The organism is Nonomuraea rosea (assembly GCF_039539705.1).
GTDB classification, from domain to species: Bacteria; Actinomycetota; Actinomycetes; order Streptosporangiales; family Streptosporangiaceae; genus Nonomuraea; species Nonomuraea rosea.
Genome location: NZ_BAABDQ010000036.1, coordinates 1 through 112687 on the forward strand (window position 1 = coordinate 1; position 112687 = coordinate 112687).

102 protein-coding genes and 2 tRNA genes (1 of these 104 cut by a window edge) are annotated in these 112687 nt (G+C 69.5%); 59 read left to right on the forward strand and 45 right to left on the reverse strand.

Annotation, left to right across the window (positions count from 1 at the left end; all coding sequences use genetic code 11):
• Positions 1-3113 (forward strand): DddA-like double-stranded DNA deaminase toxin (locus tag ABEA43_RS50100; RefSeq protein WP_345573193.1); only part of this gene is annotated, 3113 nt, incomplete at its 5' end.
• A gap of 86 nt (positions 3114-3199) precedes the next feature.
• Here ABEA43_RS50100 and ABEA43_RS50105 read toward each other — a convergent pair.
• The 3 genes from ABEA43_RS50105 to ABEA43_RS50115 form a co-directional block, all read right to left on the reverse strand.
• A complete protein-coding gene (locus tag ABEA43_RS50105; RefSeq protein WP_345573194.1) occupies positions 3200-4594 on the reverse strand; it encodes a cytochrome b in 1395 nt (464 codons plus the stop codon).
• A 1498-nt stretch (positions 4595-6092) separates the two neighbouring features.
• Positions 6093-6686, reverse strand: coding sequence for a hypothetical protein (locus ABEA43_RS50110; protein ID WP_345573195.1), 594 nt, complete (start codon positions 6684-6686; stop codon positions 6093-6095).
• Between the two features lie 373 nt (positions 6687-7059).
• Positions 7060-7470: a hypothetical protein gene (locus tag ABEA43_RS50115; protein ID WP_345573196.1), complete on the reverse strand. Its 411-nt coding sequence runs from the start codon at positions 7468-7470 to the stop codon at positions 7060-7062.
• A gap of 425 nt (positions 7471-7895) precedes the next feature.
• On the opposite strand from ABEA43_RS50115, the gene ABEA43_RS50120 reads away from it, so the two are divergent.
• On the forward strand, positions 7896-8354 hold the full coding sequence (locus ABEA43_RS50120) for a hypothetical protein (protein WP_345573197.1): 459 nt from the start codon (positions 7896-7898) through the stop codon (positions 8352-8354).
• On the opposite strand, the gene ABEA43_RS50125 is transcribed toward ABEA43_RS50120, so the two are convergent.
• Positions 8345-8884 carry a hypothetical protein gene (locus ABEA43_RS50125; RefSeq protein ID WP_345573198.1) on the reverse strand — a complete coding sequence of 180 codons (540 nt, stop codon included), beginning with the start codon at positions 8882-8884 and terminating at the stop codon, positions 8345-8347. The two genes, ABEA43_RS50120 and ABEA43_RS50125, sit on opposite strands and share 10 nt — an antisense overlap.
• A 634-nt stretch (positions 8885-9518) precedes the next feature.
• Here ABEA43_RS50125 and ABEA43_RS50130 point away from each other — a divergent pair.
• From ABEA43_RS50130 to ABEA43_RS50190, 13 genes are all read left to right on the forward strand, one after another.
• The gene (locus ABEA43_RS50130; RefSeq protein WP_345573199.1) at positions 9519-11516 is read left to right on the forward strand and encodes a hypothetical protein; all 1998 of its coding nucleotides are present in this window, start codon (positions 9519-9521) and stop codon (positions 11514-11516) included.
• Between the two features lie 520 nt (positions 11517-12036).
• Positions 12037-12720, forward strand: a complete 684-nt coding sequence (locus ABEA43_RS50135; protein WP_345573200.1) for a response regulator — start codon at positions 12037-12039, stop codon at positions 12718-12720.
• A 258-nt stretch (positions 12721-12978) separates the two neighbouring features.
• Positions 12979-13440, forward strand: coding sequence for an aspartate 1-decarboxylase (locus tag ABEA43_RS50140; protein WP_345573201.1), 462 nt, complete (start codon positions 12979-12981; stop codon positions 13438-13440).
• Positions 13440-14852 (forward strand): DUF6002 family protein, encoded by a 1413-nt coding sequence (locus ABEA43_RS50145; protein ID WP_345573202.1) that lies wholly within the window; start codon positions 13440-13442, stop codon positions 14850-14852. The genes ABEA43_RS50140 and ABEA43_RS50145 overlap by 1 nt, the downstream gene beginning before the upstream one ends.
• A 173-nt stretch (positions 14853-15025) precedes the next feature.
• A complete protein-coding gene (locus ABEA43_RS50150; RefSeq protein ID WP_345573203.1) occupies positions 15026-16054 on the forward strand; it encodes a hypothetical protein in 1029 nt (342 codons plus the stop codon).
• Positions 16036-16404, forward strand: a complete 369-nt coding sequence (panD, locus tag ABEA43_RS50155) for an aspartate 1-decarboxylase (RefSeq protein WP_345573204.1) — start codon at positions 16036-16038, stop codon at positions 16402-16404. The genes ABEA43_RS50150 and panD overlap by 19 nt, the downstream gene beginning before the upstream one ends.
• A 163-nt stretch (positions 16405-16567) precedes the next feature.
• A complete protein-coding gene (locus ABEA43_RS50160) occupies positions 16568-17422 on the forward strand; it encodes a class I SAM-dependent methyltransferase (RefSeq protein ID WP_345573205.1) in 855 nt (284 codons plus the stop codon).
• 1 nt (position 17423) lies between these two features.
• Positions 17424-20528, forward strand: coding sequence for an AMP-binding protein (locus ABEA43_RS50165; protein ID WP_345573206.1), 3105 nt, complete (start codon positions 17424-17426; stop codon positions 20526-20528).
• The gene (locus ABEA43_RS50170) at positions 20525-24430 is read left to right on the forward strand and encodes a non-ribosomal peptide synthetase (RefSeq protein ID WP_345573207.1); all 3906 of its coding nucleotides are present in this window, start codon (positions 20525-20527) and stop codon (positions 24428-24430) included. Before ABEA43_RS50165 ends, ABEA43_RS50170 begins: the two co-directional genes overlap by 4 nt.
• A complete protein-coding gene (locus ABEA43_RS50175) occupies positions 24417-25562 on the forward strand; it encodes an acyl-CoA dehydrogenase family protein (RefSeq protein ID WP_345573208.1) in 1146 nt (381 codons plus the stop codon). The genes ABEA43_RS50170 and ABEA43_RS50175 overlap by 14 nt, the downstream gene beginning before the upstream one ends.
• The gene (locus ABEA43_RS50180) at positions 25559-26419 is read left to right on the forward strand and encodes an acyl-CoA dehydrogenase family protein (RefSeq protein WP_345573209.1); all 861 of its coding nucleotides are present in this window, start codon (positions 25559-25561) and stop codon (positions 26417-26419) included. The genes ABEA43_RS50175 and ABEA43_RS50180 overlap by 4 nt, the downstream gene beginning before the upstream one ends.
• Positions 26416-28227, forward strand: coding sequence for a non-ribosomal peptide synthetase (locus ABEA43_RS50185; RefSeq protein ID WP_345573210.1), 1812 nt, complete (start codon positions 26416-26418; stop codon positions 28225-28227). The genes ABEA43_RS50180 and ABEA43_RS50185 overlap by 4 nt, the downstream gene beginning before the upstream one ends.
• Positions 28224-29489 (forward strand): MFS transporter, encoded by a 1266-nt coding sequence (locus ABEA43_RS50190; RefSeq protein ID WP_345573211.1) that lies wholly within the window; start codon positions 28224-28226, stop codon positions 29487-29489. Before ABEA43_RS50185 ends, ABEA43_RS50190 begins: the two co-directional genes overlap by 4 nt.
• 766 nt (positions 29490-30255) lie before the next feature.
• Here the strand turns inward: ABEA43_RS50190 and ABEA43_RS50195 are convergent.
• The gene (locus ABEA43_RS50195; RefSeq protein ID WP_345573212.1) at positions 30256-31563 is read right to left on the reverse strand and encodes a hypothetical protein; all 1308 of its coding nucleotides are present in this window, start codon (positions 31561-31563) and stop codon (positions 30256-30258) included.
• Between the two features lie 308 nt (positions 31564-31871).
• Between ABEA43_RS50195 and ABEA43_RS50200 the strand changes: the two genes are divergently transcribed.
• From ABEA43_RS50200 to ABEA43_RS50210, 3 genes are all read left to right on the forward strand, one after another.
• Positions 31872-33200, forward strand: a complete 1329-nt coding sequence (locus ABEA43_RS50200; protein ID WP_345573213.1) for a tyrosine-type recombinase/integrase — start codon at positions 31872-31874, stop codon at positions 33198-33200.
• A gap of 228 nt (positions 33201-33428) precedes the next feature.
• The gene (locus tag ABEA43_RS50205) at positions 33429-35186 is read left to right on the forward strand and encodes a hypothetical protein (RefSeq protein ID WP_345573214.1); all 1758 of its coding nucleotides are present in this window, start codon (positions 33429-33431) and stop codon (positions 35184-35186) included.
• A gap of 2 nt (positions 35187-35188) precedes the next feature.
• Positions 35189-35482: a hypothetical protein gene (locus ABEA43_RS50210; RefSeq protein WP_345573215.1), complete on the forward strand. Its 294-nt coding sequence runs from the start codon at positions 35189-35191 to the stop codon at positions 35480-35482.
• Between the two features lie 6 nt (positions 35483-35488).
• On the opposite strand, the gene ABEA43_RS50215 is transcribed toward ABEA43_RS50210, so the two are convergent.
• Both ABEA43_RS50215 and ABEA43_RS50220 read right to left on the reverse strand, forming a co-directional pair.
• The gene (locus ABEA43_RS50215; RefSeq protein WP_345573216.1) at positions 35489-35986 is read right to left on the reverse strand and encodes a hypothetical protein; all 498 of its coding nucleotides are present in this window, start codon (positions 35984-35986) and stop codon (positions 35489-35491) included.
• A gap of 190 nt (positions 35987-36176) precedes the next feature.
• Positions 36177-36252, reverse strand: a tRNA-Arg gene (locus tag ABEA43_RS50220).
• Positions 36253-37116: 864 nt separating this feature from the next.
• Between ABEA43_RS50220 and ABEA43_RS50225 the strand changes: the two genes are divergently transcribed.
• Positions 37117-38187 carry a D-alanyl-D-alanine carboxypeptidase family protein gene (locus ABEA43_RS50225; RefSeq protein WP_345573217.1) on the forward strand — a complete coding sequence of 357 codons (1071 nt, stop codon included), beginning with the start codon at positions 37117-37119 and terminating at the stop codon, positions 38185-38187.
• Here ABEA43_RS50225 and mscL read toward each other — a convergent pair.
• The 3 genes from mscL to ABEA43_RS50240 are packed head-to-tail and all read right to left on the reverse strand — an operon-like array spanning position 38184 to position 39992.
• Positions 38184-38582 (reverse strand): large conductance mechanosensitive channel protein MscL, encoded by a 399-nt coding sequence (gene mscL / locus ABEA43_RS50230; RefSeq protein ID WP_345573218.1) that lies wholly within the window; start codon positions 38580-38582, stop codon positions 38184-38186. The two genes, ABEA43_RS50225 and mscL, sit on opposite strands and share 4 nt — an antisense overlap.
• Positions 38583-38604: 22 nt before the next feature.
• Positions 38605-39189: an SAF domain-containing protein gene (locus ABEA43_RS50235; RefSeq protein ID WP_345573219.1), complete on the reverse strand. Its 585-nt coding sequence runs from the start codon at positions 39187-39189 to the stop codon at positions 38605-38607.
• On the reverse strand, positions 39186-39992 hold the full coding sequence (locus ABEA43_RS50240; RefSeq protein WP_345573220.1) for an S-methyl-5'-thioadenosine phosphorylase: 807 nt from the start codon (positions 39990-39992) through the stop codon (positions 39186-39188). Before ABEA43_RS50240 ends, ABEA43_RS50235 begins: the two co-directional genes overlap by 4 nt.
• A 110-nt stretch (positions 39993-40102) precedes the next feature.
• Between ABEA43_RS50240 and ABEA43_RS50245 the strand changes: the two genes are divergently transcribed.
• Positions 40103-42070, forward strand: a complete 1968-nt coding sequence (locus tag ABEA43_RS50245) for an MFS transporter (RefSeq protein WP_345573221.1) — start codon at positions 40103-40105, stop codon at positions 42068-42070.
• Positions 42071-42223: 153 nt separating this feature from the next.
• On the opposite strand, the gene ABEA43_RS50250 is transcribed toward ABEA43_RS50245, so the two are convergent.
• The 3 genes from ABEA43_RS50250 to ABEA43_RS50260 form a co-directional block, all read right to left on the reverse strand.
• Positions 42224-42523, reverse strand: coding sequence for an FmdB family zinc ribbon protein (locus ABEA43_RS50250; protein ID WP_345573222.1), 300 nt, complete (start codon positions 42521-42523; stop codon positions 42224-42226).
• A 67-nt stretch (positions 42524-42590) separates the two neighbouring features.
• Entirely contained in the window at positions 42591-44096 is a 1506-nt protein-coding gene (locus tag ABEA43_RS50255) for a potassium/proton antiporter (RefSeq protein ID WP_345573223.1), read from the reverse strand.
• A gap of 24 nt (positions 44097-44120) precedes the next feature.
• Positions 44121-44690, reverse strand: coding sequence for a 5-formyltetrahydrofolate cyclo-ligase (locus ABEA43_RS50260; protein WP_345573225.1), 570 nt, complete (start codon positions 44688-44690; stop codon positions 44121-44123).
• A gap of 24 nt (positions 44691-44714) precedes the next feature.
• On the opposite strand from ABEA43_RS50260, the gene galU reads away from it, so the two are divergent.
• The 7 genes from galU to ABEA43_RS50295 all read left to right on the forward strand — a co-directional run bounded on the left by galU (position 44715) and on the right by ABEA43_RS50295 (position 49311).
• The gene (gene galU, locus ABEA43_RS50265) at positions 44715-45617 is read left to right on the forward strand and encodes a UTP--glucose-1-phosphate uridylyltransferase GalU (protein WP_345573226.1); all 903 of its coding nucleotides are present in this window, start codon (positions 44715-44717) and stop codon (positions 45615-45617) included.
• On the forward strand, positions 45604-46791 hold the full coding sequence (gene glp / locus ABEA43_RS50270) for a molybdotransferase-like divisome protein Glp (RefSeq protein WP_345573227.1): 1188 nt from the start codon (positions 45604-45606) through the stop codon (positions 46789-46791). The genes galU and glp overlap by 14 nt, the downstream gene beginning before the upstream one ends.
• Positions 46792-46816: 25 nt before the next feature.
• A complete protein-coding gene (moaC, locus tag ABEA43_RS50275) occupies positions 46817-47293 on the forward strand; it encodes a cyclic pyranopterin monophosphate synthase MoaC (protein WP_345573228.1) in 477 nt (158 codons plus the stop codon).
• Positions 47290-47772 (forward strand): MogA/MoaB family molybdenum cofactor biosynthesis protein, encoded by a 483-nt coding sequence (locus ABEA43_RS50280; protein WP_345573229.1) that lies wholly within the window; start codon positions 47290-47292, stop codon positions 47770-47772. The genes moaC and ABEA43_RS50280 overlap by 4 nt, the downstream gene beginning before the upstream one ends.
• Positions 47773-47831: 59 nt before the next feature.
• On the forward strand, positions 47832-48485 hold the full coding sequence (locus ABEA43_RS50285; RefSeq protein ID WP_345573322.1) for a GNAT family N-acetyltransferase: 654 nt from the start codon (positions 47832-47834) through the stop codon (positions 48483-48485).
• Positions 48486-48609: 124 nt separating this feature from the next.
• Positions 48610-49188: a divisome protein SepX/GlpR gene (gene sepX, locus ABEA43_RS50290; protein ID WP_345573230.1), complete on the forward strand. Its 579-nt coding sequence runs from the start codon at positions 48610-48612 to the stop codon at positions 49186-49188.
• A gap of 49 nt (positions 49189-49237) precedes the next feature.
• Positions 49238-49311, forward strand: a tRNA-Ala gene (locus ABEA43_RS50295).
• Positions 49312-49688: 377 nt separating this feature from the next.
• On the opposite strand, the gene ABEA43_RS50300 is transcribed toward ABEA43_RS50295, so the two are convergent.
• Positions 49689-50528, reverse strand: a complete 840-nt coding sequence (locus tag ABEA43_RS50300; RefSeq protein ID WP_345573231.1) for a hypothetical protein — start codon at positions 50526-50528, stop codon at positions 49689-49691.
• A 115-nt stretch (positions 50529-50643) separates the two neighbouring features.
• Between ABEA43_RS50300 and ABEA43_RS50305 the strand changes: the two genes are divergently transcribed.
• Positions 50644-51270: a DoxX family protein gene (locus tag ABEA43_RS50305; RefSeq protein ID WP_345573232.1), complete on the forward strand. Its 627-nt coding sequence runs from the start codon at positions 50644-50646 to the stop codon at positions 51268-51270.
• A gap of 437 nt (positions 51271-51707) precedes the next feature.
• Here the strand turns inward: ABEA43_RS50305 and ABEA43_RS50310 are convergent, their stop codons facing one another.
• The gene (locus ABEA43_RS50310) at positions 51708-51917 is read right to left on the reverse strand and encodes a hypothetical protein (protein ID WP_345573233.1); all 210 of its coding nucleotides are present in this window, start codon (positions 51915-51917) and stop codon (positions 51708-51710) included.
• A 23-nt stretch (positions 51918-51940) separates the two neighbouring features.
• Between ABEA43_RS50310 and ABEA43_RS50315 the strand changes: the two genes are divergently transcribed.
• Together ABEA43_RS50315 and ABEA43_RS50320 are read left to right on the forward strand one after the other, a co-directional pair.
• Positions 51941-52063, forward strand: a complete 123-nt coding sequence (locus tag ABEA43_RS50315; protein ID WP_345573234.1) for a hypothetical protein — start codon at positions 51941-51943, stop codon at positions 52061-52063.
• A 67-nt stretch (positions 52064-52130) separates the two neighbouring features.
• Positions 52131-52589, forward strand: coding sequence for a hypothetical protein (locus ABEA43_RS50320; RefSeq protein WP_345573235.1), 459 nt, complete (start codon positions 52131-52133; stop codon positions 52587-52589).
• 14 nt (positions 52590-52603) lie between these two features.
• Here ABEA43_RS50320 and ABEA43_RS50325 read toward each other — a convergent pair whose 3' ends face one another.
• Positions 52604-52900: a putative quinol monooxygenase gene (locus tag ABEA43_RS50325; RefSeq protein WP_345573236.1), complete on the reverse strand. Its 297-nt coding sequence runs from the start codon at positions 52898-52900 to the stop codon at positions 52604-52606.
• 74 nt (positions 52901-52974) lie between these two features.
• Positions 52975-53193 (reverse strand): aldo/keto reductase, encoded by a 219-nt coding sequence (locus ABEA43_RS50330; RefSeq protein WP_345573237.1) that lies wholly within the window; start codon positions 53191-53193, stop codon positions 52975-52977.
• 171 nt (positions 53194-53364) lie between these two features.
• Here ABEA43_RS50330 and ABEA43_RS50335 point away from each other — a divergent pair, with 171 nt between their 5' ends.
• Positions 53365-54222: a helix-turn-helix domain-containing protein gene (locus tag ABEA43_RS50335; protein WP_345573238.1), complete on the forward strand. Its 858-nt coding sequence runs from the start codon at positions 53365-53367 to the stop codon at positions 54220-54222.
• Between the two features lie 53 nt (positions 54223-54275).
• Here ABEA43_RS50335 and ABEA43_RS50340 read toward each other — a convergent pair whose 3' ends face one another.
• The 3 genes from ABEA43_RS50340 to ABEA43_RS50350 form a co-directional block, all read right to left on the reverse strand.
• Positions 54276-54923 (reverse strand): hypothetical protein, encoded by a 648-nt coding sequence (locus tag ABEA43_RS50340; protein ID WP_345573239.1) that lies wholly within the window; start codon positions 54921-54923, stop codon positions 54276-54278.
• A gap of 382 nt (positions 54924-55305) precedes the next feature.
• Positions 55306-55872: a hypothetical protein gene (locus ABEA43_RS50345; RefSeq protein ID WP_345573240.1), complete on the reverse strand. Its 567-nt coding sequence runs from the start codon at positions 55870-55872 to the stop codon at positions 55306-55308.
• Positions 55873-55887: 15 nt separating this feature from the next.
• Positions 55888-56076 carry a hypothetical protein gene (locus tag ABEA43_RS50350; RefSeq protein WP_345573241.1) on the reverse strand — a complete coding sequence of 63 codons (189 nt, stop codon included), beginning with the start codon at positions 56074-56076 and terminating at the stop codon, positions 55888-55890.
• Between the two features lie 287 nt (positions 56077-56363).
• Between ABEA43_RS50350 and ABEA43_RS50355 the strand changes: the two genes are divergently transcribed.
• From ABEA43_RS50355 to ABEA43_RS50370, 4 genes are all read left to right on the forward strand, one after another.
• Positions 56364-57983 (forward strand): serine hydrolase domain-containing protein, encoded by a 1620-nt coding sequence (locus ABEA43_RS50355; protein ID WP_345573242.1) that lies wholly within the window; start codon positions 56364-56366, stop codon positions 57981-57983.
• Positions 57901-58212: an ArsR/SmtB family transcription factor gene (locus tag ABEA43_RS50360; RefSeq protein WP_345573243.1), complete on the forward strand. Its 312-nt coding sequence runs from the start codon at positions 57901-57903 to the stop codon at positions 58210-58212. The genes ABEA43_RS50355 and ABEA43_RS50360 overlap by 83 nt, the downstream gene beginning before the upstream one ends.
• 109 nt (positions 58213-58321) lie before the next feature.
• Positions 58322-59215, forward strand: a complete 894-nt coding sequence (locus ABEA43_RS50365; protein ID WP_345573244.1) for a TIGR03620 family F420-dependent LLM class oxidoreductase — start codon at positions 58322-58324, stop codon at positions 59213-59215.
• Between the two features lie 91 nt (positions 59216-59306).
• On the forward strand, positions 59307-59792 hold the full coding sequence (locus ABEA43_RS50370; protein ID WP_345573245.1) for a hypothetical protein: 486 nt from the start codon (positions 59307-59309) through the stop codon (positions 59790-59792).
• Here the strand turns inward: ABEA43_RS50370 and ABEA43_RS50375 are convergent.
• Entirely contained in the window at positions 59779-60165 is a 387-nt protein-coding gene (locus ABEA43_RS50375) for a DoxX family protein (protein ID WP_345573246.1), read from the reverse strand. The genes ABEA43_RS50370 and ABEA43_RS50375 overlap by 14 nt on opposite strands.
• A 169-nt stretch (positions 60166-60334) precedes the next feature.
• Between ABEA43_RS50375 and sigJ the strand changes: the two genes are divergently transcribed.
• Positions 60335-61264 (forward strand): RNA polymerase sigma factor SigJ, encoded by a 930-nt coding sequence (gene sigJ / locus ABEA43_RS50380; RefSeq protein WP_345573247.1) that lies wholly within the window; start codon positions 60335-60337, stop codon positions 61262-61264.
• On the opposite strand, the gene ABEA43_RS50385 is transcribed toward sigJ, so the two are convergent.
• Positions 61255-62334, reverse strand: coding sequence for a WD40 repeat domain-containing protein (locus ABEA43_RS50385; protein ID WP_345573248.1), 1080 nt, complete (start codon positions 62332-62334; stop codon positions 61255-61257). The two genes, sigJ and ABEA43_RS50385, sit on opposite strands and share 10 nt — an antisense overlap.
• 128 nt (positions 62335-62462) lie before the next feature.
• On the opposite strand from ABEA43_RS50385, the gene ABEA43_RS50390 reads away from it, so the two are divergent.
• Positions 62463-63566: an NAD(P)-dependent alcohol dehydrogenase gene (locus tag ABEA43_RS50390; RefSeq protein WP_345573249.1), complete on the forward strand. Its 1104-nt coding sequence runs from the start codon at positions 62463-62465 to the stop codon at positions 63564-63566.
• A gap of 14 nt (positions 63567-63580) precedes the next feature.
• Here ABEA43_RS50390 and ABEA43_RS50395 read toward each other — a convergent pair whose 3' ends face one another.
• From ABEA43_RS50395 to ABEA43_RS50415, 5 genes are all read right to left on the reverse strand, one after another.
• A complete protein-coding gene (locus ABEA43_RS50395; protein WP_345573250.1) occupies positions 63581-63850 on the reverse strand; it encodes a hypothetical protein in 270 nt (89 codons plus the stop codon).
• A gap of 71 nt (positions 63851-63921) precedes the next feature.
• Positions 63922-65127, reverse strand: a complete 1206-nt coding sequence (locus tag ABEA43_RS50400) for an FAD-dependent oxidoreductase (RefSeq protein ID WP_345573252.1) — start codon at positions 65125-65127, stop codon at positions 63922-63924.
• Between the two features lie 151 nt (positions 65128-65278).
• Positions 65279-65926 (reverse strand): PadR family transcriptional regulator, encoded by a 648-nt coding sequence (locus ABEA43_RS50405; RefSeq protein WP_345573253.1) that lies wholly within the window; start codon positions 65924-65926, stop codon positions 65279-65281.
• Between the two features lie 78 nt (positions 65927-66004).
• On the reverse strand, positions 66005-67255 hold the full coding sequence (locus ABEA43_RS50410) for a serine hydrolase domain-containing protein (RefSeq protein ID WP_345573254.1): 1251 nt from the start codon (positions 67253-67255) through the stop codon (positions 66005-66007).
• 82 nt (positions 67256-67337) lie between these two features.
• Positions 67338-67889, reverse strand: coding sequence for a TetR/AcrR family transcriptional regulator (locus tag ABEA43_RS50415; RefSeq protein ID WP_345573255.1), 552 nt, complete (start codon positions 67887-67889; stop codon positions 67338-67340).
• 107 nt (positions 67890-67996) lie between these two features.
• On the opposite strand from ABEA43_RS50415, the gene ABEA43_RS50420 reads away from it, so the two are divergent.
• Complete coding sequence (locus ABEA43_RS50420) at positions 67997-69526, forward strand: carboxylesterase/lipase family protein (RefSeq protein ID WP_345573256.1); 1530 nt, start codon at positions 67997-67999, stop codon at positions 69524-69526.
• Positions 69527-69534: 8 nt separating this feature from the next.
• Here ABEA43_RS50420 and ABEA43_RS50425 read toward each other — a convergent pair whose 3' ends face one another.
• Positions 69535-70488 carry an oxidoreductase gene (locus ABEA43_RS50425; RefSeq protein WP_345573257.1) on the reverse strand — a complete coding sequence of 318 codons (954 nt, stop codon included), beginning with the start codon at positions 70486-70488 and terminating at the stop codon, positions 69535-69537.
• 55 nt (positions 70489-70543) lie between these two features.
• Here ABEA43_RS50425 and ABEA43_RS50430 point away from each other — a divergent pair, with 55 nt between their 5' ends.
• Positions 70544-70948, forward strand: a complete 405-nt coding sequence (locus ABEA43_RS50430; RefSeq protein WP_345573258.1) for a MerR family transcriptional regulator — start codon at positions 70544-70546, stop codon at positions 70946-70948.
• Positions 70949-70965: 17 nt separating this feature from the next.
• Complete coding sequence (locus ABEA43_RS50435; protein WP_345573259.1) at positions 70966-71565, forward strand: O-methyltransferase; 600 nt, start codon at positions 70966-70968, stop codon at positions 71563-71565.
• Between the two features lie 51 nt (positions 71566-71616).
• On the opposite strand, the gene ABEA43_RS50440 is transcribed toward ABEA43_RS50435, so the two are convergent.
• Entirely contained in the window at positions 71617-72090 is a 474-nt protein-coding gene (locus tag ABEA43_RS50440) for a GNAT family N-acetyltransferase (RefSeq protein ID WP_345573260.1), read from the reverse strand.
• Between the two features lie 102 nt (positions 72091-72192).
• Between ABEA43_RS50440 and ABEA43_RS50445 the strand changes: the two genes are divergently transcribed.
• Positions 72193-73548 (forward strand): MFS transporter, encoded by a 1356-nt coding sequence (locus ABEA43_RS50445; RefSeq protein WP_345573261.1) that lies wholly within the window; start codon positions 72193-72195, stop codon positions 73546-73548.
• Positions 73549-73705: 157 nt separating this feature from the next.
• Positions 73706-74938 (forward strand): cytochrome P450 family protein, encoded by a 1233-nt coding sequence (locus ABEA43_RS50450; protein WP_345573262.1) that lies wholly within the window; start codon positions 73706-73708, stop codon positions 74936-74938.
• 22 nt (positions 74939-74960) lie between these two features.
• Here ABEA43_RS50450 and ABEA43_RS50455 read toward each other — a convergent pair whose 3' ends face one another.
• Positions 74961-75977, reverse strand: coding sequence for a hypothetical protein (locus ABEA43_RS50455; RefSeq protein ID WP_345573263.1), 1017 nt, complete (start codon positions 75975-75977; stop codon positions 74961-74963).
• Positions 75978-76127: 150 nt separating this feature from the next.
• Between ABEA43_RS50455 and ABEA43_RS50460 the strand changes: the two genes are divergently transcribed.
• Complete coding sequence (locus tag ABEA43_RS50460) at positions 76128-77045, forward strand: glycoside hydrolase family 19 protein (protein ID WP_345573264.1); 918 nt, start codon at positions 76128-76130, stop codon at positions 77043-77045.
• 19 nt (positions 77046-77064) lie between these two features.
• Here the strand turns inward: ABEA43_RS50460 and ABEA43_RS50465 are convergent, their stop codons facing one another.
• Both ABEA43_RS50465 and ABEA43_RS50470 read right to left on the reverse strand, forming a co-directional pair.
• Positions 77065-77526 carry a hypothetical protein gene (locus ABEA43_RS50465; RefSeq protein ID WP_345573265.1) on the reverse strand — a complete coding sequence of 154 codons (462 nt, stop codon included), beginning with the start codon at positions 77524-77526 and terminating at the stop codon, positions 77065-77067.
• Between the two features lie 67 nt (positions 77527-77593).
• Positions 77594-78415 (reverse strand): hypothetical protein, encoded by an 822-nt coding sequence (locus ABEA43_RS50470; protein WP_345573266.1) that lies wholly within the window; start codon positions 78413-78415, stop codon positions 77594-77596.
• 151 nt (positions 78416-78566) lie between these two features.
• On the opposite strand from ABEA43_RS50470, the gene ABEA43_RS50475 reads away from it, so the two are divergent.
• Together ABEA43_RS50475 and pip are read left to right on the forward strand one after the other, a co-directional pair.
• Positions 78567-79349, forward strand: a complete 783-nt coding sequence (locus ABEA43_RS50475) for a neutral zinc metallopeptidase (protein WP_345573267.1) — start codon at positions 78567-78569, stop codon at positions 79347-79349.
• Positions 79350-79451: 102 nt separating this feature from the next.
• The gene (gene pip / locus ABEA43_RS50480) at positions 79452-80402 is read left to right on the forward strand and encodes a prolyl aminopeptidase (RefSeq protein WP_345573268.1); all 951 of its coding nucleotides are present in this window, start codon (positions 79452-79454) and stop codon (positions 80400-80402) included.
• Positions 80403-80768: 366 nt separating this feature from the next.
• Here pip and ABEA43_RS50485 read toward each other — a convergent pair whose 3' ends face one another.
• On the reverse strand, positions 80769-81263 hold the full coding sequence (locus ABEA43_RS50485) for an Lrp/AsnC family transcriptional regulator (RefSeq protein WP_345573269.1): 495 nt from the start codon (positions 81261-81263) through the stop codon (positions 80769-80771).
• A 114-nt stretch (positions 81264-81377) separates the two neighbouring features.
• Here ABEA43_RS50485 and ABEA43_RS50490 point away from each other — a divergent pair, with 114 nt between their 5' ends.
• The 3 genes from ABEA43_RS50490 (at position 81378) to ABEA43_RS50500 (ending at position 85048) form a co-directional block, all read left to right on the forward strand.
• Positions 81378-81830: a DUF2000 domain-containing protein gene (locus ABEA43_RS50490; RefSeq protein ID WP_345573270.1), complete on the forward strand. Its 453-nt coding sequence runs from the start codon at positions 81378-81380 to the stop codon at positions 81828-81830.
• A 681-nt stretch (positions 81831-82511) separates the two neighbouring features.
• Positions 82512-83654, forward strand: coding sequence for a M23 family metallopeptidase (locus tag ABEA43_RS50495; RefSeq protein WP_345573271.1), 1143 nt, complete (start codon positions 82512-82514; stop codon positions 83652-83654).
• An 11-nt stretch (positions 83655-83665) separates the two neighbouring features.
• On the forward strand, positions 83666-85048 hold the full coding sequence (locus ABEA43_RS50500; protein ID WP_345573272.1) for a tachylectin-related carbohydrate-binding protein: 1383 nt from the start codon (positions 83666-83668) through the stop codon (positions 85046-85048).
• 181 nt (positions 85049-85229) lie between these two features.
• Here the strand turns inward: ABEA43_RS50500 and ABEA43_RS50505 are convergent, their stop codons facing one another.
• The 3 genes from ABEA43_RS50505 to ABEA43_RS50515 form a co-directional block, all read right to left on the reverse strand.
• Positions 85230-86030: a maleylpyruvate isomerase family mycothiol-dependent enzyme gene (locus ABEA43_RS50505; RefSeq protein WP_345573273.1), complete on the reverse strand. Its 801-nt coding sequence runs from the start codon at positions 86028-86030 to the stop codon at positions 85230-85232.
• Positions 86031-86034: 4 nt separating this feature from the next.
• On the reverse strand, positions 86035-87294 hold the full coding sequence (locus tag ABEA43_RS50510; RefSeq protein ID WP_345573274.1) for a Cmx/CmrA family chloramphenicol efflux MFS transporter: 1260 nt from the start codon (positions 87292-87294) through the stop codon (positions 86035-86037).
• 344 nt (positions 87295-87638) lie between these two features.
• A complete protein-coding gene (locus ABEA43_RS50515) occupies positions 87639-88115 on the reverse strand; it encodes a VOC family protein (protein WP_345573275.1) in 477 nt (158 codons plus the stop codon).
• Positions 88116-88205: 90 nt separating this feature from the next.
• On the opposite strand from ABEA43_RS50515, the gene ABEA43_RS50520 reads away from it, so the two are divergent.
• Positions 88206-89144, forward strand: coding sequence for a helix-turn-helix transcriptional regulator (locus ABEA43_RS50520; protein WP_425570559.1), 939 nt, complete (start codon positions 88206-88208; stop codon positions 89142-89144).
• Here the strand turns inward: ABEA43_RS50520 and ABEA43_RS50525 are convergent.
• Entirely contained in the window at positions 89125-89919 is a 795-nt protein-coding gene (locus ABEA43_RS50525; RefSeq protein WP_345573278.1) for an alpha/beta fold hydrolase, read from the reverse strand. The genes ABEA43_RS50520 and ABEA43_RS50525 overlap by 20 nt on opposite strands.
• Before the next feature lie 135 nt (positions 89920-90054).
• Here ABEA43_RS50525 and ABEA43_RS50530 point away from each other — a divergent pair, with 135 nt between their 5' ends.
• Together ABEA43_RS50530 and ABEA43_RS50535 are read left to right on the forward strand one after the other, a co-directional pair.
• A complete protein-coding gene (locus tag ABEA43_RS50530; RefSeq protein WP_345573279.1) occupies positions 90055-90474 on the forward strand; it encodes a YciI family protein in 420 nt (139 codons plus the stop codon).
• Positions 90475-90486: 12 nt separating this feature from the next.
• A complete protein-coding gene (locus ABEA43_RS50535; RefSeq protein WP_345573281.1) occupies positions 90487-91731 on the forward strand; it encodes an RNA polymerase sigma factor in 1245 nt (414 codons plus the stop codon).
• 104 nt (positions 91732-91835) lie between these two features.
• On the opposite strand, the gene ABEA43_RS50540 is transcribed toward ABEA43_RS50535, so the two are convergent.
• The gene (locus tag ABEA43_RS50540) at positions 91836-92417 is read right to left on the reverse strand and encodes a class I SAM-dependent methyltransferase (protein ID WP_345573282.1); all 582 of its coding nucleotides are present in this window, start codon (positions 92415-92417) and stop codon (positions 91836-91838) included.
• Between the two features lie 61 nt (positions 92418-92478).
• Between ABEA43_RS50540 and ABEA43_RS50545 the strand changes: the two genes are divergently transcribed.
• Together ABEA43_RS50545 and ABEA43_RS50550 are read left to right on the forward strand one after the other, a co-directional pair.
• Positions 92479-93318, forward strand: a complete 840-nt coding sequence (locus ABEA43_RS50545) for a TetR/AcrR family transcriptional regulator (RefSeq protein ID WP_345573283.1) — start codon at positions 92479-92481, stop codon at positions 93316-93318.
• On the forward strand, positions 93315-94757 hold the full coding sequence (locus tag ABEA43_RS50550; protein ID WP_345573285.1) for an MFS transporter: 1443 nt from the start codon (positions 93315-93317) through the stop codon (positions 94755-94757). The genes ABEA43_RS50545 and ABEA43_RS50550 overlap by 4 nt, the downstream gene beginning before the upstream one ends.
• Positions 94758-95003: 246 nt before the next feature.
• Here the strand turns inward: ABEA43_RS50550 and ABEA43_RS50555 are convergent, their stop codons facing one another.
• Positions 95004-95942: a DUF5996 family protein gene (locus ABEA43_RS50555; protein WP_345573286.1), complete on the reverse strand. Its 939-nt coding sequence runs from the start codon at positions 95940-95942 to the stop codon at positions 95004-95006.
• A 41-nt stretch (positions 95943-95983) separates the two neighbouring features.
• Positions 95984-96745 carry an MBL fold metallo-hydrolase gene (locus ABEA43_RS50560; protein WP_345573287.1) on the reverse strand — a complete coding sequence of 254 codons (762 nt, stop codon included), beginning with the start codon at positions 96743-96745 and terminating at the stop codon, positions 95984-95986.
• Positions 96746-96822: 77 nt separating this feature from the next.
• Here ABEA43_RS50560 and ABEA43_RS50565 point away from each other — a divergent pair, with 77 nt between their 5' ends.
• Complete coding sequence (locus ABEA43_RS50565) at positions 96823-97221, forward strand: MerR family transcriptional regulator (protein ID WP_345573288.1); 399 nt, start codon at positions 96823-96825, stop codon at positions 97219-97221.
• Between the two features lie 43 nt (positions 97222-97264).
• Here the strand turns inward: ABEA43_RS50565 and ABEA43_RS50570 are convergent, their stop codons facing one another.
• Together ABEA43_RS50570 and ABEA43_RS50575 are read right to left on the reverse strand one after the other, a co-directional pair.
• Entirely contained in the window at positions 97265-98464 is a 1200-nt protein-coding gene (locus tag ABEA43_RS50570; protein ID WP_345573289.1) for a hypothetical protein, read from the reverse strand.
• Positions 98465-98577: 113 nt separating this feature from the next.
• Positions 98578-100212 carry a dolichyl-phosphate-mannose--protein mannosyltransferase gene (locus ABEA43_RS50575; protein ID WP_345573290.1) on the reverse strand — a complete coding sequence of 545 codons (1635 nt, stop codon included), beginning with the start codon at positions 100210-100212 and terminating at the stop codon, positions 98578-98580.
• A 57-nt stretch (positions 100213-100269) separates the two neighbouring features.
• Between ABEA43_RS50575 and rsmI the strand changes: the two genes are divergently transcribed.
• Positions 100270-101139 carry a 16S rRNA (cytidine(1402)-2'-O)-methyltransferase gene (gene rsmI, locus ABEA43_RS50580; protein ID WP_425570561.1) on the forward strand — a complete coding sequence of 290 codons (870 nt, stop codon included), beginning with the start codon at positions 100270-100272 and terminating at the stop codon, positions 101137-101139.
• 10 nt (positions 101140-101149) lie between these two features.
• A complete protein-coding gene (locus tag ABEA43_RS50585; protein WP_345573292.1) occupies positions 101150-102736 on the forward strand; it encodes a dolichyl-phosphate-mannose--protein mannosyltransferase in 1587 nt (528 codons plus the stop codon).
• Here the strand turns inward: ABEA43_RS50585 and ABEA43_RS50590 are convergent.
• Positions 102672-104219, reverse strand: coding sequence for a hypothetical protein (locus ABEA43_RS50590; protein ID WP_345573294.1), 1548 nt, complete (start codon positions 104217-104219; stop codon positions 102672-102674). The genes ABEA43_RS50585 and ABEA43_RS50590 overlap by 65 nt on opposite strands.
• A gap of 99 nt (positions 104220-104318) precedes the next feature.
• On the opposite strand from ABEA43_RS50590, the gene ABEA43_RS50595 reads away from it, so the two are divergent.
• Positions 104319-105539 (forward strand): glycosyltransferase family 2 protein, encoded by a 1221-nt coding sequence (locus ABEA43_RS50595; protein WP_345573295.1) that lies wholly within the window; start codon positions 104319-104321, stop codon positions 105537-105539.
• 94 nt (positions 105540-105633) lie between these two features.
• Positions 105634-107415, forward strand: coding sequence for a methionine--tRNA ligase (gene metG, locus ABEA43_RS50600; protein ID WP_345573296.1), 1782 nt, complete (start codon positions 105634-105636; stop codon positions 107413-107415).
• Here metG and ABEA43_RS50605 read toward each other — a convergent pair.
• The gene (locus tag ABEA43_RS50605; protein WP_345573297.1) at positions 107360-108586 is read right to left on the reverse strand and encodes an FAD-dependent monooxygenase; all 1227 of its coding nucleotides are present in this window, start codon (positions 108584-108586) and stop codon (positions 107360-107362) included. The two genes, metG and ABEA43_RS50605, sit on opposite strands and share 56 nt — an antisense overlap.
• Positions 108587-108676: 90 nt before the next feature.
• Positions 108677-111814, reverse strand: a complete 3138-nt coding sequence (locus tag ABEA43_RS50610) for an ATP-binding protein (protein ID WP_345573298.1) — start codon at positions 111812-111814, stop codon at positions 108677-108679.
• On the opposite strand from ABEA43_RS50610, the gene ABEA43_RS50615 reads away from it, so the two are divergent.
• A protein-coding gene (locus ABEA43_RS50615; protein ID WP_345573299.1) for a TatD family hydrolase crosses the window boundary here: on the forward strand, positions 111813-112687 show its 5' portion. The gene runs 1 nt beyond the window's last position; 875 of the gene's 876 nt are visible here — the first part of the coding sequence; its start codon is at positions 111813-111815; the stop codon is cut by the window's right edge — 2 of its three bases fall inside, at positions 112686-112687. The two genes, ABEA43_RS50610 and ABEA43_RS50615, sit on opposite strands and share 2 nt — an antisense overlap.

Genomic DNA, 112687 nt, shown 5'->3' on the forward strand with positions numbered 1-112687 from the left:
CGGCGGACGCGGCGCGCGCGGCCGCCGGGGCCGCAGGACGCGCGGCGACCGCGGCGGCGCGGGCGCATACCAAGTCCGACGAGGCGTGGGCGGCCGCGGCAGCGGCCGAGCTGGACGCGGGCGCCGCTGCCGCGGCGGAGAATCACAACCGGGTCATGCAGCAGATCGGTCCGCAGATCTCCGCCTGGCTCTCGCCCATCAACCAGATCATCGCCGTGAACCAGCAGGCGTTCGCCGCGGTCGCCGCCGCCGACTCGGCGCGGGCGAACACCGAGGCCGCCGGACGCGCCGCCGAGGCGGCCGGCCATTACGCGGGGGAGGCGAGCGCCGAGGCCAAGGCCGCGTTCGCGGCGGCCGCGCGTGCGGGAGCGAGCGCGGAACGGGCGAAGCGCGCCACCGCGGAAACGGTGCGTCAGGCGAACATCGCCCAGGACGCGGCCGGCAAGGCGCGCGACGCCGCGACGCGTGCGGTGTCCTATGCGGAGCAGGCGGCCAGTGCCGCGGCGAGCGCGGCCCAGCATGCGGGCAATGCCGTCAATGCGGCCGAACTGGCGACGCAGCACGCGAACAACGCCTACCGCGCGGCGGAGGACGCGCTACAGGCCGCCGAGACGGCCCAAGTCGTCTACAAAGCGGCACGAGAGGCAGACGCCGAACGACTCCAGAGTGAGCTCAAGCTCGAATTGTCCTTCGCCCGGCACATCAGCGACGAAGCCGCACAGGCCCGCTTGGAGGACGCTCACGGCTTCGGGGTGCCGATGCGTCAGTACCACACTCCGCAGATCGACGCGCTGATCGCCGAGGCCGCCGCCACGACCACCGCTCCGGCGGTGGCGGTGAGCAAGGCGCGGCAAGTGGCTCGATATTTCGCGACCGCGCCCGGTACGTGGACCAGCTCGGCGGCCGTGGCCGCGCTCGGCTCGGACGATGATGTTCCCGTCATCGAGTTCGTGAAGAGCGGGCTTACCGCCGCTGAGGAGCAGGACGACCGCACGACATTGACCGGTCTCATGGTCACCGGCAGCCCGGCCATGAGAGCCGCTGCTCAGCGCGCCCTCGATGGCGAGTGGCCCGGCGTCATCGCGTTCCTCAATGACCCGGACTATCCCGAGCTGGCCGCCGAAGAACGGGCGAAGGCCGGGCGGATCCTCGCCGATGCCCGCAGCGCCGGCAACACGGCGATCGAGGAAGCGGCGAACCTCGCCCTGCGCTCGGACGATCCGGACGCCCTCAAGAAGTTCCTCGAAGTGACGCACAACACCGCTTACAAGATGGACGTCCGGGCGAAGGTCGGCGCCATCGCCGGAAACGAGTCGAACGGTACGGAGGTCAGGAACGGCGCCCAGGTCGCGCTCGTCGGCACGACGGCGATGCAGGTCGAGTTCTTGGAGGTGGATCGGCACCAGGCGGCCGAACGCGACTACGCGACCGCGACGCACAACTACATCGCCTCATCCTTGATGATCGAGACCTCGCAGATCGCGCAGAAGGCCGTCGAGTTCGCACGTACCGCGCAGGCCGCGGCGGCACGAGCCCGCGGTGCGGCGGAGCAGGCCATCGGTTACGCGAACGCCGCCGGTGCCGCGGCCGATCGGGCGCGGACGTATGCGACCGAGGCCGTCGGCCACGCACGCGACGCCGCGGCGTCCGCGGAACGAGCCGCGGAGTCGGTCCGCACCGCTGCCGCCGCGACCAAGCAGGCCCAGCTGTCCGCCAGGAAGGCGTCTCTTTCTGCCCGTTGGGCGCGCGCCTCGGCTGTCTCGGCGGCGCAGGACGCGGCCAGCGCCTTCGCCGCTTACGACACCGCGTACGCGGCGCAGCTCCGGGCCGGCCAGAGCGCGTCAGAGGCGGCTCGCATCGCCGCCGAGATCTTCGAGGATTATCGGGCCGAGGCTGAGGAGCGGCTGGGCGAGCTCAAGGCCGAGTGGTACGGGCACTGCAAGTGGGGGCCCGAGGACGGCCTGCCTGGATACAACGACTGCAACGCGTACGTCGAAGAGATTCTGAACGACCCCAACGGGCCGCTCCACGATCCGGACGGCTACGCGCAGGAACGGATCCAGCACTGCAGGGACCAGTTCGTCGGCAAGGCTCAGGACGCCTGCATGTCGGTCGTCATGAGTCCGCTCTTCTACTTCGCGGCCAGGGGGATCTCCGATCGGGAGACCGAAACCCACCGTCTCGCCGAGGAGTACATAGGCCTGACCGGACTGGATCTGATCAACGCCGGCTCTCAATACTCGATCATCGGCAAGTGCAAGAGCGCCGCCAAGGGAGGCGTCGCCAATGCGGGGCGGAAGTTCTCGGACTGCATCACCGGGCTCCTGGATATGACCGATGATCCCGACTGGAACAAATACTCCAGCCAGTGGAACGGGATTTTCGTGGAGTCGATGGTCCCGGAGGAGCTCCGGTTCGCCGAGTACAACTCGGTCTGGGGGACGATGTACCTGCGCGAGCACCTGTCCGACCGGACCATCATCTCGGCGATTTACGAGTCTGATCTGGCGACCTCGCTTCTGCGCATTCTTCCGATCGGCTGCGTTCAGGCCGGAGGGGATTGCCCGTACGAGGGCACTGCGCAACAGCTCAAGAACGTGAGCGAGTCGATCAAGCAGGCGAACAATCAGGGCTATATCGTCGACGCGTCCGGACGGCTGCTCGATGCGAGTGGCCTGCCGATCGCGAGTCTCCCGCCGATCGATGATCTGGAGAAGTGGGCGAGGTACACGGTCGAGAGCGGGTTGCACGCCGACCTGGCGGCGCTCGAAGACCGCCTTGGGTCGTTGTACAGGCAGGAGTTCGGGCTGCCCATCGCGCCTCCGGCGTGGCACCTGGAGACGCAGCTCGCTTATCGCGTCGCTACTCGGGAAGTGGCGCTGCGCGACAGCACGCTGCGGCTTGTCATGAACAACCGGGGCGGTGTCTGTGACGCGGTGCCGCTCAAGGGCACGGGGCCTGATCAGCAGCGGCAGGCGGTGGCGGGGTGCGTCCAGGCCATCAAGATGCTGCTTCCGGCCGGTACGACGATGATCATCTACTATCCCGATCCGGACAATCCGGCGGAGCTGCTTGAAGTGACTGTGCGGGGCGTTGGTCGCTGGCTGGACTGAGTCCGCTCGGTGTCCTCTGCTCACCAGGCAGCCTGGTGAGCAGGGGACACGCGCACTCGTCCAGGCTGTCACCTGCGTATGGAGCCCTATGCTGACCGGCTCAACTCCCGGTCACGATTTTGCTCTTGCGGCACGGGCGCCATCCGCTCGTGGAATCCGCCGTCCGCGGACCGGGTGATGATCCCGGTCTCCACGCCGTGCTCGGCCACCTCGCGGTCCGACTGCTGGAGTGCGAGGCAGATCCACCGGGTGACGACGAAGGCGACGACGGGCCCGATGACCACGGCGTACCGGAAGAAGATCGTCACCGCGTTGATGGTCAGCTGGAACTGGTGGGCGATCTGGTCGTTGGCCGCGGCTGCCCACAGCAGGCCGTAGAACGTGATCCCGGCGGCGGCGATGGCCGTCTTCACGGGCGTGTCGCGCGAGCGGTCGAGCAGGTCCCGCGCGGGTGTCTGGCGGGCGATGCGGCGCGCGCTCTCGGGCCGGCCCAGCGCGTCGCGGCGGCCGCGCCGCGCCAGGAAGAAGCGCTCGGCCATCGGGTACGCGGCCAGCGCGGTGAAGAAGATCCCGGGCACCACCACGGTGGGAACGAGGACGGCGAGGCTGAGCGTGTAGTCCCCGAGGGTGAGCTCCCATGGGGGCATGATCCGGAGGGCGCCGTCGAGGAACCCCATGTACCAGTCGGGCACCGAGCCCGCCGAGATCTGCGTCGGCGTGGCCGGTCCGTACAGCCAGATCGGGGCGATCTGGAACCCGAACCCGAGGATGATCAGCATGCCGATCGTCGCGCCCGCCATCAGCGGGCGGCCGCGTCGCTGCGTCGGCAGCGAGGCGACGAACCGCGAGTGGCCGTGCCGCCGCACCAGCAGCGTACGGGCGATCAGCAGTACGGCCATGAGGGCCGCGAGCAGCAGGTGCCCGACGTACATGACCGGAATGACCGTGTCGCCGGGAAAGCCCGAGCCGAACAGCAGCGACATCATCCATGCGCCCACCACCGGGATGGACTGGATGACCGACATCATCAGCCACAGGCTCCCGCCCGACAGCATGTCGTCGGGCAGGGCATTGCCGGTCTCACCCGCGAACATGCCCAGCGCCAGCAGCGCCACCCAGATCAGCCACTGCCGGACCCGCGGGCGGCGGAACGCGCCGGTGAGGAACATGCGCAGCAGCTGCAACGCGACGGCCGCGACGAAGACGAGCGCCGACCAGTGGTGCATCTGCCGGATGAGCAGGCCGCCGCGCACCTCAAGGCTCAGGTGCATGGTCGAGTCGAACGCCTCGCTGACGAAGAGCCCGCGCAGCGGGCCGTAGGAACCGTCATAGGTCACCTGGGACATGCTGGGGTCGTAGACCAGCATGAGCATCGCCCCGGTCACCAGCAGAACGACGAATGACCAGACGGCGATTTCCGCGAACATGAACGACCAGTGGGAGAACTGGAACGAGCGGCGGATGGTCGGCAACGAACGCATCTTGGGCCCCCTAACCTTGCCTACACACAAGACGCGATGGGGCCGGCAGTTGTGACGTCGATCGGGGCCTTTGCGACCGTGAATCACGTCACTATGGGGGCAGGACGCGGGTCAGTCGCGCGGGACGGGTGTCGGCGAGGGAGGGCATCGATCGGTCCGGTCGCGGCGTTGTGCCAGTTCTTGCGGGGTGTGGAGGCGCTGAGCGGGGAATCGGGCCACGCGAGGTGCTTGGCGACTGGGGGCGCCATGCAGAAGGCCCGGTCTCGTACGCCGCCGGCGAAGAACGCGTTGTTCATCCGGCAACAGTCGACGTACGGGGTGGCATCGCCGAGCCGTGAGGCGTTCTCCACGGCAGCCAGCACAGTTTGTTGGCCGTACACGATGCGCAGCGCTTGCGGTGAGCGTCAGCAGCACAACTCCGCGTTCTCCGAGTTGTGCCTCTGCCAGCACGCTGGCGGCAGTCTCGACGTCGTGACCTGGCTGGCTCCGAGTACGGTGCCACCTCTTCTAGACCCATTCTTGTGCTTTTATCGCGATCGTCATTTTGGACCCATCTCCTCAATCTGGTGTTGCCACTCTCCTACAAGGTTCTTGATGAGCAAGGCAAGCCCAAGAGCCGTCCCGGCGACGATGGCAGTGATAATGACCCATTCGACTGCCGACGCCCCTCGGTGAGGGGCGTTACGTGCCAGATGGATGCGTATGTCTAGCTGCGCCTGAATGTATACGATCCATGGATGCTTCATCCGAAACCTTTCGACGTGCTTTGGCTGTCATGGCATGTCGGAATTTTCTGGTGGTCAATGAATGCGTTAGTGACCAATGGCGTCTAATGGCTTGACGCTTTCGGTCTGCTACTTAAAGTTAGCATCCTCGTTCCACACAGAAACGGAGATCGCATGGCTTCATGGGGTGCCAGATCGTTCGCAGCGATGGCTGTCGGCCTGATGCTCGCTCATGCTCTACCGGCAGCGGCGCGCGCCTCCAACTACCAGGACCGTCACGAAGACGGCACTGTCCAAGTCGCGGCCGACCGGTCGTGGATCAAGGTGTGTGACGGGCGCAACGACAACCGCGTCTACAAGATCCACTGGATGAACGACAACTTCGCTGACTTCAGATACTGGGAGGTCAGGGCGCCACAAGGCGGCTGCAAAACTGATAGGTCAGCGCTAGGAGACGTCAAATGGTTCAGGCTCTTTTGGGGGCACCTTGGACCCGACAAGCGAGTTGTCTGGGATGGAGCAAACTCCATGAGATACCCCGGTAAGTAAGCGGGCTCCTGTCAATTTGCGGAAGCATCCATGCTGCCCAAAGGCGGCCGGATGCTTCCGTAGGCGCTGACAGGGCGGAAAATCCAGCCTAGTTCCTCACATGTGCCGCGGCCATTGCGTGTGCTCGGTCTGGTCGGCTGGTCCCCGCAGCTTTTGATCCGACTGCGGGGCGTTTAGCCAGGGCTAATTGCTCGCGTCATCGTTTCCATGTCTCCCGCTCTCGATCACAGGGCGATGTGGTGACCCATGAGCCGGTGTATTTGGATAGGGGTGCGGATCTCGACGGCGTCAGGAAGAATCTCCGCCTCCTTGAACATACGCGCTGAGGAAGAATAGTCCGGACGGTGGCCGCGAAAGCGCGCCACGGCGGTGTCCACGTGCCACACGCTCGCACGCAGGGATAGCGAATCCACTATCCACAGCTCGTAGTCGTCACGGTGCTCAGTCAGGTGGGTGATATAGCGAGTGACCACAGATTGTGCGACCGTCTCGGCCGTACCGGCCAGGATGATCCCATCGGAGTGCTCGCTGGGAGCCGGGTGCCACCCTTTGGAGTGCCGGTCGGTGTATTCGACGAGGTAGGCGAATCGGGCAGTCTCAAGCGGGTCCGGCTCACCGAGCTGTTCGGCTGCCTGTGCCGAGAGCCGAGCCCAGTCGGCGATGCCGGCGTACAGCGCCGCCTGCTGTCGGGGTTGCGGATTGTCGTCGTTGTGGGTGGCGGTCTCGTCCAGGTGCGGCATGTTGAGAAGGGCCGCTACCTGGCGGAGCTGGCGGGAAGGGATCAGCCGGCTCCGAGCGTCGGTGAGATCGTTCGTCACGGCCTTCAGTGTGGGGGATCGTCAAATGTCTGGTCAGGAGAAGGCGAAAAGATCTTCCACGGCTGGTGTGGAAGTGCTTCCGCGGTGGCCAGTTCCGCGGCATCGCAGACGGCGACAGCACCGGCAGATCCCAGCCACCTGTCCAGCCACCGGGCATTGGTCTCGGGCATTCGACCCTCGCCGCCTGCCCACGACGTCGAGGGCAGGCGGCGTTTGCGGGAAGGAGACCGTATCCGGAACATCCTCCAGCAACGAGCGGGTCCAGGCGTACGGGGGAGATGCTGCGGGCAGAGCCTCCTCAGATGCAGGCTGCCCCTCAACCCTCGCGGTGAGCGGTTCCGTATGGGGCGCGTCGACCAGCGGCCACGTCTCATCAAGCGGCGTCGAGGGACTCGGTGATCTTTCGGGCCATCTCCACCAGAGTCGGGCTGGCCTCGCCCTTCTGGGGCTGGGCGGCGGCGTCGATGGCGACGATGACGGTGCTGCGGAAGTTGCCGGCCTCGGCCGGGTCCTGCTGCTTGAGCAGGGTCATGGACGCGGTCAGGGCGGGCAGGACCTGGTCGGCGAGGTCGGCGACGGTCTTGCCGTACTTGACGCCCTTGGGGGCTTTGGCGAGTACGTGCCCGACCGTGCCGGTGGCGGAGGTCAGGGCGATGGAGCCCCGGGTGGCGACCTTGTGGGCCGAGCCGGCGGCACCGGCGGCGGACATCAGGGAAACGGCGCCCCAGGCGGCGACGCGGAGGGTGAGCTTGTCCTGGTCGGTGAGGGCGAGGGTGACGGACATGATGGTGTGCTCCTTCGAGCTGTCAGGAAATTCGGCTGAGCGGCCAGGCTGTGAACCGCTCATGGAGTAACCATCGCCGACCGCCCTGATACGGGGCCGTCGCCGTTCTGATGCGGCTGCTGATACGAGGACGCAGGGCCAGCGCCATGGCTGGTCAGCGGTGTCCGCGTCTACTGCATGGGTCGGGCACCTTATCCAGCACCTCGGCCAGAGAGGGCAGATCGAGCAAGCCGATCGGTGGGGCGGCGGCGGCGATGTGCTCCAGGTGGTGGGCGCGTACGTCGATCGGGGATGATGGCGCGAACGCGGTCCCTGTACCAATTCCGCACCCGAGCCGAGGTTCGCCTGAAGATCGCCTCGCGACAAGGACGAGGCTTCCCGGACGTCCCTCGACATGCTGGATCCAGTGGGCCTACCGTCGACTCATGCCAGGGTTGCACCCATCGCTGGCCGATCACGGGCTTCGGATCATCGAGCATGGACTCGACGCTCCGCTCGATGCCGATGTGGTGCCCTTGTCTTGTGACGTCATCGAAGGCGACGCCGCGGCGGTGCTGTTCGCTCACGAGGGCGCGCTGGAATGGGTCGTGTATGAGTACGACAACGCTTGGTGCTCCTTGGGCCTGTCCGGGATCCGTATCGCGGACACCCCTCTGCAAGGGCAGGCCCAGGTCGAGATACGACACGACACCTCGGAACACAGTCGCATCGGACGCTGGAGTCTCAAGAATCGGCACCTCATTCACGCGCGCATCCTGCGTACTCATCGGATCGCCCAGCTGCGCGTGGCCGCACGTACTGTTGCGACGCCGCGCGGCTGGGCGATCGTGGTGTGGCGGGGTCGCCACGTGCCCGCCATCTCGCTGGGTGATCCTCAGCAGTAGATTCGCCGGGGGTTCAGCGAGTAGGCGTTCGCCCTTACTCGCGGGACGCCTGCGGCGAACCCGTCGACGACCCAGCGGTACCTCTCGACCCCGGTCCCGGTGCAGGGCCAGTCAAACAGCGACTCCGCGAAGCTGCCGCGGGACCAGGCGATGGAGGTGCGGTGCACGTTCCGCCAGATACCAACTCCCAGGTAGCGCTGCAGGGTCAGCCGCGGCCCGTGTGGGGCGTAGCCGGCCCCGGTGCACCACTGGCGGCCGATGCCTGAGATATGCCCGCGGCCGTTGTGCCTGACAAACGCCGGATCGCTGACGAAGAGGTGACAGCGCCACGCTGGCGCCGCGGCGCGCTGAGAATCGGCCGGAGAGTCGTCCTCATACGTCGTGCTGCGTTCGGGGACGGGAGTTTCCCCTGCCGGTGTGAGTTCCTCCTGCGGTTGGGGGGTGGGGTCGGAGTGGGCGGGCGGTGCGATGAGCCCTGCCACGGCCAGACTTAATACCGCCAGTAAGGCGATCTTGCCTCGGACGCGCATGGTGCCTCCATGGGTTGATGCGACTACGCATGACCCAGGCGGCTATTGGGTCTGCAGAAGCAGATTTCTTCTTTAGATGACAACCGATCCGAGGGATAGACATCAAGGCAGGTTGAGAACTAGGCATAACCCCTAGTCGCAGATGTTCCACCTGGTCACCCGGCAAGATCTCGGGTCGTTGATCGCAGCGTGCGGATGGCCGAGTGGTCGCCAAAATCTGCCGCAGGCGTCTACGCCTTCAACGGCTCTGTCTTCGAACTGGGCCAAGCTGCCGAAGGGACGCACCGGGGCACCGGTCGGCGCCAGGCCGGCGGCGCGACTGAGAACCGGGTAATTTCCCACCTCGCCGCCGCGTAGAACTCGACGATGGGAACGACACCCGCGGCTCCATCGAGGGCGACCCGGCATCCTGCAGACCATCACCGACTTCGTCACTGGCCAAGTCGAGCGTCACGGGCGACGCGACGGCCAGGGGCTGGTGGAGGTGTTCCATAAGGCCGTCTCCACCAGGGATCGCACCGCGATCCTCTCCTTGCCCAGCGAGAGCCTGTACAGCCATCTCATCGCCTGGACCGCCGGGAGCTTCCGTCTGACAGGCGAGACGGTGACTCTGGAGAGATGGGAAACTTGGATTGTGCGTACCTGGTTCGAGCCCGAAGAGGCAGAAGAGTTCGAGGCCGCCAAGGACCTGCTGATCCGGCGGTGTGTCACCTGGGCGGAGGAGCACGGGCATCCGGTCGATGACCTGCTGCTCTCCGCCGCCGTCGACGCGCGGCACGAGAGCCGTGACGGCCGGCTGGCGTACTGGGACGGTGCGCGCATCAGGTTCTTCCTGCTGCGGTACGTGCCGTACAAGGTGACGGCCCCGCGGGAGGAGCTGGACCGCGCCCCGGAGGTGCTGCGCACGTACCTGCGCTATCTCGACGTAACGGGCCTTCGCGACCCGCGCGGCGCCACGTTCGCGGAGGCGGAGGAGATCATCGCCGGGACACGGCCGGAGTACGCGGCCGCGCTCGACGATCCCACGCTGCGGGGGGTGGCGACGTTCTGGGCCTACACGGCTCTTGGCCAGGGCGTCGATCTCAGCGTTCCGGGGGCGTTCGAGCGGTTCAAGCGGGATCTCGACGCCGGTCGCGTTCCGTACGACGAGCAGGTGCTCGACAAGATCATGCAGAACCGTTTGCTGAACGGTGGCATCGGCGAGGAACGCGCCTTCCCTCAGCCGCCTGTCTCCCTGCCCCCCGCGTCCGAGCTGACGGAGGCTGCCGCGCGCAGCCGGACCGTCCAGCAGCTCATCACCCTGGCCGCTTGGGTGGGCAAGGACGGCCGCGCCCTCACCGACGCGGGCAACCTCCGCATCGCCGACGCCCTCGAGGTGTCGGCCCTGCTGGGCACCGGCGAGGACCAGCTGCGCGTCCGCAGCGCCACCGATCTGCCGCAGCTCAACCTGCTGCTCGCCTGGGCCAAGAAGCTGCGCCTGACCCGCACCAGCAAGGGCCGGCTCTTCCGCGTGGCCAAGGCCGCACCCCTGCTGCGCGACCCGGAGGCGCTGTGGCGGCGCGCGTTCGAGGTGCTGCCGGAGCTGGGGCGTGTGATCACCGTGCCCGTCGCAACCTGGGGGCCCGAGCCTATCCTGGCCGAGGTCTTCGGCGAGATTCTGCCGGACGTGCTCAACTCCATGTACGGGCTGGACGAGATGCCGGTGGTCCGGCTCGAAGAGACGGTGTGGCTGGCCTGTCAGGAGTACTTCGTTCTCGACCAGGGGGAAGAGCGCCTGCGTGATCTCTGGCGCCGCGAGGCCTCCCGGGACCTGGGGCGCATGTTCGAGATTCTGTCCGACCTCGGGGCCGTGGAGCTCACCTGCGGTCCCGCCGACCCCCTGTATGCGAGTGACCTCGACCACGACGACCAGCCCTTGCCGCCGGACGCGGTCGAACGCCTGCGCACCGCCCTCGCCGAGCCCGACCTTCCGCTGGTCCGCCTCACGCCGCTCGGTGTGCGCGGCGTCCGCGACCGCCTCCTCGCCGAGGGCCGCGACGCTCCTCTCATCGGCGAACTGGTCACCGCTCCGCCGGCCGAGTTGCTCGGGGTGCTCGCTCAGCACTATCCGCCGGAGGACGCCGTCGCGGAGCTCCAGGGGTGGCTGGCCTGGCCGGGGCAGGACGTCGAGATGTTGCTGCAGGCCGTGCGGGATTGCCCGTTCCGTACGCGGGTGGGGGCGATGCTGCGCGTTCTGGCCGACGGCCTTCCCGAAAGGCGGCTGCTGCAGGACCTACGTCACGACCCGGTCCTCGGGCCCGCCGTGTGGACGCAGCTCATCGATGCCGGGGAGATGAAGCCCGGGTCGTTGAGTGAGCGGGAGAACCTGCTGATGGGGGCGGAGAACTTCCTGTCGGTGCTGGAGCTCGCGGGGCCTGAGGGGCTTGTCGGGCAGCTCAAGAGGATGGGGGGCGGGGACGCGTACGAGTTCGTGGAGGCGATCCTGGCGTCGGGGCACACCGATGTCGTGGGGTTGCGGGAGCTACGCGAGCTGGTGGCCGAGCCGCTCCGCAAGACCGCCCGACATCCCCTCCGCCTCGTTCCCACCCGGCCGCCGGGAGCCCGAGGCCGCCGGAAGAAGCGTAAACACTGATCTTGATCCTTGGCCTATCAGGTACGGCGGTCTTCGCCTCCCGCCAGGCGGCACGGCAATCGGCCCGTCGCGTTCAGCGCCGCCGAGGTCCCGCCTCCTCGACGTCGTCGCGCGTCCGCCGGCTGCGCATGGCGGACGCGCGACGGTAGACGCAGGTCTGGATCGTTGAAGTCACTCGGCAACGCCGCGGCCCCGGCGCCGACCGAAACCCGCCCGGCGGGCCGGTCATGGGGGGGCCGCAGGGCCGCGCCTTTCGAAAATGTACTTGAACACCATATGGCGACCATGTGGCCGGCAAAGCCCGCTGGGAATGACGTTAATACAGTTCTGGTCGGCCTAATATGGGAAAGCGCTCTGTATGAGATGAGCGAGGTTAGTTCGGTGCACGGTTGGATAGAAGCGCTGAGCCCGCCGGGTCTCATCGAGCTCCATTCAGGCCCTCCGAGTGTCTGTGGCTGGTGACGGCGTGCGAGGAAGGGGCAGTGCCGCCGTGGGCGACCAGGCGAGTTCGGTTCGTATCATGCTCGTGGACAACCAGGAGTTCGCTCGCCGGGGCCTCGGGCTCGTCCTCGCCGATCAGCCGGACATTGAGGTCGTGGCCGAGGCCGCCAATGGCTCCGAGGCCATGTCGCTGGCCGCCGCGCTCCATCCGGAGATCGTGCTGACGGAGGCGAGACTGCCGGACCTGAACGGCATCGAAATGACTCGGAACCTGCTCCGGCACAAGGATCGGCCGAAAGTCGTCATCGTCACGAGCTTCGATTCCGAGGAATATCTCCTCGGCGCGCTCCAGGCCGGCGCCTGCGGCTACATACTGAAGAGCACGAAAGTGGATGAGCTGCTCAACGCGATCCGTGCCGTCGCACTCGGCGGCGCGGTGATATGCCCGTGCATGACGCAGCGCCTCATACGCAAGATGCGTAGCCGGCCACCACTGATACCCGGCGGCGGGGCGCGGATGCTGGATACGTTGAGCGACCGCGAATTCGAGGTGCTGGCGCATATATCGGTCGGAAAGACCAACAGTGAGATTGCCAAAGAAATGGGTCTCACCACGGCGACCATAAAGTCCCATGTGTCCAGCGTGCTCGCGAAACTGCGGTTGCGCGATCGCGTGCAGGCCGCACTCGTGGGCTACGAGGCCGGCGTCGCGCTCCGTGGCCCGGCAGGTAACGGCCATGCCCCGACGTCCTCGTCGGCCTGAGCGCGTCGGCGGAAGCCTCAGGGACGTCATCGCGAATCCGATCCCGCGCCCCGCTCTTGTCGAAAGGGCGGCGGCGCGGCTTTTCGTGCCCGCGTGCCGCCGGAGTTGAATACCGCAGTCATACCAGAGTCTAGTCCGGCCTCCGTCGCTGGACCGAGATATTTTCGCCCTACGGTCTAATGGCTCTGACCGCATCAGTTGCCTACGCTGAAGATGGTGCAGCGGAGGTTGCGCTGCTCGCCTCGAACTCTATTCACGATGCCGGCGGCTGTTTCGGAGGCCGAAGTGGACCGAACCATGCTCAAATCGAAAATTCACCGGGTAACCGTGGCGGCAGGTCTATTGAGCGATGCCACCTCGCTGGTCCTGTCGCGAGAATTGCTGCGAGCCGCGGATCTGTTGCCTGGCGAACGGGTGGACGTCGTCGACATCACCAATGGCAGCCGATTCACCACTCACGTGGAAGAAGCGGCGGGCGGAAAAGGCGTCGCCGTGCTCGGTGGGGCGAACGTGCGCCTGGTCGCCACCGGCGACCTTGTCATCATCATCGGCTATGGCAGTTACGACGCCGGCGAGGCGGAGCGCACCGATCCGAAGGTCGTCTTCGTGGACCGGCAGAACTGCATCACCCAGGTCGGCCACGACGCGGCAGCGGATATTCCCGAGTTCGACACCGTACGCGGTGACACGCTCATCGAGTCGAGCGGCCGGAGAACGTGATGGGCAAGGCCAATCAGCTCGCGCTGGTCATCGCCCTCGCGCGTTATTACGACGACATTCAGTGCGCCCTGCGCCTTATTGGCGCGCACCACCGTTCCACGACGTTCGACCCGGGATTCACGCTGCCGGTCATGGACGCGCGAATGGCCGAGTTCCTGGCTCCGTCCCGGATGCGGCTCATCGAGCTGGAGCCCTACCGGGACCGCAGGCTGCTGCTCCTCGACCTGATGGGAAATCCGCGCACCCGCACCACCAAGACGTTCGCCTCGCTGGTCATCGTGGCCCGCGCCGTCAGGTTCATCCAGGACACCGGCCAGCCGATCGTCATCCTGACGCCGACGTCCGCCAACAAGGGGACTGCCCTGCGCGACGCCGTGCTCAGGGCCATCACCTGCGGCCTGGTCACACCCGATCAGCTGCGCATCGTCACCGTCGCGCCGGCCGATTCCCTGCCCAAGCTGTGGTCCGGCGGACTGGACGAGGATCCGGACCTGGCGGCGCGCAACCCGGTGGCCCTTTACCACGGCCGCGACGCGGCGGGCGTCAAGGAACTGGTCCGGTGGTACATGGAGACCTGCGCCCACGAGATCGAGCGGACCGGCGTGCGCGTCTGGCACACCATGGCCCTCGACAACTACCGGACCGGCGACGTGGCCCGCGCCTACTTCGAGAACGAGTTCGGCCCGCCGGACCCGGCGGTGCCCCGGCTGCACGCCCACGCCGTGTCCAGCGCGTTCGGCCTCCTCGGGCACAACCTCGGCCGAGAGCTGGTGGCGCCGCCCGGCTCGCCGCCGAGCCGCTACCTCCTCGTCCAGCACCTCCACACTCCCGACATGGTGCTGAGCCTTTACACCGACGGCGTACGGGACGAGGACCGCCCACGGTACACGCGAGACCCCGCCACCGGGCTCTATCACCAGTCGGACAACGACCACTTCCCGCGGGTCACGGCCGATCCGTACGAGCGGCTCGACAGCACCTTCTACACGCGGCGCCCCGTGACGTCCGCCGAGATGAACGCGCTGATCAGGCGGCAGGGCGGCGGCGGCATCGTGGTCTCGGGACACGAGTGCGCGCAGCGGCACCCGGATATCCGCAGCCGGCTGCTGAGCGCCGGGGTCCCGTTCCCGAGCCACTTCGACGACCTGCGCGAGCGCTCGCTCTCCATGGCGATGACCGGCGTGCTCAACGGCATCGACCGGGGCGTCATCAGGGAGCCCGAGGTGCTCGTGCACGGCTCCGGCAGCTACTCCCGGGACGACTTCCGCCCGCTGCCGATGGCCCGCACCACGCCGGTGCGGACCGCCGACGACCTCGCCGACGTGCTGCGGGGCATGCCGCGCAGTGGGACGGGCGGCGGGACACCACACGTCGCCGCGCGAGACGGCTCCGTCGTGGCGCGGACGCGATGACCGAGGGCCGGAGGAGGAACCGTCCTGTCCCCCCGACGCTGGTCATCATCGGAACCGGCTCGTTCGCCCGCTCCGTCGCCCGATCGCTGCAACCGCCTCCGGATGGGTCCCTTCGTGTACGCGTCGTCGGCCGCCGGGCCGCCGCGGCCGCGCAACTGGCCGAGGTGTGCAACGTGCGCAGCGTCATCGACGACCACCCCATGACCTTCTCCGCCAATGAGGCCGACCTCCCCTCGGATGACGCCATCGCGGGCGAGGTCGCCGCCGCCGGGCCCGACGTCGTCATGCAGTGCGCCTCGCACCAGTCGCCGTGGGAATCGGCGACCGCGCCCTCGGCGTGGACGCGGTGGTGCGCGAGCGCGGGTTTCGGCGTCACCCTCGCGCTCCAGGCGCGCCTGGCGTGGCGGGTGAGCGCGCGGCTGAAGGACTCGGGCTACGCCGGAACTCTGCTCAACGCCTGCTATCCCGACGCGGTCAACCCGCTCCTGAGCTTGCTGGGCAGCGCGGCCTTCGCCGGGCTGGGCAACGTCGGCACCCTGGCGGCAGGACTCTCACGGGCCACGCTCGGCACCGTCCCGCTGCTCGGGCCTCGCGCGGACGCGGCGGCCGGCCGAGCGGCACCGCGTCCGGACGAGGCCCGCGTCCGGATGCTCGCCCACCACGTCCACCTGCACCGGCCCGCACACCCGGCGGACGAGGCGATGGCCTGGCTGGGCCAGGCCCGGCTGGACGACGTCGGCGCGCTGCTCCGCCCTCTGCGGACGATCGACCGGTCCCGGCTCAACGACATCGCCGGGCACGCCGCCGCGCGGCTGGCCGGCGCCCTCCTGGACGGCGGCTCGTTGCGTACGCACTGTTCTGGGCCGCTCGGCCTGCCCGGGGGATATCCCGTCGTCCTCGACGGCGGCGAGCTACGGCTTGACCTGCCCCCGGACCTGACCCGTGACCAGGCGGTCGCGTGGAACCAGCGCATGGCGGCGGACGACGGAGTGGTCGTGCGTCCGGACGGCCGGATCGTCCACCCGCCGAGGACCGCCCGCGCCCTGCATCCGTACCTGCCCCATCTGGCCGCTGGTTTCGACGCGGACGACACGGCGAGCGTCGCGGACGAACTGCTCGCGTTACGCCACCGCCTCAGGACCAGCACGGAAGACCTCAGAACCACCGGAGGAAGGACTGAGCCATGCGCCGCACGATGCTGAGGTCGAGCATTCAGCGGGCCACCGTCACCCAGGCCGACCTGCACTACGTGGGCTCCCTCACCGTATCCGGCGACCTCATCGAGGCGGCCGGGCTCCTGCCGGGGGAGAAGGTCGACGTGGTCGACGTCGACAACGGCCATCGCCTGTCCACGTACCTCATCGAGGGGCCGCGCCACTCCGGCGTCATCGGCATCAACGGTGCCGCAGCACGGCTCATCAGCCCCGGGGATCAGGTCATCATCTCCAGTTTCGCCGAGTACCCCGACCGCGAGGCGCGCGGCATCCGTCCCGTGATCGTGAGCGTGGACGCGGCGAACACCCTCGTCAGCCGGTTCGCCGGGCTGCCGTGAACCGGTCTGCCGTGAACCGGTCTGCCGTGAACCGGTCTGCCGTGAACCGGTCTGCCGTGAACCGGGCTGCCGTGAACCAGGCGGACGACCGCCATGAACGCCGGAGAGAAACCCCCGTCCACCAAGCCGCACCGTCCATCAGACAAATGAGAAGGATTCGCACATGACGACGCTCGACAACGCCCCGCCCACCGCAGCGCCGGTCGCCGACGGCCAGGCCGCACGGGACCAGGTCCGCGCGGTCTACTGCGCGATCGCCGGAGAGTACGACGAGAGGATCCCCGGCAACGGCCCGGCGGACGAGCTGTTCACCGACACGGAGTTCGCCTTCCTGCGCGACAAGGTCCGGCCCTCGGATCGCGTCCTCGACATGGGCTGCGGCACGGGCCGCTTCACGGTCCCGCTCGCCGCCACCGCGGCGGCCGTGACGGGCCTGGACATCTCACCGGAGATGCTGGAGCAGAACGGGCGCAAACTGGCCGAGCGCGTCCTGCACGCGGAGCTGCACCAGGGCGACATGACGGCGCTGCCCTTCGAGGACGGCAGCTTCGACGTGGTCACGAGCATGCTGGCGCTGATGCACCTGCCGCGCGAGGACCGTGAGGCGGTCTTCGCCGAGGCGGCGAGGGTGCTCAAACCCGGCGGCAGGTTGCTCGTGGAGGTCAAGAACTCGGTGTTCGAGCGGTTGTTCCGCGGCGACCGGTTCGCCACGGTCGACGTCACCGACGTCGACGCGGGGGAGCTCATCTTCACGCAGACGAAGGCCGGGCAGGAGTACACCGCGCCCTGGCACAGCTTCAGCCCGGACGAACTCGCCTACCTCACGGCCCGGGCGGGCATGAGCGTCGTGCACCTACGCGGCATCTCCCCGCTGTCCACCTGGCTGGCCGACCCGATCCTGAGCGACAAGAACGTACGCGACACGGTCCAGCGCCTGGAGCGGACGCTCAGCGACGTGCCGCCCTTCAGCCACCTGGGCTACTACCTGCTGGCCGAAGCCGTGAAGCCCGTGCGCTGACATGGACGCCATCTCCTGCGCCTCCGGCCCGGCGACAACGCCCGGGCCGGCTCCGGCGCCCGGCACGGACATGGCCGCTCTCTTCCAGGAGGTCGCCCGCCGCCGTCCGGACGCGCCCGCGATCGTCACCGGCCAGGGCACCCTCACCTTCTCCGAGGTGAGCGTCCGGTCCGGGGAGCTCGCGGCATTCCTGCGCGACCACGGGGCCGGGCCGGGCCGAATCGTGCTGCTGAAGGGGGACCCGGCGCCGGAGGCGGTGATCGCGATCCTGGCCGTGCTGCGGACCGGCGCCGCCTACGTGGCCGTGGAACCCGGCACTCCGGCCTCGTGGATCGACGCCATCAGAGCGGAGGCCGGACCGAGCGTCATGCTCGCAGTGGAACCGGACGACGACCCGCACTGGCTGCGCCCGCCCGCGCCGGGCACGTATGGCGGTGGGCCGCCCGAGCCCATGCCCGGCGAAAACGACGGCGACGCGACCATGTACGTCGTCTTCACGACCGGCAGCACCGGTCGCCCGAAGGGGGTCGTCACCACGCACCGGGCCTGCCTGGCCCGGCTGGCCCAGATCTGGCGGGCCTACCCGGCGGCCCCGGACGAGCGGGCCTGCCTCAGCGCGGCGCTGACCTCGTCCGACTCGGTACGCCAGGTCTTCGGCTCGCTGCTGGAAGGCACACCCGTGGTCGTTCCCCCGCGCGGCAGCCGCCGCGACCCGACGCGGCTCCTGCCCGAGCTGAGCCGTCATCGGGTGACCCGGCTGCTGGTCACGCCGTCGCTTCTGCGGTCGCTGCTGGCGCTCGCCGAGGATCCGGCAGCCGAGCTGGGCACGGTGCGACGGTGGTTCCTCAGCGGCGAGCCCGTCACGCCCGGACTCCTGCGGCACGCGCGGGCCTGCCTGCCCGGTGCTCGTTTCACCAACCTGTACGCCACCACGGAGACCCCGGTCACGTTCGGCGACGTCACCGAGGAAGAGGATGTGGTGACCGTGGGCCGGCCGCCGGAGGACACGGATCTGCTGCTGCTGGACTCCCGCATGCGCCAGGTCCCCCCGGGCGAGGTGGGCGAGGTGTTCGTGGGGGGAGAAGCCTTGACGTCGGGCTACCTGGGCGACCCGGAGGCCACCCGCGCGGCCTACCTGCCGCATCCCGCGCGTCCTGGCCGGCGGCTGTACCGCACCGGCGATCTCGGGCGGCTCACCGCCGACGGCCGGCTCGAGCTGCGCGGCCGTCTCGACGGCCAGTTGCAGGTGCGCGGCTACCGGGTGGAGGCCGAGGCCGTCGAGGAGGTTCTGCGTGATCATCCGCAGGTCGCCGAGGCGGCCGTCGTCCTGGAGACGATGCCGGAGGGCCGGCAGGCGCTGGTGGCCTTCTGCGCGCCGCCGCCCGGCGGGCGCCCCGACCCCGTGGACGTCCTGCGGCACGTCCGGGGGCGCCTGCCCCACTACATGGTCCCGGCGCGCTGCGTCCTGCTCGAGCGGGTGCCGCTCTCCCGCAACGGCAAGCTGGACCGGCGCCGCCTGTCCGGCCTCGGCGCCGTCCCTGATCGGGACTGCACCCCGTACGGCTCCCCGGGCTGTGACGGCACGCCGGTCCAGCGGCGGATCGCGGAGCTGTGGAGGCAGGCCCTCGGTCACGCACCCGGCCCGGACGCCGACGTCTTCACCGAAGGCGCGGACTCCCTGAGCGCCGCGTCCGTCGTCGGACGGCTGCGCCGCGACGGTTTCGACCTCACCGTGCGGGACGTCTTCACCACGCCCACCATCCGCGCGTTCGCCAGCCTCGCGGAGCGGCGCGCGGGCCGCGTCCGGCGTCAGGAGCCGGGAGGGAGCACCGCGGCGCGGGGCCCGGTCCCGCTCGCGCCCTCCCAACGCGGCATCTGGTTCGACACCCAGCTCGACCCCGGCTCGGACGCCTACACCATCGTCAGGGCCTTCGAGGTGAACGGGCCGCTCGACGAAGCGGCGTTGCGAGCCGGTGTGGAGCATCTGGTCGTCCGGCACGAGGCGCTGCGCACCGGCTTCCCGTGTCCGGATGGCGAGCCCGTCCAGGTGGTCCGCCCGGGACCTCGTGTCGCATGGGTGCGGGGCGACGACCCGGGGCGGTTGCTCGCGGAGCTGGCCGAGCGGCCGTTCGACGTGGAGAGCGGGCCGCTCGTCCGCGCGGCGCTGACCCGCACGGCCGAGTCACGCCACTTCTTCGCCATGGCCTTCCACCACCTCGTCTGCGACGACGTCTCGCTCCAGGTGTTCTTCGACGAGCTCGGCCACTGCTACCGGGCGCTGAAGGCGGGAGCGACGCCCGAACTGCCCGGGCCGCCCCTCGGCTTCAGCGACCTCACGAGGATCCGTCTGGCGGCCGAGCGCGACGCCCGCGACCGGCTGACCGCCTACTGGAAGAACACCCTGGCCGGGCTGCCCGACGGGCTGGGCCTCGCCCGCCATGAGGCGCCCCGCGTCGCGGTGCCGCGATGGGATTGGCAGGTCGGACCCGACCGGCTGGCCGCCCTCATGACGCGTCTGCGCGCCGGCGGGCACACCCTGCCGATGGCGATGGCGGCCGCCTTCGCCGCCGCCCTGCACGAGCACACGGGCCGGACGGACGTCGTCGTGGCGATCCCCATGGCGGGGCGCGACCTTCCCGAGACCGAGCGCGTCATCGGCTGCTTCGTCAACGTCGTGCCCCTGCGAATCTCCCTCGACGGCGGGCCGGATCGCGACACCCTGCTCGGCCGGGTCCGCGAGGCCCTGCTCGGCATGCACGCCCACCAGGAGCTGCCCATCGGCGAGATCGCCGCCGCGGCGGGATTCCGGGGACGGCTGCCCTGGGACGCCTGCCTCAACATCACCCCGCCGGGTACGCCGGCCCCGCAGGCGGACGGCGTGACGTTCGTGCCGCTCCCGGCGCCTACGAAGGCGACCCAGTACGAGGTCGAGCTGGAGATGGCCCATGAGGAGGACGGGCTGACCGTGCGGCTCCGGCTCGGGCCGGCGTTCGGCGAGGCGGACGGCGCGGAACTGGCGGCCCGTGTGGCGCGGCACATCGACGAGTGGACGCGTTCGCCGGCGAACGGCGACGGCGTGAGCACGAGCGAGGAGCGGACCACATGACCTCCCCTGCCCGACCGGAGCTGATACCGCTGTCCTACCAGCAGGAACAGCTCTGGTACCTGGAGAACCTGAACCCCGGTACCCCCACGTACACCATGACCTGGGGGCTGCGGCTGCACGGGGTCCTCGACGAGGCCGCGCTGCGCGGGGCGCTCGACGGCCTGGTCGCCCGGCACGAGACGCTGCGCACCACGTTCACCGACACGTTGGGCGGCCCGCGCCAGGCCGTGACCACCGGCCCGCGGATGCCGCTCACGGTCACCGACCTCACCGGCCTGGATCCGGCCGAGCGGGAGCGGCGGGTCTCGGCCATCGAACTGGACATGGCCGGCTCGGTCTTCGACCTGCGGCACGGCCCGCCGCTGCGGGCCCGGCTGCTGCGCCTGACGTCCCAGGAGCACGTCCTGATCGTCGCCTTCCACCACATCGTCGTCGACGGCTGGTCATCGCGGACGCTCAACGACGACTTCGCCGCCCTCTACAACGGCCGCCGCGCCGCCCGTGAACCCCGCCTGAGCGAGCCCAGAACCTACGGCGACTACGTCAGATGGCAGCGCGACGCCCTGACGGGCGACCGGCTCGCGGAGCTGACCGAGCACTGGAGAAGCCGGCTCGACGGCGCCGTCGCGGCGGAGGTGCCCAGGGACCGGCTCCGTCCCAGCCACGTCCTGCACCGGGGGGAGCACGTCAGGCACCGGATGAACGGCGGGGTCGCCGCGGCGGTCGGGAAGCTGGCCGCCGCCGAGCGGTGCACGCCCTTCATGGTGCAGGTCGCCTGCTTCGTCGCCGTGCTCAACAGGTACAGCGGCCGGGACGACCTCACGTTCGGCATGGTCGCCGCGAACCGCACGCCGCAGGAGTTCGAGGACACGGTGGGCCTGATGGTGAACATGCTGGCGCTGCGCGTGGACGTTAGCGACGACCCCACGTTCGGCGCGCTCGTGCATCGCGTCCGCGACGTCCTGCTGGACGGGCTGGCCCACCAGGAGCTGCCGTTCAGCCACGTCGTGCAGGCGGTGAACCCGGCCCGCGACGCGAGCCGCGCGCCGCTGTTCCAGATCGCGCTCAACTCCGGCACGGAGATCGACGTGGCGCCGGTTCTGGACGGGCTGCGGGTCACCCTGATGCCCGGGCAGACGCGGGCCGCGCGCAACGACCTGACCGTCGAGTTCGGTGAGGACGGCCAGTGCCTCACCGTGACCGCCGAGTACAGCACCGAGCTGTTCGAGCGCGACACCGTCGAACGGCTGCTCCGCCACTACGCCACGCTCCTGACCGGAGCGCTGGCTCTGCCCGGTTGCCCGATCAACCGGCTCCCCATGCTCAACGACAAGGAACAGTGGCAGGCGATCCACGGCCGCAACGCGCACGTGCGCCCCTGTGCCGACGCCGACCCGCTGCACCGGCTCTTCGAACGGCGGGCACGCCGATGGCCCGACCGGCCCGCTGTCTCCGACCCCCGCCGCACGCTCACCTACGCCGAGCTCGACGGGCAGGCCAACCTGCTCGCACACCGCCTGCGCGAGGCGGGAGTGCGGCCCGGCGATCTGGTCGGAATCTGTCTGCGCCGTTCCGTCCGGGTCGCCGTGGCCGTCCTGGCGACGCTGAAGGCGGGGGCGGCCTACGTCCCGCTGGACCCCACGGCCCCGGCCGCGCGCATCACCGCGATCGTCGAGGACGCGCGCTCACCCGTCGTCATCGGCGAGCGCGCGCTGGCGCACCTGGCCGAGCCGTCCGGGGCGGCCGTGCTCGATCTCGACGGCTGCGATCTCGACGGCTGCGATCTTGACGGCGGGGCGCCGGATGGCCCGCCCGACGTCGAGACCCGGCCGGAAGACCTGGCCTACGTCATCTACACGTCGGGTTCGACGGGCCGGCCGAAGGGGACGCTCGTCGAGCACCGCAATGTGACGAGCCTGCTGAACGCGGCGGGGCCGCTGTTCGACCTCCGGGAGAGCGACGTCTGGGCGCAGTTCCACTCCTACGCCTTCGACGTGTCGGTCTGGGAGATGTGGGGCGCCTGGTCGCACGGCGCGCGGCTGGTCATGGTGCCGGAAGAGGTGGCGCGCTCGCCCGAGGAGCTCCGCGAGCTCCTCGTGGCGCAGGAGGTCACCGTGCTCTGCCAGACGCCGACCGCCTTCGCCGCGCTCGACCGTGCCGACGCCGCCGCGCCGGCGAATTCCGCGCTCCGACTGCGGTACGTGATCCTCGCCGGGGAGGCGCTCGACTTCTCCCGCCTGCGCGACTGGTTCGACCGGCACGGCGACCGGGCGCCCGTCCTGGTCAACATGTACGGCCCCACCGAGACCACCGTCTACGTGACCCACCGCGTCGTCACGGCCGGCGACGTGCCGGCGGGCGGCAGCTATCTGGGAATCAGCCTGCACAACGCGCGTAGCTACATCGTCGACGAACGGCTCCGCCCGGTCCCGGTGGGCGTCCCCGGCGAACTGCTCATCGGCGGGGAGTGCGTCGCCCGCGGCTACCTGAACAGGGCCGAGCTGACGTCCGAGCGCTTCATCCGGTATCCGCCGGGCAGCGGGGAACGCTGTTATCGCAGCGGCGACCTCGTCAGGGCGACGTCCGGCGGCGACGTGGAGTACCTCGGCCGCATGGACGACCAGGTCAAGGTGCGGGGGTTCCGGGTGGAGCCCGGGGAGGTCGCCGTAGCCCTCCGGGCGCACCCCTGGATCAGGGACGCCGCTGTGGTCGCCCGGGACGGTGAGAGCCTGTGCTCGTACATCGTCCCTGCCGATGGCCGCACGCCGCACCGCGATGAGCTGCGCGCGTTCCTCGCCCGCAGCCTGCCCCCGTACATGATCCCGGCCGCCTTCGTCCCCATCCAGGCGCTGCCGATGAACCGGAACGGCAAGCTCGACCGCGCTGCCCTGCCGGCGCCGCGCGCCGAGCGGGACCTGCGCGGCGCGCCCGTCGTGCCGCGCACCGAGCACGAGAGCGATCTGGCCCATCACTGGTGCGAGACGCTCGGCCTGGCGGGGGTGGGCATCGACGATGACTACTTCGTGCTCGGGGGTCATTCCCTCGGCGCGGCGCGGCTGATCGCCTGGATCCGCGAGCGGTACGGCGCGGGGCCGTCGCTGAAGGACTTCCTCGCGGCCCCCACCATTCGCGCGCTGGCCGGGCACCTGGCCGAAGGACGCGACGGCACGGCCGGGCATCGCTGCCGGGTCACACTGAGCGACCCGGCCGAGTCCAGGGCGGAGCTGAACCTCGTGCATCCGGCGGGCGGATCGGTCCTGTGTTATCGGGCGCTGGCCAGGGAGCTCTCTCCCGGAATGGCCGTCACCGCCTTCCAATCACCGATGCTGGAGGGCGGCCCGCCGCTGGCCGACGTCGAGAGCACCGCAGCGCACTTCCTGGCGGAACTCGGCGACCGACCGGCACTGCTGGGCGGCTGGTCGTTCGGCGGGATGGTCGCCTTCGAGATGGCGCGCCGCCTGGCGGCGGACGGCAGGTGGACCGGCCCGCTGATCCTCATCGACACGGCACCGCCGGGCAGTCTCGACGAGAACGACGAGACCAGCGCGGCGGAGTTCCAGAGGTACGTCGAGCGCGTCACCGCCACCCGCGCGCTGAACCTCACGGCGGCGGAGCGGGACGCCCACCTGTCGATCTTCCGGACCCACGCGTACGCCCAGCGGGACTACTGCCCCTCCGGCCCCCTGGCCGGCGACATCGTGCTCTTCGCCGGCGCGACCCTGCCCGACCCCGACCCGTGGCGGGCCCACACCACGGGACGGGTGACCGTCCGCCGCCTGCCCGCCGACCACTACGAATTGATGGAGCCGCCGCACGTCGGGGCGATCGCCCGATACACCGCGCAGCGGTTGCGCGCGTACACGAGGGACGGGAACTGCCATGGAACCCATGCTCACGCCTGACGAGCGACGATTCCGCGACGAGGTCGCCACCCTGCTCCGGCGCCCGGAGGTCACGGCGGAATGTGCCACGCTGGCGGACACCCCGGGTAAGGACGAGCACCCCGTGCGGACGTACCGGTTGCTGGGCACGCACGGCATGCTGGCGCCGGACTGGCCACGCCGGTACGGAGGGCTGGACGGTCCGGTGACCTACCAGGCCATCCTCCAGGAGGAGCTGGCCCGCCACGATGTCCCGGACACCGTCTTCATCAACGCGATCAAGAACGCCGGCGCGCTGCTGATGCTGGCCGCCGACGCCGATCAGAAGGCGCGCTACCTCCCCCCGCTGGCGGCCGGAACCGCCACGATGGTCCTGCTCTACAGCGAGCCGGAGGCCGGCTCCGACCTGGCGTCGCTGCGTACCAGGGCGGATCGAGTGGACGGCGGCTGGCAGCTCACCGGCGTCAAGTGCCCCAGCGTCAAGACACCGTTGGCGGCGCACGGCATCGTCGCCGCCCGCACCACCGAATCCGGCCGCCCGGAGGCGGGCATCACCCTCTTCATCGTCCGGATACGGGACGAATCCGTACGCGTGCGACTGCTGGCGACCTTGAATCCCGAGCCCTTCTACGAGGTCACCTTCGACGGAACGTTCGTCGCCGAGGACGACGTCCTCGGCCCCGTGGACGGAGGCTGGTTCATGCTCTCTGCCGGACTGGCGATCGAGCGCACCGGTCTCGACTACAACGCCAAGGCCAGACGCTGGCTCGACGTCGCCGAGGAGCGGATCAGGGCCGTCGCCCCCGGCCGGGCCGAGCTCACCGATCGGCTCGTCGATCTGCGGACGCAGGCGGCCGCCGGCCGGTTGCTCGCGTGGCGGTTGCTGGAGCGGCAGATCGAGGGCGACCTGTCGGCCGAGGAGGCGGCGATGTCGAAGTGGTTCAACGCGGAGCTGGGCGCCAAGGTCGCCAGGCTCTGCCTGGAGGTCGACGGCACGTACGCCGTGCTGGAGCGCGGCGAGCCCGACGCGGCCCGTGCCGGCATGGTCGCCGCGATGCTGAGTGAGGCGCCCGGCCTCCGTCTGTCCGCCGGAACGTCCGAGGTGATGCTGCACATCGTCGCGTCCGGCCTGGGCCTGGGAGCGGCGTCATGAGTGTGACCGATTTCGACGACGAGGGCGCCCACCGCCTCGCCGTGCGGACGGGCCTGGCCTGTGGCGCCTACGCGCCGCTGGAGCAGAGCCTGGCCGCCGGGCTCCTCGCCGCCCACGGCCTGGCATCGGCCGCCGGGGCCAGGCCGTGGACCGCGGAGATCGAGGAGGGCGCAGAAACCGTGGCGCTGCTGCCCGCCGACGCGGCCGACGGCAAAGGAAGGCGCTGGGACCTCGTGGCGGGTGCGAGCGGTGCCGCGCGATTCCTCGCCACCGGTCCGGCCCTGGTGCTCTTCGACCGGGCGGAGGTGAGCTGCCACAGCCGCCGCTGCATCGCGCGTGAGGACTTCCATCGCATCGACGTCGCCGACGCGACCGGCCGGGTGCTCTGCGAACGCGCCGGCTGCGTCTCCTGCGACCTGGCCACCGCGCGGGCGCGCTGCCGCACGGCCGGATATCTCTGGGGGATCGCCCGCGCCTCGATCGACGCGGCCGTCCACCGGACGAAGTACCGCCGCCAGTTCGGCCGGGCCGTCGGCGACAACCAGGCGATCGCGTTCCGGATCGCCGCGCTCACCGCTCGCGCGGAGGCGCTGCGCGGGCTCGGCGAGGCCGTGGCGAGCCGGTTCGCCGACGCGGACGAGCCGCTGCGCCACACCTCGGAGCTGCTCGCGGCCTGCGCCGACCTGGCCATGGAGGCGAGCGCGGAATCCCTGCACCTGCACGGCGCCGAGGGCCTGCTCGCCTCCGCGACGGCCCAGGACCACTACCGCACGGCACACACGTTCGCGGTGCGGCACGGATCACCGTCGCGGCTCCGGCTCGAGCCGCAGCTATACGGAAGGAGCGAATTGCCATGACGACCACCGTGACGACCGGCGCCGTGCAGATCGACCCGCGGACGCTGACCCTGCACGGCCTCGTGGAGCGGCACGCGGCACGAACTCCCCACGCTGCCGCCGTCAGCGGGCCGGACGCCGTATGGACCTACGCGGAGCTTGAGGAGCGGGCCGAGCGCATAGCCGCCGGGTTGCGAGTGCGCGGCGTGGAGCCGGGTGAGCTGGTGGGCATGGCCGTGGAGCGCTCCGCCACGGCCGTGGCCGTGATCCTCGGCATCCTGAAGCACGGCTGCGCGTACGTGCCGCTGGATCCCACCTACCCCGAGGAGCGGCTGCGCTTGATCGTCGAGGACAGCGCGCCGAGCGTCGTCGTCCACGGCGACCTGGAACCGCCCGGGCTCGGGGCGGTCCGCGCCATCGACGCCGGTCACCTGCTCGCCGAGCGGGCCCGGCCGGAGCCCCGCCCCACCGCGTCCGCCGCGTCCGCCGCGTCCGCCGCGTCCGCCGCGTCCGCCGAGGACACTGCCTACGTCATCTACACCTCCGGCTCCACCGGACGGCCCAAGGGCGTCGTCGTCCCCCACCGCGGGATCGTCAACCGCATTCTGTGGGAGAGGGCCGTCTACCCCACGGGCCCGGACGACGCCGTGCTCCTGCACACCTCACTGAGCTTCGACATCTCCCTCTGGGAGATCTTCACACCGCTCAGCACCGGCGCCAGGGTCGTCGTCGCCGACCCGATCTATCGCGACGACCCGCGCTATCTCGTGGACCTCATGCGCCGGGAGAGCGTCACGTGCCTGGCGCTTGTGCCGTCGCTGCTGCAGGCGCTTCTGGATGAGGAGCCCGGTCTCGGCGGCTGCCCGCGGCTGCGCGAGGTGTTCTGCGGCGGCGAGGTCCTGCCGCCGGACCTCGTACGGCGATTCTTCGGCACCGTCGACGCCGGCCTGCACAACTTGTACGGCCCCACCGAGTACTCGATCGACGCCACCTACTGGGACTGCAGTCCCAGCGACGGCGACGCGAGCGTGCCCATCGGCTACCCGCTGGCCAACACCCGGCTCCACATCCTGGGTCAGGACGGCCGCCCGGTACACGACGGGGCCCCCGGGGAGCTGCACATCGCGGGGCTCGGCCTGGCTCTGGGCTATCTGAACCGTCCCGACCTCACCCGTGAACGGTTCGTGCCGGAGCCGTCCGGCGAGGGCCGCATGTACCGGACGGGCGACCTCGTCCGCCGCCGCCCCGACGGGGCGCTGGAGTTCCTGGGCCGCGTCGACGACCAGGTCAAGGTGCGGGGTTTCCGGGTGGAGCCGGGTGAGGTCGAACGTGCGGTCCTGGCGGTCGAGGGCGTGACGCGGGCAGTGGTCGTCACGACAGGCGAAGGGCAGGACGCCCGCCTGCTCGCTTATGTCGTCGCCGAGGAGCGCCCGGAGCGCATCAGGGCGATCCTCGCCGAGCGCCTGCCCGACTACCTGGTCCCCTCCCTCATCGTCCCGATCGATCGGATTCCTCTCGGTCCCACGGGGAAGGTGGACAAGGCCGCTCTTCCGGTGCCCGGCCGCGAGTCCCCGCGGGCCCCCGAACGCGGGAGCCGGCCCGAGGCGGAGGAAGGAGTGGTGGCCGCGATGTTCGCGGAGATTCTCGACCTGGACGACGTTCCCCGCGACGGTGACTTCTTCGCGCTCGGGGGCAACTCGCTGCAGGCCGTGCGCCTGCTGAACAAGCTGCGCAAGCACGCCGCGCCCGACCTGCCGCTGGCCGTCCTGGTGGAGCGGCCGACCGTGGAGGGCATCGCGGCGGCGATCCGCGGGAGCGGTCAGGCGTGAGGGCCGCGGAGAACGTGGCCGGTTGGTGGCGTGGATCGGTGCCGGCCAGGTCACCGGGTCTGCGGCGCATCACGCTGAGCACCCTGCTCTCGGGGACGGCCGACCAGTTCGCGCTCATCGCGCTCATCTGGCTGGTGTTCGAGATCACCGGCTCGCCGTCCGCCATGGGCCTGCTCGTGCTCTGCAACCGGCTGCCGGCGGTGATCTCCGCCCCGCTCTGCGGCCCCCGCCTCGATCGCGGCGACCCGGTGCGGCTGGTCCTCTACAGCTACGTCATCAGAGCGGTGTGCCTGGTCGCGTTCCCGGTCCTGTTCGTGGCCGGGCTGCTGAGCCTGCCCGGCATCCTGGTGCTCGCGACGGTCATGGGCGCGGCCTATCCGCTGGCGGACGTGGGCGGGCGCATGCTCATCCCGAGGGTGGTGGACGAGTCCGACCTGCCCTCGGCCAACGGGCTGATGTCAATGGGGGACCAGTTCCCCTACCTCATCGGGCCCGCGCTCGGCGGCGTGTTCGTGGCGCTGGCGGGGCCGTCCGCTCTGCTGCTGTCGGCGGGGATGTGCCTGCTGGCGATGCTGCTCATGCGCGGCCTGCGCGCCGACGCCCCGGCGACGTACGGCGAGGGGGAGGCCGCGAGCGCGGCGCCGGCGGGGTGGTTCGGGTTCCGTCCCCTGCTCAGCGACCCGGCGGTGCGGGCGCTCGTCCTGCTCACGTTCGTGTACTTCCTGGCGTACGGGCCGCTGGAGCCGGCACTGCCGCTGTATTCGCGGGACGTCCTGGCCGCCGGCGCCGCCGGGTATGGCCTGCTGTGGTCGGCGATCGGCGCGGGCGCCCTCGTCGGGCTGGTCACCGTGCCGTTCCTGGCCCGGCGGCGGCCCGGCGTCGTCAACGCGTTCGGCGCCATCCTCTGGGGCGTGCTGCTGTTCCCGCTGGTCCTGGTCGACTCGCTGCCCCCGGCCATGCTGATCCTCTTCGTCGCGGGCTTCGTCTGGGCTCCCTACGTGGCCACCGAGGTCAGCGTGGTGCAGCGGCGCGTGCCGAGGTCCCAGCACGGGGCGGTCTTCGGCGCGCGCAAGGCCCTGCTCGTCATCGCCTCGCCGTCGGGGGCGGCGTTCGGCGGGCTGCTGCTCGAAGGCATGCCCGCGACGTCCGTGATCGTCCTGTCGTCCGTGACCTGTGTGCTGGCCGGCGTGGCCTGCCTGGCCCTGCCCTCCGTACGCGCCGTCCTCCCGCCGCCGGCCCGGCAGCAGACCAGCGACGCCTAGTTAGACAACAGCCGGACGGCCCTGCCGTCCGGCTCCCTCATCGTCGCCCACTTCTACGACATCGAATCCGGCCGCAAGAACCTCGAAGACCGCGGCCACAGCACCGCCCACGAACGCTTCAAGGACCGTCCTCCTGTGGGCAACTCGGGCCGACGGCGGGGCTGCACACGGCGATCGTGTTCACCCACTGGTCTTTGTATGTGTGCCCCTTGTAGGAATAGGTGATTTCGACTTGGGACCGGGCAGTCCTTCCGGTCGCTTGCGTCACCTGTATGCCTATGAGCAACTCATGGCCCTTCTTTCGCGGGCGACCTTCCTCGGCCGGCAGGACGTATCCTTCGGCGGAGGTGAGAGGCCCAAGGGAGGACTTACGTGGGGGAAAACCGTCAAGCGTCTGCTCAGCGGCGAGCTTGCGCCCATACCCGGCGGCCAACGCCCCGACCTGCCGTAGCCCCTGCCCCTCGAACTCCGATCTGACCCGGGTGATGGTGACGGGGGAGTCACCGAAGTTGTAGAGCACGACCCATCCGTCGGTAAGGGTGGCCCCTTTGTCGCGCCGTAGCGCGTAACCGGTGGGCGGGGCCGACTTCAAGGGGCCCTTTCCGGTGCGCGTACCAAGGGCGGCTCGTCCCTTGTCCTCGACGCTCTCCGTAGCTGGGCCTGGGGGTGTGCCGGCGCAACCCGACGTACACAGGGCCAGGAAGATAAGAAGGCCAATGGGCCGCGCGATGACGAGCGGCCCACGGCTTTCACGCGTAAATCTCACTTAGTACTCTTCCATCACATATGACGCGTAGATCGGAAGGTCCTCCAGGCCACAGATGCTCGCCGTCTTGGCGGGGGTCACGGTGAGCTTCCAGTTCGATCCGTTCGTCGTGCGGGAGTCGAGTTTGACGGTGCCGAAGTCAACGCCGCCGTATCTCGTCCAGGTGGAGTCGCGGGCGACCCATGTGGCACTGGAGATGGACGTGGTGGTATCAGGGTCCGGGCACACTCCCTGGTTTCCGCCGCGCGGGATGATGTCGTTGCCGCCGGCGAATCGGTATGGGCGCCATTCGTACTTCCCAGAGATTCGATTTTCGAGGGTGATGTAGTTCTGGCACCAGAGGTCCCAAGTACGGAATTCGAATTCCGCCTGGAAGTGCGCCGGCTGGAAGTGGCCGATCTCGAAGTTGATGCCTGCGGATACGGTCTGTACCTTGGTGAATCCGACCTTGGCCAGGGCTCCGGCCGCGGCGATGTTGGCCGCGGCTTCGATCTGCGTCGTCTCCGTGGTGCCCCATGCGTAGGTGGCTGAGGTGTCTGGCCCTGTTGCATGTGCACGCAGAGTGACGAGACTTCGCTTGATCGGGATGTTCGTCATCGCGAAGAAGTAGCCTTCGTTGCTGTTGCAGTATTGCGCAGGGTTCGGCATCGCCTGTTGCTGTGGTGTGCCCGGTGAAGAGCCGGCGTAGCCCACCAGTTCAAGTGCGGTTTCGCTCTCCACCGTGACTGGCGGAGCGGAGCCGGACCCATCGAGCACGCGCTGCTGCCTTGTGACGGCCTTGCGGTTTGGTGCAGGCTCGGCCATTGTCCAGCGATTACTCTTGGCGGTAGGAGCGTGCAGGTAGATCCGCCGCCAGACGTTGTGTTGTCCACCCGCCGAGGTGATCAGAGCCGAGGCGACTCCGTTCTCGTCCGCATACCCCGTCAGATCCTGGAAGCGGCCGGAGGCGAAGGCGAAGGTCCCGTCTTGCGCCGTTCGGGTTTCGGCGAGCTTGACATACTCCAACCCAACGCCGATCCCGGCAGGGGAAATGAGGGCACGCGTCGGTTCCAGGTCTATGCGTAGCGGGGTGTCTGGCAAGGGAAGGCTCGCACTGTCGCGAAGTGTTCCGGCGACCAGTGGCACCGAGTCCTGCTGGGTGACGTGCGAGCTTCTTGCCGCTTCCGCGAGGACTGAATTCGGTCTTTGGGTGCCCTTGAGCTGGTGCTCGGGTTCGGTGGCCGCATTCGAGGCGGGGGTTCCGGCGACTAACGTCGTCGCCGCGAGGAGCGCGCAGAGCGCGCCGTGGAGCGCCCGTTGAAGGGGCATGGGATTAAACTCCAATCGCATCGATGATGCGCCACGGACGGGCAACTCTGACAGGCTCCCGTCCGTGGCTACGTCGTGCCTCGCGAAGCCACCAACACCATGCTGGACGGCGGATTGCGACACAAGGTCTTGACAGTGTTCATGGGCCGCTTTACGCGGTAACTGTCATTTTCGCGGTGAACCCTGCGGTTTTCCCATGTGGGAATGGGTGTGGCGCGGCCAGCGATCAAGTCATAAGCGCTTCATAATACGACCGAATTTCTCCACCGAAGGACAGCGCAGTCTCGGCCTCAGGACTGCAGTGGAGTGTGGGCGGCAAAGGGTGGAAGGAGCCCTTCCGCCTTGCTGCTCAGGCCGACGCGTTCCGCTCCGAGCTTCTCACCGCCGCCCGACGTGGCGAGGCGTTCAACGCGACGACTGGCCGCCCCATCTCATGGTCACGCGCCCAGGACACCATGAGCTGGTACGACTTCGCGTGCAAGTTCGTGGACATGAAGTGGAAGGGTGCCGCGCCGAAGTATCGCCAGGACATCGCCCGAGCGCTCACCACCGCAACGCCCGCGATGTACACCACGGAGCGTGGCAAGCCGCAGGACCGCGCGCTGCGCTCCGCGATGCACCGCTGGGGCTTCAACACAAAGCACCGGGAGGACGCCCCAGAAGAAGCCGCCGCGGCTCTGCGGTGGCTCGCGCTGAACACCAAACCGGTATCCGCGTTGGGGGAGGATCCCCTCCTTGTGCGGAACCTGTTGGACGCGGCCGCCTCGTTGCTAGACGGGCAACGCGCCGCCGCCAACACCGTGCGCAAGCATCGAATGCTGCTGTCCAACGCGCTCGACTACGCCGTTGAACTCAAGCTCTTGTCCGAGAACCCGTTCAAGAGCCTCAAGTGGAAGCCGCCCGCGAACACGTACGAGATTGATCGGCGGAGTGTCGTCAACCACGCTCAGGCGAAGGCGCTGCTCGCTGCCGTTGAAGCGCAAGAGCCGAGCGGCAGGCGCCTTGTGGCGTTCTTCGCCCTCATGTACTACGCGGCCCTGCGGCCCGAGGAGGTCGTGAACCTGAGGCAAGACAACATCATGCTCCCGCCCCAGACCAACAATCCCTCGGCAGAGGAAACGAACGACAGCACCGCTGCATGGGGGGAGTTGCACTTGAGGAAGGCCGCGCCCTATTCCGGACGGGAGTGGACCGACACCGGCGCGGCCCGCGAAGAACGCGCCCTCAAGCACCGCGCCGAAGGGCATAGCCGCACTGTCCCTGTCTCGCCGCACCTGGTCCGGATCCTGCGCATCCACCTCGCCGAGTTTGGCGATGGCCCTGGCGAACGGCTCTTCTACGGCGTCAAAGGAGGGGAACTGCCCTTCATCACCTACAGGCGCGCATGGAAGGCCGCGCGTAGAGCCGCCTTGAGTGCGAAGGAGTTCGCATCACCGCTGGCAGCTCGGCCGTACGACCTCCGCCACGCGTGCGTATCGACCTGGCTCAACGCCGGGGTGCCCGCACCCCAGGTGGCTGAATGGGCTGGCCACAGCGTTGACGTGCTCCTGCGCGTCTACGCCAAGTGCGTCGTCGGCCAAGACAAAGTAGCGAAGCGTCGGATCTCTGATGCTTTGAAGGACGATCCAGCGGCGTGAATAGCGAGGGGGCCGGAACTTCCGGTCCCCCTCTCCTTGTATCCGATCTACCTTCTGCGACCTTCGCGCACAGTCGGCATCAACATTGCATCAAACGCCCAAACGTCACGCCCTCCTGAGATTCCCTGTTATGAATTCCTATTGTTTATGGGTATGTGTTGGGTCATGTACCGGGATCAGCTGGTGTGCTTGACTCCTGCCGTGTAGTCACACCCTCCGGGAGGAGGCATGGGGGAGTTCGTCGGGATCGATCCCCAAGGGGCAGACCAGCTGATCCGCCAGATGGAGATCGGCAAGGACACCCTGGGCCGTACCCGCCACGGCCTTGAAGCGGCCATCGCTGAGGCCAGCGCGTCGTGGACCGGTACGCAGGGAGTGACCGCCATGCATCGGTCTTGGGCGTTCTTCGACGACACGCAGCGGGACCTGAAGTGGCGTATGGACACCCTCAAGCAGATGGTTCCAACAGCGGGAAACGGTTCGCTCAGCGGGGTGTTTATGTTCAACAGCGAAGAGGAGGCCGTCCGCCAAGGGAAAGCCGACGCGACGTCGATCGCGGGGGCGCTCAAGCAGCATGAGATCGACGACTCGGTGGAGAGCTGGCGCAAGGTGACCGCTGCCACGGCGGCGACCAGGAAGAAGTTGAACGATCCCGCCTACGCTGCTGCGTTGCTCTCGGCTCTCGGGCCAGATAAGTTCCGCGCTCTGTTCATGCACTGGATGAAGAACAAGCGTCCGGCCATGGACAAGGGAGTGTCACCCACCCTGATCAAGGAAGGGAAGGAGGCTCTTGGTCCGCTGGCCGAGGCATACGCCAACGCCGAACGTGCGGGACGATTGGGTGAGGAGTGGGGTGAGAAGTTCATCAAGGCGACCCAGCCAGGAGTGTTGACGGCGCTGGTCGCGATGTCCAAGCCATCGACCAAGCTCCTTAACCAGGTGGCGCTTCAGGTACTCGGTCGGCCACTAACCGCAGATCTCCCGACAAGCCAGAACTGGAATCTGAACGTGCTGGTGGAGGCATATGACGCCAATCCTCAAGCGTTGCAAACGCTGCTGGCCGAGAACAAGGACGCCGCGGGCTGGTTATTGCATCCGCAGCGCGCCCGGATGAGCGGTATCCCTGACTTCGAGAAGAAGATGGCCGGTGTTCTGGACAAGGCATTGAAACCCGGCGCGGGAGTGGACAGCGTACGTGCCCAGGCGTGGGTCAACATCATTCGAGCCATGGGCGCGGAGAACAGTCCGTGGATCGGCGGCTCGTGGGGCACATTCAAGGACTCGCCGATCAGCGAGACCCTCGCCAAGAACGTCGCGCCCTATCTCGACCAGCTCGCCCGAGGGCAGTCCAAGCGCGACTCGCCGGAGCTGACACGGCTGTTTCCCGGGCCGCCCTGGGACGGCCTCGCCCCTGAGACAGCGTCCCGTTTCATGGGCGGACTCATGCAGGACAAGGACGCCGCGAACACGCTGATGAAAGCGGCGCAGACCTACAACGCGGGCATGGACATCGGCCGGTTCAGACCTTTCGGGGACGAAGCCACCCAGCGCGAGTTCACCTCCCGCGCGGCGCTCGCCGGAGGCGCGGCCAATCTGATGCTGGCCGGCTCGACCTATGCGGAGTGGACTGACGACGAGTATGCGGACTGGCTCGCCGGAGTCGCACTGATCCCCATCTCCTGGCTGTCCAACAAATACTGGCCTATCGAAGACGCCACGGCGGCTACCGGCCGAGACGTCGCGCTGGATGAGGCTAAGGACGGTCTCAAAGGATTGATCACGGATTATCTCGACAAGAAGACCCCGGCCACGGCCGAGACCGTCGCGGACGCCATCGTGCGACAACAGGTCCAGTGGGTGAATGCATCGCTCGCCCAGCATGGTCAGAAGCCGTTGACGGAAGAGCAACAGAATGAGGTACGGATGGCGATCCGCGGCAGGCTTTACGACGGATTGAAGAAGGCCCTGGAAGCCAGAGGAGGCTAAGCATGGCCATCCCCAGCCAAGCCCAATTGCTCCAGCAGGCCGCCGAGAAGGAGCAGCTCGCCGCCGACCTAACCCGGTACGCCGCACACCTGGCTGAGGTGTTCGCCGGCACGCTGGCCAGACCGCAGGGTGCCGATGCGTTTTGGAAAGGACCGGCCTCGGGCCGCTTCGTCACGCAGGCCGTGCAACTGGCTCGTGAGGTCGACCTGCTCCGAGATGACTGCGCAGCCACCGCCGATCGTCTCCGCAAGCAAGCCCAGGTCGCGCGTGCCGAGGCCACGCAGATGCCCGCCTAGAGATTGCTAGCCGTCGCGCTCGTAGCAGCTAGTCTTTCCGACGATCATGATGTGCGGCTTCTGCCCATTGCGTACGGTCACAAAGAAGGTGATGCCGGTCTGCGGATTCCGCAGGACGGCGGCGCCGAGGTTCTCGTCGCCAAGGTCGGCGTCGTCCACAATCATGTTGTAGCCGCGTAACTGCAGCCAACTCGCCATCAACCCGGCCACGTTCGATGGTGAGTTGACGTACGGGGGGCCCGTGAGATCGCCCTGAGCGCGGAAGAGCCGCTGTACCTGGCCCTGCAAGCATCCCACTTCGCTGTCCCGATCTGCTCTTTCCGTTGCGGCCGCGGATCCTGTGGCAGCCAACTCTCTTGAGGCGAGCAATTTGTCGCTATCCGTGATGAGTTGCTTCGTCGCCTCGTCCAACGGGGGTGGGTCGGCGTTCCCTGAGCAGCCCGTCACCACCAAGAGCGAGACGAGCATCGTGGCAATCGATAACTTGCGGGCACCCTGGCGCACGTCCCGGACACTACCTAACCCCCACTTCGGCGTACACCTCATATGCGTGCGCGCTATGTGCCGGAACTTGGGCACGTATTTGGCACGATCATCCGCCGACGATCAGTGACAGCCGGACAGCGCCGGACACATGAAGAAGCCCTTGACCGCTGTTTTCGCTGGTCAAGGGCGCTTTGCTGCTGGTCGGATCTGGTGCCCCCGGCAGGATTCGAACCTGCGGCACCCGCTTTAGGAGAGCGGTGCTCTATCCCCTGAGCTACGGAGGCGGACTCTCGTAAGCCTAGCGAAAGTCTGGCACTGCGTGTGACGTAGGGCCCGGATGAGTTTCGCGGGGTTGGTTATGGGTGCTCTGAGCTGCGGTAAAGGCATGGCAAGCGGTCAGAATCTTGCGCAGCCCACGTGGATAGCGTTCGCCTGTGAGCACGAGGCGATGCACGCAGGCCCGCCGGCGGCCTGTCGTGTTGTTCGGGGCGTTGCTGGCACCGGCGATTCTGGCCGGGGGGTTGCTGGCTGGGGAGATCCGGGGGTTCGAGGCGGGCGGTGAGGTGGCGGCCTCAGTGATGGGGCAGGGGACAGGGCTGGTGCTTGAGCCGGTGTTGGTGCCGGCCCCGGCTCGGCCGGATCGGCGGTATGAGGGGAGCGTGCCGGCGCCTGTGCGGGTGGTGCCGGAGGCGCCGCGTTCGGTGGTTGCCGCGGCGCCGTCTCCGGAGCCTCCGGTGGTGGTTGAGGAGGAGCCGGTTACGCCGGCTCCCGTGCGGACGCGGGCAGGGTGCCCGGGGGAGTGGGAGGACACCTGGCTCTGGGAGTTGTGCCGGGAGCAGGAGGAGCAGAGGGCCGGTGGTAGTTGGGTGCCGGGGATTTGAGCGGGGCGCCGCAGCGCCAAAATCCCGGCCGCCAGGCCGCTGGGCGTTTGAGATGCGGGGGCTCCAGGTGGGTGGGCGAGCGGAATCTGGCTGGTTGTGGGGGTTGGCCGTACAAAGTGGGTTTTTTGTCTCATAACAGCTCTCCGGAGTTCGGTCCGGGCACGCGGGGGGCTGTAGTAACGTGCGTGCCTGACCCGGGTAACGAGTTTGCAAACGGAGGAGTCGAACGTGCCAGCCCCTCGATCAGCGGGTCTGATCGCGGTCGTCATGGCGATGACTCCTCTCTTCGTGCCTTTCGCGCCGGCCGGAGCGCAGGCGGGGACACAGGCGGGGACACAGGCGGGGACACAGGCGGGGACGCAGGTGCGGCGGGATCCGGCCAACCTGGGTGAGCTGAGGAAAGAGGCCGAGCGCTCGGCCAAGGAGCTCGAGGAAGCCACCAAGGCCCTGGAGAAGCGGCGCGCGACCATCGCCGGCTCCGAGAAGGAGCTCAAGACCAAGCTGACCTCCCTGCAGGGGCTGGAGCAGCGGTTGTCGGTGATGCGGCAGCCCGTGTCGCAGATGGTCGAGCTGCTGTACGAGCAGCCGATCGCGGCGAACAACGTGACGCCGTTCCTGTCGGGCAACGCTGACGAGCGGACGCTGCGGGCTCTGTCTGATGTGACCCAGATCGTGGCTATACGGCAGCAGGCCGTCGAGCAGACGAGCGCGCTGTACAAGGAGACCGAGCGGCTGGCGGGCGAGGCGCAGGAGCTCCGCGCCGGGAACCTGCTCGCCGAGGCGCAGCTGGCGGCTGAGGTCGATACGTTGCGGCAGCGGTCGGACAAGATCGTGAAGTCGCTGACCGCCGCGCTCGTCAAGATGGGCATCAAGATCGACAAGGTGGGGCGGGCGGCGCTGGGGTGCAACCCGCTGCGGGCGGCGACGGCCGGGGACTACCCCAACGGGCTGATCCCCAAGGGCATGCTGTGCCCCTTGCAGCAGAAGGGGTTCAGTCTGCGGGCCGACGCCACCATCGCTTTCGTGAGTTTGAACGAGGCTTATCGCAAGCGGTTCGGGAAGTCGATGTGCGTCACGGACGCCTATCGGAGCCTCGCCGAGCAGCAGTCCGTCTATTACCGGCGGCCGGGGTTCGCCGCTGTGCCTGGACGGAGCAACCACGGGCTCGGGCTGGCCGTGGACCTGTGTGGCGGGGTGGAGAGGTCCGGGTCGGCGGAGTTCGTGTGGATGGAGAAGAACTCCAAGAGGTATGGGTGGTTCCACCCCTCCTGGGCCTACACCGGTCCGTTCGAGCCGTGGCACTGGGAGTACGACCCCAAGATCGACTCGTTGCTCTAGACCGGCGTCACCTGCGCGCTGCAGAACGCGCAGCGGGAGGCGGCCTTGGGTATTTCCGACAGGCATTCGGGGCAGTTGTGGGTCGTCGACTCGATCTTGGCGGCGGAGCGGTCCCGGAAATGCGTGTACGGCTTCACGACGAGGAAGTAGACCACCGCGGCGATCATCAGGAACGAGATGACCGCGTTGATGAAGTTGCCGTACATGAAGTTGGACTGCCCGACCGAGACCTTGAGGGAGGAGAAGTCGGGCAGGCCGCCGAACGCCGAGATCACCGGCGTCAGCAGATCCGCCACGAACGACTGGACGATCGCGTTGAACGCGGCTCCGATGACGACCGCGACGGCCAGGTCGATGACGTTCCCCTGCGTGAGGAACTTCTTGAATCCGTTCATGGGGAGAAGCGTAGCCGAATGATTACTTTAAGTTAGGACTGATCGTGATCGACAGGTGGCCGCCCGCTTGGGCGGCTGCCAGCTCGGCCGCCTGGCTCGTCGTGGTCGCGAGCACGACCAGGGAGCCGTGGGCGCTGGTGTGCTCGGCGGGCGGCGGGATGGTGATGACTCTTACGCCTTCGGCGATCGCGCGGGCCGGCTGGCCGCCGTCCCATGCCGCCAGGACGCTGATCGTGGCGCCGGGGGCGATGAGGGCGGCGGCGGCCGCATCCGCTATGCGTACGGGAGTCGCGACCAGGCCCGGTGGCAGGCGGAAGGAGTCGAGGAGCCGGACGTCGGTCAGCGGCTCGCCCTTGCGCATGGGAGCGGTCAGGACGCGACCGGCGGCCGCGGTGCGTACGGCGCCTGCTGGCGGGTGGTTGAGCGGGGTCGGGTGGAGGTCGTCCGGGCGAAGGGGGCCGGGCGACAGGTCGCGGGCCGCTACGAGAACCGTCGAGGCGGGGGTGGGGCGGGTGGCGACGAAGGCGGACATGACGGCTATGGCGGCCAGCGCCGCCGCGATGAGACGGCGGCGTCGGCCGTAGCGCTGGATCCAGGCCTGGATCACGGCAGCTCGAAGGGAAGCTTGATGCCGTCGAGCGCGGAGCCGCAGGAGCAGGCGCGCTCGTGGGGGAGCGCCTGGACGGTGTCGGCGACCAGGGTGCGCATGCGCGTGACGTTTTGGGCGAAGAACTCGAGGACCTCGTCATGGGTGACGCCCTGCCCGGCCTCCACCCCCGCGTCGTGGTCGGTCACCAGGGAGAGCGAGGTGTAGCAGAGGGCCAGCTCGCGGGCCAGGATCGCCTCGGGGAAGCCGGTCATCCCCACGATCGACCAGCCGTTGCCCGCGAACCACTGCGACTCCGCCCTGGTGGAGAAGCGCGGGCCCTCGATGACGACCAAGGTGCCGCCGTCGACGGTCGCCCAGCCGCCCGAACGAGCGGTCCGCACGGCCGCGGCTCTCCCGGAAGGGCAGTACGGGTCGGCGAACGAGACATGGACCGCGCCGTCTATGTCGTAATAGGTCTGGACGCGGCCAGACGTGCGATCCACGAGCTGGTCGGGAATGACCATGGCGCCCGGGCCGTACTCCGCTCGTAGCGAACCTACGGCGCTCGGCGCGAGCACCTGGCGGACGCCGAGCGAGCGCAGAGCCCACAGGTTGGCGCGGTAGGGGATGCGGTGCGGCGGGAAGCGGTGATCTCGCCCGTGGCGGGGGATGAACGCCACCGAACGCGAGCCGATCCGCCCGACCGTGACAACATCGCTCGGGGGGCCGTAAGGCGTCGCGAGCTGGATCTCCTCCGCGTCGTCGAGCAGGGAGTAAAAGCCGGAACCGCCGATGACGCCGATGTCTGCGCGAGTGACCATGGCGGAGAGAGTAGCCGGACCGGGGAGGGGTCAGGGTGGGCCGAATGCGATTCTGTGGATAACTTCGTCGCAGCGAGTAGGCACACCAGTACGAAGAGTAGGATCGCCGCATGCGGCAACAGGGCCTCGGGCTCATCATCATCGCGCTCATGCTCGGCATGCTGCTGGCCGCGCTCGATCAGACCATCGTGTCCACGGCGCTGCCGACGATCGTGAGCGACCTCGGCGGCCTCGAGCAACTGTCGTGGGTCGTGACGGGCTACATGCTCGCCTCGACGGTCTCCACGCCACTCTGGGGCAAGCTGGGCGACCAATACGGCCGCAAGAGGCTCTTCATCGCCGCCATCGTCATCTTCCTCGCCGGCTCCGCGCTGTGCGGGCTGAGCCAGAACATGGGGGAGCTCATCGCCTTCCGCGCCGTTCAGGGGCTGGGCGGCGGCGGGCTGATGGTGCTGGCGCAGGCGATCGTCGGGGATGTCGTCTCGGTGCGGGACAGGGGGAAGTACCAGGGCTTCTTCGGCGCGGTCTTCGCCGTGTCCAGCATCGTGGGGCCGCTGCTCGGCGGGCTGTTCGTCGATCACCTGTCCTGGCACTGGGTCTTCTACATCAATCTGCCGCTGGGGGCGGTCGCGCTCGTGGTGATCGTGGCGGCCCTGCCGAGTGACGACAAACGTACGAAGCACACGATCGACTACGCGGGGGTCGTGCTGCTCGGCGGGGCGACGTCCTGCCTCGTGCTGATCACGACCTGGGGCGGCACGACGTACGCGTGGAGCAGCCCGGTCATCGTGGGGCTGGGCGCGGCGGCGGTGGCGTTGCTGGCGGGCTGGGTGTTCGTCGCACGGCGGGCGGCCGAGCCGGTGCTGCCGCTCGGGCTGTTCGGGCACCGGGCGTTCACGATGTCATCGATCGTGGGGTTCGTGGTGGGGTTCGGCATGTTCGGGGCGCTCACCTATCTGCCGCTGTACTTGCAGATCGTGCATGGGGTGAGTCCGACTTTGTCGGGTGTGTACCTGCTGCCGATGATGGGCGGCATGCTGACGATGTCCATCATCAGCGGGCAGATCATCTCCAAGACCGGGAAATATCGGTTCCTGCCCATCACGGGCACGGCGGTGGCCGGGGTCGGGATGTCGCTGCTGTCCACGATGACGGAGCAGAGCAGCCTGTTCACGCTGGGCGTATATCTGCTGGTGCTCGGCATCGGGCTCGGGATGACCATGCAGGTGCTGGTGATCGTGGTGCAGAACGCGGTCGACTTCAAGGACCTCGGGGTGGCGACGTCCGGGGCGACGTTCTTCCGGTCGATCGGGGGGTCGTTCGGAGTGGCGACGCTGGGGTCGGTGTTCACGGCCACGCTCAACGCGGATCTCCGGCGGGCGCTCAGCGGGGCCAGTCTGCCGGCCGGGTTCGATCCTGTGCGCGTTCAGGAGGATCCGACGGTCATCCGGCGGCTGCCGCGGGAGCTCGCTGCCGACTTTCTCCATGTTTACGCCGATGCGATCGCGGCCGTCTTCCGGGTGGCGGCGCCGATCATGTTCGGGGCGTTCCTGCTTTCCTGGTTCATCCCGCAGGCGCGGCTGCGGGAGACGACCAAGGCGGCGGATCTGGGCGAAGGGCTGGGGGCCACGTCCGCCGAGCGGTCGTCGCTGGCCGAGGTCGAGAGAGGGCTGGTCCGCCTGGCCGACGCGGACCTGCGGCGGGGCTACTACGACAGGCTCGGTGCGCTGGCCGGGTTGAGCGGGATCCTGCCCCAAGGGGTCTGGGTCATCGCCAGGCTGGGAGGGGAGGGATGGGTGAAGGCCGCGGCGCTGGCTGAGCGGGCGAACGTGAGCAGGGCCCAGGGGCGGCCCTACGTGGATCAGCTGGTCGAGGGCGGGCTCGTGCGGCGCTCTGACGACGGCGAATCGCTCCGGCTCACCGAGGAGGGAGATCAGGCGGCCATGCGGCTCGTGCGGTGCTCCCGGGAGGGGTTGAGCAGGCTGGTGGCTGATTGGGGGGTCAATCCGCAGCTTGAGCAGCTGGTCGATCGGATCGCGCCGGAGCTGCTGGGGGCTGATGCCGATCGGCCTCGGTAGGGCTCCGGCGAGGGTTTCAAGCTCGGGCTGAGCGGGCGCGCCAGATCGTCGTGCCGGCCCGTGGAAAGACGTGCCGGGACGCGGCAAGCGTACAGGGCCCGGAAATGCTGGACGGCCGTGCCCGGGACAATCCGTCCGGGCCGGCCGGAAACGTCAGTTGGAGGCTGCGGCGGGGGCGGCGGCCGGGGTGGATGAGGAGCTGGAGTCTGAAGACTTGCCCTCAGCCGGCTTCGACGAAGGCGAAGTGGCGGAGGTCGTGGAAGGTGAGGTCGACGAAGAACGGTTGTCCGTCCGGTAGAAGCCGGAGCCCTTGAACACGATGCCGACAGCGGAAAAGACCTTCCGCAGGTTTCCCTCGCAATTCGGGCAAACCGTCAGCGCATCGTCGGTGAACTTCTGAACGACCTCGAGCTGCTCGCCACAGTCGTTGCAGGCGTACTGGTAGGTCGGCACGCGCCCCTCCTTCAGGTCTGGCACTCGAGCGATGCGACTGCTAATGGTAACCGATTGGAACAAAGACCTATTCCAACCCCCGCTCTCCGTACCATCCCGCCAGCTTCCCACTGCGGCTGACGGCGCGCAGACGGCGCTCCACCTGGTCGCGGCAGGCGGCGGTGGTGACCAGCAGGAGCTGATCGTCCACCCGGACGCGGGTGGTGCCGCTGGGGACGAAGGATTTGCCGTCGCGTACGACGAGAGTCACCGCCGCGCCTGCGGGCAGACGGAGCTCGAAGACCTCCACCCCGTGCAGCCGCGAACCCGCGGGGATCTTGACCTGCAGCAGGTCCGCCTTGAGCTCCTCCAGGGGCGCGGACTCCACCTCGAGATCGTGCGCCTCCCCAGGCGCGCCGACCCCCAGCAGCCGGGCCGCGAGCGGCAGCGTCGGCCCCTGGAGCAGCGTGAACACGATGACGATCACGAAGACCTGGTTGAAGATCTCCTTGGAGCCGTCCACGCCCGCGGCCCAGGGGATGGTGGCGAGCACGATCGGGATCGCGCCGCGCAGCCCGGCCCACGACAGGAACGCCTGATCGCGCCAGCTCGTCCGGCCGAGCCGCACGGCCCAGGCCAGGAGAGAGCTCACCACGACGGAGAGCGGTCGCGCCAGGAGCACCAGCACGGTGCCGGTGATCAGGCCGGGCACGATGGCCGACGGCATCTCGTCGGGGCTGGCCAGCATGCCGAGCATGACGAACAGCCCGATTTGCGCCAGCCAGGCGGAGCCCTCCGCGAACCCCCTCGTCGCCGCCCGGTGCGGAAGGCGTGAATTGCCCAGGATCAACGCCGACAGGTAGACGGCCAGGAAGCCGGACCCGTGCAGCAGCACGGCGCCGCCGTACGAGACGAAGGTGAGGGCCAGCACGGCGATGGGATAGAGGCCGGAGGCGGGCAGGGCGACGCGGCGCAGCGCGTACGCGCCGGCGGGGCCGACGGCGAGCCCGACCGCGGCGCCGATGATCAATTCGACCGAGGTTTCCAGCAGGAACGTTCCCACGGTCGCCGATGAGCCGGACGCCCCGCTGAGCAGCACGACGGCGATGACCGTCGGCGCGTCGTTGAAGCCGGACTCCGCCTCCAGCACGCCCGCCAGCCGCGAGGGCAGCGGCAGCCTGCGCAGCACGGAGAACACGGCCGCGGCGTCCGTCGAGGCCAGCACCGCGCCCAGGATCAGCGCCGTCGACCGATCTATGCCGAAAAGCGCCTGTACGACGAACGCCAGCACGACGATGCTGACCGTCACGCCCACGGTCGCCAGCACCAGGGCAAGCGGGACGGAACGTCGCACATGGGACCAGTTCGTGGTCAGGCCGCCCTCGGCGAGGATGACCGCCAGCGCCGTCAGCCCGATCTGCTGGGCCACCTGCGGGCTGTCGAACGGGATCCCGAACCCGGCCTCGCCCAGAATCAGGCCGAAGCCGAGAAACAGCAGAAGGCTGGGCAGACCGCTGCGATGCGCGATCCGGACGAACGCGATGGCGGCGATGACGATCACGGCACCAAGAAGGAGCCAGATATCAAGCGTCAATCTGGCTCCCTCCCGTATCTTCGTTCACATAAGAGTAGTGAGTCCCGCAGGGGTCATCGCAAAACGGACCGGGCGGTCGTGCGCCTCCGACGGAACTCCGTCGATCAGCTCGCCCTCGTGCAGCAAGGCGACCGTCGGAACGTTGGGACCCACTCTGGCCAGGGCTCGATCGTACGAGCCGCCGCCCCGGCCGAGGCGTACGCCCGTCTGCCTGTCCACCGCCAGCGCCGGCACGATCACCAGCGCGGCCGTGCGGACGGCCGCCACGCCGCGGCGGGTGTCGACCGGCTCCATGATCCCGTAGCGGCCGGGGGCGAGGGTGTCGGGCCCGTCGTACACGGCCCAGTCGAGATCATTATCGGTGCGCAGGACCGGCAGGATCACCGTCGCGCCATGTTTCCAGAGAGCGAACACGAGCCCGTGCGTATCCGGCTCCGACCCCGTTGACCAGTAGCAGGCCACAAGACCGGCCATTTGCACCCACGGCTGATCGAGCAGCGTCTCGCGGACCTTGACGGCGTTTGACCGCAATTGCTCAGGGGAGAGCGAGGTACGCGCCGAGTTAAGCTCGCGGCGCAGGTTCAGCTTGTCCACAGGTCCCTCCACTAGGGTCTACTCATGGCTGACTTCGACCCTGTGACGAAAGCCGTCGTGCCCGCCGCGGGTCTGGGCACCCGGTTTCTTCCGGCGACCAAGGCGACACCCAAGGAGATGTTGCCCATCGTCGACAAGCCCGCGATCCAGTATGTCGTCGAGGAGGCCGCCTCCGCTGGGCTCCTCGACGTGCTCATGGTCACCGGCAAGAACAAACGGTCGATCGAGGATCATTTCGACCGGGCGTTCGAGCTGGAGGAGGCCCTTGAGGCCAAGGGCGACGAGCAGCGGCTGTCCCAGGTCCGCGAGCCGGCCGCGCTGGCCACACTCCATTACGTACGCCAGGGTGAGCCGAAGGGGCTCGGCCACGCGGTGCTGTGCGCCAAGCAGCACGTCGGCGATCACCCGTTCGCCTGCCTGCTCGGCGACGACCTGATCGACTACCGCGACCCGCTGCTCAAGCGCATGATCGAGGTGCGCGCCACGTTCGGCGGCAGTGTGATCGCGCTGATGGAGGTGCCCAGGGAGCAGGTCTCTCTTTACGGCGTCGCGACCATCGAGGCCACCTCCGAGGACGACGTCGTGCGGGTGACCGACCTGGTGGAGAAGCCGCCGGTCGACGAGGCGCCGTCCAACTGGGCGATCATCGGGCGCTATGTGATCGACCCTGCCGTGTTCGAGGTGCTGGAGAACACTCCGCCTGGCCGCGGCAACGAGATCCAGCTCACCGATGCGCTGCGGACGCTCGCGGGCCGTGGCGCCGAGGAGGGCGGGCCGGTGCACGGCGTGCTGTTCAGAGGACGGCGATACGACACCGGCGACAAGCTCGACTATTTGCGGACGGTGGTGAAGTTCGCCGCCGATCGGGAGGATCTGGCACCGGATTTCGTGCCGTGGCTGCGGGAGTTCCTCGATGAAATCGGTTGACGCGCATCTGGCGGAGATCCTCGCCACTGTGCGTCCGCTGGCGCCGCTTGAGCTGGAGCTGGAGCAGACGCTCGGGTCGACGCTGGCCGAGGAGGTCACGTCGCCGGTGCCGCTGCCGCCGTTCGACAACTCGGCCATGGACGGCTATGCCGTGCGGGCGGCGGACGTCGCGGACGTTCCGGTCACGTTGCCGGTGATCGACGATATCGCCGCCGGGTCCGTGGAGCTGCGCGCGATCGGTCCTGGGCATGCCGTGCGCATCATGACCGGAGCACCCCTGCCCGCGGGGGCCGACGCCGTGGTGCCGGTGGAGTGGACGGACGGGGGGACGGTCTCCGTCCGGATCGACCGCTCCGCCCAGTCCGGCAACGCGATCCGGCGCGCGGGGGAGGACGTACAGGCCGGCGAGGTCGTGCTCAAGCCCGGCACCGTGATCGGCCCCGCGCAGCTCGGGATCATCGCCGGGGTGGGCCGGCGGCGCGTCTGGGCGCGGCCGCGACCCCGCGTCGTGGTCATCTCCACGGGCGCCGAGCTGGTCGAGCCGGGGACGCCGCTGGTGCTCGGGCAGATCTGGGATTCCAACAGCTACACGCTGACCGCCGCCGTGCGGGAGTCCGGCGCCGAGGGCTTCCGGGTGGGGGCCGTCGGGGACGATCCGGCCGTGCTGCTCGATCAGCTCGACACCCATCTGGTACGCGCCGATGCGATCATCACCAGCGGCGGGGTCTCCATGGGGGCGTACGAGCCGGTCAAGGAGGCTTTGTCGCCGCTGGGGACGGTTCGCTTTGAAAAGGTGGCCATGCAGCCGGGGATGCCGCAGGGGTTCGGCGTCCTCGGGGAGGATCAGGTGCCGATCTTCGCCCTGCCCGGCAATCCGGTGTCGTCTTTCGTGTCTTTCATGCTGTTCGTGCGTCCTGCGCTCGACAAGATGCGCGGGCTGCCCGCCGGAGTGCCGGAGACGCTGACCGCGCGCGTCACGGGGCCGCTGCGGTCGCCCGCGGGGCGGAGATCGTTCCTGCGGGGCGTGCTGTCCTCCGACGGCACGGTGTCGCCGGTGCACGGGCAGGGCTCTCACCAGCTCGCCGCCCTGGCCCTGGCGAACGCGCTGATCGTGGTGGCCGAGGACGTGACCGAGGTGGCGGAAGGCTCGTCCGTGGAGGTGGTCCGGCTGTGAACGGAGTGATGGTGGTGATCCCGTCGTGGGCGAGCTGACCCATATCGACGAGACCGGGGCCGCTCGCATGGTGGACGTCTCCGCCAAGGACGTCTCGGCCCGCACCGCCACGGCCACCGGCCGGGTGCTGCTGTCGGCCGCCGTGGTCGAACTGCTGCGGTCGGGCGAGGTGCCCAAGGGCGACGCGCTCGGGGTGGCGCGGATCGCGGGGATCATGGGGGCGAAACGGACGCCCGACCTGATCCCGCTCTGCCATCCGATCGCGTTGCACGGGGTGAAGGTCACGCTCGACGTCGAGGACTGGGGCGTGGCGATCACGTGCCGGGTGAAGACGGCCGATCGCACCGGGGTGGAGATGGAGGCGCTGACGGCCGTCTCCGTGGCCGCGCTGGCCCTGATCGACATGGTCAAGGCGGTGGATCCGGGCGCCGTGATCACGGATGTGCGGGTGGAGGAGAAGCTGGGCGGGAAGACCGGGCGCTGGACGCGGGAGGCTGAATGATCCGGGCGTTGGTGATCACGGTGTCGAACCGGGCTTCAGCTGGGATTTATGAGGATAAATCCGGGCCGCTGCTGGCCGGCCTGCTGCGCGCCGATGCGGGGTGCGAGGTCGTGGACGGTCCTGTCGTGGTGCCCGACGGTGAGGCGGTCGAAGGGGCGCTTCGCGACGGGATCGCGGGCGGCTATCACGTCATCGTGACGACCGGCGGGACGGGGCTGACGCCTTTGGACCTGACGCCGGAGATGACCGCCCGGGTGATTTCCCGGGAAATTCCGGGGATAGCCGAGGCCATTCGGCAGGCGAATCGGGAAAAGGTTCCGACGTCCGTACTCTCCAGGGGTTTGGCGGGTCAGGCGGAAGACACCTTGATCGTTAATTTGCCTGGATCATCCGGTGGCGTGCGGGATGGCGTCGCCGTGCTCGCTCCGATTCTGCGGCATGCTGTTGATCAAATTCGTGGCGGCGATCACTCGCGCTGATGGGTGATTCGGAGCGCCGATCGGTGATCCGTGGCGACATCGTGCCCGATAGGGGGATGATGAGAGGTGTGGATCGACTTCGTGGCTGGCCGGCGACCCTCAACGAGGGTCCGGTAGGCCTCCGGCCGCTGCGGCTGAGCGACGTACGTGTGTGGCGCGAGACTCGGCTGCGAAACGCCGACTGGCTGCGCCCCTGGGAGCCGAGCAATCCTGAGACGCCGCTGTTCAGGACCGGGCTCGGCCCCTACATCTCCATGGTCGGCACCCTGCGCCGCGAGTCCAGGCAAGGGCTGGCGCTGCCGTGGGTGGTCACGTACGAGGGGCGCTTCGCGGGGCAGCTGACGGTGGGCGCCATCGTGTGGGGATCCGCCCGTACGGCGCAGGTCGGATATTGGATAGACGGCGCGCTGGCCGGCAAGGGGATCACTCCCACCGCCCTCGCCATGGCCGTTGACCATTGCTTTTTCACCACCGGATTGCATCGGCTAGAAGCGAACATCCGACCCGAGAACCAGGCCAGCCGTAGAGTGGTTGAGAAGCTCGGATTCAGGGAAGAAGGCATTCGGCGTCGCCAACTCCACATCGATGGAGCCTGGCGCGACCACATTTGCTACGCGCTGACCGTCGAGGACGTTCCCGGTGGGCTGCTCGTGCAGTGGCGTCGTGCCCGTGAGTCAGCCGCTCACGGTGGGTCTCCCGTCGAAGAGGTTTGACGATCTCGCGACACACCGCACCGAATGCTCGTCAATCAGTGACACGCGGTCTTACGGTGCGTGACGTGAGCACATTGAAGACGCAACGAACACACCCGCGTCTTCATGCTGCCCGGAGGTGGTCGTGAGCAGCGTCCTCCTCTATCTGGCCATCGTCGTGATGTGGCTTTGTGTCCTGATTCCGATGTGGCTGCGCAGGGACAAGACGAACCTCGCAGAACTGGCCGAACTCGAAGAGCACTACACCGGCGAACACCAGCTTCCCGACCTCGACAATCTGGACTCTTCAGACGCCGACGAGGACGACGGGGTCGAGATCGAGAAGGTCGATGTCCGCCAGTTCCGGTGGCGCCGCCGGGCCATCATCGTGGCCCGCCGTCGCCGCCTCCTGTTCTTCACCGCTCTGCTGGTGCTGGCGTCCGTGGTGACGGCCGCGGTCAAGATGATCCCGTGGTGGGGCGTGGCGCCCTCAGTCGTCATCATGCTGGCGTACATGGCGTTCCTGCGCATTGCCGTACAAGTGGACAGGGAACGCCGCGAGCGGGGCCGCCAGGCGCGCGCAGAGCGGCTGCGGCGGGCACGGGAGCAGCAGCGGCGGGTGGTGGAAGAGGCGGAGGCCGAGATCATCGATCTCGCGGCTCTCAACGCGGACGTCCTGTTTGACCAGTACGCCGAACCGCCCAGGCGGGCGGTGGGGGACTGAAAGGGTGGCGCGAGGACTCCCGGAAGTTTGCTAATCTGGTCGAGTCCTTGGGGATGTAGCGCAGTCCGGTAGCGCACTTCGTTCGCATCGAAGGGGTCAGGGGTTCGAATCCCCTCATCTCCACAAGGAAGATGCAGGTGAGAAGGGTCTTCGGAGTCATCCGAGGGCCCTTTTCCTATGCCTGAAAGTCGATGGGAGCCATCCCACCCGGACTCTCTTCCCGTGTCGGCTGCCGCCGAAGATGGTGTTCATCGTGTGGGCTCACCGGCCTGAGCTGGTGCCGCGGTTCCGAGTCCCGCTTCCTTGGTGATCTTGCCACGCCTCGCCTGCCTTGAGCTTCTGGGCGGCTTGGCCGATGTGGTGCTGACGGAGAGCTTCGGCCGCCAGCTTGATCATCTCCTCATTCGGAAACGATCTTCTATCGTGTTCTTCCGTTCCAGCTTGGACCTATTCGTGAACACCCTTGGACGTGAGCTTGCGAGGGTCAGATCGCCAAGCGGTTAATTCCAGGCGCCGGGCACCTGGTAGGGCACCTTGCCCTCGAGTTGTTCCTGGTCGAGTACCTCGCCCTCCAGCGGCACCGCAACGGTGACCTGCCGTCCCCAAGCGGAGTAACGAGTGTCCGCGTCGACGCGGAGCACGGAACCCTTCCAGTGGTGCATGACTCCCTTGGCCGTTACTCGCTCCACCAGTCCAGCCGTGCTCAGACGGAGGGTGTAGGAGATGGTGCTGACGGGCTTGCTCCAGGAGTAGCCGCGGAAGCGCGAGGCAAAGGAACCCGAGACCTTGACCAGCTTGTCGGCCTTGATCATGCCCTTCACCACCCCGCCCCGCCAGGACGTGCGGTGGGCCAGCAGCGCCTTGAGCGTGGCGGGCTCCAAAACCTCCAGCAGCGGGTTACTGGCAGGCAGATCGGTGTGCGGGTAGCGCACCCAGTTCGTGCCCTGCGGAAGTGCGTCGGCGAATCGAGGGCCTGAGACGTAATCGTCGTAGCCTGACGAGATCACCCTCAGCGGCGTCTCTTCCAGGGCGGCGTCCTCCGCCATGTCGAATTCCTTCAGAGCGCTCTTCACCGCCTTGCTGTACTGCAGGCGCTGGGACGTATCAGAGGCGATCTCGCCTTGCGGTCCGAACCCCATCGTGCCATCCAGGCTCAAGGTGTAGTACACGCCGCGACCGTGATCCACCTTTGCGGTGGACACGATGTTCACGCCCTTGCCGCGGATCAACGCGGACCGGAGCTCCGTTACCGGGTTGGTCGCGGACGCTGCCTGCGCAGGGGCGGCGACGAGCTGTGCCAGACCCGCGATAAGGATGACACCCACGACGGTCCGCTTCATCACGATTCCCGGGAAATTGGTCGGAAGGACGCAACAATCTTGTGCATACGAGATCAACTGTCAAGCCGAACCACGATCATGGACGAACGGAACGCTGCGCACCTCCAACCTCTCCATGGCGGCCTTCAAATACCTGCAGGGTGATGATCGCCTGTGGCCGGATGGTCGTCGTCATGAGATGACGATGCGAAGTTCGTTTGTTGCCGTGGTCGGGTCGGGGAGTTCGGGCGCGGCCAGGGGTTTCAAGGTGGTGCCGATGCGTTGGCTGCTCGGTGAGCCCGTACGTGCGCGAGATGTCACGGGCGGGGGCGCTGTCTCGTCTTGGGGGCTGCAGGCATTTCCGATCAAGGAGTGGGCGATGAACCTCACGTTGTGGATCGCGGCCGGACTGCTGGCCGTGGTAGCGCTGAGCGGCGGCATCAGCAAGGCGTTCGTGCCCAAGGAGAAGCTGGCCGCGCTCCATGGTGGGGGATGGACCGCGGACGCCGGCGCCGGCTTCGTCAGGACCCTGGGTGTCCTTGAGCTCCTGGCTGCGGCGGGCTTGATCCTGCCCGCCGCGCTCGACATCGCGCCGGCTCTGGTGCCGGTGACCGCGCTCTGCTGGGTTCTGCTGATGATCGGCGCGATGATCACCCATGGTCGACGTGGCGAGTTCGCGTTCGTGGCGCTGAACCTGGTTTATCTCGCGGTCGCGGCGTTCATCGCGTGGGGCCGCTTCGGCCCCTGGCCCTTCACCGGCTGACTGGTGTAGCGAGGTCACCAGGTGACGGCCACGACGACGAGCGGGGCCGAGCTGGGGTTGCGCGCGGAAGGGGCGATGCTGGACGGCCTGGACGCGATGTCGGCCGGTGAGGTGGTGGCCATGGCTCAGCCGGACGCAAGCGTGGCCTCGTGCTGCGCACCGTCTCGTCCATGAACGGTCACGACGCCACGACTCTCGGCCCACGCCTCCGCAGACGGATCATCGGCCTGCTGCGCGTCCGGGACTCCGTTCCGCGCGGGACCGGCCGCTGGACCCGGAGCCTGGCCGCGGGCCTCTACTCTGGTCAGCCAAGAGGCGAGGACGGGCGGTGGGCGGGTTGGCGGAGCTGTGGCGGTCCGACCGCGCCGTCCGGCTGGCACCGGCCGCCGCGGTCGTCTGCAGCGCCTTGCTGCCGCTGGTGCAGGTCGGGCTGGCGTTCAGCGACGTTCTCGGTGCCGGCCGGCAGCGCGGCGTTGCTGCGAGTTGGAGGCCGCGCTCGACGTGGCCGACCTGCTGTCGCTGCCCACGCCCGCGCGGAGCGCCCTGGCCTGGGCCAGCAGAGAGGGCACCACGAACCCGCTGCGCCACAGCCAGGCCGGCACTTGCACCATCACCCTGTTCCAGCAGCACAGGAGAATACGGCTCACCGCCCGGCTCCGGGCTCACGGGAGTGGCCGAGCGGGCCGAAGCCGCCTCCGGCTCGTCCCAGGCCGGTGTCCACGACGGCCGGTTCCGGCTGTCGGTCGAGGTCCCGGTGGAGGTCGCGGTGGAGGTCGCGGTGGAGGTCGCGTGATCCGCGTACTGGGCACCGCGGACAAGCACATGGTCTGTACGGCGCTGAGGGATGGAGAGGGGCACGCATGGATCTGCGACCGGAGTTGCTGCCCTTGCCCGTCTCCCATGAGCGCCTGGAGCAGCTGAGCGGGCAGATCGGCCGGATCGCCGAACTCATGGAGACCGGCAGGCTGATGGAGGCACGCGAGGCCGTCGCCGCATTCAACCTGCAGACCGGACACAGCTACGAGCCGTCGGACTTCGCCGCGTACTGGGAATCGCAGCGGCTGGAGGACTTCTCCCGGGATGCCGCCCGACCGGAGCGGCCCAGGGTATCGGACGTCACCCGGGAAGAACTCGCCGAAATCGTCCGCAGGATCATGGAGGCCGACCCTGACTCCGACTACTACCTACGCCTGCTGGAGGCCAACGTGCTCCATCCACGCGTCAGTGATTTGATCTTCTGGCCACCGGAAGAATTGCAGGACGCCACGGCTGAGGAGATCGTTGAGGCCGCCCTCGGCTATCGCCCCATCGCACTGTGAACGTGCCCAATTGTTCAGGTGGCCGGGGCGGCGATCAGTTTCCGGATGTCCAGGGGCTGGGCGAGGATCTGACCGAGGACCTGCTCCACATGGCGGAAGTGCGGTGTGGTGAAGTGCTCGGCGAGGGCTTGCGGGCCGGTCCACTCCTCGACGATCACCATGCGGGCGGGATCGTTGGGGTCGATGTAAGGCTGGTATGCCAGGCAGCCGGGTTCGTCCAGCGACAATTCGATCATGGCTTCCAGCGCTGTGCGGAGCCGGTCGTGCTGCCCAGGCAGGGCGACGCACTCGGCGATGACACAAAGAGACATGGTGTGGTCCTTCCTGTGGTCAGGGGCGGGCGGGGCCGGTGCCCGCACTGGAGCGGGTGATCACGTCGGCGATCTCATCCAGGTCGGCGGGGGCCGTAGACGGCGGCGGTGTCGATCCAGTTGACGCCGTGGGCGAGGGCGTGGCGGATCGTGGCGATGGACTCGGCGTCGTCGGTGGCGCCCCAGCCGAAGCGCCACCCCGAGCCCGACACCGCCCACGAGCCGAACCCCACCCGGGTGATCTCCATATCGGTACGGCCTAGCCGCTGGACGGGTAGGTGAGAAGAGGTCATGTACTGCTTCCGTAAGGTGAACCCGGCCGGGCGTCCGCCGCCCGTGACGGGGCCGGAACCGCTCCGGCGACGTCCACTCTGGACAGTGGCGACGGTCGTAGCCAGAGGCAGCGCGTGCCTGGGCACGGCATGCCCAGGCTGAATGAGCGCGGCCCCGTGATACTGGAGGGCATGGTGTTGGATCGACGCGCCGAATTGGGCGAATTCCTGCGATCTCGGCGAGCTCGGCTGCGTCCGGAGGAGTTGGGCCTGTCCGTGTACGGGCAGCGGCGCCGCGTCCCGGGGCTGCGGCGCGAGGAGCTGGCGCTGCTGGCCGGAGTCAGCGTCGACCACTACGTCCGGCTGGAACAGGGGCGCAGTCTGCACTTTTCCGCGGAGGTCCTGGACGCGGTGGCCCAGGCACTGCGGCTGGACGCCGCTGAACGTGCCCATCTGCATCGCCTGGCCAGCCCGGCCCCTTCCCCTGTGGTTACGTGCGGCGGTCGCCGGCCGCTGCGGTCGGGCATCGAGCGGCTGCTGTCCTCGATCCAGGACGTGCCGGCCTACCTGGTCGATCGCAACACCACGGTGCTGGCGTGGAATCAGCTGGGGGCCGCGCTGATCACCGACTTCGGGGCGCTGCCGCCCGGGCAGCGCAATATGGCCCGGCTGACCTTTCTGGACGAGGGCATGCGCTCCTTGTACGCCGATTGGCCGGCGCGGGCCCGTGACCTGGTCGGCTTCCTTCGACTGGACGCCGCTCGCCGGCCCGCGGACCCGTCCACGGCGGCCCTGATCGACGAGTTGTCAGCCGCCAGCTCGGAGTTTCGCGAGTTGTGGGCGGAGCACGGGGTGAAGGACAAGGGGCACGGACGGTACCGGTACCGGCATCCGCTGGTCGGCGAGCTGGAGTTGGCCTTCGAGACCCTGCGCCTGCCGGACGACCCGGGAGTGGCCCTGGTCATGCACACCGCGGACGAGGGATCGCCCTCCCACACCGCGCTCCAGCTCCTGGCCGGCTGGATCGGACAGCGAACACCCGTCGACTGAAGCACCCGGGCCCAAGAGCGCGCCGCTGGGAGCGCGTGAAGGGCCGGCGGCTGTCAGTCAATCCAAGGGAAGCCGTCGGGGTCAGCCGCGGATCGGGCCTGGATTATCGCGTCGTCGTGGCCGCGCACGTCGCTGAGGAATGGGAATTCCGCGGGCATCACCTGGATTTTGGCCACCGGCTGGGCCGACGCCAGTTTGGCCACCTGGTGCTGGCGGACACCGCGTATCGCAGGCTGATGCTCGAACCCCTCGGCGGACAGGAAGTAGACCGTTCCTTCCTGCCATGGGTCGAGGGCGAGTGCGGGCCGGCTGATGGAGAAGTAGTAGCAGGTCTCGCCGGCCAGGTCGCTACACGAGTTGACCATCGACAAGGGGTGATCGCGGTTGAGTATCGCGTAGAACATCGGCCAGATGCCGTCCGACGCGGCATAGACGGCTGTCCGATTACCGAAGGCGTCGCTGTCATAGGAGCGGCGGGGATCGAAGCGCTCGATCGAGGGATTGTTCGAGCCGTGGAGAACGTATCCGGCCTGCTCGGCGACGTAGCAAAGAAACTGCCATTTCGGTGCTGCCGACGTATAGGCAATCGGCTTGTCAGGTCCTTGGGCAACCGCGGCAGCGAGTAACGCGGCGAAGCCGGCCTGGGTCTTGTCGTCCGGGCTGAAGGGCGGCCGGGGAAGCCAAGAGGAAGGAAGATCCACCGCCTCAACCTACACAGGTGAACACTCCGCCAGAAGGCGGAAAGCGCCCGTCCTGATAAAAGCGGACGGGCGCTTTCCGCCTCTGACGCTACGGCCCGTGGCGGGCTTTCTCGCTACGGGCAGCCGGCGCTGACCACCTGCCAGGGCCCGCAGTTGTCGCCCGAAGACGAGCAGCACAGCCTCCTGGACCAGCCGGCCGATCGGCAGCTGTACTGGTATCCGCAGATCGCTGACGCGCGCACTTCCGGAATCACCAGCGCCAGAGCTCTGTCGATGAGCACTCCCACGTCCTGCCTCCTCATATCCCTTACCTACTGACGGTTGTGGCGATTATTGAGGCGGGCGTTGGCGGGCGGCTAGCGCGGCGCTAGCGCGGGTCTTTTCAGCAATTGAGGGTGGCGGTGGTCTGGGGGCGGCCCGAGGTGGGGTCCAGGGCTACGGGGAACGTTCGCCCGTCGGTCACCCTGATCTCGACCGCGCTCGGCCCCAGCCAGGTGACCGAGTCGAAGGCGTCATTGGGGTCGTCGCTGTTGAAGCAGCCGAGCTGCCATTCTCTGCTGAGCAGCCCTTCGTCCTTGCGGACGCTGAGCCACGTCACCGTGTCCGGCCCGAGCCCCGCGGTCGAGTGCTGCAGCCGGATCCGGTACGGGGCCGGTCCGTCGATGAAACCGCTCTCCTCGACAGAGGTGAACGCGAGGGCGACCAAGCCCCCGAACAGGGCGGCGGTCATACCCAGGCCGGCCACGATGACCATGACGTTGCGAAGCCACAGCTGCCGCAGCCCGACGGCGCAGGCCGCCATCAGGAGGCAGGCGAGCACACCGAGCGCGAACGGATGGTTCAGGTATTCGCGCCAGAGCACCAGGTCGGAGTCCTGGTAGTAGACCAGAACCGCGAGGCCGCCCACGCAGAGCGAAGCGGCCAGCAGGATGAGTGAGCGAGCAGGCATCGCGGGATCCTCGGGTCAGCGGCGGTTGAGGTCCTCGATCGCGAGTACGACGGCGGTGACGAGGCAGCCCAGCCCGACGCCCACCAGTGCGATCGCCGGTGCGGTCACGTTGCTCCATGATCCGGTGAGGACGACCGAGGCGGCCACCATGAGGAACAGCCAGCCGAGAAAGACGAGGCCACGAGCTCCGCTGATGCGCTTCAACGATCATCCTTTGGTCGGCAGGACTACTGATGATGGTCCATGTGTCGCTCTCCAGGGAAGAGCTGATCCAGCCTCAGACAGGGCGAAGGGGTCTTCGGGTGTGGGGCGGCCGAAGTGCGGACGCTGATCGTCATGCCTGCCGCCGGAACCGGCTGCTCGTTCACGGTTCGACGGGAGCCCTCCGGCGGACGACCTTACGAAAGTCAGGGTGCGGGCCGGACGATCGTGCAATGTGCCGTGCCCCGCCCGGCTTCTACCGTTCGTTCCCAGCGGACGGAAGGAACCCGATGAAGATGAAGAGGGTCGCGGCAGTGGCCGGGCTGGCTGGGGTGTTGCTGGCGCCGACGGGGGTGACGGTGGCGCGGGCTTCGGTGGCCACCGCACCCGCGCCGCCGAGTGCGAGTGCGATCGATGACTATGTGCGGGACTATGTCGGGCGGACCGGGCTGCCGGGTGCGTTGGTGGCCGTCACCAAAGGCGATCAGGTCGTGCATGTCGCGGGTTATGGGCACACGGCCGGCGGTGCGGCGATCACGAAGAGCACGCCGATGCCGCTCGCGTCGGTCTCCAAGTCGTTCACGGCCCTGGCGGTGCTTCGGCTCGCCGGCCGGCACAAGGTCGACCTGGACGCCCCCGTGCGGACGTACCTGCCGGAATTCACCATGGCCGACCCGCGTGCCGCGAAGATCACGGTGCGTCAGCTGCTCCAGCAGACGTCGGGGATGAGCGACCAGAGCTTTCCCGAGCTGACGCTTCCCGCGCCCGGCACGCTCAAGGACGCCGTCACGATGCTGCGCACCGCTCCGCTCGCCACCGAGCCCGGCACCAGGATGGCCTACCACAACCCCAACTACGCCGTCGCGGCGCAGCTGGTCGAGGTGGTGGCCGGGGTGCCGTTCGGCGAATACCTGGCCGCCGCCGTGTTCCGTCCGCTCGGCATGACGTCCACCACGACGGTGAACACCACCAGGGAGCTGCCCGAGGAGGGCGCGGGTTACGTCCGGGCCTATGGGCGGGTCATCGAGCGGTCCCATCCGAAGTGGTTTCTCAACGGCTCGTTCGGGGTCGTCAGCACCGCCGGCGATCTGGCCAGATGGCTGGTGGCGCAGAACGGCGCCGGTCACGTCCTTCCCGCGAAGACCCTGCGGACCGCTCAGGCCGCGTCCGGCGTCGGCGGCAGCACGTACGGCATGGGTTGGTACAGCGGCGCCACCGCCGGTGGCGCGCCCCAGCTCCAGCACACCGGCTGGCTGCTCACCCACAACTCCGCACAGACGCTCCTGCCCGCGAGCCGGTACGGCATCGCGGTCGTCACCAACACGGGGATGATCTCCGGCGACGACGCGCTCATCATCACCGGCGGCCTGATCGACCTCATCGAGGGTCGGCCCGGCGCCGGAGCGGCGCCCTTCACCACGACCGCGGACCCCTGGCTGGCCGGCCTGACCGTGCTCAACCTCGGACTCGGCCTCCTGGGGATCTGCCGTGCCCGCCGCTGGGCCCGCCGCCGCGTGGGCCGGGCCGCCTGGCGGACGGTCGTGCGGCTGGTCCCGTACGTGCTGCCGGTTGTGCTCTTCTTCGGGCTCGCGGACCTGATGGGGCTGTTGATGCGGCGGGCGGGGACGCTGGAGCTGATCACGTACGTGTGGCTTGCCCTGTATGTCTGGGCCGCCACGGGAGCGCTGGCCGCGGCCGGCGTCGTCGGCGCCCGGCTGGTCCATCTCGTCCGGGCGCGCGGACGGGGTGAACATGTCCGTATATCGAAGTACTTCGAATCGTCGGTGAGCATTTATCATCGAGGTCATGGCCGAGACCCCTACCTCCATGGATCCAGACCTGGTCGACGCGTTGCGGGCGCTGGCGAACCCGACGCGGCTGCAGCTGCTGTCCTGGCTGCGGGAGCCTGAGCGCAACTTCTCGCTGGAGGGCGCGATCGCCGACCCGGTCGAGGTGGGGGTGTGCGTGAGCCACATCCAGGCCAAGGTCGGGCTCGCGCAGTCGACGGTGTCGGCGTACATGGCCGAGTTGCAGCGGGCGGGGCTGGTACGAGCGACGCGGGTGGGCAAGTGGACCCACTACAAGCGCGACGAACAGCGGATCGCCGAACTCGTCGCCCGGCTCGGGCAGACGCTCTGACGTTCTGACGGTAGACGCCATCGCCACCTGTCCGCCTATGTCGACTCATATCGACATTCTGCGATATGTTGATGTCACTGACGGAGGCAATCACGTGAGGAGACGTGCCATGGGTGGCATTCCGGGCATGGACCTTGGAGCGTTCGGGGTCTACACCTTCGACTTCGAGCAGCAGCCGGCCGCGCGGCTGCGGGAGTCGGTCCAGGAGCTGGAGGAGCAGGGGTGGCGGTCGTTGTGGGTGCCCGAGCTGCTCGGGCGTGAGGCGTTCACGCACGCCGGCTACCTGCTGTCCTGCACCGAGCGGATGCACGTCGTCAACGGCATCGCGCAGATCTGGTCGCGGGGTGCGCGGTGGACGTACGGCGCCGCGCTCCTGCTGGCCGACGCCTATCCCGGCCGGCACCTGCTCGGGCTGGGGTTCGGCGGTGAGCAGCGGCCGGGGGTCAAGCCGCTGGCGGGCATGTCCGCCTACCTCGACGAGATGGACGCGGTCGAGACGATCAACCCCGCGCCGGAGACGCCGATCCGCCGCATCCTGGCCGCGTACGGGCCCAAGATGCTCGAACTGGCCCGCGACCGCGCCGCCGGCGCCCAGACCTACCACGTGAACGTGGCGCACACCGCCCAGGCGCGGGAGATCCTCGGGGCGGAGGCGTTCCTGGGGGTGGAGCACCCGGTGCTGTTCGAGTCCGACCCCGCCGTGGCCCGGACGATCGCGCGCGAGCACCTGCGGCCGTACCTGGGCACGCCGTACAACGTGGCGAAGTTCCGTCGGCTCGGATATTCCGAGGAGGAGATCGCGAACGGCGGCAGCGACCGGCTCGTCGACGACTTCGTGTTCTGGGGCGATCTGGACACCATCGTGGGCAAGCTGCACGCCCACCTCGACGCCGGCGCCGACCACGTCGCCGTGCAGGTGATCGGGATCGAGCCGGGGCGGTCCGCGAGGCCGTACTGGCGCATGCTCGGCGACGCGCTCCTGCCTCAGCGCGCCGGCGCCTGACGAGCCGGGGTCGCGTCGCTCGGGGGATGTCACACTTGCGCGCCGAATTTCGTCATGAGTGATATCAGGACATGGCACAGCGAGGTGAATCATGGCGACCTCCCCTTACTACACCGACCCCGACTCGTGGCGGATCGCGCTGGACGCGACCGAGGCGACGCTGTCGGTGAACACTGCGAAAGGCCCGCGGACCCTGTACGAAGCACCGCAGATCAACGGCGCCTTCTATCTGCGTCCGAGTGGATCGCTGGCGGGGTTCTCGATGCGGCTGCCGCTGGCCTCGTCACGCGCGGGCGAGCCGCCGGTGCTGTGGTGGGAATCGGCGGATCTCGACCTCGACGGGGCCGCGTGGCTGCGGCTCGGACAGCAGGAGGTTCTCAGCGATGTATCCGTGCTGCGCGCCGAGGTCCCCGGCGAGCGGCCCTATTTGAAGATCGTCATGGAGACGGTGTTCTCCTCCTGGAGCCTGCGGCTGCCCGCCCTGGCGTGGCGCCCGCCGCGGATGGTGACGCTCCGGCTGTTCAGTGAGATCCGTTCGGCTGAGGACGTGCCGGGCGGGCGCTTCATGGGCTGGTGACCAGTACGAGGGCGGGGTCGAGCGCCAGGGTGGCGACCGCCAGCGAGAGGAACACGATCGCCAGGTAGAACTGCGGGCAGAAGTCGCTGACCAGCAGGTGGGTGTAGAGGGCGCAGACGAAGTAGAGGACGAGGCCCGCGGCGGCGGCCGTGCCGATGATCGGGACGCCGAGCAGCCCGAGCACCAGCCCGAGCGCGCCGAGCGCTTTGAGTGCGCCGATCGGCCAGAACAGCCAGGACTCGGGCACGCCGGCCCGGGCGAGCGCGGGGCCGAGGGTGCGCATGATCGGCGCGAGCCGGGTCATGGCCGCGAAACCGGAGAAGGTGTTGCACGCTGCGGTCACCAGTGCCGTGACGATATAGGCGGTTGACATGGGCTGACTCATCCGTTTCAGGAGACGTGGGGTTCGCACCCAAGAGAGGGCGCGCGGCGAGAATGTGACATCAGGGATGAATCGCCGGAACATGTCACACCTGGCGCCTCGAATGACTCCTAGGCGGTCGGGAGCTTCCCTATCGGACTTTGATCATCTTGGAGACACCGTGAACACACCGCCTCGCCCGGGCCGGGGAGAGCGTACGAAGGCCGACACCGCATCCCAGGTGTTCGGCGAGCATCGCGAGCTGTTGTTCTCCATCGTCTACAACATGCTCGGCAGCGTCGGCGACACCGAGGACGTGCTCCAGGAAACGTGGCTGGCCTGGTCCGGGAGGGACCTGGCCGAGATCGGCAATCAGCGCGCCTACCTGGTCCGCGTCGCGGTCAATCAGGCACTCGCCCACCAGAAGGCGCTGCGGCGGCGTAAGGAGACGTATCCCGGGCCGTGGCTGCCCGAGCCGCTGGTCGCCGACACCGACGCGGCCGAGCCCGCCGTACGCGCGGAGTCGGTGTCGATCGCGATGCTGGTGGTGCTGGAGACGCTGACCCCGCTGGAGCGGGCGGTGTTCGTGCTGCACGAGGTGTTCGCCTACCAGCACAACGAGATCGCCGCCATGCTCGACCGCAGCCCGGCCGCGGTCCGGCAGATCGCCCATCGGGCGCGCGAGCACGTACAGGCGCGGCGGCCGCGTGCCCGGATCGACCGGCGCACGCACCAGGAGGTGACCGAACGGTTCATCGGGGCGGCCTTCGGCGGTGACCTGGTCGCGCTGATGGAGATGCTGGCACCCGAGGTCACCCTGTGGACGGACAACGGTGGCAAGTCCGCGGCGGGTGTTCCGCGCCCGATTCGCGGCCGCGACAAGGTCGCCCGGGTGCTGGTCGCCAACGCGGAGAGCAACGAAGGCATGGACATCCAGTACCGCCAGGTCAACGGTGATCCGTCCGTGGTCGTGTTCAAGGGGGCCGCGCCCTTCGCCGTGATGGTGCTCGACGTGGCTCCTGGTGAGGAGCAGGTGCGCGACATCTATTTCGTCAGCAACCCCGACAAGCTCGCCTCCATCCCGGACAAGCCGGCGCGAGGTCAATCGTGAATCAGCGCGGTCCCCAGGGAGATGGTGCCGCCGGGATTCAGCCCGAGGTCAACAATGCGCTGCGAGGCGCCTGATACGACGTCGACGCGGTAGTAGCCGAATGATCCCGGGCCTGCCTCGGGTGGATCTGCTTGGACGATGAATTCGCGGTCGGTCAGCCAGGCGTGACCGATGGCTTCGTTCGGCTCGGAAAGCAGATGAAGTTTGATTTTCTTGATGAGTTTCCCGGTCATGGCGTCAAGGGTGACGATGTGGTCGCCCTGAATGTGGGCGAGTGAGCGGCCGTCGGGGGAGAGGTCGCCGGCCGGGCCGGCGGCGGTCCATTCGCTGATGACGGTGCCGTCTCGCCGGAGGATGGTTGTTCTGTCCGATTCATCGAGGTAGTGGCACGTGCGCTGTGCCGCTATCCGGGAGGCGTCCCGGCTGACGCCGAGTATCGCGCAGAATCCGGGGACAGTGCTGGTCCGGCCGGTGGCGAACTCCGTGATCAGCAAACGGGGTTGCGCGCCGGCGAAGGAGACGGCGAAGAACCTTCCGTCGGGGGAGATCTCCAGGCTGCGAAAGTCCTCCATCTGCTGAGCGCCGAGTCGCGGGGAGATGGCTTTGCGTTGCCCTGCCGGCAGGTCCCAGCCCATGAACTGCAGGTAGCTCTTGCTGAAGTAGGCGACGTGATGGCCGTCGCGAGTGAGGCGGAGCGGGACGCTGTGACGCCGCGAACTGCGCAGCGTCACCTGGCTGGCCGCGTCGTGGAGCCCGATGTCGCTGTTGCAGGCTTCGTCGTCGCAGCCCATCCCATACGTGAGGTCGATGTCCTGCCTTCCTGCACCGAGCCGGTAATGGACCCGCAGCTGCCATTCGGTGCAGGGCACCAGCTGCGTACTGGTCTCTTCAGGAGGGAAGGCTGGACAGTTCGCGTCCTCGGGTATGAAGGCGTACTGCACGGGCGGGTCGAAAGGGCCTGGCTTCCATTCCGGGGTGGTGCTCGCCGGGCGATGCAGATTCCAGTAAAGGAAGCCGGCCCCCAGTAAGCAGGCGAGGAGAAGCGCGCGGGTTCTGCCCGGTCCATTCATTTGTTGAGATTCCCCCTATTTTGCGCCGATGCCGAGCGACACCATAAGGGAAGTGTGGCGGGCGTGCTGTACGTACCGGGCCTATGTTGCCGGGGGAGAAGCGAACTCACCGGCAAAGGAGTCGTACCGTGCGCATCACAGCGGCCCTGACCGAGACCCGAGGCGCGCCTTTCGCCCTGGCCTCCCTCGAACTGGACGATCCGCGCCCGGGCGAGGTTCTCGTGCGGATGGTGAGCTCCGGCGTCTGCCACACCGACCTGATCATTCGCGACCAGTGGTACCCGGTGCCGCTGCCGGCGGTGCTCGGCCATGAGGGGGCGGGGGTCGTGGAGGCCGTCGGCGACGGGGTCGGTTACGTGGGGCCAGGCGATCACGTCGTGCTGACGTTCAACTCCTGCGGCGGCTGCCGCATGTGCGACGCGGGGCGGCCCGCGTACTGCGACGGGTTCTTCGGGTGCAACTTCGGGGGCGCGCGACCGGACGGCAGCTCGCCCCTGCGCCGGACGGCGGGCGGTGACGTGCACGGCGTCTTCTTCGGGCAGTCGGCGTTCGCGACGCACGCCCTGGCCAATGAGCGCAACGTCGTGAAGGTGGACAGGGACGCACCCCTGGAGCTGCTCGGCCCGCTCGGGTGCGGCGTCCAGACGGGCGCGGGCGCGGTGCTGAACTCGCTCGACCCGCCGGCGGGCAGCAGCATCGCCGTGTTCGGCACCGGCGCGGTCGGCATGAGCGCGGTCATGGCGGCCGTCATCGCGGGCTGCTCGACCATCGTCGCGATCGACCTGAACGAGCGGCGCCTGGAGCTGGCCGGGGAGCTGGGCGCCACCCAGGTGATCAACGCCGCCGCCGGCGACCCGGTGGAGCGGCTGCGCGAGCTCACCGGCGGCCTCGGCGCCGACTACACCCTCGACACCACCGCGATCCCCAGCGTGCTGCGACAGGCGGTGGACGCGCTGGCCAACGGCGGCACCTGCGGCGTGATCGGCGCCGCCGCGCTCGGCACCGAGGTCTCGCTCGACATGACCACGCTGTTGTTCGGCCGGAGCGTGCGCGGCATCGTCGAAGGGGACAGCGTGCCGCGGCGGTTCATCCCCATGCTGGCCGACTTCCACCGGCGTGGCCGCTTCCCGTTCGACAGGCTGATCAGGACGTACGCGTTCGAGGACATCAACCAGGCGGTGGAGGACTCCGAGAAGGGGAACACGCTCAAGCCCGTGCTGACCTTCGGCTGAGGCGGGAGAGTCGCTCAGCCCGCAGAGGCCTCGCTGAAGGTGATCACGATGTACCGGCCGTTGGCGTAGCTGATCACGGGCCGCTGGAGCTGCTCACCCACGCGGCGGGCGACGGCCTGGAACAGCTCCACCATCTCCGGCGTGTCGGCGCTGACCCTGAACCGGCCGCTGGTGGTGAGGTGCTCGGCCACGAGGGAGGCGAAGGTCAGCTCGCTCCTGGCCCTCTCCTCCGCGTCGAGCGGGGTCCGCCGGAGTACGGGCTGGGTGCCGAGAGGGTGCGCCATTGCTGATCTCCTCGTGATCGCCGGCTTCCAGGATGCCACTCCGGCCGGACCGCTATCGACCGATTCGCCCCTCAGGCGAGCGCCGGGTCCTTGGTGACGGGGGCGTCCCAGTCGATCAGGTAGCGCTGCTCGGGGCCGACCGTCTTCTCCGGGTTCATGATGGTCTTCATCATGAGGGGCATCATCAGCGGCATCAGCACCTTGCCCACCGCCCCGGGGGCCTTGGCGTGGTTGATGCGCGCGGCGCGGGCCGCGACCTTCTCCACCCGGCTGCGCCGCAGGCGCTCGAAGGCGGCGTACGCGGACGGGATGTCCGGCAGATCACGCAGGCAGCGGGCCAGCTGCACCGCGCTCTCGATGGCCAGCGACGCGCCCTGGCCCGAGCTGTTGGAGGGCGCGTGCGCCGAGTCGCCGACCAGCACCATGCGGCCGCGGTGCCAGTGCCTGACCGGCGGCATGATGTGCATCGACCCCACCACCTGCAGCTCGTCGGCGTCGCTGGTCAGCATCAGCTCCCGGCCTGGATCGTCGTCGCCGTAGGTGGCCCGCAGCGTCCGCATCCAGTCGGCGGCGGGCACCGCGCGGGCCTCCGTGAGGCTCATCGGGCGCTCCTGCGGCAGGTTGACGCCCCACCGGGTGCCCCCGCCCGGCTCCGGCCAGTAGAGGTAGTACGCCCGTCTGCCGAAGGCGAACGTCATCGTGCCGGGCTCGTCGTCCACATCGTGCCGCGCGACCGCCTCGAAGCCGAGCAGCCCGGTGAACCGCGGGCCCGCCGCGTCCGGGTCGATGAGGCGGCGCACGGTCGAGCGGATGCCGTCGGCCCCGATGAGGACGTCGGCCGTGGCGGTGCTGCCGTCGGCGAAGGACGCGGTGACGCCCGTGCCGCTCTCCCGCACGTCGACCAGCCGCTTGCCGTACTCGATCGTGACACCGCCCGCGACGGCACGGTCGTGCAGGGCGCGGGTGAGCTGATTGCGGTGCACCTGCTGCTGCGGGGGCAGGCCGGTCAGCCCTGGCAGGTCCACGCGCTTGCGGCCCATCGTCATGACCGTGCGCCTGACCGGCGTGGCGATGGCGGTGACGGCCTCGTCCGCGCCGATGACGCGTAGGGCCGCGAGGCCGTTCGGGGCGAGCGCGAGCGTGCCGCCGATGCCGTCGGTGCGGTTCGGGTACGCCTCGTGGACGGTGGCCTCGATGCCCGCCGCGCGCAGCGCTAATGCGGTCACGGGTCCGGCGATGCCGCCGCCGATGACGATCGCGGTCTTTACCTCGGTCATGGTCTTTCTCCCTGAGTGTGCAGTCGGAACCGCCCTGGGAGAGGAGCCAGGCTATCCTCGTGGTTGCCGCCTCGGGCCTGACGCCTTCCCAGGTGTGGTTCGGGGAATGGGCCCCGGCGTGGTGTTGGCGCACCGCGCCGGGGCCGTCGCTCTAGTCCGCCGTATGCGCCTTGCCGGCGAGCTCCTGCACCTCCGCCGGCAGCTCGCCGGTTTCGTGGAAGGCTCGCCAGGCGTCCAGCCCCGGATAGGCGCCGGAGTCGAGCTCGGTGAGCAGGGATCGGATCCAGGCGGCCTCCGCCTCCTGGAGGGCCAGGTCGTACTCCGCCTCGACCAGGAACAACCGGGGGACCTCCCGCAGATGGCCCGCGAGCGTGTCGCGGGCCGCCTCGATGGCAGCCTCCACGGCGTCCAGCCGCTGCCGCAGAAGGCCCCTGGCCTCGTCCGGGTGCAGCACGGCGAGCACCGACAGGCCGGCGCGGAACCGTGGCTGCTCCTTGACCGGGGTCGAGACCAGCTCGCGGGCCCAGTCGACCAGCTCCGCGCGGCCGGCGTCGGTGATGCGGTAGACCGTCCGCTCAGGCCTGCGGCCTTCGCGGACGCTCTCCACGGCCGCGATCAGGCCGTGTTTGTCCATGTTGCGGACGACCGTATAGAGAGATCCCCACTTGATGTCCATGTCCTGGTCCTTGCCCCAGCCGCGGAGCGCCGTGGCGATCTCGTACGGGTGCATCGGCTGTTGGGCCAGGGCGGACAGGACGGCGAGGGCGAGCAGATTGCCGACCTTGCGGGGCTTCGGCATCGCCACTCACCTCAAGGATGCTCGTCAACGGATACTCGTAGACGAATATACGCTGACGAGCTTCCTCTCGGCAATCCCTCAGAAGTACTTGGACGTGAGGTCGGTCGTGGGCCAGGAGGACACGCTGACCTTGTTCATCTGGTCGTCGATCAGGTCGTAGTCGAGCGAGCCGGTCTCCTCGCGCCGGTTGAACACCACCGCGTAGCTGAACCCGTTCTGCAACCGCGCGAGATAGCTGAACGTGCCCGGCATCGAGCCGTTGTGCCAGGTGTTGAGATGGCCGGTGACCTGGCGCACCCACCAGCCGCCGCTGTACCAGGCGCCGTCTGCGGTGACGCCGATCTCCGGCTTGGCCACCAGCTTGGCGATCGAGGCCGCGCTCAGCACCGTGCCCGGCTTGTCGAAGGCGAGCGTCCAGCGGACCAGGTCCACGGCGGAGGCCAGCCAGCCGCCGTTCGCGTCCTGGTTGGGCATGTTGAAGCCGCCGTACGGATACGGGACGACGGTGCCGGAGGTGTCCATGACCGACTTGTGGGTGTACTGCGACTCGTACGCGATCTCGCCGGGCGCGGCCTCGCTCTTGAGGCTCTTGCCGAGCCGCATCCGGGTGATGGCCAGCGGCTTGAGCAGCTTGGTCTGGATGTACGACTCGTACGACAGGCCGGAGACCCGCTCGATGATCCGGCCGAGCAGCAGGTAGCCGTAGTTGCTGTAGACCATCTTCGAGCCCGGGGCGAAGTCGAGCGGGCGGGCGGTCGCGTACCGGATGATGTCGGCGTGCCCGATCGGCAGCGGGAGGTCGAGCGCGGCGGAGATGGTGTGGTCCAGCCAGAGCTGGTCCTTGGAGACGGCTAGGTCCCAGCCGCCCAGGTGCTGCATGAGCCGGAGCACGGTGATCTGCTCCATGCGGGCGTCGGCGGGGGTGAGGCCGAGCAGCTGCGTGACCTTGGCCGACAGGCTCAGCTTGCCGTCCTGGACCAGGCGCATGATCGCGGCCGAGGTGATGTTCTTGCTCAGGCTGGCGATCCGGAACAGCGACGTCGGCGACACCGTGGGCAGCGCCCTGGAGTAGTCGTTGTAGCGGTAGCCGCGGGCCAGCAGGATCTTGCCGTTCTTCATGATGGCGAGCTGGGCCGCGGTGATCTTGCGATCCTTCACGAAGGTCTTCAGCACGTTGTCGAACCCGGCCAGCGCGGCGGGCGCCGTACCCGAGGTCTGCACCACAGGTAACGGCGCGACCGCCTGCGCCGGGCGCGTGGCCGGCAGGACCGCGGCCGGCACCGCGATGGCGCCGGCCTTGAGAAGGTTCCTCCGGGAAAGCAGGGTCATGTCGCAAAGCCCCCAAGTCACATCCGTATCAGTGGGTCACACATCTTACGGACATGACGAAAAATGCAGCGCAGTGCGGCTCTTAGGCGAGTGCCGCCAGCGCCCGCAGGCCCTCCAGCACCTCTTCCGCCGTGGGGGCGTTCTCCGGATCGCTGAGGCACTGGATCATCACGCCCGACATGAGCGCCATCTGCACCGTCCCGATGGTGCGGACCGACCGCTCGGGCACCTCGCCCTCCGGCACGCTCTCCAGGATCGCCGCCATCCCGCGCCGTCCCTCGGCGGTGCCCTCCGCCAGTTGCCCGCGCAGCTCGGGGCGGCGCTGGGCCTGTAGGAAGAGCTCGACGGAGGCCAGCCACAGGCCCGGGTTCGCGGCGAACTGCTCGATCAGGCTCTCCCACATGCGGGCGAAGCCGGCGTCCGGGGCCAGGACGCGGCCCATCGAGTCGCCCCATTCGTCCAGCAGCGCGAACAACGCCTGGTTCAGCAGTTTCTCGCGCGAGCCGTAGTGGTAGCCGATGGCCGCCATGTTCACCCCGGCGGTGGAGGCGAGGTCGCGGACGCTGGAGCGGTCGTACCCCTTCTCCAGCAGGCAGCGCTTCGCTGCGTCGAAGAGATCTTCCCTGTTCCCCATGCGCAGGAGCATAGCAGCCGATTTATTCATGCGAACGCATTATGCGATCGCATAAATCCGGTGTACGGTCATCCCGTCGAGCGAGCCGAGTCGGCGAGGAGAGAGCAATGCGTAAGAAACTGATCGTGACGTTGGGCCTGGTGGCGGGACTGGCGACGGCCGCACCGGCGGTCGCCGCCCCAGCGGGGCAGGCCGCCGGTCCGGTGGTGAAGACCGCGGACGGCGAGGTCAGAGGCGCGGCCAGTGCCCAGGTGCGGAGTTTCCACGGCATCCCGTACGCCGCCCCGCCCGTGGGCGAGCGCCGCTGGAGGTCACCCGCGCCGGTCGTCCCCTGGACCGGCGTCCGCGACGCCACGTCGCCGGGAGCGCCATGCGCCCAACCGGCCGGCTACCCGATCGGAGTGCCCGGCGACGACGAGGACTGCCTGTACCTCAACGTCACCACCCCCGCCCGCGCCACCGGCAAGCTGCCGGTGATCGTCTGGATCCACGGCGGCAGCCTGATGTACGGCACGGGCGACATGTACGGCCCGGACCGCCTGGCCACGGGCGGCGCCGTCGTCGTGTCCATGAACTACCGGCTGGGCGTCATGGGCTTTCTCGCCAACGACGCGGTGGGCGGCGAGGCGAGCTACGGCCTGGAGGACCAGCAGGCGGCCCTGCGCTGGGTGCGCAAGAACATCGCCGCCTTCGGAGGCGACCCGCGGAACGTGACCGTCACCGGCCAGTCCGGCGGCGGGTACGCCGTCTGCGATCACCTGGCCTCGCCCAGGTCGGCAGGGCTGTTCGACCGGGCGATCGTGCAGAGCGCGCCCTGCGCCACCGGCGGCTCGCGCACCATGGCGGAGGCGAAGGCGGACAGCGACCGGGTGGTCTCCGCGGTGGGCTGCGCCAGCGCCCAGGACGTGGCCGCCTGCCTGCGCCGCGTCCCCGCGGCCACGCTGCTGAAGGCGTACGGCGCCTTCAACGAGCCCCGCCCGGTCTCGGGGACGGCCGTCCTGCCGCTCGCCCCGGCGGAGGCCCTGCGCACCGGCCGGTTCAACCGCGTCCCCGTGCTCGTCGGCGTCAACCACGACGAGGAGAACGGCATGGTGCTCGGCCAGGAGCTCGCCCCCGGTGGTGCGCCGATGAAGGACGCGGAGTATGCGCCGGCCGTCCGGAAGCAGTTCGGCGAGCGGGCCGACGCGGTGCTCAAGCGCTACCCGCTCAGCTCGTACGGCTCCGCGGGCGCCGCCCTGGCCGCGCTCCGTACTGACTCGGCCTGGTCGGCGCCGTCCTTCGACACCGCGCGCCTGCTGTCCCGCTGGACGTCCACCCGCATGTACGAGTTCGCCGAGCGTGACACGCCCTGGTTCGCCGGATATCCCGCTCCGAGCTTCCCCGCCCGCGCCCAGCACATGGCCGAGCTGCCCTACATCTTCGACCTCAAGCTGTTCGACGCGCTGACCCCCGCGCAGGCCCGCCTCGGTGACCGGCTGATCGGCCTGTGGACCGGCTTCGCCGCCACCGGCCGGGCGAGCTGGCCCGCTTTCCAGAACGACGGCTACGTCCAGTCGCTGACCTCGGGCGCCTGGCGGCGCGCCGCCTTCAAGACCGGCCACGCCTACCGCTTCTGGGCCACCCTGCCCCGCGCCTGAGGCCCGGGTCAGGAGAAGGCGTCCAGCCCGGTCAGCTCGCTGGACAGCCGCCACAGCCGGGCCGCCGCCTCGGGATCGATCGCCCACGGCTTGACGCCGCCGATCAGCATGTCGTCCGTGGTGGCCGGCTCGGCGACGTCGCAGTCCTGGCAGTACGCGGCCCCGTGCCCGTCCAGCAGGGGCGAGGTCGCCGCCCACACGGCGGTGGCCGCGCCCTGCTCGGGGGTCTTGAACCCGGTCGCGTGCGTGCCGTCCCTGCCGATCCAGCCCTGGGCGATCTGCTCCTCCCTGGGGATGCGCCGCTGCAGCGGGGTGAGGATGCTGCCCGGATGCACCGCGAACGCCCGCAGGCCGCCGGCCGCGCCGAGCGCGTCCAGGTGCACGGCGAACAGGGCGTTGGCGGTCTTGGACTGCCCGTACGCCAGCCAGTGGTCGTAGCCGCCGCGGAAGTGGAGATCGTCCCAGCGGATGCCGGACAGGAAGTGCCCGGCCGAGGACACCGACACGACCCGGGCCCCACGTCCGAACGCCGGCCGGAGCCGGTTGACGAGGGCGTGGTGCCCGAGGTGGTTGATGGCGAAATGCGCCTCCCAGCCGGGGCCGATGAGCGTGTGCGGGAACGCCATGACGCCCGCGCCGTTGATCACGATGTCGAGCCTCCTGCCGGTCTCCAGGAAGCGGTCGCAGAACTCCCGGACGCTGTCCAGGCTGGCCAGGTCGAGCTCGCGTACCTCCGTCCTGGGAGCGCCGCCCAGCGCGGCCTGCGCCACGGCGGGCCGCCGGGCGGGCACGATGACGTGCGCGCCGGCCCGCGCGAGCGCACTCGACGCCGCCAGCCCGAGCCCCGAGTAGCCGCCGGTGACCAGGACGTTCCTGCCGGACAGATCGATGCCGGCCAGAACCTCGTCCGCGGTGCTGCGCGCGTCGAATCCCGAGCCGATCCTGTGTTGCGTGATGGTCATGCCTGCCACGCTAAAAGCTAGAGTGCGATCTAGGTCAAGCTGTACACTGGGCGGTATGGATGCGAACGGCCTGTCCATCGGCGACGTCTCAACCGCGACGGGGCTCGGCGTGCACGCGCTGCGCTTCTTCGAACGCGAGGAGCTCTTCCTCCGCCCGATCCCGCGCTCGGCCGGCGGGCAGCGGGTCTACGAGCGAGCCGACGTCGAGTGGCTGCTGCTGTGCAACCGGCTCAGGGAGTCGGGGATGCCGATCGCCACGCTGAAGCGGTTCGCCGCGCTCGTCAGGTCCGGGCCCGGCAACGAACCCGAGCGGCTCAAGCTGCTGGAGGAGCACGAGCAGGCCGTCCTGGACAAGATCGCCGACCTGAACGCCAGCCTGGAGGTCATCCACGGCAAGGTCGTCACCTATCGCAGGCACGTCGAGGAAGGGACCGCCGCCGGGCTCTGGTCACCGGCATAGGCGAGGCAGGGGGAGAGATGGACGCGTTTCTGGACGGATATCTGCGGGACCTGTACGCGGGCGGTCGCGAGCACGACGCGCCGCTGACCGACCGCCTGCTGCGGCTGCGCAACATGACGCCGGCCGCCGCGGCCTTCGTCGCCGTGCTCATCCGGGCCCAGGGCGGCGGGCGGGTGCTGGAGATCGGCACGTCCAACGGCTACTCGGCGATCTGGTTCGCCGACGCGGTCCGCGACCTCGGCGGTGACCTGGCGAGCGTGGAGATCGACGCCGGCCGGGCCGAGCTGGCCAGGGGCAACATCGCGAAAGCCGGGCTGGCGGACCAGGTGACCGTGGTGCACGCCGACGGCGGCCAGGTGCTCGCGGAGCGCGCGAGCGGCTCGGCCGACGTGGTGGTGCTCGACGCTGAGCGGCCCGCGTACGCCGGTTACTGGCCGCAGGTGCGGCGCGTGCTCGCGGACGGGGGCGTCGTCGCGGTGGACAACGCCGTCAGCCATCGGGAGCAGGTGGCGGCCTTCCTGGCGGAGGTGGCGGGCGACGGCGGGTTCGCCGTGCACGTGCACGAGATCGGCGACGGCGTCCTCACCGCCGTCCGCCTCCCCAGGCGGCCTCGGTGACCTGCTTGATGGGCGCGTCCTGAGGTGACCCGTCGGCGGATCGTCCGGGAATCAGACGGTCCGTTCCCAGCGGACCTCGCCGTCCTTCAGCTCGTCGGTGGGATGGAGACCGGCCGCGGCGGCGACGGCGGCCGAGGCCGCGTGGTCGGGGTGGATGTGCGCCACGACCTGCTTGACGCCCTGCGTGCCGAGCCAGCCGACCAGGGCCTTCGCGGACTCGGTGGCCAGGCCGCGACCCTGCCACGGGGTGCCGATCACCCAGGCGAGCTCGGCGGTCGTGTCGTCGATCGTGGCCTGCACGTAGCCGATCAGCCGCTCGTCCGCGCGCAGCCGGATCACCCAGTTGCGCCAGCCGGCCGGGCCCGCGACCAGGCGTTCGTAGCGGGCGCGCAGCTCCTGGGCGGTCAGCGGGGCGCCGCCGATGAACGCGTGCAGGCCGGGGTCGGAGAGCGCGCCGGCCATCTCGCGGGCGTGCTCGGGACGCAGGGGGAGCAGCACGAGCAGAGGGGTCTCAATGATGTCCACGTGGCCAACGTTATTCGCCCGTCCGGGGGGCCGGTAACCTGAGCCGCTCGGGAGGGGCAGGCATCGCGACCGTCCTCCGGGAACCCCCAAAGGAGCTGTCTCGTGGCCGAGATCGTGCCGCTGCGGAGAAACCTGCAGTTCCAGCTTCTCTGGATCGGCAGCGCGGTCTCCCAGGTGGGGATGGAGCTGACCAAGCTGGCGATGCCGCTGCTGGTGCTGGCGCTCACCGGCTCGCCGGGATGGGCGGGGATCGTCGCGGGAGCGCGTACGGCCGCCTCGATCGCCGCGCAGTTACCGGCCGGTGTCTGGGTGGACCGCTGGGACCGCCGCCGTACGCTCATCGCCGGCCAGGGACTCCAGACCGTCGTCGCGGCGGCGCTGGCGGTGCTCATCCTGACCGGGCAGGTGTCGGTCTGGCACCTCATCGTCCTGGGGATGGCCGACGGGGTCTGCGCCGCGTTCATCGGTCCCGCGCGGACCACCGCGATCCGTGGCGTCGTCCCCGTGGTGCAGCTGCCCAGTGCGTTCGCACAGGAGGAGGCGCGCGGCCATGCGGCCAGGCTGATCGGGCCGCCGCTGGGCGCGCTCCTCTACGGGCTCGGGCGGGCGGTGCCGTTCCTCGTCGACGCGGTCACCTTCCTCGTGGCCATGCTCTGCGCCCTCTTCGCAAAGGTCCCAAGGCGCGCCGGGCAGCGGGACGGCGCGGGACAGCAGGACGGCGCGGGGTGGCAGAACGGCGCCGGGCAGCAGGACGGCACTGGGCAGCAGGGTGGCGCCGGACCGCAAGACGGCACGGGACAGCAGGACGGCGCGGAGCGGCCCGCCGCGCGAAGTATGCGCGAGGAAGTGGCCGAGGCGGTCGGCTGGCTGTGGCGTCAACCCGGGCTGCGCGCCGTGTGCGTCGTGGCGATGATGCTCAACCTGCTGGGCAGCGCGTTCCTGCTCCCGCTGATCGTGCTCGTCGGCGAGCGCGGCGGCAGCGCGCTCAACACCGGCACGGTGCTGGCCGGCGTCGGCATCGGCGGCCTGGCCGGCGCGCTGCTGGCCGGCCGCGCCGGCACCCTCCTGCCTCCTGGACGGCTGACCATCACCTTCGCCGCGGTCTTCGGCCTGTCGATCGCGGCGATGGCCCTGCCGTTCGGCCCCTGGTGGCCGATGGTGCCCCTGATGCTCTTCAGCGTGACGACGCCCGCGTTCAACGTGGTGATCGACGTGGTCATCACCCGGTTGGTGCCCGAGAGCATGCTCGGCCGGGTGGACGCGGCCCTCAGCACGGTCGGCTTCGGGCTCGCCCCGCTGGGGCCGGTCGTCGGCGGCGCGCTGGCGGCGGCGCTGGGCGGCGCGGCCTCGCTCGTCGTCATCGGCGGGCTGCTCCTCCTGACGTCGGCGGGGGCCGCGCTCAGCGGCGAGCTGCGCCGCTTCACCGGTGCTGAAGAGCCGGACGAGGTACGGCGCTGAGGACGGACATTAAGGAAGGGAGATAAGGACAGGCGGTAAGGACGGCGGTGTGGCGCGGCGGCAACATGTTGGCGCCTGGCGGTGACAGCGAAGCCACTAGGCCGATTCGGGCACAACGCGGAAAGTGGGAGGATCCTTCCTACCTTGGAGATCTCCCATGGCTACCCCACCTCTGCGGATGCCGGTGCCCGGTGAGCGGACGTCCGAGACGCTCCGCCGCATCAGGGACGAGAGCGGACCGGTCTTACCCATCGAATTCCCCGGCGAGGTGAAGGCCTGGGTGGTCACCTCGTACGAGACGGTGAACTCGGTCCTGACCAACGACGACATCCTCTACCGCAAGAACATCGCACACTTCACCGCCCTGCACGACGGCACGATCCCCGACGACTGGCCGATCAGGCAGCTCATCGGGGGCGATCACCTGCTGGTCCTGGACGGTGCGGAACATCGCAGGCTGCGCAGCCTGATCAACCGCGCCTTCACGCCAGGACGCGTCGCGGGCCTCGCCCCGCGCATCCAGGAGATGACTGACGAGCTGCTCGACCGGCTCGCGGACGAGACCGGCGTGGTGGACCTCGTCAAAGCCTTCACCGAGCCGCTGCCCGTCGCGGTGATCTGCGAGCTGTTCGGCGTCCCCGAGGGCGTCGAGCGCAACCAGATCCGCGAGTGGAGCAACGTGCTGCTGTCCCACACGGCCACCCCCGAGGAGGCCACGGAGACCGGGGCCGCGCTGGTCGGCTACCTGGCCGCGTTCATCGAGCGCAAGCGCGGCGCCCCCGGCGACGACCTCACCACGGGGTTGATCAGGGCACAGGAGGACGACGGCGACCGCCTGTCCGACGACGAGATGATGTGGATCCTGTGGCTGGTGCTCATCGCCGGTCACGAGACCACCGTGCACCTGATCGCGAACGCCGTCATCGCCCTGTGCTCCGACCGCGCGCAGCTCGCCCTGGCACAGGAACGCGACGCCTGGGCGCAGGTGGTCGAGGAGGCGCTGCGCAGCCGCAACTCGGTGGTCGGCGTGCTGTTCCGCTATCCGCAGCAGGACGTGCGGCTGGGGGAGGCGACGATCCCGGCCGGGGAGCCGATCATGATCGGGATCGCCGGCACGGGGACGGATCCGGCCACGTACGGCGAGCACGCCGGGCGCTTCGACATCACCCGCGAGGACCAGGAACCGCACCTGGGCTTCGGCCGGGGCCCGCACTTCTGCCTGGGCGCGCCGCTGGCCAGGCTCGAATGCCGGATCGCGCTGGCCACCCTGTTCGGCAGGTATCCGGAGCTGGAGCTGGCGATCAAGGAGGACGAGATCGGCTACACCTCGTCGTTCATCACCGAAGGGCCGCTCGCGCTGCCGGTCGTGCTCGGCGCGGCCAAGGGCTGACCGTCATCCGGCCGCCCCGCCGTTACCCGGACGCGTCCGGTCCCAGGGTGATCGGCCAGATCACCAGGAGGTATGACTCCCTGGGCCGGTTGCCCAGGGGCTCACGCGGCCGGGCGCGGCCGTGGACCCGCAGGCCGTAGCGGCCCGCACCTTGGAAGGTCAGGTTCGGCCGTCGCTCCGCGGACGCGCCCGGGAAGTGCATGACTCCGGTGGTCGTGACGAACTCGATCTCCTCCACCTCCTCCCAGCCCGACATCGGCGAACGCGGCCCGGCGAGCTCCCACCGCACGTGCACGCCGACCACGCCCCGGCGCTTGACGGTCCTGATGGCGACCGAATCGGGGGCGGCGGCGACCAGGCCGCCGGGCAGCGGTGGCACGGCGGCGGTGTCCTGGTAGGGGTTGACGATGCGTAAGCGGTGCCCGTCGGCCATGGCCATGGCTCGCAACGGCACGGGCGGCAGCAACGGCCGCACCTGTCTGGAGACACGGCCGCGCTCCTGCTGCGGGCCGCCGTGCTCCAGGGCCCACTGCCGCATCGCGCTCACCTTGTCGGGCAGCCCCAGCTCCTCGGCGACCCCGATCCCGAGCCTGGCGCACGCCTCCGGCCCCACGTCGATCGGCCACACGGTGACCAGGTAGAACTCGAACGGGACATGTGGCACCGCACAGGGGTCGATGTCCCTGCCGCGAACCTGCACCCGCATGCCGTAGCGCCCCGGGCCCTGCGGTGTGAGGTTGGGCAGCTCGGGGCGGTCGGACAAAAGGCCGATCAGTGTCGTCTCGCCGGTGAAGCTGATGAGCTCCACCTCCTCCACCTCGTCCCACCCCTCGGTGTCCCGCGCGGGCGCGGCGGCGGCGAGCCGGACGGTGACGTCGACGACCCCGCTGTGAATGCCCGTCAGGATCACCGCGGCGCCCGGGCCCGCGGCGGTCAGGCCGTTGGGCACGTCGCTCGGACGCGTGTGCAGGCCGTCCTGCTCCACCACCAGCAACTGGTGATGGCTCACGTGTACGTCGGACCGGGCGGTGACGCTCATGCCTGGGCTCCCTTCTCCGCAGCGGCGACAGGCCGATCCTGACAGGCGGGTCCGACAGAAAGGAGGCTCGGCGGTCTTGTAACGGAACGGTCTCGGGGCTAGGGTTCACGTCAATCTCTTAGGAAACTTTCCTTTAAGAAGCGAGGGACTATGCAGGATTCCCGGCAACGCGTCTCAGCGGTCTTAGCGGCGGCGGCCCTCGTCGGCGGGCTGTCCACAGCTCTGCCGGCGGCGAGTGCGGCGGCCAGTACGACGGCGGCCGCCTGCGTCGCGGCATGGAGCCCCACCGCGGTCTACACCGGCGGCATGTCGGCGTCGTACAACGGTCGCAACTGGTCGGCGAAGTGGTGGACGCAGAACGAGCGGCCGGGCGTCGCCGAGGTATGGGCCGACAAGGGGGCCTGCGGCGGCGGATCGACGCCGCCGCCGACCACGCCGCCGGGGCAGAGCGGGTTCGTGGTCAGCCAGGCCCAGTTCAACCAGATGTTCCCGAACCGGAACTCCTTCTACACCTACAGCGGCCTGACCGCCGCGCTCAGCGCGTACCCGGGCTTCGCCAAGACGGGCACCGACACCGTACGCAAGCGGGAGGCCGCGGCGTTCCTCGCGAACGTCAACCACGAGACCGGCGGCCTGGTCCACATCGTGGAGCAGAACACCGCGAACTACCCGCACTACTGCGACGCCGGGCAGCCCTACGGCTGCCCGGCCGGACAGGCGGCCTACTACGGCCGCGGCCCGATCCAGCTGAGCTGGAACTTCAACTACAAGGCGGCGGGCGACGCCCTCGGCCTCGACCTCCTGCGCAACCCCAACCTCGTCCAGAACAACGCGGCGGTGGCCTGGAAGACCGGCCTCTGGTACTGGAACACCCAGCGCGGCCCCGGCACCATGACGCCGCACGCCGCGATGGTCAACAGCGCCGGCTTCGGCGAGACCATCCGCAGCATCAACGGCAGCCTGGAGTGCAACGGCGGCAACCCGGGCCAGGTGCAGAGCCGGATCAACAGCTACCAGCGGTTCGTGCAGATCCTCGGCACTACTACGGGCGGCAACCTGAGCTGCTGACGTCGCGGCCTTCCCGGGATCAGCGGTCGCGGGTGTAGATGAGCTCGAAGTCGACCCTCCAGGTCACGCCGTCTTCCGACATCTCCCACCGCGCGTGGATGGTGTCCCCATCGGGGCTGAACGTCCCTTCGAACCGCTGGTTGAACCCGGGCGCGTGCCGCCAGATCCGCCACACGCCGTCGGCCAGCGTCATCCGGTAGACCCGGTGCACGCCGCGCGCGTCCGCGTACAGCATGGTGAACTCGTCCGTGGCGTCGTCGAGCCCGATCACACTGTGGGTCGGGAACGGCGCGTTCTCCCGCCACACCTGTGGAGTGGTGGCGGGGGGCGGCTCGGCGTCGGTGCTCTGGTGCAGGAGCATGCCGTCGTCCTGCCAGGAGAACTCCGTCCACGCGCGGCCGACGCCGTCCACCTGCACCTGTACGGTCCATCGGCCGATCAGCGCGTCGAGCGGGGCGAGTGCGGGATTTCTGTCTGCCATGTCGCGGTCCCTTCGTGGCTCCAGAGGTGCACGACGGTACTGCGTCCGGTCCGCACGCTCCAGTGCGTCAGCTGCCGATGATCCCCTTGAGCAGGTTCGTCACGCCGAGGGTGTCCAGGAAGGAGCGGGACGACGGCGCGGTGTCCGCCGGTCCCGGAGCGGGGACGGCGGCGGGGTCGGCGGCGGGGTCCTGGCACGCCACCGTGCCGGTGGTGAGCGCGCCGAGCACCCTGTCGACACCGAGCGCGGCCAGCAGCGACGTGGGCGTGGGCGTCGGAGCCGGAGTGGCCGCGGGGCTCGGGGTGCCGCAGGCCGCCGGGGTGCCGAGGAGCTGCTCGAACAGCCGGGTGAGGCCGGCGGTGTCGATCAGGGGAGCGTACGGTGCGGCGGAGGCCGGCATCGGGGTGCCGTTCACGCACGCGATCGCCCTGCTCATGATCTCGTTGACCAGGGTCTCCGCGGGGGAGAGCGCAGCCGCCGCCGCAGAGGACGGCGTCGGGGTCGGGGTGATGAACGACGGCAGACCGGGCGTGACGGACGGCACTGAATCGGGAAGCCCGGACGGCGCGAGGCCGGGCAGCGCGGAGACGTCCGGCAGCACGGAGGTGCCGGGTAGCACGGAGGCGCTGGGTTGCGGGGTGGCGAGCTGTCCCGGCGGCGTGGCGCCGACGAGCGACTCGACGAAGGCCCTGACGTCGGTGGCGGTCACCGTCCCGGTCAGTGGCGGTGGTGGCGAGACGTTGATGCTGATGACGTCATGGTTGCTGCACGCCGCGGGGCTGGCGGCCGCTTCCGCGGGGGACGGTGCCACCTCGGCGGCCCCGGGCCCGGCAGCCGTCATCAGGACGGCGGAGGTCGCGGTGAATACGGCAATGGCGTGCTTGTACATGGTGCTCCCTGCGGGTTGTTTGTCAGGCCATCCGCAGCGATCAGTACCCTTAGTGTTGGTTCAATTACTTCATAGTTGGATCTAGCCCTCTTTACCGGGTCAGAAGTGCATCCGTTGCATAAGAGGCCCCTGGGCCCTATTGTCACGCCTCGTGAAACTCCTGACGTTGGCCGCACTGACATGCGCCCTCATCGCGCCGTTAGCCGGTACAGCCTCCGCCGAGACGGCGGCTTATCCTGTGAAAAATCCTAAATTGACCGACAACGCGCTCTACGAAGCCGGCGCCCTGCCGACGACGACCTGCGCGGAACCTCGGGTCAAGCGCAACGACCGCAAGCTGGCCCGCGCCTATATCGACGCCGTCGTCGACTGCCTGAACACCACCTGGGGACAGCACCTGACCAACGCCGGTCTGCCTTTTGAGCCGGCCAAGGTGCGGCACGTGAGCCGCATCCCGAAGAACTACTGCGGGTTCGATCCGTCGAAGAACGATTCCCAGAGCCGGTACTGCGAGACCAATGGCACGCTGTTCTTCCAGGTCGGCAAGGACTGGCTGGACGACCCCTACGACCTCTGGCTGTTGGAGACGACCGCCTTCATGTACGGCTACCACGTCCAGGAGCTCGTCGGAATCTACCCCGCGTATGACGCCCTGAAATACGGCAAAAAGGCGGAGGGGTACGAGCAGGACCGTCGCGAGTACCTCCAGCTGGAATGTCTCGCCGGCACGTTCGTCAAAAGTATCTGGCCGATGGAGAACAGGAAGTCATCGGACTGGAACTACTTCCTGAATCTCGTCACTGGTGACCGGCGGGGCGAGGAGCCCACCGCCGGCAAGGCGGCCACGATCCGCGCTTGGATCAAGCGCGGGTTCGCCACCGGTGACCCCGCGTCGTGCAACACCTGGAAGGCCCCCTCCTCCCAGGTCCGCTGACCTCTCACGACCCGCGGTGGCCAGGACGCGTGCCTGCCACCGCGGCACTCTCCGCAGCCCCTAATATAAAAGCGCTGTTACATCTGTGGAGAGGAGTCGGCCTTGAATCCCCCGATCGAGCCCTACGAACACGGCATGCTCGACACCGGCGACGGCAATCTCGTCTATTGGGAGGTCTGCGGCAACCCTGCGGGCAAGCCCGCGCTGGTCGTCCATGGCGGGCCCGGATCGGGCTGCTCGACCGGTATGCGCCGCACGTTCGACCCGGAGCGCTACCGGATCGTCCTGTTCGACCAGCGCAACTGCGGCCGGAGCCGCCCGCACGCCAGCGACCCCGCGACCGACCTGAGCACCAACACCACCCATCACCTGATCGCCGACATGGAGCTGCTGCGGGAGCACCTGGGCATCGACAAGTGGCTGCTGTACGGCGGGTCGTGGGGCTCGACGCTGATGCTCGCCTACGCCGAGGCCCATCCCGGACGCGTGTCGGAAATGGTGATCGCCGCTGTCACGACGACGCGCCGCTCCGAGATCGACTGGCTCTACCGGGGTGTCGGCCGGTTCTTCCCGGACGCGTTGGAGCGGTTCAGGCAGGGCGTTCCCGAGGCGGATCGCGACGGCGACGTGCTGGCGGCGTACTCACGCTTGATGGCCGACCCCGACCCTGAGGTGCGCGCGAAGGCGGCGCACGACTGGACGGCCTGGGAGGACACGGTGATCTCCCTGGAGTCCAACGGCAAGCCGAACGCCTACAGCGACCGGCCCAGCGACGCTCTGCTGGCATTGGTCCGGATCTGCTCGCACTACTTCTCGAACGCCGCCTGGCTGGAGGAGGGCGTGCTGCTGCGGGAGGCCGGGCGCCTGGCCGGGATCCCAGGCGTGCTGATCCACGGCCGGCAGGACCTGGGCGGGCCGCTCGATACGGCGTGGGAGCTGGCCAAGGTCTGGCCGGACGCCCGGCTGGTCGTGGTGGAGGACTCTGGGCACACCGGGAGCGAGACGTTCCGGAAGGAGATCTTCGCGGCTGTCGACGCCTTCGCCGCCCGGTGAAAGGTGTGATCCCGCGGCTCACGATCATCTGGGGCCTTGGACGGTGCCCTGGGTGACCATCGCCTCGCCATCGGTCGATGCCGAACGGTGAGCCGCGGGGTCGCACGGCTGCGCGAGGACAGGTCGCGGCGGGACGCCGTCAGCGACGCCGCCACGCCCTGCCCACTCGCTGACCTGCCGTTACGGTAACCCCGGCCGCTATGCGGCCTCCACCTATTTATCGTCTCCGGCCGCGCGGGCTCGTCGTCCGCGGCCGGTCGCTCGGTCGCACGGGCTCGGCGCTTGCGGCGGGTGCGCTGGCGCGGGCCTTAGCGTTTCCGGCGGGTGTGTGGGCGCGGGGCTTAACGTTTCCGGCGGGCGCGGGGCTCAGCGTTTCCGGCTGGTGCGCGGGCGGGAGGGCCGTTCGGGAGGCAGCACCTCCACGGAGGTCTTGCGGATGTGGTCGTAGACGAGGGACGTGCGCACGTCGGCGATGTTGCGATGGCGCGCCACGTGGTCGAGGACGAAGTCCCGCAAATGCCCGGCGTCCCGCACGCCCACCTGGATGATGAAGTCGTCGCCGCCCGACACGACGAACACGGCCAGCGTCTCCGGCAGGCGGGCGACGTAGTCGCGGAAGCCCTCGACGGCCTCCCGGATCTTGGGATGCAGGCGTACGTGGATCAGCGCCTGCACCGGCCGGCCGATCGCGTCGAGGTTGACCTCGGCGTGGAACCCCTCGATGACGCCGTCGGCCCTGAGCGAGCGCACCCGCTCCAGGCAGGTCGAGGGCGCGATGCCGATGCGCTCCGCGAGCTCGCGGTTGGTCTGGCGGCCGTCGCGCTGCAACTCGACGAGGATCGCCGTATCAAGTTCGTCCACGCGCGCATCCTGCCACGATTTTCCGAACTTCCTGCGGAATCAGCCCCCTTCGTTTGGGAAATCGGCGGTGCGGATGTGACCCTCCTGGGAGAACTTCGGAGAGAGGATCGAGGGATGAGCGTGCTGGACGAGCTCGAACGGCGCAGTGACCTGCCCACGAAGAAGCTCGCGGTCAAGTGGGCGATCGTGATCGACCGCGACTTGCCCCGGGGGCTCCAGGCCAACGCCGCCGCCTGCCTGGCGGCCTCCGTCGGGGCCTCGGTGCCCGCGATCGTCGGCTCGGGCGGCGCCGACGCGGCCGGGCGCACGCATTCCGGGCTGCCCTGGACGGGCTGCGCGGTGCTGGGCGCGCCCGCGGCGATCCTGCAGCGGATCAGGAACGACGCGGCGGCGGAGCCCGGACTGGTGGTCGCCGACATGGCGAACATCGCGCAGCGCGCCGACGTCTACGACGAGTACCTGGCGGAGCTGGCGCGTACGGAGGAGCCGTCCTACTACGCGGTCAGCCTGTTCGGCCCGCGGGCGCTCGTCGAGCGGCTCACCGGGCGGCTCCCGCTGCTGCGCTGACCTGTCTCAAAAGAGTCGCAAATAGTGTCTCAGAATTAGGTGGGCGGCAGATGGCGGTAGAGGGTCGCACGGGACACCCCGAGCAGGCGCGTACCGGCTCGCGGGCGAGATCGCGACCGCCGCCGACCACCGCACCGCCTTCCGCCCGGCGAACGCCGTACCTCTGCCCGGATACGAAACCGCCGTCACGCCATGAGCCGCTTCACAGGACCCTGACGAATCCCGCTGAGACGAAGCACCACGCCAGCGACGAGACCATGAACCCGGCGAAGAACACGCCCAGCTCCGCCATCCCCGCGTCCTGCCCGAGCACGGAGCCGACCGCTCCGGCCGCGCCCGACCGGTAGACGACGCCATTCGGTATACCGGCTACATACCGCCGCTCTTTACTGTCGGTTCCGCGAAAGGCCACAACGGCCCGGAATTCGCCGGGCCCATGAATCGCACTTTCGTCCCATCCGGCCCGCGGGCGAATAGCCGACCTCTTGCCGGGAAAATCCAGGAGGCACAGTGTCTCGATCCACCCTCTTACGATCCGTCGTCACCGCGACGCTCGTCGCCGCATTCAGCATCGCCGGTACGGCGAGCAGCCAGGCGATGGCGGCCCCCGATCTCCAGCTGCCCTTCCCCTGCGGCCAGCAGTGGCGACTGGACACGTGGGCCCACGCCCCCGCACTGGACATGGTGAAGGAGCCCGACCAGCACGGCACCGAGGGGGCCACCCTGATCGCCCCCGCTGCGGGGAAGGTGAACCAGTCCGTAAGACACGGCAACGCCGGCAACATGATCCAGATCGACCACGGCGGCGGCTACTTCACCACGTACCTCCACCTGCAGACCCGCAACGTATCGGTTGGCGACAGGGTGCAGCGGGGAGCGGTGATCGGCAAGGTCGGCAAGGACGGCGAGACCTCCAACGGCCACCCCCACCTGCACTTCGAGCTCGGATACGACTCCGACGGCAACGGGTCGGCCTCCTGGGGGTTCGAGGGCGCCGAGCGGATCAAACCCACCTTCAACGGTGTCACCTACGGCCAGTCGGACAACCGGACCTGGCGCAACGTCACCAGCCGCAACTGCACCACGCCCGCCCCGGAGGGCGTCGCCTCGGTGTATGGGGTGCTGGCGGATGGCCGGTTGACCTATACGTCGATCGATGCGGCTTCGGGGAAGCGGACGCATGGTGCGGTCGTTTCGGCCGCGGCGCTGGGGTTCACTCCGAAGGCCATGGCGACGTTGAATTTCAACACGCTGCTGGTGACGAAGGCGGACTCGGGCGGGATGCTGTACCGGGTCGATATCCGTACGAACCGGGACTCGCTGGAGTTCGAGCCGCCGGTCTATCTCGGCAATGGTTACACGCATGACCTGCTGGCCTTTGACGGCAAGGGTCATTTGTTCGGGATCGCGGGTGGTGCGTTGCGCCGGTACACGATCGCCGTGGCGAAGCCTGCTCTTGCCGACATCAGCGGGAACACGTTGATCGGGAGCGGGTTCACGCTCAAGACCCTCACCGCCACCGGGCCGGACTGGGTGCTGGGCACCACGGCGGGTGGTCAGCTCATCTCCTACCGGATCGCCGGTGCGGGCAGTTGGCAGCGTCACCAGTTGCGTGATGCCACCTGGCAGGGCTTCGACCATCTCCTGTCTCCGGGTGGAGGCGTCTACTACGGCCATCACTCGAACGGCTCCCTGCATCGTTACTTCGATGCCGATCCCTTCGACGGGCAGGACGACGACCTCGTGGGCCGGGGCACGGTCGATACCACTGGCTGGGTCCAGACTCTCCTGTCCGCCCAGCCCGCCACCGTGACGAGCTCATGAAGGATCTGCGCATGCTTCGATCCGTTCTCTTACGCGCCGTCGTCACGGCGGCGGCGGTCCTCACCGCGATCGGCTCATCGGCCGTCACGTTCCCCGCGGCGGCCGATCCGCAGCCGTCGCAGGAGCCGCAGGCAGAGTTACGCCTGGAGCCGCCCGCCACGTCGGACATCACCGCCGCCTACCAGCAGGCCGCGTGCGACCCCGGCGGCACCACCTCGACCGACGCGGCCTTGGCGACTCGGCTCAACAGCACGCTCAACGACAAGATGCGCGGCTACATGTCCGCCTACCGCGTCTCCTGCGCCCGCATGGTGATCAAGGCCGTGCACGACCGCGGGTTGGCCCCGCGCGCGGCCGTGATCGCGGTGGCCACGATCATCGTGGAGACCAGCATCCAGAACATCAGCGAGGAAGTCGACCACGACAGTCTGGGCCTGTTCCAGCAGCGTGCCTCCTGGGGAAGCAGGTCGCAGCGGCTCAACGCGACGTGGGCCACCAACGCCTTCCTCGACAAGATGGTGCGGCTCTACCCGAACGACGGCTGGAAGAGCGCGCGCATCGGCGACGTGTGCCAGGCCGTGCAGGTGTCGGCCTATCCGGACCGCTATCAGGTGCAGGCCGGCGACGCGCAGCTCATCGTCAACGCCATCTGGCCCTATGTCGACGGCCCGGAGGGCGTCGCCTCGGTGTACGGGGTGCTGGCGGATGGCCGGTTGACCTATACGTCGATCGATGCGGCTTCGGGGAAGCGTACGCATGGTGCGGTCGTGTCGGCCGCGGCGCTGGGGTTCACTCCGAAGGCCATGGCGACGTTGAATTTCAACACGCTGCTGGTGACGAAGGCGGACTCGGGCGGGATGTTGTACCGGGTCGATATCCGTACGAACCGGGACTCGCTGGAGTTCGAGCCGCCGGTCTATCTCGGCAATGGTTACACGCATGACCTGCTGGCCTTTGACGGCAAGGGTCATTTGTTCGGGATCGCGGGTGGTGCGTTGCGCCGGTACACGATCGCCGCGGCGAAGCCTGCTCTTGCCGACATCAGCGGTAACACGTTGATCGGGAGCGGGTTCACGCTCAAGACCCTCACCGCCACCGGGCCGGACTGGGTGCTGGGCACCACGGCGGGTGGTCAGCTCATCTCCTACCGGATCGCCGGTGCGGGCAGTTGGCAGCGTCACCAGTTGCGTGATGCCACCTGGCAGGGCTTCGACCATCTCCTGTCTCCGGGTGGCGGCGTCTACTACGGCCATCACTCGAACGGCTCCCTGCATCGTTACTTCGACGCCGATCCCTTCGACGGGCAGGACGACGACCTCGTGGGCCGGGGCACGGTCGATACCACTGGCTGGGTCCAGACTCTCCTTTCTGCCCAGCCCGCCACCGTCACCTGAGCACGCATATTTCAAAGCTTCCGGCCCCGGCATCGTCCGGGGCCGGACGCGTACGGGCTACCCGCGCGCTGAGCGAGTGATGGCGTACGCGGTGGTGAAGTGCCGGTGGAAGCGGGCCTGGTCGGCGAAGCCCAGGGCGTGCGCCGCTCAAGTCCCCGACCTGCATGCCCGCCAGGTCAGGTCAGAAGGGAGGCACGAGGACGAAGTAGCGGTCGAGGATGCTGCGGTCGCCGCTCACGTCCAGGTCGCCGGCGGGGATCCGCTGCCAGAGGTACAGCATCAGGTCCGACGCCGTACCGGCCAGCTCGACGTCGCAGCCGCCGTCCTGGGTGGCGGTCGTGAGCCGTACGTCGTCGCCGTCGAAGCGGACCAGCCAGGCGCCCGCGCCGTCGGTCCGGTGGAAGCGGAACCGCTCACCGGCCCCGGCCGGCGCCGACAGCCAGGTACGCCGCGCGGGCGCCATGACCTCGAACATCTGCGGGATCGCGTCCGCCGCGACCTCGGCGTCGATCGGCTGTGGCACCCCGATGGCGTTCTCGGCGTCCCAGCGGTGCACGGCCGCCTCGATCGTCTGCATCCGCAGCCAGAACCCGACGGTGTGCTCGTTCGACCACGTCCACGCGGGCCTGCCGGGCTCGCTCGTCCTGAACAGGGCTTCGAGCTCGGCCGAGCCTTCGGCCAGCCAGCCGGGCAGGTTGGCCGGGATCGGCAGGTGGTTGGGCGCGTTCTCCGGATCGGGCCAGCCCGCGAGGTCGGGGGGCAGCTTCATGAAGGTGAGGTCGGCGCGGTCCGGCGGCTGCGTGAGCTGATCTTTGATGATGCTGATCACGGTCCGATGCACGCCACCGATGTGGATCGCCAGATCGGCGACCGTCCAGTTGGGGCAGGACGGCACGATGGGCGCGCTGTCCGCCTTGGCCGCCTGCTCGACGGCGGCCTGGAATGCTCGTATTTCGCGATGGAAATGTGCCGCAGATTCCATGGAGTCACTCTGCCTCATGCTGGTGATCGGATTCCATCGGCTTACCCACGGGGCCCGCATACCCGTTCCTCTTGGAGAGAAGCCCAAAAATCAGCGCGGCGGCCACCAGCAGCGCGCTCACCCACAGCGGTGACCTGAACCCCAGCCCGGCCCCGATCGCGACCCCGCCGAGCCAGGGCCCTGCCGCGCCGCCCACGTTGAGCGCCGCCGTGGCGAGCCCGCCGGCCAGGGTCGGCGCTTCGGTCGCCGCGTAGAGCACCTGCGAGATCAGCGTGGACCCGACGGCGAACGACAGCGTCCCCTGCACGAAGACCAGCGCGACGGCGGGCGCCGGGCTGCCGGCCGTCAGCGCGAACACGGCCCAGCCCGCGGCCAGCGCCACCCCGCCGCCGATCAGCAGCGGCATCGGCCGTACGTCGGCGTACCGGCCGCTGATGGTCACTCCGGCGAACGAGCCCAGGCCGAACAGCGCCAGCATGGCGGGCATCCAGCCCGCTCCGATGCCGGTGTCGCCGGTGAGCAGCGGCACGAGGTAGGTGAACGTATCGAAAGTGGCGCCGTTGACCAGCGCCCCGAGCAGCAGGAGCACCAGCAGCCGCGGCCGCCGCAGCACCCGCAGCTCACCCCGCGCCCGCTGCAGCGGCCCCAGCCCACCCCGAGGCCCCGAGCCCCGCGCCCACCGCCCGGCCCGATCGGCGGGCACAGGGCGCTGGTCAGGGACGTCCGCGGGGATGGACCTCCAGACCGCGACGATGGCCGGGACCAGCGCGACGGCCACCGCCCAGAACGCCGACCGCCACCCCCACACCTCTCCCAGCAGCGCCCCACCGGGCACCCCCGCGACGCAGGCGATCGTGACGCCGCCGAGCAGCACCGACGTGGCCCGGCCCTTGGCATCGGGCGCCACCATGCCGATGGCGGTGGCCAGCGCCACCGCCAGGAACCCGGCGTTGGCCAGCGCGGCCACCACCCGGGTGAGCAGCAGCACCTCGTAGCTGGTGGTGACCGCGCCGAGGACGTGCACGAGCAGGAAGACGATCAGGAAGACGAGCAACGCGCGCCGCCTGGACCAGCGCAGGCTGAGCACCGCCATCAACGGCGCCCCGATCACCATCCCGACGGCGAAGGCCGAGGTCAGCAGCCCGGCGGCGGGAATGGACACCTGGAGGTCCCGCGCGATGCCCGGGATCAGCCCGGACAGCATGAACTCGGACGTCCCCTGGGCGAAGACCGCCAGCCCGAGCAGGTAGATAGCGAATGGCATGAAGAAACTCCGCGACCATGAGCCGGCAGCGTGGGCCGGCTCGTGGATCGATCTCGTGGATCGGCAAGGAGGCGGGCAGGCCGGAACGAGCCGGTCCAGCCACGCCTGAAGACCCGCCGGGCGTCATGAGGCGCACGGCACAGGTCAGGAAAGAGCCCTCAACACGGTGATCCGGAGTGGCGAGCGGTCGCGGGAGAAATACGGCATCCCGGCCTCAGGGGCAGCGGGAACCGACCACGCGGAAGAGCCACCGGACGACCGGTGGCTAGCGTCTTGACGCCTCGGGGCTGGACATGACGGGCAACTTAGCAAGGCCCGGCCCGCCACGTCCAGCCGATATCCGCCTACTCGAAGAACCGGGCGCTCTGGACGTACTCCATCGCCTTCACGAACTCCGGGTCGCTCAGCCGGCGCTCCAGCTCCTCCGGCGCGACGTCCTCCAGGTGCGTCTGGATCCACCACAGGTTGCCGAACGGATCCCTGATCCGCCCCACCCGGTCGCCGAAGAACAGGTGCGTCACCTCGGTCACCGACGTGCCGCCCGCCTCGACGGCCCGGCGGTGGGTGGCGTCGGCGTCAGGAACGTACAGGCGCAGGAAGGCGGGCGTCTCCGGCCATTCGGGCGGGGAGTCGAACAGCATCACGACCGCGTCCCCGATCCGTACCTCCGCGTGGCCGATCCGGCCGTTCTCGTCCGTCATGCGACCCAGCTCCACGGCGGCGTACGCGGTCTTGAGCCAGTCGATCAGCCCGGCCGTGTCGCGGGAGATGATCCACGGCGTCACGCTGGTGTAGCCCTCGGGGGTGGACTTGACGGTCATGATGTTCCTCCTGGTGGACGGGTACGTGCTGACCACGGTAAACAGCCAGTAGGTCAGGACTTGTCCTACATGTCCGGCATCATGGAATTTATGAGTGAATCCCGGCTCCTGGCGCTGCTCTCGCTCCTCCAGACCCCACGCGAATGGCCGGGCGGCGAGCTGGCGGACCGGCTCGGGGTCAGCCGCCGTACGATCCGGCGCGACGTCGAACGCCTGCGTGACCTCGGCTACCCCGTCGAGGCGAGCATGGGCTCCGAGGGCGGATACCGCCTGGTGGCCGGCACGGCCATGCCGCCGCTGCTGCTGGACGACGAGGAGGCGGTGGCCATCACGGTCGGCCTGTCCACCGCGGCCAGGCATCCGGTGCAGGGCATCGAGGAGGCGTCGGTGCGGGCGCTGGCGAAGCTGGAGCAGGTGCTGCCGTCCCGCCTGCGCTACCGGGTGAGATCGCTGGGCGGCGCCACTGTGCCGATGCCCTCCATGGGCGGGCCGGAGGTCGATCCCGAGCAGCTCACCGCGCTGGCGGTGGCGGTGGCGAACCGGGAACGGGTGCGCTTCGGGTACCGCTCGAACGACGGGACGACCGGCACCCGCCTGGTCGATCCGCACCGTCTCGTCGCCGCCGGGCGGCGCTGGTACCTCCTCGCGCACGACCTCGACCGCGACGACTGGCGCATCTTCCGCATCGACCGCATCGCCGACCTGCGGCCGACGGGCGCCAGGAGCACGCCGCGCGAGCCGCCCGCCGGGGGCGCCGCCGCGTACGTCGAGGCGCAGCTCTACTCGCTCGCCCCCACGTACGAGGCCGTCGTCACCCTGCACACCCCCGTGACCGAGGTGATCGGCGGGATCGGCGAGGTCACCGCGATCGACGAACGGACCTGCCGGCTGCGCATGCCCGCCGACACGCTCGACTGGCTGGTCGTCAGGTTGTTCACGCTGGGCTGCGAGTTCGAGGTGCACGAGCCGCCGGAGCTGGCCGCGCACCTGCGCGCGCTGGCCGCCCGCCTCACCCGTGCCGCGGGGTAGCGCCGGCCAGGAAGCCCAGCACCAGCGGGCTCGCAACCTCGCGGAACTCCTCGAAGTACGCGTGCCGCGCCCCCTCGATCAGCCGCAGCCCCGCCCCGGGGATGCGCTCGGCCAGCAGCGGGGCGTTGGCGGCCGGGTTGAACACGTCGTCGGTCCCGTGGACGATCAGCGTGGGCGCGGTGATGGCGGGCAACGCGGCCCAGCTGTCGTGGCCCGCGCTGGCGGCCAGGTGGCGGCGGCGGGCGTGCGCGGGCATGCCGGGGTCGCCGACCGTGTGGTACGGGCCGGGGTGCGCGGCGAGCCAGGCGGGCGTGTACATGAGCTCCAGCAGCGCCCGCTCGGCCGCCTGCCGGTCCGGCTGGGCCAGCGACCTGCGTACGTCGTTGCTCCGCTCGATCCCGTGGGCGCCGCCCGGCGAGGTGCAGCCCAGCACCAGCGCCTCCACCCGCTCCGGCCGGTCGGCCGCGAGCCACTGGGCCACCCGCCCGCCCATCGAGGTCCCGTACACGTACGCGCGCCCCGCCCCCACCTCGTCGAGCACGGCCAGCGCGTCGGCGGCGAAGCCCCGGGTGGTGTACGGCTCATCCGGTTTGCCGCTGCCACCGGTGCCCCGGTAGTCGAAGGTGATCGTCGAGTAGTCCCCGTCGAAGTCCGCGCGCACGGGGTCCCACCAGTGGTGCGAGTTGGCCTGCCCGGGCAGGAGCAGGAGGGGCGGCCCGCTGCCGCGGACCTGGTAGGACAGCTTGACGCCGTCGGGAGCGGTTGCGTAAGACACACCCCGATGGTGCCGCACGCCGTGCGATGGACGGGACACGGAACCCGGGAAAAAGAATTTCTGGGAGAAGATGTCCGAAGCGCGGGCATGGCTCCGACGTCCCTCGTGAAAGCACCCCGAGAGAGGACGAAACCAATGAAGTACATGATCCTTTCCTACGGTTCGCAGGCGGACTACGACGTTCTGGCCGGCAAGGACGCCGCGGGCCAGACCGCCTGGGCTCCCGAGGACGTGGGGGCGATGGTCGAGTTCATGGCGTCGTTCAACAAGGAGCTGGAGGAGGCGGGGGAGCTGGTCGAGACCCGCGGGCTGGCCGCGCCCGTGCACACGAGGCGCCTCCACACCAAGGACGGCGTCCCCACCGTCACCGACGGGCCGTACGCGGAGACGCAGGAGGTGCTCGCCGGCTATTGGATCGTCGAGTGCGAGAGCTTCGACCGGGCGACCGAGATCGCCGCCCGCCTGTCGAAGTGCCCGTACCCCGGGAACGTCTACGACAACGCCGTGGCCGACATCCGGCCGATCATCGACTCCCAGGCCGACATGGGCTTCTGAGCCGGTCCTGACATGCGTGACCCCGAGGCCGAGAGCCTGCTGCGCGAGCTGGCGCCGCAGGTCCTCGGCGCGGTCGTCCGGCGGTTCGGGCATTTCGCCACCGCCGAGGACGCCACCCAGGAAGCGCTGCTCGCCGCCTCCGTGCAGTGGCCGAAGGAGGGCGTACCGGACAATCCCCGGGGCTGGCTCATCACCGTGGCCGCCCGCCGGCTGACCGACCTGCTCCGCGCCGAGCAGGCGCGCCGGCGCCGCGAGGACGAGGTCGCGGCCTGGCGGCTGCCCGACGAATGGCTGGCGCCCGCCGCCGACCAGCCGGTCCCGGCCTCGGACGACACGCTCGTCCTGCTGTTCATGTGCTGCCATCCGTCGCTGTCGCCGGCCGCGCAGATCGCCCTCACGCTGCGCGCGGTCGGCGGCCTGACCACGGCGGAGATCGCCCGCGCGTTCCTGGTGCCCGAGGGGACCATGACGCGCCGCATCACCCGGGCCAAGCAGCGCGTCAAGGACAGCGGCGTGCCGTTCCGGCTGCCGCGCGCCGCCGAGCGCGCGGATCGGCTCGGCGCGGTCCTGCACGTGCTCTACCTGATCTTCAATGAGGGGTACGCCAGCACGTCCGGCCCCGACCTGCAGCGCGCGGAGCTGGCGGCCGAGGCCATCAGGCTGACCCGCATGGTGCACCGGCTCCTGCCCGGCGACACCGAGGTGGCCGGCCTGCTCGCGCTCATGCTGCTCACCGACGCCCGGCGACCGGCGCGTACAGGTCAGGACGGCGCGCTGATCCCCATGGCCGAGCAGGACCGCATCCTGTGGGACGCCGGCCAGATCGCGGAGGGCATCGAGCTGATCACCGAGGCGCTGCCCCGGGGGACGCCGGGGCCGTACCAGCTGCAGGCGGCCATCGCGGCGGTGCACGACGAGGCGCCGAGCGCGGAGGAGACCGACTGGCCGCAGATCACGGCGCTGTACGAGGCGCTGATGCGCATCGCGGGCAACCCCATGGTGGCGCTCAACCACGCCGTCGCCGTGGCCATGGCGCGCGGTCCCCGCGCGGGGCTCGACCTGCTCGAACGCCTCCAGCACGACGACCACCTCGCCGGCGATCACCGGCTGCACGCGGTCAGGGCGCACCTGCTGGAGATGGCGGGGGAGCCGGGCGCCGCCCGCGCGGCGTACGAGGAGGCGGCCAGGCGCGCGATGAGCTACCCGCAGCAGCGCTACCTGCACGCGAGGGCGGCCAACCTGAAGGACCCGGCCTGAACCGGATGGCGGCTCAGCCGAGTCTGATGTGGCGCAGGGTGATCGCGGTGCGCCGCAGCCGATGGCGTAGCGGGCCGTACGTGCGCCCGATTCGTCCTCAGGGGTCAGCTTGCCGCGAACACCGTCAGCGTCTTCAGCTCGTGCCGCTCGACGTCGTCGAACAGCTCGTCCAGCCCGCTCCGGATGCGCGCCAGCTTGTCCTCGGGCAGCCGCAGCCCCCGGGCGATGAACGAGGGCGCGGTGCCCCCGTGCCAGGCGAGCACCAGGCGGCCGCCCCTGCGGGTGACGCGGCGCAGCTCGGCCAGGCCGGTTTCGAGGCCGGGCCAGAGCGCCACGGTGTTCACCGACACGACGCGGTCGAAGCTCTCGTCGGGGAAGCCGGTCTCGGACGCGCTGCCCAGGCGCAGGTCGGCGGTGCCGGTGCGGCGGGCGGCCTGGGTACGCATCTCCGGCGACGGGTCCACGCCGCAGATCCGCCCGGCGCCGGTCATGGCGAGCAGCTCGATGAGGGCGCCGGGGCCGTACCCGACCTCCAGTACGTGATCGCCGGGGCGTACGTCGAGGACGGGCAGGACGTCGGCCTGGCGGTTGGTCCAGAACATGAAGCGCCCGGCCAGGCGGCCGAGCAGGCCGGATGGGGAGGCGAAGGGCGAATTGACGGGGCCGCCCGTGACCCACGAGGTCATTCCCATGCCCCTACTCAATCATGCTTGACGGAGTGAGTACTCACTCCGTACTGTCGGAGGCATGATGAACTCCACAGGCCGGCGTCGAGCGCCGGCGATGAGCCCGGAACAGCGCCGCGAGATGATCGTGCGGGCGGCCCTTCCTCTGGTGGTCGAGTACGGCACCTCCGTGACCACCGCCCAGGTCGCCCGTGCGGCGGGGATCGGTGAGGGCACGATCTTCCGGGCGTTCGGCGACAAGGACGCGCTGCTGGCCGCCTGCATGGCGGAGGCGCAGCGGCCGGACGACACGCTCGCCCATGTGGCGGGGATCTCGCTGGACCTGCCGCTGGCCGAGCGGCTGATCGAGGCGACGGAGACGCTGCGCGGCTACCTGTCCCGGATGGGCGCGGTCGCGGGCGCACTCGCCGCCTCCGGCGGCCTCCGCCGCAGCGAAGCGACCCTACGCAGCGCGGCCGCCCTACGCGACGAGGCAGCCTCCGGCGAAGCGGCCCTGCGCGACGCAAGAGCCCTGGGCAGCGAGGCGGCCTCCGGCGGCGAAGCGGCCCTGCGCGACGCAAGGGCCCCGGGCGGCGAGGCGGCCCTGCGCGGCGCGAGGGCACTGGGCAGCGAGGCGGCCTCCGTCGGCGAGGTCCCGCAGGCGGGGGCCGGGGGCGCTGGAGCGGAGGCCGGCGGTGCGGGGATGAGGTCCGCGCGGGATGCTTCGATGGCGGCCACGCGCGACGTGCTGGCCGGCCTGTTCGAGCCCGACCAGGACGCCCTCAGGCTGGCCCCCGAGCGCCTCGCGGAGGCGTTCCAGTTCCTCGTGATGGCGGCCGGCCGGGGGCCGTCCCCGCTCACCTCGGCCGAGCTGGTCGACCTGTTCCTGCACGGCGCGATCAAGGACGACGAGACCAGGTGAAGGACCTCTACGAGGACCTGCCCGCCCGCAGCCGCACGGCAGTGACCTACGCCCTGCTCGGCTGCGCCTTCCTGGGCATGCTCGACGGGACCGTGATCGGCACCGCCCTCCCGCGCATCGTCGAGCAGGTGGGCGGGACCGACTCCTGGTACGTGTGGCTGATCACGGCCTACCTGCTCACCTCCTCCGTGAGCGTCCCCATCTACGGCCGCTTCTCCGACCTGTACGGCCGCCGCCGCCTCCTACTCTCCGGCGTGGCGATCTTCCTGATCGGCTCGCTGGCCTGCGGTGCGGCGGGTTCGATGGAGTTCCTGATCGTCAGCAGAGCCTTCCAGGGCCTGGGCGCGGGCGCGCTGCTCACCCTCGGCATGGCGCTGATCAGGGACCTGCATCCGCCCAGCCGCGCCGAGGGCATGATCAGGATGCAGACGCTGATGGCCGCCATGATGATCGCCGGCATGGTGGGCGGCCCGCTGCTCGGCGGCCTGCTGACCGATCATGCGAGCTGGCGCTGGGCGTTCCTGATCAACCTGCCCATCGGCGCGGTGGCCGCCGCCGTGATCGCCGTGGCGCTGCCCCAGCGCCGCGACCCGGACGCCGCGCCCGGCCGGCTGGACGTGGCCGGGATCGCCCTGCTGGCCACCGGCCTGTCGCTGGTCCTGATCGGGCTCAGCCTCAAGGGCAACACCGGCCGCGGCTGGTGGGACCCGGCCGTGCTCGGCACCCTGCTCGCGGGCCTGGCCCTGCTGGCGGCGCTCGTACCCGTCGAGCGGCGGGCCGCCACGCCGGTGCTCCCGCCGCACCTGCTGCGCCGCCGCACCTATGCGGCGCTGCTCGCGGGCGGGTTCTTCTTCCAGCTCGCGGCCCTGCCGGTGGGCGTCTTCCTGCCGCTCTACCTCCAGCACGCACGCGGCCAGTCCGCCACCGCCTCCGGCCTGCTCCTGCTCCCGCTGCTGGCCGGGATGGTGGCGGGCAACAGGCTCACGGCGGTCCTCATCCGGCGATCGGGACACACCAAGCCGCCCCTGCTGGCCGGGGCCGGTCTGATCACGGCCGGCACGGTGGCGTTCGTCACGCTGGGCCCGGACACGCCGCTGTTCATGACCGGCGCGTTCCTGCTGGTCATCGGGCTGGGCACCGGTCCCGGGATGGGCGGCATCACGATCGCCAGCCAGAACGCCGTGCCCCGTGCCGACATGGGCGCGGCCACCGCCGGGTCGGCGCTCACCAAGCAGCTCGGCGGGTCGTTCGGCCTGGCCTGCGCCCAGTCGCTGGTCGCCGGGCACGGGGCGCGGATCACGGCGGCGGGCGTGGGCTCCACGGTCGCCTGGATCGGTGGCGTCGCGGGCCTGCTCGCGCTGGCGTCCATCCTCCTCATGCGTGACGTGACCGTGGCCCGTCCCGCGGCGGCGGATCGCACCCCAGCTGCCCGTTCCTGAAGACCGGGCCGGAGAATTCGTCGCGAGAAAACGCGCGCGCGGGGGAATGTCCGGCGGCCGGGTGTGGTTACATGAATCGTGGCCGGTGTGCCCAGTGTCCCCGGGCCTCACCTATTGCCTTCGCGGACTACCGTTCGGCTGGAGCCGCGTTGTGCCTTTCGCCGAGAGGCGACACGCACACCGGTACGCACTCGTAAGAGCGCCCGCCCTCTCCGGAGGGCGGGCGTTCGTTTTATGTCCTGAGCGTCACGTCTTGAGCTTCGCGTAATAGGGGTCGGTGACGCCGCCGGGGCTGCTCAGCGCCTCCGCGTCGACCTCGGTCAGCCTGGCGCCGGCCCGGTAGGCGCTGTCCAGGAACTCCAGCACCGTCCCGACCGGATCCCCCGACGCCCGGACGTCGTCGTACCGCAGCACGGCCAGATGGCTGCCCCGGGCGGGCAGCCACTCGGCCTGTTCGGGCCGCAGCGGCTCCTGCTCCAGCCCCTTGGGCTCCGGCGCGGTGTAGGAGTAGAAGGCCGGCCACGGCCGCTCCTTGTCGCCGAACCAGAACCCCGCGCTGATGACCTCCCAGCTGTACGCCTCACGGGTGACGGGATCGGCCTCCGGCGAGACCTTGACCACCCGCCCGGTGAACCGCGTGACCGCGATGTCGAACGTGTGCCAGAAGTGGTGCACCGGGCTGGTCTTGCCGGCGAAGTCCGCGGCGAACCGGTCGAGCAGCTGCGTCACCTGCGACAGGATCCGCCAATACCGGTTGATCAGCATGGGGTCGTAGCGAGCGTGCAGCGTGTCCTCGGCGAACGGAGTGTCGTCCCCCAGGTCGAACGGCACCGCCCAGATCTCGGGCCGGATGCCCAGCCCGGCCAGCGTCTCGAAGAGGCGATCGTGGAACGACGCCACCGACCTGCCGATCAGGCTGAACTCCGCGCTGCGGCCGTCGAGCACGTCCACCACCAGGCGGTGGCGTACGAGGTCGAAGTCGATGGCGTACAGCGGCTGCTCGCCGAGCCCGCCCATGGGCCGCGTGGTGAGCCCCCGGCCGGTCGGATGGAACGGAACCTGCCACCAATGGTTGCGCCGGTTGCTCGCCGTCAGCCGTATCTTGCCGACGATCTGCGCGAACCGGTGAAAAGTCTCCTTGGTCTCGGCCCACTCAGCGAGCGGCATGGCCGGGAACAGCTCCATGACGGTCCCCCTCCGGCGTAGAGCTCTTCAGGCCATCCTAACTACCGGGTGTGTTCGGCCAGCTCCCAGGGGTCGTGGGCGGAGATGACGGTCACCCCGTGGTCGTGCACGAGCGAGCGCAGCGTCTCCTGGCTGGACACGCGGCGTTCGGGGTCCACCTGGGCGTCGTTCTGGACGATGTCGAACATCGGGTGTGACTGCGGGTCGCGGGCCAGCTCGCCGTGGTAGAAGTACGCGTCCCCGGCGTGCAGCAGCCACCGTTCGCCGTCGTTGACCGCCACCCCGGCATGCCCGCGGGTGTGGCCGCCGAGCGGGACGAGCAGGATGTCCTCCGGCAGGCCCGCCGCAGGCTGGACCCCGTCCACGCCGAGCCAGCGCGTGCCCGTGCCCGGATAGGTCTGCCAGCGGGGGCCGTGCGCCCAGTGGCCGGGACGGTAGCGCCGGTTCGGGGCCTGCGCCAGCGCGTCCTCCAGCTCCGCCTCCATGACGTGCACCTGGGCGTGCGGGAAGTCGGGCAGCCCGCCGCTGTGGTCCACGTCCAGATGGGTGAGCAGAATGTGGCGTACGTCGGCGGGGTCGTGCCCGAGCGCGGCGACCTGCCGCACGGCCGTCTCGGCGGGGGCGAGGACCGGGCCGACCAGTTCCGTCCACTCGCGGTCGAGCAGCTCCGCGGGCTTGGCCACGTCGTCCAGGCCGAGCCCGGCCTCCACCAGCACGAGCCCGGAGGCGGGGGTCTCGATCAGCAGGGCGTGGCACACCGCGCGGGCGGGCGCCGAGCCGTCGAGCGCGTCGACCTCGCGCATGGAACCGACATTGAGATGATGAATTCGCATGCCGACTAGACTGCAACTTGAAGTGCGGTTCAAGTCAAGGAGTCGGAGTGGACGACGTGTTGGTGGACATCGGCGAGGTGTCCAGGCGGACCGGGCTGGCCGCGTCGGCGCTGCGCTTCTACGAGCGTAAGGGGCTCATCGCGGCCGAGGGGCGAAACGGGCTGCGGCGGGCGTACCGGCCGGAGACGCTCGACCGTCTGGCGCTCATCGCCTGCGCCCGCGACGCGGGGTTCTCGTTGTCGGAGATCGCCGAGTTCCTGCGCGCCAGGCCGTCCGACGCGCGGCTGCGCGAGCGCATGGCCGTCAAGGAGCGCGAGGTGGACGCGCGCGTCGCGCAGCTCACCCGGCTGCGCGACAGCCTGCGCCACGCGGCCGTCTGCGAGCACGATCCGCTGGTCGAGTGCCCCGAGTTCAAGCGCGCCGTAGGCAGGGTGCCCAACGGCTGACAGCCGGTCAGGAAGCCTGACCGGCTGTCAGCCGGTCAGGGGGTCACCCTGAGCTGACGTATTTTCTGGGCCGCAGCGCATGGGCCCGCAACGCCGCCAGGGCCGCGAACTGCCCCGGCCGGTCCATGCGTACCGCCAGCTCGTCGCTGAACGCCAGCCCCAGCGCCGTGAGCTGGGCGATCAGCTCCGTCACCGGCCTGACCACGTCCTCCAGGCTCGTCGTCGGATGCCAGCCCTCCCCGCCGACCACCTCGGCCACCCGCTCGCGCAGCTCGGCCGGCGACATCAGGGTGCCGTCGGCCAGCAGCAGGAGCGCGGCCTCACGGGCCGACACCTCGAACTCGTGCTCGCCCCTGGCCAGCAGCAGCCGGGTGACCGCCGACCACATGGCGTCAGGGGAGTCGAGCAGCCGCCTGCCGTGCTCGGTGATGGACAGCTTCTGGCCGTCCCTGCTGATCGCGCCCAGCTCCCGCTCGGCCAGCTCCCGCAGCCGGAGCGCCTCCGGCGAGGGCGCCAGCCGCAGGGGCAGGCTGCCCTCCCTGGCGGCCAGGGACAGCAGCCCGCGCAGAGCGGGCAGGGGTTGCGGGCTCACCGGCGCGTGCAGGCGCACTTCGAACGGCTGAGCCAGCTTCCGCCTGGCCGGGCCGCGGCCCAGCACCCAGCGGTTGAGCCGCTCGCCGTGCACCCGGTTGAGCCAGCTGTCGCCGCCCAGCTCGGCGCGCGGCTCGGTGAGCCAGCGCCGGGTCAGGGCGGTGCGGTCGATCGGCTCGCCGGAGACGATCCCCAGCTCCAGGGCGGCCGAGCAGGCGATGTGCGCGCCCAGCTCCTCCGGCCCCATGATCATGCTCCACTGCAGCTCCGGCACATCGGGCGGAAGCACACCCGTGGCCTCGAGCGCCTGCTGATAGGCGCTGGTCCCCGCGTCCTCGCCCTCGCGGGCGTAGGTGCGCAGGATCTGCTGGGTCGTGGGCGACACGCACAACGCGGCGTACCGCTCCATCCCGCCGAGCTGGAGCAGCCGCCCGAGCGACCGCGCCAGGCGCTCGTGGTCGCCGCCGGGCTTCAGCGGCCCCACCTTGATCGGCAGGGTGTACCAGAGGAACTCGCAGACGTCGAGCTGGGTCACCGTCTCCAACGGTTCGCCACCCGTCAACCATTCGACGGCGGTCCTGGCCTCTTCGGCCAGGTCCGGCTGAGAACGCTCCAACTCGGCGAGAAGGGCGGTGACATCCGGTGCACTCATGCCTCGAAGTTTGCCGTATCGACCCCGGGCCTGACGATGACCGAATCCGGTGCGTATTGGGTCTTGCACAGCGACTACCCTAAGAAACCACTATTGAGCCAAGTGTAGCGTGATCATATCCACCGTTTTTCGAAGAGCATGCGAGCCTTCCATTCGGTGTAGGGGATCAACTCGGCCGACAGGATCGGGTGGAGCCACCAGAAGTTGATCACAACGAGCAGCGCGAACGCGCCGACGACGGCCGCCCCGACGGTACGCCGTACCGGCATGGTGCCCGCGGCGGTCGGTGTGGACGGGCCGATCAGCAGCCCGGCGCACAGCGTGATGGCCAGCACCATGAACGGCACCATCGGGATGGCGTAGAACAGGAACATCGTGCGGTTGTCGGCGATGGCGAAGTAGAACCAAGGGAGCCAGCCCATCGCGTACGCCACCACCACGGCGCCGGCCCGCCAGTCGCGCGAGGAGAAGTACCAGGTGATCAGCGCGACCAGCGCGGCCACCGCGCCGAACCAGATCACCGGCGTGCCCACCCCGAGCACCGCCTCCGAGCAGTCCTTGACGCCGCAGGCGTTCTGCTTGCCCTCGTAGTAGAAGGCGACGGGACGCAGCAGCAGCGGCCATTGCCACGGCTCGGACATATAGGGATGCGAGGTCGCCAGGTCGCTGTGGAAGGTGAAGACCTGCCACTGGTACTTGATCCACGACCGCATCGAGTCGAACAGGAAGAAGAGCGGATTGCCCGCCGAGGTGGCCTGGTCCCAGTCGCGCCCGTAGCCCGTGGCCGTGGCGAACCAGCCCGTCCAGGTGGCCATGTACGTCACGAACGGCACCACCGCGAACGCCAGGACCCCCTGCGGCACGTCCTTGTTGAACGCGCCCACGTACGGGTTGCGCAGGCCGATGGCCCGGCGCGCCCCGAAGTCCCACAGCAGCGACATGATCGCGAACGCGACCGCGAACGCCAGCCCCGACCACTTGACCGACATCGCCAGGGCCAGGCAGACACCGGCGCCGATCCGCCACCACCTGATCCCGAGCGAGGGGCCGTGCGATGACAGGGGCGACTTCTCGTACCAGGTGACGAGCCGTTCCCGAGCCTGGTCGCGATCGGCCACCAGGCAGGCGAACGCGGCCAGCACCCAGAACATCAGGAAGATGTCCAGCAGCGCCGTGCGCGAGAGCACGTAGTGCAGGCCGTCCAGGGCCAGCAGCAGGCCGGCGAAGCAGCCGAGCAGCGTCGAGCGGGTCATCCGGCGCGCGACCCTGGCCAGGACCAGGATCGACAGGGTGCCGATCAGGGCGGCGGCGAAGCGCCAGCCGAACGGGTTGAGCCCGAACAGCCACTCGCCCGCGCCGATCATCCACTTGCCCAGCGGCGGGTGCACCACGTAGGAGGCGCACTTGTCGAGGGTCTCGGCCGTGCACGACTGCCAGATGTCGGTGTTGTTGGCCAGGATCGCCTTGTCGGCGTCCTTGATCGTGACGCGCTCGACCCCCCACGTGATCAGGGAGAAGGCGTCCTTCATGTAGTAGGTCTCGTCGAACACCACGGCCTTGGGATGGCCGAGGTTGACGAAGCGCAGGATGCCGCCGAAGACGGTGATCAGCAGTGGGCCGATCCACCCCCACAGGATGCTGCCCCGCATAGGAGGTATCACCCGATCGCGTACGGACCGCGTCTGGGGCTGGCTCACGCCGGCCTCCGGGCTTTCGTAGGCCTGGTACGGGGAATCGGTCACCGCCATTCGGACATCGTACGGGCCCCAAGGCGGTCCTTACCCAAGAAACACGGTCTAATTGGGATGCCCTGCCACAATGGTCAGGTGACTAACGACGGCAGGTTGGTGCTGGCAGGGGCGCCCATAGGCCAGGCGGGCGACGTCTCGCCGCGACTGCGTGAAGTGCTCGAAAGCGCCGACGTGGTGGCCGCCGAGGACACCCGGCGGCTGCGCAGGCTCGCGAACGAGCTCGGCGTGCAGATCACCGGCCGGGTGGTGTCCTACTACGACCAGAACGAGGCCGGCCGGGCCCAGGAGCTCATCGAGACGCTCAAGGAGGGCCGCACGGTCGTGGTGATCACGGACGCGGGCATGCCCGGCGTCTCCGACCCCGGCTACCGGCTGACGCGCCTCGCGGTCGAGGAGGGCGTCACGGTGACCGCGCTGCCGGGGCCGAGCGCCGTCACGACCGCGCTGGCGGTGTCCGGGCTGGCCAGCGACCGGTTCTGCTTCGAGGGGTTCCTGCCGCGCAAGCCCGGCGAGCGGGCCCGCCGCCTGTCGGCCCTGGCGGAGGAGGAGCGCACGATGGTCTTCTTCGAGGCGCCACACCGGCTGGCGACCTCGCTGGCGGCCATGGCGGAGGCCTTCGGTTCCGACCGGGAGGCCGCCGTGTGCCGCGAGCTGACCAAGACGTACGAGGAGGTGCGCAGGGGCGGGCTCGGCGAGCTGGCCGAGTGGGCCGCCGCGGGCGTCAAGGGCGAGATCACGGTCGTGGTCTCCGGCCACGTGGCCGGAGACGAAGAGCCGGACCTGGACGAGCTCGTCGCGGAGGTGGACCGCAGGGTCGCGGAGGGGACCCAGCGCAAGCTCGCCATCGCCGACGTCGCGAAGGGCGCGGGGGTGCCCAAACGCGAGCTGTACGACCTGGTTCACAGGCGGACCACCACGCCATAGGGTGCGCATCGTGAGGAACAGGGGGGTCGTGGCGCAGCGCCTGGTCCCGCCGATCCAGGGCGGCGCCCTGGCGGGCTGGGCGGGGCCGCTCCTGATCGCACTCTTCGGCGGCATCCTCCGCTTCGTCAGGCTCGGCGAGCCCAAAGCGGTCGTCTTCGACGAGACCTTCTACATCAAGGACGCCTACTCCCTGCTCAAGCACGGCGTCGAGCGCACCATGCTCGGCAACGCCGACAACCCCATCGCCGACAAGCGCCTCATCACCGGCAACCTGGACATCTTCCAGCACTGCCCGAAGCAGGTGGACTGCGCGTCCTTCGTGGCCCACCCGCCGCTGGGCAAGTGGATGATCGGCGCGGGCGAGTGGCTGTTCGGGATGACCCCGTTCGGCTGGCGCTTCGCCGCGGCGCTTGTCGGCACGCTGTCGATCCTGATCATGGCCAGGGTCGCGCGCAGGATGACGCGCTCGACGCTGCTCGGGTGCCTGGGCGGGCTGCTGCTCGCGCTCGACGGGCTGCACCTGGTGCTCTCGCGCACGGCGCTGCTGGACATCTTCCTGATGTTCTGGGTGCTGGCCGGGTTCGCCTGCCTGGTGGCCGATCGGGACTGGGCGCGGCGGCGGCTGGCCGGCTGGTACGAGAGCGCGCCGATCAGCGAGCTCGGGCCGCGGCTCGGGCTCAGGCCGTGGCGGGTCGCGGCGGGAGTGTGCCTGGGGGCCGCGTGCGCGGTCAAGTGGTCGGGGATCTTCTTCCTGATCGCGTTCGCGGTCATGAGCGTGATGTGGGACATGGGGGCCAGGCGGGCGCTGGGGCTGCGGCAGCCGTACCGGGGGGCGCTCTCGTACGACGTGCCGGGCGGGTTCGCGGCGCTGGCCGTCGCGCCTGCGGTGACGTTCCTGGCGTCGTGGACCGGGTGGTTCGTCACGGCGGGAGGGTGGGGGCGCAACTGGGAGCAGGCCACCTCCGCCGGGCCGTTCTTCTTCGTGATCGACTCGGCGCGGTCGTGGCTGAAGTATCAGACGCAGGTGCTCGGCTATCACAGCGGCCTGGAGGCCTACCACCCCTACATGTCGGAGCCCTGGCAGTGGCCGCTGCTCTTACGCCCGGTCTCCTTCTACTACCCCCCGGACCTGCCGGCCTCGGCGTGCGGGGCGAACGACTGCTCGCAGGCCGTGCTCGGGGTCGGCACCCCCGCGCTCTGGTACGGCGCCGTCCTCGCGCTGATCGCGATCATCACCTGGTACGTGGCCACCCGCGACTGGCGGGCCGGGGCGACGCTGCTGGGGTTCGGGGCCGGCTGGCTGCCGTGGTTCTACTACGCCATCGCCGGCAACCGGACGATGTACCTGTTCTACATGATCCCCGTGGTGCCCTTCATGGTGCTGGCGATCGTGCTGGCGGCGGGGCTCGTCCTGGGCAGGGCGGGGGCGTCCTCCGGGCGGCGGTCGGCGGGGGCCGCGGCGGTGGGAGGGTTCGCGCTGATCGTGCTGATCAACTTCTGGTGGCTCCAGCCGGTGCTGACCGCCGAGACGATCACACAGGCAGAGTGGTGGGCTCGGATGCTGATGCGTTCTTGGGTGACCGCCGCGCCCAAGTGACGCCCTTGCGCAGCGTGATCGCCGCCGCGATGCAGGCCAGCGGCACGGCCGGCAGCACATAGCGGTAGTCGAACTCCGCCGTCGCGGCCGGCGCGAGCAGCAGGCCGACCGCGCCCAGCCACGGCAGCACCACCGGGCCGCCGAACTTGCGCCAGCGGACCGCGACGCCGTACAGGCCGACGAGCAGGATGCCGCCGAGCATGATGCCGCGCAGGTAGAACACCTGCTGGTAGCCGCTCATGATGCTCGCCCACGGCTGCACGATCCTCGTCTCGGGCGGGCCCTGCTCGTAGCTGAACGCATCGGTGTCGGTCCGGCCGCCCGCGTACGACGACCACTTCGGCAGCCGCTTGGGCTGCCCGTTCTCGTCCAGCTCCACGTAGGGCTTGAACTGGTACATGTTGTACGTCGACTCGTCCGGGAAGCGCGGCCGCGCCCAGTGGAACGAGCGGAAGAAGTCACGCACGACCACCTGGAGGTAGTCGCCCGGCTGAGACAGGATCGCCCGCGTGGCGAACGCGCTCGCCGCGTCGTTGGTGATCTCGCTCCACTTCTTGTTGACGCCCCACCGGTGCAGCACCTCGCCGGTGGCCGTGCCGTTGTGGCTGCCCTGGCCCCACAGGTACCACTGTGCGTATTCCTTACGGGCATCGACCGGTTCGTTGATGCACAGCAGCAGGAGCTGGACCTCTTTGTACTTGTCGAACTCCATCTTGTTGCAGTCGGCGAAGATCGCGGTGCGCATGTAGAGGATGAGCCCGTCGCTGTTGGTCATCGCGAATTTGCCGTACGCGGAGGCGAACCACCCCATGTACGCCATGACCGGGATCGCGCACGCGGTGAGCACCGCCACGATCGGCCGCCAGCCCGTCCGCTTGACCAGCAGATAGAGCACCACCAGCGCGAGGATCGGCATGCCGATGGAGCGGGTCAGCCAGGTCAGCGCCAGCAGGAACCCGACGACCGCGCCCGCCTTCCACGACAGCCGCCGCTTCCACAGCACCAGCGTGATCACACCCACCACCAGCAGCGTGAACAGCGTGTCGGACATCACGAGCTGTTCGAGCTGGATCTGGTAGGCGTCGAACAGCACCGGCGCCGCCGCCAGCGTGGCCCCCCACTTCGGCAGCCTGAACTTGATGCGCAGCAGCGCGTAGATCAGGCAGGCCGTGGCGAGCCCCATCAGGTGCTGCGTGAAGATCACCAGCGAGAAGCTGTGGAACGGCTTGAGCAGCATCAGCCAGAAGCTGTAGCCGTCGGGCCTGATCGGATGCGGCCGCAGGTGCAACGACACCGAGACGTACTCGTAGGAGTCGTTGAACCACATGGCGGGTCCGTAGCCGAGCATGGTGATGAGCCGCAGCAGGGCGCCGACGCCGAAGGCCGCGGCGAACGCGCGGTGCCGGCCCACCATGGACAGCAGGCGTGCTGCCCAGCCAGGGGCGGAGTGGTCCACAGGGGTAATCTCCGCGACTCTCACCATGCTGTAAAGAATGCCAGTCGTTTTTGGGTCTTGACCCGAGCATCCGTGGGCACAGGGCATGATGGTTCACTGGAAGAGCCTTAACTGAAGGGTAGACACGTGGAACTGACGGTGGTCATGCCCTGCCTCAATGAGGCGGAGACCGTGGAAGTCTGTGTACGCAAAGCACTGGCGTGCATGGCGGAGCACGGCATCGAGGGCGAGGTCCTGATCGCCGACAACGGCAGCACGGACGGCTCTCAACAGCTCGCCCGAGACGCCGGCGCCCGCGTGGTCCACGTCGATGAGAAGGGCTACGGCAACGCCCTCATGGGCGGGATCCGAGCGGCGCGCGGCACATACGTCATCATGGGCGACGCTGACGATTCCTACGATTTCACCGCGCTGCTGCCGTTCGTCGAGGAGCTGCGCGACGGTGCCGACCTGGTGATGGGCAACCGCTTCAGGGGCGGCATCTCCCCGGGCGCGATGCCCCCGCTGCACCGCTATCTGGGCAACCCGGTGCTGTCCTTCATCGGGCGGCTGTTCTTTCCCTCGGCGATCAAGGACTTCCACTGCGGGCTGCGTGGTTTCCGGCGCGACTCGATCCTGCGCCTGCAGCTCCAGACGGGCGGCATGGAGTTCGCCTCGGAGATGGTGGTCCGCTCCACGCTGTCCGGGCTCGACGTGCGCGAGGTGCCCACCACGCTCTCGCCCGACGGCCGCTCCCGCCCGCCGCACCTGCGCTCGTGGCGTGACGGCTGGCGCCACCTGCGCTTCCTGCTCCTCTACAGCCCGAAGTGGCTGTTCTTCTACCCCGGCGTGCTGATGATGGTCCTCGGCCTGGCGGCCGGGACGGCGCTGACGTTCGGGCCCGTGGAGATCGGCGAGCTGGCCTTCGACGTCGACACCCTGGTCGGATCGTCGGCGCTGGTGGTGATCGGCTTCCAGGCGGCGCTGTTCGCGGTCTTCACCAAGGTCTACGCGGCCGAGGAGGGCTTCCTGCCCGAGTCGCCGCGCATCCGCAAGCTCATCGACATCGTGAGCCTGGAGAAGGGCCTCGTGGTCGGCGGGCTGCTCGCCCTGGCCGGTCTGATCGGCCTGGTCATGTCGCTGGTGCACTGGCAGGTGCGCAGCTTCGGCGAGCTCGACCCGCGTGAGTCGCTGCGTATCGTCGTGCCCTCCGCGACGGCGTTGATCATGAGTTTCCAGACGATCTTCGCCGCGCTGTTCATCAGCATCCTCGGCATCCGCCGCACCCGCGAGAGCTCCATCGACGTCGCCGCCAAGGCCGCGGAAGAGGCCGCAGAGGCCGTCAAGCTGGAGAAGTCCAAGCACTGATGACCACCTCCTTCACGCGGTGAGCCGCGTGGAGGAGGCGGGTCTCGGGGTCGGCAGGCTTTTGGCGCGGGGCCGCGCAGATAGGCTTACATCCATGTCCCAGCACATCTTGACCGCCGTCGCGTGGCCGTACGCTAACGGCCCCCGCCACATCGGGCACGTCTCCGGATTCGGCGTGCCGTCCGACGTCTTCAGCCGCTACCAGCGGATGGCGGGCAACAAGGTGCTGATGGTCTCCGGCACCGACGAGCACGGCACGCCCATCCAGGTGCAGGCCGACAAGGAGGGCGTGAGCGCCAGGGAGCTGGCCGACCGCTACAACCGCGTCATCGCCGAAGACCTCACCGGGCTGGGCCTGTCCTACGACCTGTTCACCAGGACCACGACGAAAAACCACTACGCCGTCACGCAGCAGATCTTCAAGGGCCTCTTCGACAACGGCTACATCTTCCCCAAGACCACGATGGGCGCGATCTCGCCCTCGACCGGCCGCACCCTGCCCGACCGCTACATCGAGGGCACCTGCCCCATCTGCGGCTACGACGGCGCCCGCGGCGACCAGTGCGACAACTGCGGCAACCAGCTCGACCCGATCGAGCTGATCAACCCCAAGAGCCGCATCAACGGCGAGACCCCGGTGTTCGCCGAGACCGAGCACTTCATGCTCGACCTGCCCGCCTTCGCCGAGGTGCTCGGCTCCTACCTGCAGTCCAAGCAGGGCGAGTGGCGGCCCAACGTGCTGAAGTTCGCCCTCAACCTGCTCGGTGACCTGCAGCCCAGGGCGATCAGCCGCGACCTCGACTGGGGCGTGCCGATCCCGCTCGACGGCTGGCGCGACCAGCCCAACAAGCGGCTCTACGTCTGGTTCGACGCGGTGATCGGCTACCTGTCCGCCTCCATCGAGTGGGCCAGGCGCTCCGGCGACCCGGACGCGTGGCGTCAGTGGTGGCAAAACCCCGACGCCCGCGGCTACTACTTCATGGGCAAGGACAACATCGTCTTCCACGCCGAGATCTGGCCGGCCATGCTGTTCGGCTACAGCGGCATCGGCGCGCGCGACGGCTCGCCCGGTGCGCTGGGCAAGCTCGACGTGCCCTCCGAGGTGGTCTCCAGCGAGTTCCTGACGATGGAGGGCAAGAAGTTCTCCTCCTCCCGCCAGATCGTCATCTACGTGCGCGACTTCCTCGCCCGCTACGACGCCGACGCGCTGCGCTACTACATCTCGGTGGCCGGCCCGGAAAACCAGGACACCGACTTCACCTGGCAGGAGTTCGTCAACCGCAACAACGGCGAGCTGGTCGCCGCCTGGGGCAACCTGGTCAACCGGTCGATCTCGATGGCGGCGAAGAACTTCGGGGCCGTCCCCGAGGCCGGCGACCTGACCGACGCCGACCGGGCCCTGCTGGAGCGCTCGCGCAACGCGTTCGCCCCGGTGGGCGCGGAGCTCGGCAGGTCGAGGTTCAAGAACGCCATCACCGAGGCGTTCGACGTGGTCCGCGACGCCAACAAATACCTGGCCGACCAGGAGCCGTGGAAGCTCAAGGACGACCCCGCGCGGCAGAAGTCGATCCTGCACGTCGCGCTCCAGGTCGTCGACGACGCCAAGACGATGCTCACCCCGTTCCTGCCCGGCTCGTCCAACAAGGTCCACGCCATGCTGGGCGGCGAGGGCGTGTGGTCGGGCATGCCGGAGATCCGCGAGGTCGACGAGGACGGCGGCACCCCTTACCCGGTGATCACCGGCGAATACAACGGCGGGGCGCGCTGGGAGCACCAGCCGATCAAGCCGGGCACTCCGCTCGCGCCGCCGGTGCCGCTGTTCAAGAAGCTCGACCCGAAGGTCGTCGACGAAGAGCTGGCCCGGCTGGCCGACTGACTCCATAGTCCTTGAGGCTGATGGCGCTCGCGGTCTTCCTGACCGACTTCGCCATCAGCCCCTTCCATGGCAGGTAGGGCAGCAGCTTGTAGTTCTGGTTCATGAACCAGGCCATGAATCTGCTCTCCGGGACCATCCACTTGCTGACGCCCACGGCCGACTGCTGGCAGCCGGCGGCGTAGTCGCGCACCGCCCGCTCGTAGGCGCCGAAGGCGGCGCGGTGATCCCCGCCGGCCGCTGCCAGCTCGCCGGCCAGCACGTACGCGCTGACCATGGCCAGCCCGGTGCCCATGCCGGACAGCGGCGAGGCGCAGCAGGCGGCGTCGCCGAGCAGCACCACCCGGCCGCGTGACCACGAGTCCAGCCGCACCTGGCTGACCGAGTCGAAGTAGAAGTCGTCCGCCTGCCACATCCTGCGCAGCAGCTCCGGCGTCTCCCATCCGACCCCTTGGTACGCCTCGGCCAGCAGCTCCCGCTGGCGGTCGAGGTCGCGCCTGTCGTAGTCCAGCGGCGGCGAGCCGAACCAGAACACCGCCTTGGCCTCGGTGTTCTGCTTGGCGCTGTAGAGCGAGACCATCTTGCCCGGGGTGCTGTAGGCGTGCCCGGTGTAGTCCAGGCCGAGATAGTTGCCGGTCGTGAACACGGCGCAATGGAGCCCCAGGTAGGACAAGTGGTCCTGCTCCGGGCCGAACGCCAGGGACCGCACGTTCGAGTGCAGGCCGTCCGCTCCCACCACCAGGTCGAAGCGCCGCTCCGGCCCTCGCTCGAACGTCACCGTCACCCCGTCCGCGTCCTGCGCGATCGAGGTGATCGAATCGCCGAAGACGTACTCGGTGCGGGCGCTGGTGGCGTCGTAGAGGATGCGGGCCAGGTCGCCGCGCAGGATCTCGACGTCGCCGGCGAACAGGTCGGCGGGCATCGCGACCAGCTTCTTGCCGGCCTCGTTGACGTTCCACATCGAGCCCATGTGGGTCTGGGCGCGTTCGATGCCGGGGAGTATGCCCATCTTGCGCAGCACGCTCAGGTGGGCGTCACCGCGGAAGTCGACCGAGTAGCCGCCTTCGCGAAGGGCGGGGGCGCGCTCGACGACGGTGGTGCGGTGGCCGTACCGGTTGAGCCAGAGTGCCAGGGCGGGACCGGCGACGCTCGCGCCGGAGATCAGAATGTCCATGCCGCAGAGCCTGACCGGGCCCGCTCACCGCGCCCTCACCGCGCCCTCACCGCGCCCTCACCGCGCCCTCACTGGGCCCTCACCGCCCGCTCACCGCGGGTCGTCCGGGAGTGTGGCCAGTTCGCCGGTGAAGGTGGTGAGCTCGTTCAGCGGTGACCGGTCGATGATCTCGTCGGGAATGCCGACGAGGCGCAGCGACTCCCGGTGGGAGAGCTGCGCGCCCGCGCGCCGCGCCCTGGCGAACGCGCGCTCGCCCAGCACGACCCGCGCTTCCCGCGCGGCCTCGGACTCGCCCGGCAGCATGACACCTCGCATGGCGGTCGCGGCCCCCAGCAAAGTGGCACACAGCAGAGCACCCTCAACGGCGTCGCCGTCGGTGAGTGCCAGGGCGGCCAGGGCTTCGACCGCTCGGGCGCTTTCCGCCAGCGCGCCCGTGCGGACCGCGTTCTCGACCGCCTCGCGGTAGTGAGTACGGGCCGCGCCACGATCGCCCTCGGCCTCCGCCAGCTGCCCCAGGCCCACCATGAGCCGCGTCCGGTTGCCCGAGGTCTTGACCCACTGCGGGTCCGACTGCCGCAGCGCCTGCTCGTACAGCTCCCGAGCCCGCCCCAGATCCCCCTCCCGTGCCGCCACGTCGCCCAGCCCGCGCAGCGCGGAGGCCAGGTAGATCGGCAGGCCGGCCCGCCTGGCCAGCTCGGCGGCCCGCTCGTAGTCGGCCCGAGCGCCGTCGAGGTCGCTCCCGATGCGATGGTCGCCCCTGTTGCAGAGCAGGTCCGTCATGTCCTCCTCGGCGCCGAGCTGCTCGGCCAGCGCCAGCGCCTCCTCCGTGTGGGCCAGGGCGGCGGCCTCGTCACCACGGGTGGCCGCCAGCCACGACAGCCCGTCCAGCGCCAGCGCCGACCCCCAGCGGTCGCCGAGCGAACGGAAACCCTCCAGCGCCCCCGTCAGCTCCGCCTCAGCGGCGGCGAACTCACCCGCGGCCATCTGCGGATACGCCCAGATCAACCGCGCGGCGGCCCGCTCCCACGGATCGGACGCGCGCGCCGCCCGCCGGAGCATCTTGAGCGCCACACTGGAGGCGAGGGTCCCCGCCGTGATCATCGGCCACAGGTACGTGACGATCGGATACCGGTGCGTGCTGGATGAGCCAGGCCCGTCCGTGACCATCGTCTCGGCCCGCGACCGGTGCCGCTCCCAGGACGGCCGGGCCGCGTCGTCGCCGGTGGTGGCCAGCAGGCACAGCACGTACGCGTCGCCGAGCGCCGGATCCGGCTCGGGACCCGCCGCCTCCAGCAGGGCGATCGCGGCGCCGGTGGTCGTGGCGCGCGTGCCGCGCATCCACAGGTACGTCGACTGCGCCGCCAGCAACCGCATGCCGAGCGCCACCTCACCGGATTCCACCGCCCAGCGCAGCGCCGCCTGCAGGTTGTCGTGCTCGGCGGCCAGCCGGTCGAGCCACCGCACCTGCCCCGCCCCGCGCAGCTGCGGCTCGGCCCGCTCCACGAGATCGAGGAAGTACGTCGCATGCGCCCTGCGCACGGCCGGAGCGTCGTCCCCGAGCCGCTCGGCGCAGAAGGCGCGGATCGTCTCCAGCATGCGGTAGCGGCCGCCAGACGCCTCCAGGAGGGACTTGTCGGCGAGGGAGTCGAGCAGCTCCTCGGCCTCCGCCGGCCCACACACCTCGGCGGCGGCCCGGGCGGTGGCGCCTCCGGAGAAGACGGTCAGGCGGGCGGCCATGGCCTGTTCCGGTTCGGTGAGCAGGTCCCAGCTCCAGCCGACCACGGCGCGCAGGGTCTGGTGCCGGGCGTCGGAGGTGCGGCTGCCGCGCGACAGGAGGCGGAACCGGTCCTGGGCCGTGAGCCGTTCGGCCAGCTCGCCGGTCTCGTGCGTACGCAACCGGGCGGCCGCCAGCTCGATCGCCAGCGGGAGGCCGTCGAGCGCGGCGCAGATCCGGCCGACCGCCTCATCCGGCACGAAATCCGGGCGGGCCGCCCTGGCCCTGTCGGTGAAGAGGGCCGCGGCGGCTTCGGGGGCGAGCGGGCGTACCGGCCAGAGGTGTTCGGGGGTGATGCCGAGCGGCTCGCGGCTGGTGGCGAGGACGCGGAGCGCGGGACAGGCGGCGAGCAGGCGCTCGGCCAGGATCGCGACGGCGTGCACGAGGTGCTCGCAGTTGTCGAGGATCAGCAGCAGGGGCCGCTCGGCCAGGGCGGCGATCAGGCGGGACACCGAGCCGGGCCGCTCGGCGCCGCCCAGCCCCGGGCCGCTCAGCAGGCCGCTCTCGCGCACACCCAGCGCGTGGAGCACCACCTGCGCCAGGTCGGCCTCCGCATCCACCGTCGCCAGCTCCACGACGACCGTGGCGGGGTCCGGGCGGGCGACCTCGATCGCCAGCCTGGTCTTGCCCGCGCCGCCCGGCCCCAGCAGCGTCACCAGCCGGGCCGCGGCCAGCAGCGCGGTGACCGAGGCCACGTCGTCGTCCCGGCCCACGAAGCTGGTCAGCCGGCCGGGCAGTGCCCTGGGCGTGGCGGCCGTCCCGCGCAGCAGGCTCCGGTGCAGCTCGGCCAGCTCGGGCGACGGGTCCGCGCCCAGCTCGTCCGCCAGCAGCCGCCGCGCCTCCTCGTACGCCACCAGCGCCTCCGCCGGCCGCCCGGCCGCGGACAGGGCCCGCATGAGGAGCGCGCGCAGCCGTTCCCGCAACGGGTGGCGTTCGACGAGCTCGCCCAGCTCGGCGATGAGCTCCCGATCCGCGCCGCACCGCAGCTCGGCCTCGATCCGGTCCTCGACCGCGCCCAGCCGCCGCTCCTCCAGCCAGGCCCCCTGAGCGGGGTCGAGGTCGGCGAAGGCAGGTCCCCGCCACAACGCCAGCGCCTCGCGGAGCACCGCCGCGGCTCGTACGGGATCGCCCGCCGCCCGTCCCGCGTCGGCCAGCCCCAGGAACCGCTGGGCGTCGACGTCCTCGGGCTCCACAGGCAGCCGGTAACCGGCCGCGGTCAGCTCCACGGAGATCCCGTCGCGCCTGAGCCTGGACACCTGCGAGTGCAGCGCGTGCGTGGCGTCCTTGGGGATCCGGTCGCCGTACAGGGCCTCGATGAGCCGATCAGGGGAGACGACCGCGCCGGGCCGCAGCAGCAGGAGCGCCAGCAGCGCGCGCCTGACCGGCCCGCCGAGCGGCACCTCGGTGCCGTCCGCACGCCAGGCGCGGGTGGTGCCGAGAACGCCGAACCGCATGGAGGCTACTTTAGAGTGCGTGACCAAGCTTCCCGCCGCTCCAGAGCCGCTTTCCGCTCCTGTGTTCGACAGCCACTGCCACCTCGACATCATGGTCGGCAACCGGCAGGCGTCCTCGGGCGACCCGGTGGCGCAGGCCGCGCAGGCGGCGGCGGCCAGTGTCCGGAGCATCCTGGAGGAGGCCAGGGAGGTCGGGGTGACCCGGCTGGTCACGATCGGCTACGACCTGAAGTCCTCCCGCTGGAACGCGGAGGTGGCGGGGGAGCAGGAAGGCGTGTACGCCGGGGTGGCCATCCACCCGAACGAGGCGCACGAGGCCACCCCGGGGGTGCTGGCCGAGATCGAGGCCCTGGCGGGGCGGCCGGAGGTGCGGGCGGTGGGGGAGACCGGGCTCGACTACTACCGCGACTGGGCGAGCAAGGACGACCAGCACGCGAGCTTCCGCGCGCACGTGGAGATCGCCAAGCGCACCGGGAAGGCGCTGGTCATCCACGATCGGGACGCGCACGACGACGTGCTGAAGGTGCTGGCCGCCGAGGGGGCGCCGGACAAGGTGGTGTTCCACAGCTTCTCGGGCGATCCCGAGATGGCGAAAAAGTGCGTCGAAGCCGGATATTTCATGTCTTTTTCCGGTCCGGTGACGTACAAGAACGCCGCCTATCTCCGTGCGGCGGCCGAGGTCGCGCCCATGGAGCTCATGCTGGTCGAGACCGACGCCCCCTACCTCCCGCCGGTCCCGCACCGGGGCAAGCCCAACGCCCCCTACCTCATCCCGCTCACCCTGCGCTGCCTCGCCGAGGTCAAGGGGGTCCATCCGGACCAGTTGTGCGAGGCGATCAGCGCGAACGGAGTCACGGTCTTCGGCGAGTGGTG

What these genes read in the sequence shown, in the direction of transcription:
- ABEA43_RS50105 (WP_345573194.1), bottom strand. Translation starts at nt 4,594, where the DNA reads ATGCGTTCGTTGCCGACCATCCGCCGCTCGTTCCAGTTCTCCCACTGG.
- ABEA43_RS50115 (WP_345573196.1), bottom strand. Translation starts at nt 7,470, where the DNA reads ATGTCCGTCACCCTCGCCCTCACCGACCAGGACAAGCTCACCCTCCGC.
- ABEA43_RS50120 (WP_345573197.1), top strand. Translation starts at nt 7,896, where the DNA reads ATGCCAGGGTTGCACCCATCGCTGGCCGATCACGGGCTTCGGATCATC.
- ABEA43_RS50125 (WP_345573198.1), bottom strand. Translation starts at nt 8,884, where the DNA reads ATGCGCGTCCGAGGCAAGATCGCCTTACTGGCGGTATTAAGTCTGGCC.
- ABEA43_RS50135 (WP_345573200.1), top strand. Translation starts at nt 12,037, where the DNA reads ATGCTCGTGGACAACCAGGAGTTCGCTCGCCGGGGCCTCGGGCTCGTC.
- ABEA43_RS50140 (WP_345573201.1), top strand. Translation starts at nt 12,979, where the DNA reads ATGCCGGCGGCTGTTTCGGAGGCCGAAGTGGACCGAACCATGCTCAAA.
- ABEA43_RS50145 (WP_345573202.1), top strand. Translation starts at nt 13,440, where the DNA reads ATGGGCAAGGCCAATCAGCTCGCGCTGGTCATCGCCCTCGCGCGTTAT.
- panD (WP_345573204.1), top strand. Translation starts at nt 16,036, where the DNA reads ATGCGCCGCACGATGCTGAGGTCGAGCATTCAGCGGGCCACCGTCACC.
- ABEA43_RS50160 (WP_345573205.1), top strand. Translation starts at nt 16,568, where the DNA reads ATGACGACGCTCGACAACGCCCCGCCCACCGCAGCGCCGGTCGCCGAC.
- ABEA43_RS50165 (WP_345573206.1), top strand. Translation starts at nt 17,424, where the DNA reads ATGGACGCCATCTCCTGCGCCTCCGGCCCGGCGACAACGCCCGGGCCG.
- ABEA43_RS50170 (WP_345573207.1), top strand. Translation starts at nt 20,525, where the DNA reads ATGACCTCCCCTGCCCGACCGGAGCTGATACCGCTGTCCTACCAGCAG.
- ABEA43_RS50175 (WP_345573208.1), top strand. Translation starts at nt 24,417, where the DNA reads ATGCTCACGCCTGACGAGCGACGATTCCGCGACGAGGTCGCCACCCTG.
- ABEA43_RS50180 (WP_345573209.1), top strand. Translation starts at nt 25,559, where the DNA reads ATGAGTGTGACCGATTTCGACGACGAGGGCGCCCACCGCCTCGCCGTG.
- ABEA43_RS50185 (WP_345573210.1), top strand. Translation starts at nt 26,416, where the DNA reads ATGACGACCACCGTGACGACCGGCGCCGTGCAGATCGACCCGCGGACG.
- ABEA43_RS50195 (WP_345573212.1), bottom strand. Translation starts at nt 31,563, where the DNA reads ATGCCCCTTCAACGGGCGCTCCACGGCGCGCTCTGCGCGCTCCTCGCG.
- ABEA43_RS50205 (WP_345573214.1), top strand. Translation starts at nt 33,429, where the DNA reads ATGGGGGAGTTCGTCGGGATCGATCCCCAAGGGGCAGACCAGCTGATC.
- ABEA43_RS50210 (WP_345573215.1), top strand. Translation starts at nt 35,189, where the DNA reads ATGGCCATCCCCAGCCAAGCCCAATTGCTCCAGCAGGCCGCCGAGAAG.
- ABEA43_RS50225 (WP_345573217.1), top strand. Translation starts at nt 37,117, where the DNA reads ATGGCGATGACTCCTCTCTTCGTGCCTTTCGCGCCGGCCGGAGCGCAG.
- mscL (WP_345573218.1), bottom strand. Translation starts at nt 38,582, where the DNA reads ATGAACGGATTCAAGAAGTTCCTCACGCAGGGGAACGTCATCGACCTG.
- ABEA43_RS50240 (WP_345573220.1), bottom strand. Translation starts at nt 39,992, where the DNA reads ATGGTCACTCGCGCAGACATCGGCGTCATCGGCGGTTCCGGCTTTTAC.
- ABEA43_RS50245 (WP_345573221.1), top strand. Translation starts at nt 40,103, where the DNA reads ATGCGGCAACAGGGCCTCGGGCTCATCATCATCGCGCTCATGCTCGGC.
- galU (WP_345573226.1), top strand. Translation starts at nt 44,715, where the DNA reads ATGGCTGACTTCGACCCTGTGACGAAAGCCGTCGTGCCCGCCGCGGGT.
- glp (WP_345573227.1), top strand. Translation starts at nt 45,604, where the DNA reads ATGAAATCGGTTGACGCGCATCTGGCGGAGATCCTCGCCACTGTGCGT.
- ABEA43_RS50280 (WP_345573229.1), top strand. Translation starts at nt 47,290, where the DNA reads ATGATCCGGGCGTTGGTGATCACGGTGTCGAACCGGGCTTCAGCTGGG.
- ABEA43_RS50285 (WP_345573322.1), top strand. Translation starts at nt 47,832, where the DNA reads ATGAGAGGTGTGGATCGACTTCGTGGCTGGCCGGCGACCCTCAACGAG.
- ABEA43_RS50300 (WP_345573231.1), bottom strand. Translation starts at nt 50,528, where the DNA reads ATGAAGCGGACCGTCGTGGGTGTCATCCTTATCGCGGGTCTGGCACAG.
- ABEA43_RS50305 (WP_345573232.1), top strand. Translation starts at nt 50,644, where the DNA reads ATGGCGGCCTTCAAATACCTGCAGGGTGATGATCGCCTGTGGCCGGAT.
- ABEA43_RS50320 (WP_345573235.1), top strand. Translation starts at nt 52,131, where the DNA reads ATGGATCTGCGACCGGAGTTGCTGCCCTTGCCCGTCTCCCATGAGCGC.
- ABEA43_RS50325 (WP_345573236.1), bottom strand. Translation starts at nt 52,900, where the DNA reads ATGTCTCTTTGTGTCATCGCCGAGTGCGTCGCCCTGCCTGGGCAGCAC.
- ABEA43_RS50330 (WP_345573237.1), bottom strand. Translation starts at nt 53,193, where the DNA reads ATGACCTCTTCTCACCTACCCGTCCAGCGGCTAGGCCGTACCGATATG.
- ABEA43_RS50335 (WP_345573238.1), top strand. Translation starts at nt 53,365, where the DNA reads ATGGTGTTGGATCGACGCGCCGAATTGGGCGAATTCCTGCGATCTCGG.
- ABEA43_RS50345 (WP_345573240.1), bottom strand. Translation starts at nt 55,872, where the DNA reads ATGCCTGCTCGCTCACTCATCCTGCTGGCCGCTTCGCTCTGCGTGGGC.
- ABEA43_RS50355 (WP_345573242.1), top strand. Translation starts at nt 56,364, where the DNA reads ATGAAGATGAAGAGGGTCGCGGCAGTGGCCGGGCTGGCTGGGGTGTTG.
- ABEA43_RS50360 (WP_345573243.1), top strand. Translation starts at nt 57,901, where the DNA reads ATGGATCCAGACCTGGTCGACGCGTTGCGGGCGCTGGCGAACCCGACG.
- ABEA43_RS50365 (WP_345573244.1), top strand. Translation starts at nt 58,322, where the DNA reads ATGGGTGGCATTCCGGGCATGGACCTTGGAGCGTTCGGGGTCTACACC.
- ABEA43_RS50370 (WP_345573245.1), top strand. Translation starts at nt 59,307, where the DNA reads ATGGCGACCTCCCCTTACTACACCGACCCCGACTCGTGGCGGATCGCG.
- ABEA43_RS50375 (WP_345573246.1), bottom strand. Translation starts at nt 60,165, where the DNA reads ATGTCAACCGCCTATATCGTCACGGCACTGGTGACCGCAGCGTGCAAC.
- ABEA43_RS50385 (WP_345573248.1), bottom strand. Translation starts at nt 62,334, where the DNA reads ATGAATGGACCGGGCAGAACCCGCGCGCTTCTCCTCGCCTGCTTACTG.
- ABEA43_RS50395 (WP_345573250.1), bottom strand. Translation starts at nt 63,850, where the DNA reads ATGGCGCACCCTCTCGGCACCCAGCCCGTACTCCGGCGGACCCCGCTC.
- ABEA43_RS50400 (WP_345573252.1), bottom strand. Translation starts at nt 65,127, where the DNA reads ATGACCGAGGTAAAGACCGCGATCGTCATCGGCGGCGGCATCGCCGGA.
- ABEA43_RS50405 (WP_345573253.1), bottom strand. Translation starts at nt 65,926, where the DNA reads ATGCCGAAGCCCCGCAAGGTCGGCAATCTGCTCGCCCTCGCCGTCCTG.
- ABEA43_RS50410 (WP_345573254.1), bottom strand. Translation starts at nt 67,255, where the DNA reads ATGACCCTGCTTTCCCGGAGGAACCTTCTCAAGGCCGGCGCCATCGCG.
- ABEA43_RS50415 (WP_345573255.1), bottom strand. Translation starts at nt 67,889, where the DNA reads ATGGGGAACAGGGAAGATCTCTTCGACGCAGCGAAGCGCTGCCTGCTG.
- ABEA43_RS50420 (WP_345573256.1), top strand. Translation starts at nt 67,997, where the DNA reads ATGCGTAAGAAACTGATCGTGACGTTGGGCCTGGTGGCGGGACTGGCG.
- ABEA43_RS50425 (WP_345573257.1), bottom strand. Translation starts at nt 70,488, where the DNA reads ATGACCATCACGCAACACAGGATCGGCTCGGGATTCGACGCGCGCAGC.
- ABEA43_RS50430 (WP_345573258.1), top strand. Translation starts at nt 70,544, where the DNA reads ATGGATGCGAACGGCCTGTCCATCGGCGACGTCTCAACCGCGACGGGG.
- ABEA43_RS50435 (WP_345573259.1), top strand. Translation starts at nt 70,966, where the DNA reads ATGGACGCGTTTCTGGACGGATATCTGCGGGACCTGTACGCGGGCGGT.
- ABEA43_RS50450 (WP_345573262.1), top strand. Translation starts at nt 73,706, where the DNA reads ATGGCTACCCCACCTCTGCGGATGCCGGTGCCCGGTGAGCGGACGTCC.
- ABEA43_RS50455 (WP_345573263.1), bottom strand. Translation starts at nt 75,977, where the DNA reads ATGAGCGTCACCGCCCGGTCCGACGTACACGTGAGCCATCACCAGTTG.
- ABEA43_RS50460 (WP_345573264.1), top strand. Translation starts at nt 76,128, where the DNA reads ATGCAGGATTCCCGGCAACGCGTCTCAGCGGTCTTAGCGGCGGCGGCC.
- ABEA43_RS50465 (WP_345573265.1), bottom strand. Translation starts at nt 77,526, where the DNA reads ATGGCAGACAGAAATCCCGCACTCGCCCCGCTCGACGCGCTGATCGGC.
- ABEA43_RS50470 (WP_345573266.1), bottom strand. Translation starts at nt 78,415, where the DNA reads ATGTACAAGCACGCCATTGCCGTATTCACCGCGACCTCCGCCGTCCTG.
- ABEA43_RS50490 (WP_345573270.1), top strand. Translation starts at nt 81,378, where the DNA reads ATGAGCGTGCTGGACGAGCTCGAACGGCGCAGTGACCTGCCCACGAAG.
- ABEA43_RS50495 (WP_345573271.1), top strand. Translation starts at nt 82,512, where the DNA reads ATGGTGAAGGAGCCCGACCAGCACGGCACCGAGGGGGCCACCCTGATC.
- ABEA43_RS50500 (WP_345573272.1), top strand. Translation starts at nt 83,666, where the DNA reads ATGCTTCGATCCGTTCTCTTACGCGCCGTCGTCACGGCGGCGGCGGTC.
- ABEA43_RS50505 (WP_345573273.1), bottom strand. Translation starts at nt 86,030, where the DNA reads ATGGAATCTGCGGCACATTTCCATCGCGAAATACGAGCATTCCAGGCC.
- ABEA43_RS50510 (WP_345573274.1), bottom strand. Translation starts at nt 87,294, where the DNA reads ATGCCATTCGCTATCTACCTGCTCGGGCTGGCGGTCTTCGCCCAGGGG.
- ABEA43_RS50515 (WP_345573275.1), bottom strand. Translation starts at nt 88,115, where the DNA reads ATGACCGTCAAGTCCACCCCCGAGGGCTACACCAGCGTGACGCCGTGG.
- ABEA43_RS50520 (WP_425570559.1), top strand. Translation starts at nt 88,206, where the DNA reads ATGAGTGAATCCCGGCTCCTGGCGCTGCTCTCGCTCCTCCAGACCCCA.
- ABEA43_RS50530 (WP_345573279.1), top strand. Translation starts at nt 90,055, where the DNA reads ATGAAGTACATGATCCTTTCCTACGGTTCGCAGGCGGACTACGACGTT.
- ABEA43_RS50535 (WP_345573281.1), top strand. Translation starts at nt 90,487, where the DNA reads ATGCGTGACCCCGAGGCCGAGAGCCTGCTGCGCGAGCTGGCGCCGCAG.
- ABEA43_RS50540 (WP_345573282.1), bottom strand. Translation starts at nt 92,417, where the DNA reads ATGACCTCGTGGGTCACGGGCGGCCCCGTCAATTCGCCCTTCGCCTCC.
- ABEA43_RS50545 (WP_345573283.1), top strand. Translation starts at nt 92,479, where the DNA reads ATGATGAACTCCACAGGCCGGCGTCGAGCGCCGGCGATGAGCCCGGAA.
- ABEA43_RS50555 (WP_345573286.1), bottom strand. Translation starts at nt 95,942, where the DNA reads ATGGAGCTGTTCCCGGCCATGCCGCTCGCTGAGTGGGCCGAGACCAAG.
- ABEA43_RS50560 (WP_345573287.1), bottom strand. Translation starts at nt 96,745, where the DNA reads ATGCGCGAGGTCGACGCGCTCGACGGCTCGGCGCCCGCCCGCGCGGTG.
- ABEA43_RS50570 (WP_345573289.1), bottom strand. Translation starts at nt 98,464, where the DNA reads ATGAGTGCACCGGATGTCACCGCCCTTCTCGCCGAGTTGGAGCGTTCT.
- ABEA43_RS50575 (WP_345573290.1), bottom strand. Translation starts at nt 100,212, where the DNA reads ATGGCGGTGACCGATTCCCCGTACCAGGCCTACGAAAGCCCGGAGGCC.
- rsmI (WP_425570561.1), top strand. Translation starts at nt 100,270, where the DNA reads ATGCCCTGCCACAATGGTCAGGTGACTAACGACGGCAGGTTGGTGCTG.
- ABEA43_RS50590 (WP_345573294.1), bottom strand. Translation starts at nt 104,219, where the DNA reads ATGGTGAGAGTCGCGGAGATTACCCCTGTGGACCACTCCGCCCCTGGC.
- metG (WP_345573296.1), top strand. Translation starts at nt 105,634, where the DNA reads ATGTCCCAGCACATCTTGACCGCCGTCGCGTGGCCGTACGCTAACGGC.
- ABEA43_RS50605 (WP_345573297.1), bottom strand. Translation starts at nt 108,586, where the DNA reads ATGGACATTCTGATCTCCGGCGCGAGCGTCGCCGGTCCCGCCCTGGCA.
- ABEA43_RS50610 (WP_345573298.1), bottom strand. Translation starts at nt 111,814, where the DNA reads ATGCGGTTCGGCGTTCTCGGCACCACCCGCGCCTGGCGTGCGGACGGC.